The organism is Marinobacter gudaonensis (genome assembly GCF_900115175.1).
GTDB lineage: Bacteria > Pseudomonadota > Gammaproteobacteria > Pseudomonadales > Oleiphilaceae > Marinobacter > Marinobacter gudaonensis.
Genome location: NZ_FOYV01000001.1, coordinates 2,059,155 through 2,174,497, shown reverse-complemented (window position 1 = coordinate 2,174,497; position 115,343 = coordinate 2,059,155). Strand labels below are relative to the sequence as shown.

The 115,343-nt window shown below is 61.5% G+C and carries 102 protein-coding genes (2 of these 102 cut by a window edge); 49 read left to right on the top strand and 53 right to left on the bottom strand.

Translation table 11 applies throughout. The features are described from left to right. Positions 1 to 380, top strand: the 3' portion of a protein-coding gene (locus BM344_RS09890) for a hypothetical protein (protein WP_091988992.1). The gene continues 70 nt to the left of window position 1, outside the view; only the last 380 of its 450 coding nucleotides appear in the window; the start codon falls outside the window, past its left edge; its stop codon occupies positions 378 to 380. Between the two features lie 351 nt (positions 381 to 731). Here BM344_RS09890 and BM344_RS09885 read toward each other — a convergent pair whose 3' ends face one another. The 3 genes from BM344_RS09885 to BM344_RS09870 all read right to left on the bottom strand — a co-directional run bounded on the left by BM344_RS09885 (position 732) and on the right by BM344_RS09870 (position 4,942). Next, a complete protein-coding gene (locus BM344_RS09885; protein ID WP_091988989.1) occupies positions 732 to 2,117 on the bottom strand; it encodes an FAD-binding oxidoreductase in 1,386 nt (461 codons plus the stop codon). 115 nt (positions 2,118 to 2,232) lie between these two features. Next, entirely contained in the window at positions 2,233 to 3,624 is a 1,392-nt protein-coding gene (locus tag BM344_RS09880) for an NAD(P)-binding protein (protein WP_167363229.1), read from the bottom strand. A gap of 436 nt (positions 3,625 to 4,060) precedes the next feature. Beyond that, on the bottom strand, positions 4,061 to 4,942 hold the full coding sequence (locus BM344_RS09870) for a DMT family transporter (protein ID WP_091988980.1): 882 nt from the start codon (positions 4,940 to 4,942) through the stop codon (positions 4,061 to 4,063). A 251-nt stretch (positions 4,943 to 5,193) separates the two neighbouring features. Between BM344_RS09870 and BM344_RS09865 the strand changes: the two genes are divergently transcribed. Both BM344_RS09865 and BM344_RS09860 read left to right on the top strand, forming a co-directional pair. Next, positions 5,194 to 6,153, top strand: coding sequence for a LysR family transcriptional regulator (locus tag BM344_RS09865; RefSeq protein WP_091988977.1), 960 nt, complete (start codon positions 5,194 to 5,196; stop codon positions 6,151 to 6,153). 140 nt (positions 6,154 to 6,293) lie between these two features. After that, a complete protein-coding gene (locus BM344_RS09860; protein WP_091988974.1) occupies positions 6,294 to 6,599 on the top strand; it encodes a hypothetical protein in 306 nt (101 codons plus the stop codon). 6 nt (positions 6,600 to 6,605) lie between these two features. On the opposite strand, the gene tsaA is transcribed toward BM344_RS09860, so the two are convergent. Then, the gene (tsaA, locus tag BM344_RS09855) at positions 6,606 to 7,094 is read right to left on the bottom strand and encodes a tRNA (N6-threonylcarbamoyladenosine(37)-N6)-methyltransferase TrmO (RefSeq protein ID WP_091988971.1); all 489 of its coding nucleotides are present in this window, start codon (positions 7,092 to 7,094) and stop codon (positions 6,606 to 6,608) included. 16 nt (positions 7,095 to 7,110) lie between these two features. Beyond that, positions 7,111 to 9,618, bottom strand: a complete 2,508-nt coding sequence (locus tag BM344_RS09850) for an acyl-CoA dehydrogenase (RefSeq protein ID WP_091988968.1) — start codon at positions 9,616 to 9,618, stop codon at positions 7,111 to 7,113. A 222-nt stretch (positions 9,619 to 9,840) separates the two neighbouring features. On the opposite strand from BM344_RS09850, the gene BM344_RS09845 reads away from it, so the two are divergent. After that, on the top strand, positions 9,841 to 11,484 hold the full coding sequence (locus BM344_RS09845) for a methyl-accepting chemotaxis protein (RefSeq protein WP_091988965.1): 1,644 nt from the start codon (positions 9,841 to 9,843) through the stop codon (positions 11,482 to 11,484). Positions 11,485 to 11,513: 29 nt separating this feature from the next. On the opposite strand, the gene BM344_RS09840 is transcribed toward BM344_RS09845, so the two are convergent. Beyond that, on the bottom strand, positions 11,514 to 12,401 hold the full coding sequence (locus BM344_RS09840; RefSeq protein ID WP_091990988.1) for an AEC family transporter: 888 nt from the start codon (positions 12,399 to 12,401) through the stop codon (positions 11,514 to 11,516). Between the two features lie 211 nt (positions 12,402 to 12,612). On the opposite strand from BM344_RS09840, the gene BM344_RS09835 reads away from it, so the two are divergent. After that, positions 12,613 to 13,812, top strand: a complete 1,200-nt coding sequence (locus tag BM344_RS09835) for a MalY/PatB family protein (RefSeq protein WP_091988962.1) — start codon at positions 12,613 to 12,615, stop codon at positions 13,810 to 13,812. Between the two features lie 3 nt (positions 13,813 to 13,815). Here the strand turns inward: BM344_RS09835 and BM344_RS09830 are convergent, their stop codons facing one another. The 4 genes from BM344_RS09830 to BM344_RS09815 form a co-directional block, all read right to left on the bottom strand. Next, positions 13,816 to 14,379, bottom strand: coding sequence for a carbohydrate-binding protein (locus BM344_RS09830; RefSeq protein ID WP_091988959.1), 564 nt, complete (start codon positions 14,377 to 14,379; stop codon positions 13,816 to 13,818). Positions 14,380 to 14,398: 19 nt separating this feature from the next. After that, on the bottom strand, positions 14,399 to 15,364 hold the full coding sequence (locus BM344_RS09825; RefSeq protein ID WP_091988956.1) for a DMT family transporter: 966 nt from the start codon (positions 15,362 to 15,364) through the stop codon (positions 14,399 to 14,401). Positions 15,365 to 15,412: 48 nt separating this feature from the next. Next, complete coding sequence (locus tag BM344_RS09820; protein ID WP_091988953.1) at positions 15,413 to 16,804, bottom strand: succinylglutamate desuccinylase/aspartoacylase family protein; 1,392 nt, start codon at positions 16,802 to 16,804, stop codon at positions 15,413 to 15,415. A gap of 243 nt (positions 16,805 to 17,047) precedes the next feature. Further along, a complete protein-coding gene (locus BM344_RS09815; protein WP_091988951.1) occupies positions 17,048 to 18,685 on the bottom strand; it encodes an MBL fold metallo-hydrolase in 1,638 nt (545 codons plus the stop codon). A gap of 210 nt (positions 18,686 to 18,895) precedes the next feature. Between BM344_RS09815 and BM344_RS09810 the strand changes: the two genes are divergently transcribed. Continuing rightward, a complete protein-coding gene (locus tag BM344_RS09810; protein WP_091988948.1) occupies positions 18,896 to 19,321 on the top strand; it encodes a thioesterase family protein in 426 nt (141 codons plus the stop codon). Here the strand turns inward: BM344_RS09810 and BM344_RS09805 are convergent. From BM344_RS09805 to BM344_RS09785, 5 genes are all read right to left on the bottom strand, one after another. Beyond that, positions 19,307 to 20,644 (bottom strand): MATE family efflux transporter, encoded by a 1,338-nt coding sequence (locus tag BM344_RS09805; RefSeq protein ID WP_265734093.1) that lies wholly within the window; start codon positions 20,642 to 20,644, stop codon positions 19,307 to 19,309. The two genes, BM344_RS09810 and BM344_RS09805, sit on opposite strands and share 15 nt — an antisense overlap. A 220-nt stretch (positions 20,645 to 20,864) precedes the next feature. Beyond that, positions 20,865 to 21,362: a thiol peroxidase gene (gene tpx / locus BM344_RS09800; protein WP_091988945.1), complete on the bottom strand. Its 498-nt coding sequence runs from the start codon at positions 21,360 to 21,362 to the stop codon at positions 20,865 to 20,867. Between the two features lie 226 nt (positions 21,363 to 21,588). Next, positions 21,589 to 22,821: a Bcr/CflA family multidrug efflux MFS transporter gene (locus BM344_RS09795; RefSeq protein ID WP_091988943.1), complete on the bottom strand. Its 1,233-nt coding sequence runs from the start codon at positions 22,819 to 22,821 to the stop codon at positions 21,589 to 21,591. Between the two features lie 234 nt (positions 22,822 to 23,055). After that, on the bottom strand, positions 23,056 to 23,967 hold the full coding sequence (locus BM344_RS09790) for a LysR family transcriptional regulator (RefSeq protein WP_091988940.1): 912 nt from the start codon (positions 23,965 to 23,967) through the stop codon (positions 23,056 to 23,058). 33 nt (positions 23,968 to 24,000) lie between these two features. Further along, positions 24,001 to 25,134 (bottom strand): alpha/beta hydrolase, encoded by a 1,134-nt coding sequence (locus tag BM344_RS09785; RefSeq protein WP_228143589.1) that lies wholly within the window; start codon positions 25,132 to 25,134, stop codon positions 24,001 to 24,003. Positions 25,135 to 25,358: 224 nt separating this feature from the next. On the opposite strand from BM344_RS09785, the gene BM344_RS09780 reads away from it, so the two are divergent. Further along, positions 25,359 to 26,030, top strand: coding sequence for a haloacid dehalogenase type II (locus BM344_RS09780; protein WP_091988937.1), 672 nt, complete (start codon positions 25,359 to 25,361; stop codon positions 26,028 to 26,030). Positions 26,031 to 26,178: 148 nt separating this feature from the next. Here BM344_RS09780 and BM344_RS09775 read toward each other — a convergent pair whose 3' ends face one another. Then, positions 26,179 to 27,330, bottom strand: coding sequence for an alpha/beta fold hydrolase (locus BM344_RS09775; RefSeq protein WP_091990980.1), 1,152 nt, complete (start codon positions 27,328 to 27,330; stop codon positions 26,179 to 26,181). Between the two features lie 201 nt (positions 27,331 to 27,531). Between BM344_RS09775 and BM344_RS09770 the strand changes: the two genes are divergently transcribed. Further along, positions 27,532 to 28,425, top strand: a complete 894-nt coding sequence (locus BM344_RS09770) for an acyltransferase (RefSeq protein WP_091988935.1) — start codon at positions 27,532 to 27,534, stop codon at positions 28,423 to 28,425. A 7-nt stretch (positions 28,426 to 28,432) separates the two neighbouring features. On the opposite strand, the gene BM344_RS09765 is transcribed toward BM344_RS09770, so the two are convergent. From BM344_RS09765 to BM344_RS09755, 3 genes are all read right to left on the bottom strand, one after another. Next, on the bottom strand, positions 28,433 to 28,636 hold the full coding sequence (locus BM344_RS09765) for a hypothetical protein (protein ID WP_091988932.1): 204 nt from the start codon (positions 28,634 to 28,636) through the stop codon (positions 28,433 to 28,435). A gap of 73 nt (positions 28,637 to 28,709) precedes the next feature. Continuing rightward, positions 28,710 to 30,695, bottom strand: a complete 1,986-nt coding sequence (locus tag BM344_RS09760; protein ID WP_091988929.1) for a ribonuclease R family protein — start codon at positions 30,693 to 30,695, stop codon at positions 28,710 to 28,712. Positions 30,696 to 30,779: 84 nt separating this feature from the next. Beyond that, positions 30,780 to 31,454: a Fe2+-dependent dioxygenase gene (locus BM344_RS09755; RefSeq protein ID WP_091988925.1), complete on the bottom strand. Its 675-nt coding sequence runs from the start codon at positions 31,452 to 31,454 to the stop codon at positions 30,780 to 30,782. 129 nt (positions 31,455 to 31,583) lie between these two features. On the opposite strand from BM344_RS09755, the gene BM344_RS09750 reads away from it, so the two are divergent. Next, on the top strand, positions 31,584 to 32,732 hold the full coding sequence (locus tag BM344_RS09750) for a hypothetical protein (RefSeq protein ID WP_208603389.1): 1,149 nt from the start codon (positions 31,584 to 31,586) through the stop codon (positions 32,730 to 32,732). Positions 32,733 to 32,780: 48 nt separating this feature from the next. Here BM344_RS09750 and BM344_RS09745 read toward each other — a convergent pair whose 3' ends face one another. The 9 genes from BM344_RS09745 to folE all read right to left on the bottom strand — a co-directional run bounded on the left by BM344_RS09745 (position 32,781) and on the right by folE (position 42,772). Beyond that, a complete protein-coding gene (locus BM344_RS09745; RefSeq protein WP_091988922.1) occupies positions 32,781 to 34,502 on the bottom strand; it encodes a GGDEF domain-containing protein in 1,722 nt (573 codons plus the stop codon). A 105-nt stretch (positions 34,503 to 34,607) separates the two neighbouring features. Then, entirely contained in the window at positions 34,608 to 35,057 is a 450-nt protein-coding gene (locus BM344_RS09740) for a DUF411 domain-containing protein (RefSeq protein WP_091988918.1), read from the bottom strand. Between the two features lie 126 nt (positions 35,058 to 35,183). After that, entirely contained in the window at positions 35,184 to 37,814 is a 2,631-nt protein-coding gene (locus BM344_RS09735; protein WP_091988916.1) for a heavy metal translocating P-type ATPase, read from the bottom strand. After that, positions 37,807 to 38,262 carry a MerR family transcriptional regulator gene (locus BM344_RS09730; protein WP_091988913.1) on the bottom strand — a complete coding sequence of 152 codons (456 nt, stop codon included), beginning with the start codon at positions 38,260 to 38,262 and terminating at the stop codon, positions 37,807 to 37,809. Before BM344_RS09730 ends, BM344_RS09735 begins: the two co-directional genes overlap by 8 nt. A gap of 252 nt (positions 38,263 to 38,514) precedes the next feature. Next, entirely contained in the window at positions 38,515 to 38,829 is a 315-nt protein-coding gene (locus BM344_RS09725) for a hypothetical protein (protein WP_091988910.1), read from the bottom strand. Positions 38,830 to 38,878: 49 nt separating this feature from the next. Beyond that, positions 38,879 to 41,146: a putative bifunctional diguanylate cyclase/phosphodiesterase gene (locus tag BM344_RS09720; protein ID WP_091988908.1), complete on the bottom strand. Its 2,268-nt coding sequence runs from the start codon at positions 41,144 to 41,146 to the stop codon at positions 38,879 to 38,881. A gap of 204 nt (positions 41,147 to 41,350) precedes the next feature. Then, positions 41,351 to 41,779: a CoA-binding protein gene (locus tag BM344_RS09715; protein WP_091988905.1), complete on the bottom strand. Its 429-nt coding sequence runs from the start codon at positions 41,777 to 41,779 to the stop codon at positions 41,351 to 41,353. Between the two features lie 19 nt (positions 41,780 to 41,798). Beyond that, positions 41,799 to 42,176, bottom strand: coding sequence for a dihydroneopterin triphosphate 2'-epimerase (gene folX / locus BM344_RS09710; protein ID WP_091988902.1), 378 nt, complete (start codon positions 42,174 to 42,176; stop codon positions 41,799 to 41,801). A 26-nt stretch (positions 42,177 to 42,202) separates the two neighbouring features. After that, on the bottom strand, positions 42,203 to 42,772 hold the full coding sequence (gene folE / locus BM344_RS09705) for a GTP cyclohydrolase I FolE (RefSeq protein WP_091988899.1): 570 nt from the start codon (positions 42,770 to 42,772) through the stop codon (positions 42,203 to 42,205). A gap of 201 nt (positions 42,773 to 42,973) precedes the next feature. Between folE and BM344_RS09700 the strand changes: the two genes are divergently transcribed. Continuing rightward, positions 42,974 to 43,897: an alpha/beta fold hydrolase gene (locus BM344_RS09700; RefSeq protein ID WP_091990977.1), complete on the top strand. Its 924-nt coding sequence runs from the start codon at positions 42,974 to 42,976 to the stop codon at positions 43,895 to 43,897. A gap of 20 nt (positions 43,898 to 43,917) precedes the next feature. On the opposite strand, the gene BM344_RS09695 is transcribed toward BM344_RS09700, so the two are convergent. Continuing rightward, the gene (locus BM344_RS09695; RefSeq protein ID WP_091988896.1) at positions 43,918 to 44,979 is read right to left on the bottom strand and encodes a GGDEF domain-containing protein; all 1,062 of its coding nucleotides are present in this window, start codon (positions 44,977 to 44,979) and stop codon (positions 43,918 to 43,920) included. Positions 44,980 to 45,176: 197 nt separating this feature from the next. Here BM344_RS09695 and BM344_RS09690 point away from each other — a divergent pair, with 197 nt between their 5' ends. The 3 genes from BM344_RS09690 (at position 45,177) to BM344_RS09680 (ending at position 47,437) form a co-directional block, all read left to right on the top strand. Beyond that, complete coding sequence (locus tag BM344_RS09690) at positions 45,177 to 46,259, top strand: patatin-like phospholipase family protein (RefSeq protein ID WP_091988893.1); 1,083 nt, start codon at positions 45,177 to 45,179, stop codon at positions 46,257 to 46,259. 253 nt (positions 46,260 to 46,512) lie between these two features. Continuing rightward, positions 46,513 to 47,040, top strand: a complete 528-nt coding sequence (locus BM344_RS09685; RefSeq protein WP_091988890.1) for a hypothetical protein — start codon at positions 46,513 to 46,515, stop codon at positions 47,038 to 47,040. Positions 47,041 to 47,188: 148 nt separating this feature from the next. Continuing rightward, positions 47,189 to 47,437 (top strand): CDGSH iron-sulfur domain-containing protein, encoded by a 249-nt coding sequence (locus tag BM344_RS09680; RefSeq protein WP_091988887.1) that lies wholly within the window; start codon positions 47,189 to 47,191, stop codon positions 47,435 to 47,437. A 10-nt stretch (positions 47,438 to 47,447) separates the two neighbouring features. Here BM344_RS09680 and BM344_RS09675 read toward each other — a convergent pair whose 3' ends face one another. The 12 genes from BM344_RS09675 to pilG all read right to left on the bottom strand — a co-directional run bounded on the left by BM344_RS09675 (position 47,448) and on the right by pilG (position 64,286). Next, on the bottom strand, positions 47,448 to 48,458 hold the full coding sequence (locus BM344_RS09675; protein WP_091988884.1) for a PAS domain-containing protein: 1,011 nt from the start codon (positions 48,456 to 48,458) through the stop codon (positions 47,448 to 47,450). Between the two features lie 92 nt (positions 48,459 to 48,550). Further along, the gene (gene znuB, locus BM344_RS09670; protein ID WP_091988882.1) at positions 48,551 to 49,363 is read right to left on the bottom strand and encodes a zinc ABC transporter permease subunit ZnuB; all 813 of its coding nucleotides are present in this window, start codon (positions 49,361 to 49,363) and stop codon (positions 48,551 to 48,553) included. After that, entirely contained in the window at positions 49,350 to 50,138 is a 789-nt protein-coding gene (gene znuC, locus BM344_RS09665) for a zinc ABC transporter ATP-binding protein ZnuC (protein WP_091988879.1), read from the bottom strand. Before znuC ends, znuB begins: the two co-directional genes overlap by 14 nt. Then, positions 50,131 to 50,622 carry a Fur family transcriptional regulator gene (locus BM344_RS09660; protein ID WP_091988876.1) on the bottom strand — a complete coding sequence of 164 codons (492 nt, stop codon included), beginning with the start codon at positions 50,620 to 50,622 and terminating at the stop codon, positions 50,131 to 50,133. Before BM344_RS09660 ends, znuC begins: the two co-directional genes overlap by 8 nt. 87 nt (positions 50,623 to 50,709) lie before the next feature. Beyond that, the gene (locus tag BM344_RS09655) at positions 50,710 to 51,171 is read right to left on the bottom strand and encodes a chemotaxis protein CheW (RefSeq protein WP_091988873.1); all 462 of its coding nucleotides are present in this window, start codon (positions 51,169 to 51,171) and stop codon (positions 50,710 to 50,712) included. Positions 51,172 to 51,182: 11 nt separating this feature from the next. Further along, on the bottom strand, positions 51,183 to 52,235 hold the full coding sequence (locus BM344_RS09650) for a chemotaxis protein CheB (RefSeq protein ID WP_091988870.1): 1,053 nt from the start codon (positions 52,233 to 52,235) through the stop codon (positions 51,183 to 51,185). Next, positions 52,235 to 59,827, bottom strand: a complete 7,593-nt coding sequence (locus BM344_RS09645; RefSeq protein ID WP_091988867.1) for an Hpt domain-containing protein — start codon at positions 59,825 to 59,827, stop codon at positions 52,235 to 52,237. Before BM344_RS09645 ends, BM344_RS09650 begins: the two co-directional genes overlap by 1 nt. Positions 59,828 to 59,838: 11 nt before the next feature. After that, positions 59,839 to 60,738 (bottom strand): CheR family methyltransferase, encoded by a 900-nt coding sequence (locus BM344_RS09640; RefSeq protein WP_091988864.1) that lies wholly within the window; start codon positions 60,736 to 60,738, stop codon positions 59,839 to 59,841. Positions 60,739 to 60,765: 27 nt separating this feature from the next. Continuing rightward, positions 60,766 to 62,841 (bottom strand): methyl-accepting chemotaxis protein, encoded by a 2,076-nt coding sequence (locus BM344_RS09635; RefSeq protein WP_091988861.1) that lies wholly within the window; start codon positions 62,839 to 62,841, stop codon positions 60,766 to 60,768. A gap of 91 nt (positions 62,842 to 62,932) precedes the next feature. After that, positions 62,933 to 63,478, bottom strand: a complete 546-nt coding sequence (locus BM344_RS09630; protein ID WP_091988858.1) for a chemotaxis protein CheW — start codon at positions 63,476 to 63,478, stop codon at positions 62,933 to 62,935. Between the two features lie 20 nt (positions 63,479 to 63,498). Then, a complete protein-coding gene (gene pilH / locus BM344_RS09625) occupies positions 63,499 to 63,861 on the bottom strand; it encodes a twitching motility response regulator PilH (protein WP_008939836.1) in 363 nt (120 codons plus the stop codon). Positions 63,862 to 63,893: 32 nt separating this feature from the next. Next, positions 63,894 to 64,286 (bottom strand): twitching motility response regulator PilG, encoded by a 393-nt coding sequence (pilG, locus tag BM344_RS09620; protein ID WP_008175635.1) that lies wholly within the window; start codon positions 64,284 to 64,286, stop codon positions 63,894 to 63,896. Between the two features lie 303 nt (positions 64,287 to 64,589). Here pilG and gshB point away from each other — a divergent pair, with 303 nt between their 5' ends. The 8 genes from gshB (at position 64,590) to BM344_RS09580 (ending at position 71,590) form a co-directional block, all read left to right on the top strand. Continuing rightward, the gene (gene gshB / locus BM344_RS09615; protein ID WP_091988855.1) at positions 64,590 to 65,543 is read left to right on the top strand and encodes a glutathione synthase; all 954 of its coding nucleotides are present in this window, start codon (positions 64,590 to 64,592) and stop codon (positions 65,541 to 65,543) included. 48 nt (positions 65,544 to 65,591) lie between these two features. Then, positions 65,592 to 66,458, top strand: coding sequence for an energy transducer TonB (locus BM344_RS09610; protein WP_091988852.1), 867 nt, complete (start codon positions 65,592 to 65,594; stop codon positions 66,456 to 66,458). Further along, positions 66,455 to 67,021, top strand: coding sequence for a YqgE/AlgH family protein (locus BM344_RS09605; protein WP_167363228.1), 567 nt, complete (start codon positions 66,455 to 66,457; stop codon positions 67,019 to 67,021). Before BM344_RS09610 ends, BM344_RS09605 begins: the two co-directional genes overlap by 4 nt. Further along, positions 67,014 to 67,457, top strand: a complete 444-nt coding sequence (gene ruvX / locus BM344_RS09600) for a Holliday junction resolvase RuvX (protein WP_091988849.1) — start codon at positions 67,014 to 67,016, stop codon at positions 67,455 to 67,457. The genes BM344_RS09605 and ruvX overlap by 8 nt, the downstream gene beginning before the upstream one ends. A gap of 33 nt (positions 67,458 to 67,490) precedes the next feature. Beyond that, complete coding sequence (pyrR, locus tag BM344_RS09595; RefSeq protein ID WP_091988846.1) at positions 67,491 to 68,000, top strand: bifunctional pyr operon transcriptional regulator/uracil phosphoribosyltransferase PyrR; 510 nt, start codon at positions 67,491 to 67,493, stop codon at positions 67,998 to 68,000. A 28-nt stretch (positions 68,001 to 68,028) separates the two neighbouring features. Continuing rightward, positions 68,029 to 69,042, top strand: a complete 1,014-nt coding sequence (locus tag BM344_RS09590) for an aspartate carbamoyltransferase catalytic subunit (RefSeq protein ID WP_091988843.1) — start codon at positions 68,029 to 68,031, stop codon at positions 69,040 to 69,042. Beyond that, complete coding sequence (locus BM344_RS09585; protein ID WP_091988840.1) at positions 69,039 to 70,343, top strand: dihydroorotase; 1,305 nt, start codon at positions 69,039 to 69,041, stop codon at positions 70,341 to 70,343. Before BM344_RS09590 ends, BM344_RS09585 begins: the two co-directional genes overlap by 4 nt. Positions 70,344 to 70,552: 209 nt before the next feature. Continuing rightward, positions 70,553 to 71,590 carry a putative solute-binding protein gene (locus BM344_RS09580; RefSeq protein ID WP_091988835.1) on the top strand — a complete coding sequence of 346 codons (1,038 nt, stop codon included), beginning with the start codon at positions 70,553 to 70,555 and terminating at the stop codon, positions 71,588 to 71,590. Between the two features lie 41 nt (positions 71,591 to 71,631). Here the strand turns inward: BM344_RS09580 and BM344_RS09575 are convergent, their stop codons facing one another. Beyond that, positions 71,632 to 71,904, bottom strand: a complete 273-nt coding sequence (locus BM344_RS09575) for an HU family DNA-binding protein (RefSeq protein WP_091988832.1) — start codon at positions 71,902 to 71,904, stop codon at positions 71,632 to 71,634. 284 nt (positions 71,905 to 72,188) lie between these two features. On the opposite strand from BM344_RS09575, the gene BM344_RS09570 reads away from it, so the two are divergent. Together BM344_RS09570 and BM344_RS09565 are read left to right on the top strand one after the other, a co-directional pair. Continuing rightward, the gene (locus BM344_RS09570; RefSeq protein WP_091988829.1) at positions 72,189 to 73,253 is read left to right on the top strand and encodes a hypothetical protein; all 1,065 of its coding nucleotides are present in this window, start codon (positions 72,189 to 72,191) and stop codon (positions 73,251 to 73,253) included. Positions 73,254 to 73,279: 26 nt separating this feature from the next. Continuing rightward, positions 73,280 to 75,346 (top strand): TRAP transporter large permease subunit, encoded by a 2,067-nt coding sequence (locus BM344_RS09565; protein WP_091988826.1) that lies wholly within the window; start codon positions 73,280 to 73,282, stop codon positions 75,344 to 75,346. 39 nt (positions 75,347 to 75,385) lie between these two features. On the opposite strand, the gene BM344_RS09560 is transcribed toward BM344_RS09565, so the two are convergent. The 7 genes from BM344_RS09560 to mutM form a co-directional block, all read right to left on the bottom strand. Continuing rightward, positions 75,386 to 75,664 (bottom strand): hypothetical protein, encoded by a 279-nt coding sequence (locus BM344_RS09560; protein WP_091988823.1) that lies wholly within the window; start codon positions 75,662 to 75,664, stop codon positions 75,386 to 75,388. Positions 75,665 to 75,751: 87 nt separating this feature from the next. Continuing rightward, on the bottom strand, positions 75,752 to 77,287 hold the full coding sequence (locus BM344_RS09555) for a phosphoenolpyruvate carboxykinase (protein WP_091988820.1): 1,536 nt from the start codon (positions 77,285 to 77,287) through the stop codon (positions 75,752 to 75,754). A gap of 172 nt (positions 77,288 to 77,459) precedes the next feature. After that, on the bottom strand, positions 77,460 to 78,314 hold the full coding sequence (hslO, locus tag BM344_RS09550) for an Hsp33 family molecular chaperone HslO (RefSeq protein ID WP_091988817.1): 855 nt from the start codon (positions 78,312 to 78,314) through the stop codon (positions 77,460 to 77,462). 72 nt (positions 78,315 to 78,386) lie between these two features. Next, positions 78,387 to 78,794, bottom strand: coding sequence for a ribosome-associated heat shock protein Hsp15 (gene hslR / locus BM344_RS09545; RefSeq protein ID WP_091988814.1), 408 nt, complete (start codon positions 78,792 to 78,794; stop codon positions 78,387 to 78,389). A gap of 40 nt (positions 78,795 to 78,834) precedes the next feature. Further along, positions 78,835 to 79,524, bottom strand: coding sequence for a GMP/IMP nucleotidase (gene yrfG / locus BM344_RS09540; protein WP_091988811.1), 690 nt, complete (start codon positions 79,522 to 79,524; stop codon positions 78,835 to 78,837). A 95-nt stretch (positions 79,525 to 79,619) separates the two neighbouring features. Further along, entirely contained in the window at positions 79,620 to 79,952 is a 333-nt protein-coding gene (locus BM344_RS09535; RefSeq protein ID WP_091988808.1) for a hypothetical protein, read from the bottom strand. Positions 79,953 to 80,134: 182 nt separating this feature from the next. Next, the gene (gene mutM, locus BM344_RS09530) at positions 80,135 to 80,947 is read right to left on the bottom strand and encodes a bifunctional DNA-formamidopyrimidine glycosylase/DNA-(apurinic or apyrimidinic site) lyase (protein WP_091988805.1); all 813 of its coding nucleotides are present in this window, start codon (positions 80,945 to 80,947) and stop codon (positions 80,135 to 80,137) included. 151 nt (positions 80,948 to 81,098) lie between these two features. On the opposite strand from mutM, the gene BM344_RS09525 reads away from it, so the two are divergent. Further along, complete coding sequence (locus BM344_RS09525) at positions 81,099 to 82,277, top strand: DesA family fatty acid desaturase (protein WP_091988802.1); 1,179 nt, start codon at positions 81,099 to 81,101, stop codon at positions 82,275 to 82,277. On the opposite strand, the gene rsmD is transcribed toward BM344_RS09525, so the two are convergent. Then, entirely contained in the window at positions 82,253 to 82,903 is a 651-nt protein-coding gene (rsmD, locus tag BM344_RS09520) for a 16S rRNA (guanine(966)-N(2))-methyltransferase RsmD (protein ID WP_091990972.1), read from the bottom strand. The genes BM344_RS09525 and rsmD overlap by 25 nt on opposite strands. 158 nt (positions 82,904 to 83,061) lie before the next feature. Here rsmD and ftsY point away from each other — a divergent pair, with 158 nt between their 5' ends. The 8 genes from ftsY to BM344_RS09480 all read left to right on the top strand — a co-directional run bounded on the left by ftsY (position 83,062) and on the right by BM344_RS09480 (position 91,223). Next, positions 83,062 to 84,249, top strand: coding sequence for a signal recognition particle-docking protein FtsY (ftsY, locus tag BM344_RS09515; RefSeq protein ID WP_091988799.1), 1,188 nt, complete (start codon positions 83,062 to 83,064; stop codon positions 84,247 to 84,249). A 24-nt stretch (positions 84,250 to 84,273) separates the two neighbouring features. Continuing rightward, a complete protein-coding gene (gene ftsE / locus BM344_RS09510) occupies positions 84,274 to 84,963 on the top strand; it encodes a cell division ATP-binding protein FtsE (protein WP_091988796.1) in 690 nt (229 codons plus the stop codon). Continuing rightward, positions 84,953 to 85,957 (top strand): permease-like cell division protein FtsX, encoded by a 1,005-nt coding sequence (ftsX, locus tag BM344_RS09505; protein ID WP_091988793.1) that lies wholly within the window; start codon positions 84,953 to 84,955, stop codon positions 85,955 to 85,957. The genes ftsE and ftsX overlap by 11 nt, the downstream gene beginning before the upstream one ends. 195 nt (positions 85,958 to 86,152) lie before the next feature. After that, positions 86,153 to 87,013, top strand: coding sequence for an RNA polymerase sigma factor RpoH (gene rpoH, locus BM344_RS09500; protein ID WP_091988790.1), 861 nt, complete (start codon positions 86,153 to 86,155; stop codon positions 87,011 to 87,013). 237 nt (positions 87,014 to 87,250) lie between these two features. Continuing rightward, entirely contained in the window at positions 87,251 to 88,162 is a 912-nt protein-coding gene (locus BM344_RS09495; RefSeq protein WP_091988787.1) for an NAD(P)-dependent oxidoreductase, read from the top strand. A gap of 5 nt (positions 88,163 to 88,167) precedes the next feature. After that, on the top strand, positions 88,168 to 88,959 hold the full coding sequence (hyi, locus tag BM344_RS09490) for a hydroxypyruvate isomerase (RefSeq protein ID WP_091988784.1): 792 nt from the start codon (positions 88,168 to 88,170) through the stop codon (positions 88,957 to 88,959). 106 nt (positions 88,960 to 89,065) lie between these two features. Beyond that, positions 89,066 to 89,746, top strand: coding sequence for a winged helix-turn-helix domain-containing protein (locus BM344_RS09485; protein ID WP_091988781.1), 681 nt, complete (start codon positions 89,066 to 89,068; stop codon positions 89,744 to 89,746). Continuing rightward, entirely contained in the window at positions 89,733 to 91,223 is a 1,491-nt protein-coding gene (locus BM344_RS09480) for a HAMP domain-containing sensor histidine kinase (RefSeq protein WP_091988778.1), read from the top strand. The genes BM344_RS09485 and BM344_RS09480 overlap by 14 nt, the downstream gene beginning before the upstream one ends. Here BM344_RS09480 and BM344_RS09475 read toward each other — a convergent pair. Beyond that, the gene (locus tag BM344_RS09475) at positions 91,217 to 91,498 is read right to left on the bottom strand and encodes a hypothetical protein (protein ID WP_091988775.1); all 282 of its coding nucleotides are present in this window, start codon (positions 91,496 to 91,498) and stop codon (positions 91,217 to 91,219) included. The two genes, BM344_RS09480 and BM344_RS09475, sit on opposite strands and share 7 nt — an antisense overlap. A gap of 319 nt (positions 91,499 to 91,817) precedes the next feature. Between BM344_RS09475 and greB the strand changes: the two genes are divergently transcribed. Both greB and BM344_RS09465 read left to right on the top strand, forming a co-directional pair. Then, the gene (gene greB / locus BM344_RS09470; RefSeq protein ID WP_091988772.1) at positions 91,818 to 92,333 is read left to right on the top strand and encodes a transcription elongation factor GreB; all 516 of its coding nucleotides are present in this window, start codon (positions 91,818 to 91,820) and stop codon (positions 92,331 to 92,333) included. 112 nt (positions 92,334 to 92,445) lie between these two features. Continuing rightward, positions 92,446 to 92,916 carry a hypothetical protein gene (locus tag BM344_RS09465; protein ID WP_228143588.1) on the top strand — a complete coding sequence of 157 codons (471 nt, stop codon included), beginning with the start codon at positions 92,446 to 92,448 and terminating at the stop codon, positions 92,914 to 92,916. 8 nt (positions 92,917 to 92,924) lie between these two features. Here BM344_RS09465 and BM344_RS09460 read toward each other — a convergent pair whose 3' ends face one another. Both BM344_RS09460 and BM344_RS09455 read right to left on the bottom strand, forming a co-directional pair. Continuing rightward, positions 92,925 to 93,239: a site-specific integrase gene (locus tag BM344_RS09460; RefSeq protein ID WP_091988769.1), complete on the bottom strand. Its 315-nt coding sequence runs from the start codon at positions 93,237 to 93,239 to the stop codon at positions 92,925 to 92,927. A 134-nt stretch (positions 93,240 to 93,373) separates the two neighbouring features. Next, the gene (locus tag BM344_RS09455; protein ID WP_091988766.1) at positions 93,374 to 93,634 is read right to left on the bottom strand and encodes an acyl-CoA-binding protein; all 261 of its coding nucleotides are present in this window, start codon (positions 93,632 to 93,634) and stop codon (positions 93,374 to 93,376) included. A gap of 293 nt (positions 93,635 to 93,927) precedes the next feature. Here BM344_RS09455 and tssB point away from each other — a divergent pair, with 293 nt between their 5' ends. From tssB to BM344_RS09380, 15 genes are all read left to right on the top strand, one after another. Continuing rightward, entirely contained in the window at positions 93,928 to 94,425 is a 498-nt protein-coding gene (gene tssB / locus BM344_RS09450) for a type VI secretion system contractile sheath small subunit (protein WP_008175709.1), read from the top strand. A 54-nt stretch (positions 94,426 to 94,479) separates the two neighbouring features. Further along, a complete protein-coding gene (gene tssC, locus BM344_RS09445) occupies positions 94,480 to 95,961 on the top strand; it encodes a type VI secretion system contractile sheath large subunit (RefSeq protein WP_091988763.1) in 1,482 nt (493 codons plus the stop codon). 3 nt (positions 95,962 to 95,964) lie between these two features. After that, entirely contained in the window at positions 95,965 to 96,405 is a 441-nt protein-coding gene (gene tssE, locus BM344_RS09440; RefSeq protein ID WP_091988760.1) for a type VI secretion system baseplate subunit TssE, read from the top strand. A gap of 147 nt (positions 96,406 to 96,552) precedes the next feature. After that, positions 96,553 to 98,325: a type VI secretion system baseplate subunit TssF gene (tssF, locus tag BM344_RS09435; protein ID WP_091988757.1), complete on the top strand. Its 1,773-nt coding sequence runs from the start codon at positions 96,553 to 96,555 to the stop codon at positions 98,323 to 98,325. Continuing rightward, positions 98,289 to 99,305: a type VI secretion system baseplate subunit TssG gene (gene tssG, locus BM344_RS09430; protein ID WP_091988754.1), complete on the top strand. Its 1,017-nt coding sequence runs from the start codon at positions 98,289 to 98,291 to the stop codon at positions 99,303 to 99,305. The genes tssF and tssG overlap by 37 nt, the downstream gene beginning before the upstream one ends. A 20-nt stretch (positions 99,306 to 99,325) precedes the next feature. Then, complete coding sequence (tagH, locus tag BM344_RS09425; protein ID WP_091988751.1) at positions 99,326 to 100,678, top strand: type VI secretion system-associated FHA domain protein TagH; 1,353 nt, start codon at positions 99,326 to 99,328, stop codon at positions 100,676 to 100,678. Continuing rightward, positions 100,675 to 101,208, top strand: coding sequence for a type VI secretion system lipoprotein TssJ (gene tssJ / locus BM344_RS09420; protein ID WP_091988749.1), 534 nt, complete (start codon positions 100,675 to 100,677; stop codon positions 101,206 to 101,208). The genes tagH and tssJ overlap by 4 nt, the downstream gene beginning before the upstream one ends. Beyond that, positions 101,208 to 102,542 (top strand): type VI secretion system baseplate subunit TssK, encoded by a 1,335-nt coding sequence (gene tssK / locus BM344_RS09415; protein WP_091988746.1) that lies wholly within the window; start codon positions 101,208 to 101,210, stop codon positions 102,540 to 102,542. The genes tssJ and tssK overlap by 1 nt, the downstream gene beginning before the upstream one ends. 3 nt (positions 102,543 to 102,545) lie before the next feature. Then, entirely contained in the window at positions 102,546 to 103,370 is an 825-nt protein-coding gene (gene icmH / locus BM344_RS09410) for a type IVB secretion system protein IcmH/DotU (protein ID WP_091988743.1), read from the top strand. A 10-nt stretch (positions 103,371 to 103,380) separates the two neighbouring features. Next, positions 103,381 to 106,023, top strand: coding sequence for a type VI secretion system ATPase TssH (gene tssH / locus BM344_RS09405; protein ID WP_091988740.1), 2,643 nt, complete (start codon positions 103,381 to 103,383; stop codon positions 106,021 to 106,023). Positions 106,024 to 106,198: 175 nt separating this feature from the next. Continuing rightward, complete coding sequence (locus BM344_RS09400; protein WP_091990967.1) at positions 106,199 to 107,770, top strand: sigma-54-dependent Fis family transcriptional regulator; 1,572 nt, start codon at positions 106,199 to 106,201, stop codon at positions 107,768 to 107,770. Next, positions 107,767 to 108,417, top strand: a complete 651-nt coding sequence (gene vasI, locus BM344_RS09395) for a type VI secretion system-associated protein VasI (protein ID WP_091988737.1) — start codon at positions 107,767 to 107,769, stop codon at positions 108,415 to 108,417. The genes BM344_RS09400 and vasI overlap by 4 nt, the downstream gene beginning before the upstream one ends. A 42-nt stretch (positions 108,418 to 108,459) precedes the next feature. Beyond that, positions 108,460 to 109,884: a type VI secretion system protein TssA gene (tssA, locus tag BM344_RS09390; protein ID WP_091988734.1), complete on the top strand. Its 1,425-nt coding sequence runs from the start codon at positions 108,460 to 108,462 to the stop codon at positions 109,882 to 109,884. Positions 109,885 to 109,916: 32 nt separating this feature from the next. Beyond that, entirely contained in the window at positions 109,917 to 113,504 is a 3,588-nt protein-coding gene (gene tssM / locus BM344_RS09385) for a type VI secretion system membrane subunit TssM (RefSeq protein WP_091988731.1), read from the top strand. A 101-nt stretch (positions 113,505 to 113,605) separates the two neighbouring features. Further along, a protein-coding gene (locus BM344_RS09380) for a type VI secretion system Vgr family protein (protein ID WP_091988728.1) crosses the window boundary here: on the top strand, positions 113,606 to 115,343 show its 5' portion. Its footprint extends 374 nt past the window's final position; 1,738 of the gene's 2,112 nt are visible here — the first part of the coding sequence; its start codon is at positions 113,606 to 113,608; its stop codon lies beyond the right edge, outside the window.

Sequence of the window (115,343 nt, the reverse complement as noted above, 5' to 3'; positions counted from 1 at the left end):
ACCGGCGCAGCGTTGGCTGGCAACCCCCCCTCGAGCGCGGGTTGGCCGTGCCGCCGGGCCACCAGAAACACCTGCTGCCGGCCCATTACCGCGGCGATTCCCGCGACCGTTACGACCACCGGCGAGGCCATGACCGCCACCACAAATGGAAGCACGGGCACCGCAAGCATCATGGCGGCTACCACAAACGGGACGACAGGCGCGAGTGGCACGGGCATCGGGACCGGCACGATCGTTACGACCGGCACCGTTACGGCTACAAGCACCCGGGCGGCCATTACCGAATCCGCCTGGGCTATGGCGACCACCTACCGCCCGAGGCCCGCATTGGCCGCATTATTCACGACACTCACGTGCTGATCGAATCGAATCGGCGTTGAGCTCTGGGCTCTGGATCGGGTGTCGCCGGCAAATCACAACCGGCGGCACCGCAGTCAGAGACTGTCGATTGGCTCAGGTATTTGTCAGATTTTGGTAGGAGCGAGAATATAAGGATCTGGAAGTGATGTTTGCTTTTAAGCAAAAGCGACCATTGGTAAGCCGTTGTAAAACCGCTAGTGGGTAACTACCTCCGAAAAACCGGCCCCATTCAGCATTGCGCTACCAGTAGCCAATGGCGTTAGCGGCTAGCCAAAGGATTACCGGAAAAGAGCTGCTGGCAGGTCGTGCCCAAAAACAACCGTGACCTCACTTTTCCGGGCCTTCTGGGAATTCCAAGCCGGGGAAAGTCCTCAGTGGGGACTGATATTCTGATTAATCCGGAACAGGTTTTCCGGATCATACTTCCCCTTCACCTCTACCAACCGCTCGTAAGACTCCCCGTAGGCGAACTCAACCCGGTCGGTATCGTCCTCTGAAAGGAAGTTGATATAGGCGCCTCTGCTGGCATGGGGTTTGGCGGCATCAAAGAATGCGCGGGCCCACTGGCGGCAACGTTCGTCTTCCGCGGGTGTTTCCCAGCGTGCGTGCACATTCATTACATAATTTGCGTCGCGGCTGGAATAGGCCATGGCATCAGGCGCCACCCGGCCGGTCTGGCCACCAATGGAAGCGATAAATATCTCGCAATGGGGCGATGGCAGCTCGTCCCCGTACTCCAGCGCAACCGTTACTACATCGTCGGTCAGCTTTACAAAGTTGTGGGACTTCCAGTAATTGCGTGCACCCTCGGTCAACAGTGGATCAAAGGCCTGCTGCCAATTGACGAAAGGCTGAACACCTACATGCTCGCCATGCGGGTCGCCGAATGAGCGCAGGGGCGCAATCAGCTTTTCGCCAGCCTCCGGATCTCCGACATAGCAGATCGCCAGGGCGACAATCGGCTGGCCGTGGACCGACTCGGGCAGAAAAGGCAAGGGCGGCGCATGACGAATAACCAGCCACACATTGAGCTCATCGGGCATGGTTTCAGTAAAGCGCGCAAACTGCGTCACCACCGCCTTGGCCTGAATAAACGGAAATACCATGAGCCCACTCAACAATTCCGGCCCTACGGGGTGCAGCTCAAACTCGAACCGGGTAACAATACCGAAGTTACCCCCACCACCGCGGGTGCCCCAGAAAAGATCGGAATTCTCGTTGGCACTGGCGCGTGTCTGGCGGCCATCGGCTGTCACCATGTCAACGGACATCAGATTATCGACGGTCATGCCGTATTTGCGACTGAGCCAGCCAAACCCGCCCCCAAGGGTCAGCCCTGCGACACCGGTTGTGGAATTGATGCCCAGCGGTGTCGCCAGGCCATGCATCTGGGCCGCCGCATCAAAATCGGCGAGTGTACAGCCAGGTCCGACAAACGCACGACGTTTTTCAACATCAATCTCGATGTCCTTCATTTGCGACAGATCAATCATCAGGCCATCGTCGCAAACGGCATTGCCCGCAATGTTGTGCCCGCCTCCCTTGACCGAGATCAGCAGTGACTGATCACGTCCGAAGTTGACCGCAGACACCACATCTTCCACCGAGCTGCACTTGGCAATCAGCGCCGGCTTTCGGTCAATCATGGCGTTCCAGATTTGACGAGCCTCGTTGTAACCGGCGTCGGTCGGCTCAAAGACAGAGCCAGCAAACTGCTCTTTGAAGGTATCAACCGTTCCTTGCTGTAAACTGGTCATAGCCATCTCCCTGCCCCAATGGGGCTTGACTCTTTATCCTGCGCCCTTCCAGCCGGAATACCAGTGCATTATTAGACCGTTTCGGGACTACAGCAGAAGGATTAGTCATTTTTGGTCAGGCGGCTTTGGTCCGGATGAGTTTCACTAGGTTGCCCACCGCCGCCATCCCAGAGCGCTTGATGCGTTCGTGGGCATCGGCGACGATCGGCAGATCGCGGTAGAGTTTGATTCCGCAGAGGGGGTTCAGCCTTGTATTCTTGGCCCAGTGTGCCAGATCCGGGTAGGCCGCCCGGGCATGTTCGTTTGCAAGTCCACTCAGGAACGCCGACAGATAATCTGTATTCACGTCCCAGTATGCGATCGGTGGGCACAGGCGATTTTTCTTGTCATCACTGTCCAGGGTTGCCTCGACAACGCCCAGCATGGCGAACTGGTAGCACGCGAACCCCCACAGGAATGGCTGAACGGTTACCAGGCCAGGCTCAAAAATCGGACGAAGAGGCGGGCGCGAAAGCCCTTTCGAGGCGCAGTGGACATGCATGGTCCCCTCGCTTGTGGGCACGCTGCCCTCTTCAAGGATGATCTGGTCCCGTTCTATTCGCCGCACATGCCCAAGGCGGATAACGTCCTTGATCTGGCGCAGAAGCTCCAGTTCTGCTTCGCTGATCACCGCACCCCGGAACATGGTTGGAACAATGTCGGGGTCAATGCGAAGAAAGAATTTTTCAATTTCCAGCCTCGATACCAGATCCTCAATCGAGGTCGCCTGTGCCATGGCTTCGAGCTGCACAGCCATACCCTGATAAAAATCCGGAAGCAGATCATTGGGCTGGTGAAAACGGCGGTTCAACCACCATGACTCGCGCGGTCTGATCCACTGAATTGCAGAAGCGGAAACGCCCTGTTCCAGCAGCCAGACACAGGCATCCAGAGCGGTCTTGCCCGCACCGATGATAACGAAGCGTTCCGGGCGGTCCGTGATACTGGCAATTCCACCTGCAGGGACACAGTGAACGCCGTCGGCCACTTCAAACGGCGGCGCACTGGCACCGGGAACGGCGCCTTCGGTATAGGTGGTGTCGACCACCTTACGCCGGACATTCGCCGTCCAGGATTTTTGCCCCAGCCGGGAGATAAAGTGGCCATCACCCAGATAGTCACAGTTCGGAAAATAACGAACACGGCCACCAGGGAGGAAGTGGCGTTGCATCACGTGGCTGTAGTAGGCCCGGATTTCGTCGACACCGGCGAGCTCGTAGAAGCCGGCATTCGTGCCAGTGCCATCGATGGCATTTTGACCAAGCGGTACCGAACTGACCCCATAAAGGGAAGAAGGCTGGTGCAGGCGGACGTAGGGATAAGCATCAATCCAGTGCCCACCAGGCGCGTGGCGTCGATCAACGATGGTGACAGATGCGTTGGAATGAGTGAGCAGCGAGTCCGCAAAAGCCATGCCCGCAGCCCCGGCACCCACGATGAGATAGTCCGTTTCAAGTTCTTCGTTCATCATGAACTCCCAAGAACGACGCAACCTTTTTCATCACTTCACGGCTCGATGGCTTCACTGGTTAGTTTGCGGTCACGTTACTCATTCAGTTTAGTTCGGGTTTCCATCTTTCATTCCGATTTGTTGTGTTATTGATGTCGAATAGCCTTCCGTGAAGACCGTCTCCAAGGCCTGAATCACAGCCTTGAAGAGGTTGATGCGCGATTGCGTATTAGCCTGAAAACCGAGGGGTTCGAACAAATTGAAGCGGAGAATGGTTAGGTGGGACTCGAGTCTTAATGTCCGCTTTGCGACCCTTCTGAACCTCCGCCAATCGGCCTCTAGCGTCCCACTCACTATCGAATCACCTGTTACGTCGATTCAATGACCCTAACCCCACAACAGACCTTGCGGACGGGGTCGGGTCATTCCTTCGCATCTCTAATGGCCGCGAGCATCAACCATTCACCGCTTGGACCTGCAACACCCGGTGACTCCGCTGCCGCGAGCGCAGGCCCAGCATAACCAGTGGCACCACAATCATGGCACTGCCCACGGCGAACCAGAGGTCGGGCACCTCGCCGAACCAGATCCAGCCAATCCCCACGGCCCAGATCAGCCCTGTGTATTCGGCGCTGGTTACCTGGTTGGCGTCCACCTGGCGGTAGGCCAGCAGCACGGTAATGTTGTATCCGAGAATCAGCAGGGCAGAGCCGGCCGCGCTCACCAGCATGCCGGCGTTCCAGTCGGCACCTTCCCAGTAGGCGAGGGCAGCGGCGGCCGGCAGGATCAGCAGGTAGTTCAGGAACAGCTTGTGCACGGTGCTCTGCTGCCGGGGTAAGGTGCGCACCATAACGGCGTTCAGGGCCAGTGCCAGTGCCGAGCCCAGGGCGGCAATGGCGGCCCAGTTGAACTCAACCGGGCGCAGGATGACGATGATGCCGGCGAATCCGCTGAACACGGCCACCACGCTCAGCGGTGTCAGCCGCTCACGGAACACCAGGGCGGAGAGCACCATGACAAGTATGGGCGCGCCGTAGAACAGGGCGTTGGCTGTGGCCAGCGGCAGGTGGCTGAGGGCCACCACCATGCACAGGATGCCCGCCAGATGGATGTGCGCCCGCAGGGTGTGGATGCCCAGCCCGCTGAACAGGTGCTGGCGGTTGAGTTGGCCGAGCAGGGGCATGAGGAACGCCAGCGTGAACAGGCAGCGCAGGAAGGCAAACTGGAAGATCGGGGCACCCGGTTCCAGCAGTTTGATGAACACATCGGAGCCGATGGCCAGGGCGTTGCCGATGACCAGTAGCAGGATGGCGCTGTTGATGGTTCTGCCTGACATTGTCTTCCCTTCCACTTCGAACTCTGACGTTTGGAGGAAGAGCTGGTGAGTCCGGGTACTTCCGAAAACCGCTGCGAGTACATCCATGTACGCTTGCTCTCCGCCATCCCTGGCTACGAGCATTTTCGGAAGTACCCGGACTCACCAGCTCCCAAACATCGGTAATGTGTTTCCAATGCAGAGAGATTCTAGGTGTGCTTAACTATCCGATAAAATGATCAATATTCTTCTACTATTAGAAAATTCGATAGATGCGTCTGCCACCCCTGAAATCCCTGCCCGTGTTTGAAGCCGTCGCCCGCCTGAAGAGTTTTTCCCAGGCCGCCGAGGAGCTGGCCATTACCCAGAGTGCGGTGAGTCACCAGATCAAGCAGCTGGAAACCTACCTCGGGGAACGGCTGTTCTGGCGCTCGGGGCGGTCGGTGACCTTGACCGATGAAGGGCGTCAGTATCTGGACGGGATCAGCTCGGCGCTGTTGCAGATTGAACGGGCGAGCGAGGCGTTGCTGGGGCATGAGGAGTCGCTGTTGCGGCTGTCGGTGTTCAGTTCCTTTGCCGTGCGCTGGTTGGTGCCGCGCCTGCCGGACTTGAAACGTCAGCACCCGCAGCTGGATCTGTCGCTGGAGATGAGCAGTGCCAACCCGGTGCTGTCGGACCGGGTGGCGGACTGTTTCATCACGGTCAAGCCGAACTCAACCGCGTTCAGTTATGAATTGCTCTACGAGGAGCGCCTGTTCCCCGTTTGCAGCCAGGATTACTGGCAGAAGATTCGTCGGGAGCTGGGGCTGGAGGAAGTCACCGGAGATCCGGCGTCGGTGTCACTAACGCCGGCCCAGGTGGCGGAGTTTCCGTTGCTGTCGACTCACAGTATCTATGATCGGCAGGGTGGCGACTGGGAGGCCTGGTACCGTGAGGCGGGTCTGGCGCTGCCGGCGTCGAGCCGGTTGTTGCACTCCAGTCATATGCTGCTGTCACTGGAGGCAGCCCGGTTTCACCAGGGCATCGCGCTCACCAACGACTATATGCTCAGCACCCGCCAGGATTCCAGCGACTTCGTGCGCCTGCCCTGTCATTCGGTAATGACGGGCGACAGTTTTTTCTTTGCCTGGAAAACCAGCCGCCGGCGGGAGCGGGGCATTCAACTGCTGCGCCGGTGGTTGGTTTCGGAGGCGATTGCCGGGGGGCTCCGTCCGGAAACGCTGCCCGAGTGAAGGGTCTGTTCAGCAGGGGATCGGCGACGCAGGGAACGAAGCACCGCATGTACGCGTGTAGACAACAGGGACGGGAGAGTAGGAGACTGGTCCATCCACCACCCCGCCCTGAAGCCATTTTCAACAGGAGCAAGGCAACCATGCACAAAGCAGTATTTGCTGTTGCAATCACATGTTTGATGGGCGCGGCTTTGCCCGCAAGCGCAGGCAATCACAGCGCGGAATTGCCGCCCGGTTTGCAGAAGAAAGTGGAGCAGGGCAAGCCGCTGCCCCCAGGCTGGCAGAAGAAACTGGATCTTCGGCCGGGCGACCGCCTTTATCGGGACCTGTACGACTATGGCGAGGTTCGTGACATTGGCGACGGGCGCCAGGAAGTCCGGGTAGAGGACCGGATCTATACGGTGATCAAGGACACCCGGGAGATCATCAATATTCTCGATCAATAATCGCAGCTATTCCGTCTGCGTACCGGATTTTGGCGGCGCCTTCGGGCTGAAGGCGCAGCGATCCGGTTTGATGTCCAGTAACGGAGTGCCATCCAGGCAATCCAGCCCACGCACCACCACCGTGCCGTTGTTGATACCCACCAGTTTTACCATTGCGGTGCCGATCGGATTGGGCCGAACCGGCGAGCGCAGGGCGAAGGTGCCGAAGGTGCGGCCATCGCTCTTCGGGCTTTGCCGGACCAGATCCCGCCGGCTCTGATCCAGCCAGTAGAGCACCTCGAGGGTGTCGTAGTCTTCCAGACCCTCCAGGGCGTCATGCCAGACGGGATCCAGCACCAGCTGGCACTCAGGGCCATCGTGGTGGCCCTGGCGCGGGCAGTCCTTGCGGTCGTGCCAGGGTGTGCGGATGGTGCCGATAAAACGCAGCGTGGCGTCTGAAGGCGGTGCAAGTTCCACCGCCTGCTCGTTAACGCGCAATTCCTGAACGCTGCTCATGGTATGGCCCTACCCGCTACTCTTCTTCCCGTGGTGGGCGTTCCACCACTTTGCGCTTGCCTTTGGCGCAGCGGCTCAGGGCTTTCAGGCCATCGGCGTCGAAGGCATCCACCCGGATCACGTCGTAGAGGGCTTCCAGTGCTTCCAGCAGCTTGTCGCATTCCTCTTTTTTCACGATGCCCTGATCGCAGGCCCAGTCCACCAGTTCCTTGCGTTGATGGCCCATCAGCAGCGCAATGCCGTCGATCTGGTCCTCGTCCCGGTTGCGGATGGCCTCGTGCAGCCGGCTGCGCATCTCCGCGGTTTCGTTGGCCAGTTTGTAGGCGTTGAGCACGCGTCCCAGGGGATCCTCGGGATCCATGGTGGTGTAGGCGCCGCGGCTGATGCGTTGGCGTACCGGGGTGTCCTTGACGATGGTCTCGGCCACTCTGGCGCCCAGCTTGTCATCCGGGCCGTTCAGGCCGGTGGCGCCCAGCGGGAACACCAGCAGGCGCAGGGGCCAGCGCAGGGCCGGCACCGGGAAGTTAATGATGGCCTCGCGCATGGAGCCCTGCAGGTCCCGCAGGCAGGTTTTCAGACACCACTCCACCAGGGGCCGCTGGTCGTCCGGATAGCCTTCCTCATGCCACTGTTTAATCACGGCGGTGGCGTAGTACAGCTGTACAAGGCAGTCGGCCATCCGCCCGGAAAGCCGCTGGCGGGCCTTGAGACCGCCGCCCACGGTGAGCAGGGTTACGTCGGTCATCAGGGCAAAGGCCGCTGAGAACCGCGCCAGCTGCCGGTAGCAGGGCTTGATGTTGCCCTGGCGGGGTACTGACTCCAGCCAGCCGTGGCTGAGCCCAAGGACAACGGACCGCAGCGCGTTGCGGGTGGTGTGGGCCAGGTGGCGGTAGAAGATGCCGTCGAATTTCTTCGCCGCGCGGTCTTCGTCTGCCATGCCGGCGGCCTCGATCTCTTCCACGATGAACGGGTGGCAGCGAATCGCGCCCTGGCCGAACACCATCAGGCTGCGGGTCAGGATGTTGGCACCTTCCACGGTGATGCCGATGGGCACGGCCTGGTAGGCCCGGGCCAGGAAGTTGCGGGGCCCGGTAATCACACCCCGGCCGGCCACCACGTCCATGGCGTGGTTGATCACCTCACGCATCAGGTCGGTGTTGCGGTACTTGAGCAGCGCCGAAGGCACTGAAGGCCGAACGCCCCGATCCAGCATGCCCGAGGTGAGCAGCCGGGCGGCGTCCATCATGTAGGTGTAGCCGGCAATGGGCTCCAGGGCTTCCTGAACGCCCTCAAACTGGCTGATGGAGCGGCCGAATTGCTCCCGGGTGTAGGCATAGGAGCCGGTCGCCAGGCTGGCCACCTTGCCGGCGCCGGTGCCCAGGGCCGGCAGGGAGATGGAGCGACCGATGGACAGGCACTCCAGCAGCATGGTCCAGCCTTTGCCGAGCATGTCCTGGCCGCCGATGACCTGCTCCATGGGAATGAACACCTCGTTGCCCCACGTAGGCCCGTTCATGAACACGGTATTCATGGGCAGGTGACGGGGCCCCGCGTTCACGCCCTCGGTGTCCCGGGGCACCAGCACGCAAGTCACGCCGATGTCGTCGCTCTCGCCCAGCAGCTTGTCCGGGTCGTACACCTTGATGGCCAGGCCAATCAGCGTCGCCACTGGCGCCAGGGTGATGTAGCGCTTGTTCCAGGTGACTTTCAGGCCCAGCACTTCCTTGCCGTTCCACTTGCCCTTGCAGACGATGCCCTTGTCCGGAATAGCCCCGGCGTCGGAGCCGGCCACCGGCGAGGTCAGGGCGAAGCAGGGAATCTCTTCGCCACCGGCCAGGCGGGGCAGGTAGTGTTGCTTCTGCTCATCGGTGCCGTAGTGCATCAGCAGTTCGCCCGGGCCCAGGGAGTTGGGCACCATCACGGTAACCGCAGCGGAGACGCTGCGGGTGGAGATCTTCATCACGATTTCCGAATGGGCGGTGTTGGAGAAACCCAGGCCGCCGTCCTCCTTCGGAATCACCAGGCCAAAAAAGCCGTTCTCGCGGATGAACTTCCAGACCTTGTCGGGCAGGTCGTAGTGTTCGTGGGTGATCTTCCAGTCGTCGAGCATGGCGCAGAGCTTTTCGACCGGGCCGTCCAGGAAGGCCTGTTCTTCGCTGGTGAGGTGTGCCGGCTTGGCATCCAGCAGCTTGTTCCACTTTGGCTGGCCGGAGAAGAGTTCGCCGTCCCAGTCCACGGAGCCGGATTTGAGCGCTTCGGCTTCGGTGTCCGAGAGTTTGGGCAGGCGGCTGCGCACCCAGCCCAGCAGCGGTCGACTCAGCTTGTCGAGGCGCAGGTCGCCCGGAATGACCAGGATCAGGGCCAGGGCCAGCAGACCGCCACCGAACAGGATGCTGAGTACGTGCCAGTCGTCCTGGAACAGGCCAACCACGGTGGCGATGGCCATCACCGCTGCGGCGGTGGTACCGCCAATACCGAAATAGATCAGCGCCAGGGCACTGGTCAGCAAGAGAAGAACACTCATGGGCAGACCTCCATATCGTGAATGCAATAACCAGAAGCTGTTCTTTACCATCGGCCAAAGTTTCGGCGGTTGCAAGGCCCCGGGCGGCGAGATGTAAAGATTGATTGCAGGAATGAAAAGTGTTGTCACACGGGCAGTATTTCCGGGCGATTGATTGATCCAGTCTGCGACTTTTTCTGAATACATAGCTTCATCCAATAAAACGGACCCCGGAGTGTATTCATGATTGGCCCGCTCACCGTCGCAAAACGCCTTGCCCTTGGCTTCGGCCTCATTCTTTCGCTGATGATCGCGGTCAGTCTGATTGGTAACCAGCGTGTGGGCTTTATTGACCGCACCCTGACCGAAGTGGGCGACGGTGCCGCCGTCAAACAGCGCTATGCCATCAACTTCCGTGGCAGTGTGCATGATCGGGCCATTGCCATTCGTGATGCGGTGCTGGTTGAGAACGACCGCGAGCTGCAGACGCACCTGGCGGATATCGAGCGCCTGAAAACCTTCTATCGCGAATCGGCAGGCCCCATGGATGCCATGTTTGCCAGCGAGGGGGCCACCGACCGGGAGCGGCAGCTGCTTAGCGCCATCAAGGAGATTGAGCGACGTGCACTGGCCCTGACCGAGGAACTCCTGGAGATGCGGCTGGCGGGGAAGATCGATCAGGCCCGGGCGTTCCTGCTCAGTGACGTCTCCGGTGCCTATTCCGAGTGGCTCAAACGGGTCAACGCGTTTATCGATTACCAGGAAGAGGTGGTCACCAGCGGAGTCGACGAAGTCCGGGAAACGGCCGGCACGTTCAACACCCTGAACCTCACGGTAACGGGCCTTGCCGTGATTCTGGGTGCCCTGGTGGCTATCGTGATTATCCGCCGGCTCAAGAAAATCCTGGGTGGCGAACCGGAAGACGTGGCCGGCGCCATTCGCCAGCTGGCCGACGGTGTCCTCGACCAGGACCTGAAGACCCGGTACCCGGACAGCGTGATGGGCGCCCTGCAGGACACGGTTGAGCGACTTGCGGGCATTATTCATGAGGTGCGCGCGGCGGCAGAGGAACTGTCCAATGCTTCCAATGAGCTGGAGGGCACCTCCGAGAACAACAGCCGGCAGATTCGCTTGCAGGCCAGTGAGGCCGAACAGATGGCCACCGCCGTGAACCAGATGGCGGCAACGGTGAACGAAGTGGCCGGCTTTGCAGCCAGCGCAGCGACAGCCACCCAGAAGGCCGACGCCGAGGTGGAGAGCGGTAACCGGGTGGTTGAGGAAACCGCCAGCTCCATCGGCCGGCTGGCCCAGACCCTGGAGCAGGCGTCGCAAACGGTTCAGCGGGTGTCGGAAGACAGTGCCAACATTGAAAAGATCATTGAAGTGATCAACGCCATTGCCGAGCAGACCAATCTGCTGGCGCTCAACGCCGCCATCGAGGCCGCCCGGGCCGGTACCCACGGCCGTGGCTTTGCGGTGGTGGCCGACGAAGTACGGTCCCTGGCGTCCCGAACCCAGGATTCCACCCGCGAGATCCAGGAGATGATCGGCGCCCTGCAGACCGGAGCCGGCCAGGCATCCAGCGAGATGGAAAGCAGCCGGGAGCTCGCTCGTACCACCGTCGACAAAACCCGCGAGGCCGAGGAGGCGTTGGCCCGCATTCGCAGCGAGGTGGGTGCCATCAACGACATGAACGCGCAGATCGCCAGCGCTTCAGAGGAACAGAGCTCGGTGGCCGAGGAGGTAAACCGGAACATCAGCCGCATCCACGATGCCACCGTCGAAACCTCCGCCGGCTCCGATCAGGTAGCCGGAGCCAGCCGAGACCTGGCGGTGCTGGCGGGCCAGCTGCGCTCCCGGGTGAGCGTGTTTCGCCTCAAAGGCTGAACTTTAATAGGCGTTACAGTGCCGCCGGCTCAGACGTAGCCGGCGGCAAACACCAGGCCGAGCACCACCGGCATCACCACCAGGCTCGCCAGGTTACTCAGCAGCACGAGGGAGGCCACCGTGTGCGGTTCCTGCTGGTACTGTTCCGCCACCATGTAGTTGAGTACCGCGGGCGGCAGGGCTGCAAACACCCAGAGCGCGGCGATCTGCAGGCCGGGCAGGTCCAGCAGGGCAATCATCGGCCAGGCCAGGATCAGGCCACTGGCCGGGCAGGCAATGGCGCCGAGCAAACCGAGCTTCCAGTCACTGAAGTCCACATCCAGCATGCGTACGCCCAGGGCAAAGAGCATCAGCGGAATACAGACACCACCGAGCATGTTCAGGGTTTCCAGCAGCCATTCAGGCAATTCCACTCCCCCGAGGTTGACGGCGAGGCCGGCAATGCTGGCAAAGACAATGGGCAATCGCAGACGCTTGATGATGGAAGTGTGCGGGTCGAGCATGTATAGACCCACGGAGAAGTGCAGCAGCATCTCGACAATGAACAGCACCACCGCCGCCGGCAGCGCGGCATCGCCGAACGCCAGCACCAGAATGGGGATGCCCATATTGCCGGAGTTGTTGAACATCATCGGCGGCAGGAAGGTTTTCAGATTCAGCTTCAGTACCTTCGCCAGCGGGTAGAGCACGATGCCTGATCCCAGAACCACCACGGTGGCTGCCAGTGCCAGCTGGGCGTAATCCTGCAGGGGGGCCTTCTGGTCGGCCAGTACAGCGAATACGAGCATGGGCACGAACAGTTCCATATTCAGAACATTCAGACCCTTGATATCGGGTGTGCGGTAGCGTCCGTACAGGGCACCGCACCCGGCAATCAGGAAGACCGGCAACATGGTGGACAGGATCTGACCAATCATGGACATGGGCTCCGGGGGGTTGTGACTCTTGTTATGGGCTAAACCGTTAGGTTCGCAAGTATCAGCCCATTCGGGCAAGGGAAATTCGCCGATCTTAGACCAAAGCCGGATGAACCGACCCGGTGGAGAGCCCGGTGAGCGCGGTTGCGGTTGCCTGTCAGGCCCACCACAATACCGCTAAACCGTTTTAACGTTGCCGTGGAGAGCGCCTGTGTCCAATCCCTTCGATGTGCCGGTGTCCAGAGAGCATACCTGCTCGGTGAAATTTGATGCTCGGAAGGCGGTGTTTGGCCGTGACGACATCATCCCGGTGTGGGTTGCCGACATGGACTTCGCGGTGCCGGAGGCGGTCACCCGGGCGCTGCAGGAGAGAGCGTCCCACCCCGTTTACGGTTACACCCTGTTCCCGGACTCCCTGTACCAGTCGATGATCGACTGGTTTGCTGACCGTCACGACTGGCGGATTGAACGGGACTGGATACTCATGGCACCGGGCGTGGTGCCGTCCCTGAACGCCGCCTGCATGGCTTATGCCGCGCCGGGGGAGGGCGTGATTATCCAGCCACCGGTGTACCCGCCGTTCTTCAGTTCCGTCCGCCACAGCGGGCGCGCGGTGATTGAGAATCCCCTGGTACCGGACGAGGAGCGGGCAGGCCACTACCGGATGGATCTGGACCATCTGGAGGCGTGCGCGGCGCGGCCGGATGCCCGGATTCTGCTGCTATGCTCCCCCCACAACCCGGTGGGCCGGGTGTGGTCCGAAAACGAACTGCGGGCGGTTCTGGCCATTGCCCGTCGCCACGGTCTGGTGGTGATTTCCGACGAAATCCACTGCGATCTGACCTTCCCGGACAAACCCGGCCACACGGTGCTCGCCAATCTCGCCGGTCCCGAGGATGCCCTGGTAACGGCGGTGGCCCCGAGCAAGAGCTTCAACATGCCCGGTCTTGGGTTGTCGGCCCTGGTGATTGCCGATCCCGAGCGTAGGAAGGCCATGAAGTCGGTCTTCGAATCCATGCATCTGCCCCAGTGCAACCCCTTCAGCATTGCTGGCTTTGAAGCGGGCTATCGCCACGGCGGGCCATGGCTCGACCGGCTGATGGAGTATTTGCAGGGTAACCGGGATTTCATTGCGCAGGCGGTGGCAGAGCGGCTGCCCGGCATCCGGGTGACGGCACCGGAAGGCACCTACCTGATGTGGCTGGACTGCCGGGAGTTGTGTCGAGACCGGAACCTCGACGATGCCGGACTTAAGCGATTTTTCGTCAGGGAGGCAGGCGTGGGCATGAATCCCGGTCTGTCTTTTGGGGAACAGGGCAGCGGCTTCATGCGGCTGAACATCGGCTGTCCGAGATCGGTGCTTGAACAGGTTGTCAGCCGCATCGATGCGGCACTGAAGGTCCCTTGCTGAGCGTTACAGCGCTTCCAGTGCGCAGTGCTCCTTGACCAGCTTCCAGCGCGGCGGTTCGGTCATGCCAGGCATATCGCCATTGGTCGGCCGAATGGCCTCCCAGATCTGCCCGCCGTGGGTGGCGAGGCTGCCAACCGTGTAGCTCCGGGAAAACTGCCACGGGTCCGGTTTCTCGCATTGGCCGAGGTCGTTCATACCGCGCTCGGAGGGCCCGGCTTTCGGCATTTCCGGCACCGCCTTCCCGCCACCACCATTCGCAGCGCCCATGGCGGCATCCTTTCCGGCGTCCTCGGCCGCTTGCTCAGGCTTGCCGCAATCGGGGACGGAATCCAGCTCAATCCACTCAAAGGTAATGCCGGGCTCCAGCCCCTGATGCAATTCCCGGGATTCGTACCAGTCGCCCTTGTGAAAGACCACGGTGCCAGCTGGATAATAGCGGCTTGGTATCCACTGGGAGGCCTCGGGGTCGCAGGGCTGAGCGGCCGCCGAGAGCGTGGTGGTGGCACCGGCAAGAAACAGGACCAGGCAAAAGACGCGTCGAAACATATGGTGGAGGGGATAACTCATGGGCGTTTCCTTTTGCGGGTTAACTTTGCGGGCGATAGTGTGCACGACGACCGGTCTGTGTGGCCAGCAGCAGGCCCGCGAGGATCAAGAGGCCACCGACAACGTGTGGCAGCCCCAGGGATTCGTCCAGGAAAACCGTGGCGAGTATGGAGGCGAACACCGGGGTCAGGTACATGAAAATCGCCGCCCGGGCAGGGCCAATACGATAGACACCGTGGTTCCAGAAGGCGTAGGCGAGTATACCGGGAAAGATGGCGAAATAGAGCAGTGGCAAAGCCGTGCCACGGGAGAGCTCAAAGCCGCCGGAAAAAAACATCAGATCCGCCAGATAGAACGGCAGGATCACCAACGTACCGAGCAGGATCTGGGTGGTCAGGAACGTCAGGGCCGGCAGTGGTACCGCCTGGCGCCGCAGCAGTACCGAGAACAGCCCCCAGCTGAAGACCGCCGCCACCATGATCAGGTCGCCCGGCTGGGCCTGCAGGCTGGTCAGGACCGACAATTCGCCCCGGGCAACCACGATGACGATGCCAATAATGGCCAGGGCGATACCCAACGCCTGCAAGGGCCGGGTGCGGTCGCCCAGTAGCACCCAGGCCAGCAGCGCGACAAAAATGGGAATGGTGGCGTTGATCAGGGCGATGTTGGTGGCCGTGGTGGTAGTGGCGGCAAAATACAGCAGCGAATTGAACGCCGCCACGCTGAAGGTGGCCAGGGCCAGCATGGAGCCGAACCGCTGCCGGATGGTGTGCCGATGACGCCACATGCCGGGCAGGCCAAACGGCAGCAGGATCGCCAGGGCGATGACCCAGCGCCAGAACGACATGGAAAGCGGGGGAATGCTGTCTACGGTGCCGCGGGCCACAACCGCGTTGCCGGCCCAGAACAGGGGTGTCAGGACGAGGCCAATGTAGGCCAGGCCAGGAATGCGCGCCAGGGTTCCTTGATTCTCTCCCTGGCTCTCTCCGTTGATTTCTGAAGACACTGAGGCTCCTCTGGGGTCGCGGTCTCACCCAAAAAAAAGCCTAGCATACTACTCTCCGGGCACTTCCGCCTCTGTACCAATGTGGTAGGCGGCAAAGCCCGCCATCACCACCTGGTCCACTGCCATGCCGATCACCCGGCCATCACTGGTGGAGCGGATGGGGTGCTGGGCGTTGGTAATGGGGTCGGAGACGTAACCCAGAATCTCGCCCTTGGACACCCGGGCACCCAGTTCGATTTCGCTGAACAGGATGCCCCCGTGGTCGGCGCGGATCCAGTCCGAATCGTAATAGACAGGCTCCGGATCACCCCAGACAAACATTCGCGAAATCATGCCCTGGCGCTCCATCAGGCTGGTCAGGCTGTTCACACCGGCACTGATCTGGTGCTGCTGGATTCGATGGGACTCACCGGCCTCCAGGGTCACAGTGCGGATGCCGGCGGCCACCGCAGCAGAGCGCAGCATGCCCGGTGAGCCAGTGCTGTGCACCACCGCCATGCGGTCAAAGCCGCGGGTGAACTCGGCCACTTCCGGGTTGTTCATGTCGGCCCGCAGCTGGGGCAGGTTGGTGCGCTTGAGCGAACCGGTGTGGATGTCCACCAGCATGTCGCACTTGCGAATCACGTTCTCGAACAGCGAATGGGCGATGCGATCCGCCAGGCTGCCCTCCGGGTGGCCGGGAAAGTGCCGGTTCAGGTCGCGACGATCCGGCAGGTAGCGACTGCCCTGCTGGAACCCCGGCAGGTTGACGATGGGGATGCCCACCACACGGCCGGAGAGTTTTTCCGGGTTGAGGTCGTACATGGTCTGGCGAATGATCTCGATGCCGTTGAGCTCGTCGCCGTGGATGGCGCCGGTCAGACACAGGGTGGGGCCGGCGTTGACGCCGTTTACCACCAGCACCGGGGTTGGCTGGGACAGGCCGGCAATCTGGATGCCGGGGGTCCACGCCAGCCGGGTGGAGGTGCCGGGCATGACATCGCTGCCGAGAAGTGTGAACACTTCTCCGGGCAGAATCTCCGGCTGCGCAGCGGTACCGGTGTCCTCCGTCGCTACCTCCGGCCCGGGCGGTTCCCCGGTCTGGCCCGTCTGGGTGGCAGGCTGGGCTTCGGGCGGCGGCGCCACCTGTTTGAGGTCAATGTTGGGCGCTACCTTGCGGGCGGGCGACGAGGGGGTATCAATACCGGCCCCGCTACGCGTGTTGGCAGAAGCACTGCGCCTTTCCCGCTCGGAGTGCTTCAGCGGTACCGAGTCCTCCACATCCTCGACATTTTCATCTTCCGCCAGCTCGGCGATCAGGACGTCTGACTTCTTGCCGGTACTGGATGCCCCGGTTTCCCCCTGTGCGGGAGCAGCACTGACCGACAGGACCAGCCAGGGTGTGACCAGGCCGGCGATCAGGGCATGGCGAATGGGTGATGGAAGCCGCGTAAACAGCATGGTGGTTTCTGTTCCGTCCTCTCGGTTCGACCGTGTGCGTGCAAGGATAGAGTGGCGGTGGCAGTCTTGAATACGGCTGTAACAAAGGTTTAATGCCGTCTTCATGAATGCCTCAGAGCGGCGCAGGGCCGCCCGGAATCCTTACCGCTGGGGCGTTTTGCATTGCTGTTACATTTATACGCCCGAGCGGAGGCCGACAACAGAAGGGTTTTGCGAAATACGGTGTGCGTCTGTTACGTCCGGTTAGTTCGCGTGTACCAGGTGCCACTGGTCGTCGTCCTGGTAGGCCCGGTGTTCGGCCTCCAGTTTCAGCAGGTGCGCCAGGGCCGACCGTGCCGCCAGGCCGTGAATGGCGGCCGGTACGTCGTCATAGGCCTTGGCCGTCAGCGACTTGAGATCCGCCGGCGCCAGCGCCTCCAGGGCCCGCATCACCTTGTGTTCCCGGGACAGCCGGTGGGTAATCAGGAAATCGATGACCGCCGGCGGGTGCCCCATCAGAAAGCCGTGGGCCGGCGCAATGAACCGGATGGATTCGGCCAGCAGATCGTACAGCGATTCGATGTAGGCCTTCATGTCGCCGTCCGGCGGATTGATCACCACCGTGGAGCCCTGCATGATGTGGTCGCCGGAGAACAGCAGCTGCTGGTCCGCGAGCAGGAAACACAGGTGGTTGGAGGCGTGCCCGGGGGTATGCAGCACTTTCAGGATACCGGCCTCGGTCACGATCAGATCGCCATGTGCTGGCTCATCGTCGGCCACGAACGTCTGGTCCTGGCCCGCACCCTCGGGCGCCGGCCAGCCAAATACCCGACAGCCAGTCCGCGCTTTCAGCTCGGCCACTGCCGGAGAATGATCCTGATGGGTGTGAGTCACCAGCACCTGATCAATCACTCCGCCGGTCAGCTCCAGGATCCGCTCAATGTGACTGTCCTTGGCGGGGCCGGGATCAATCACTGTGAACCGCTCGTGGCCCAGGATGTAGGTATTGGTGCCGAGCCCGGTCATCATGCCCGGGTTGGGCGCTGTCAGCCGCACCACCCGCGCGGCCACCTCCACCGGCTCCCCGGGGGTGATCTCCGCCTTCGTTGAGCCTTCGCCCTCCGGATCCAGCTTCACCGCCTCGTCATAAGCCGGGGCACCGGGCTCCAGCGTAACCGGCTTGCCCTTCTTCACGGCGGGCCAGGGCTCGCTCGGATGGGGCTCCGGCGGATTGGCATGGGCGTAACGCATCAGCGCCTCGGTGGTGTCGAAGTCACTGAGAATCCGCAGCGTGCGGATGGTTGGCAGCCCCAGCAACCGCCGGCCGCTGCGATGGTCCTCCAGCGCCTGCTCCGGCCGCAGCCAGACATGATCAATGGTCTCGATGCCATCGTGACTGGCCAGCTGCCCCTCGGGTGCCGGCGTCACGAAAAACCGTGTATCAAACCGCCGCGGCGGCCCCGGCGGCGTAATCCAGTGCCCCAGATAGGCCAACCGGTCCAGGGGAATCGACAAATTGTGCTTCCGGCAAAGCTGGGCCAGCGTTAATTCGCCGTCAAACAACGCCTGCCTGTCACCATGGGCCGGATGATCCCCGGCAACCGGCATGCCCTGTTGATTCATCGCCACCAGAATCCCGGACTCCTCGAAACACTCCCGAACCGCCGCCAGCATAAAATCCGCGCCGCCTTCGTCGACGCTTAACGTCTGACTGATCTCGGCGTCTCCGGCCCCGACCGCGTGCGCCCGTCCATGGGGTTCATGGTCCTCAACCCGGCCACCGGGAAACACAAAATACCCGGGCATAAACACGGCCTCCCAGGTGCGTTGCAGCAGCAGGACTTCAATGCCTTCCGATGTGTCTCGGGCCAGAACCAGAGTGGCAGCAGGGCGAATTTCCATAAAACTCCAGATGCGTTCGTTATTATTGGGCGCGCGAAAAAGCTAAGGTCGACGGTTGGAAGGCCCCTCCCAACCGTCGGTCCACCAAGCTGGATGCGCAAAGGTCTACCAGCAAGATAACCGATTTATACGGCAAGATCTCAGGATGAACACCAAAGTCGAAGGGCGTATCATTCACGCCCCAATGCCCAGCAAGAACAGGACACCCCCGTGGCCCGAATCAAACTCGCCTTCCCGGACGACGCCTTCTGCTTCGAAACCCGCATGCCCGTGCGCATCACCGACATCAACGGCGCCAACCACCTGGGCAACGACGCCCTGATCTCCATGCTCTCCGAAGCCCGCGCCCAGTTCCTGGTGAGCTACGGTCTTCAGGAAGCGGGCAAGGACGGCACCGGCATCATCGTCACCGACCTGGCCACCATGTACCAGTCGGAATCCTTCTTCCCGGAAATGCTGCGCTTTGAAGTGGGCGTGATGGACTTCAACAAGTACGGCGGGGATTTCGTGTTCCGGGTTACCAAGGCTGAAAGCGGCCAGCCGGTAGCCCTGGCCAAGTATGGATTCGTGTTCTTCAACTACCAGCGCAAGGAAGTGGTGCCCATGCCCGAGAGCTTCCGCTCACGCTTTGCCTGAAGCCATCTCGGCCTTCAGCCGCGTCATGCCCGCCCGATAGAAACTGTAGGCCATGGCGCCGGCGCACAGGTTGCCCACCAGGGCACCGCTCATCAGGCCATAGATGCCGTTAAGCTGGCTGCCCAGCCACAGCAGCGGCAGGAAACACAGAAACAGCCGAAGGGTGGACACCAGCAGTGCCCGCATCGCCAGTCCCAGGGCATTGCACACCGACACCATCAGCATGCACACGCCCAGGCCGCTGTAGCTCAGGGGCACCCGAACCAGGTAACCGGCCAACACCTCCTGAACCGCCTGGTCGCTGGAGAACAGATCGGACACCAGCCCGGACGCGACCACCCAGACCAGCCCTATGGCCAGTTGCCAGACCACCACGAAACGCACGGCCAGGCGCACCAGCCTGCGGATCTGCTCGATGTCGCCGGCGCCGAGCATCCGGCCAATCATCGGCGGCATGGACATCGTCAGCGCCAGCACCACCACAATCGAGAAGAACTCCAGCCGGGTGCCCAGGCCCCAGGCGGCTACCGCCGCCGAGCCAAAGCCGGCCACCAGGGCGGTGGCGAGCATGGCCGAGACCGCCGGCATCAGCTGGCTGACCATGGCCGGGGCCATGATGCCGTTGAGCTGTTTCAGCGCCTTCCAGAGTGCCAGTTCCTGCAGGTCAAACCGCACCCAGTGCCGTTTCAGCAGCTTGGGGTAGATCACCAGGCAGCCCATGCCGAACGAGGTCACCGTGGCCCAGGCGGCACCGGGCAGGCCCCAGTCGAATACAAAGATGTAGAGTGGGTCCAGGGCAATGTTGGTAAGGCTGGTGGCCACCATCATGTAGCCCGGCAGTTTGGTATCGCCGTGGGAGCGGCACACGCTGTAGCCGAAATACAGGAAGGCTCCGGTCCAGGCGGCGATCAGCCAGGGAATCCAGTACTGACGAATGAGCGGCAGCAGCGATGCCTCCGCGCCCAGGGCGGTCATGATGACTTCCTGCAGTAACCAGAGGGTGACGCAGATAACGAACACCAGGCTGCCGCCCACGGTGATGATCAGCCCGCCAAGCCGGAAGGCCCGCAGCTCGTCGCCGGCGCCGAGCGTGCGGGAGACAATGGCCGTGGTGGCGATGCCCAGGCCCACCTGCAGGCCGATGATTAACTGCTGCATCGGCAGGGTGAAGCCCAAGGCTGCCAGTGGGTCCCGGCCGAGCTGACCTACAAAGGCGCTGTCCGCCAACTGGAACGTCATCAGCGACAGCACCCCAAAGAGCATGGGCCAGGTCATGCTGTAGAGGTGGCGGGCCAGCGATCGGTTCTGGGTGGTGGTCTGCACGGGGTTTTGGGGGCCTTCGGTTTTTTGGAAGGGAATTCTAACAGGTCCGGGCCCGGGAGTTAGCAAAGCAGCCGGCACGGCTTTCCAAGACACGCCGTGAACCCGTCCATGGGGGCTTGGCATTGCCATCCCTGGCAATGCACAGTCTTGGAAAGCCGTGCCGGCTGCTTCGCCCGAACTCCGGCGATACGGCCGCCGGCCGGATCATTGATTGCCGGCTTTACAACGCCTTCAAGGCCGCGTCGTAATCCGGCTCGTTCTTGATCTCGTCGACCAGCTGGCTGTGCAGGACCTTGTTGTTTTCATCCAGTACCACCACCGCCCGGGCGCAGAGGCCGGCCAGGGGGCCGTTCTGGATGGCCACGCCGTAGTCCTGCTGGAAGCTGTAGTTCCGGAAGGTGGAGAGGGTTTCCACGTTCTTCAGGCCTTCGGCGCCGCAGAACCGGGCGGCGGCGAATGGCAGGTCGGCGGAGACGACCAGCACAACGGTGTTGTCCAGATTGCCGGCCTTTTCGTTGAACTTGCGGGTGGAGGCGGCGCAGACGCCGGTATCGATGCTTGGGATGATGTTCAGGATCTTGCGCTTGCCGGCCCAGTTGTCCAGCTTCACTTCTTCCAGGCCGCTGTTGGTCAGGGTAAAGGGCGGCGCATTGTCGCCCTTTTGCGGGAACTTACCGCTCAGTTCCAGGGGGTTGCCGTCCAGGGTGACGCTGCTCATGATGTGCTCCTTGGTGTCTGGGTGAGAGTCTTACGTACTCTGTGTAGACCACTTTGGATGATTTTGCATTCGGGCTTCGGGGAAAGGTCAGCTGGTGGATGGCTCTCGAAAACACGCTCCTTGCGGCACATCCCTGTGACGCTTGGCTGTCGCCATCCATGGCGACAGACAGTTTTCGCGAGCCATCCACCACCTGCCCCCACAGTCTCTGGGAAATTCGAAGCCCTCAGTTTTCTGCGAGCGAACGGAGACTTTCCTGGGTTTCAAATCCCTTGGCCGGAAACCGCTGAACCAGCAGCAGATAACAAGCCATTGCAAAGGCCGCGCAGGCGGCGATGATGGTGGCCATGACCAGAGAAGTGCCGTCGTGCAGGTGGCCGACGAGCATGCCGGCAATGGCTGCGATGGCCATCTGGGTGAAGCCGAACAGGGCCGAGGCGGAGCCGGCCATGGTCGGGAAGTTGGCCAAGGCGCCGGCCATGGTCTGGGGCAGCACCATGCCGGTGCCGATCATGAACAGCGCCTGGGGCAGGATCACCGCCCAGACGTTGTACACCTCGCTGACGGCCAGCACCGCCATCAGGCTGCCGCCTGCTACCGCGATGATCAGCCCGCGTAAAAGGATCTGGTCCGGCACCAGGCGGCTGCCCAGGCGCACCGCTGTCAGGTTGCCGGTAATGTAGCCGGCCACCATGCAGGCAAAGTACAGCCCGAACTGCTCGGTGGGCACGCCCAGGAAGTCGATGAGCACGAACGACGACCCGGACAGGAACGCGAACAGTCCCGAGAAAATCAGCGCGTTGGTCAGGGTATAGCCCAGGAAGCTGACGTCGCTGGCGATGGTCCGGTAATTCCGCAGCAAGCTGCAAAGCTTCAGGGACTGGCGATGCTCCGGGCGCATGGGCTCGGGGATCCCGAAGGCCACCACCACCGCCATCACCAGCGCGTAACCACCCAATGCCAGAAACACCGAGGCCCAGCCCAGGTTGGCGGTCAGCAGGCCGCCAATGGTCGGCGCCACCGCCGGTGCCAGGGCCATGATACTGGCCAGGATCGCCAGAATCTTTGCTGCCTCGCGTGGGGTATAAATGTCCCGGATCGCCGCCCGACCCAGAACCGGCCCGGCCGATCCGCCCAGGGCCTGCAGGAACCGGCACAGGATCAGGGTTTCAATATTGGTGGCCAGGGCACAACCAATGCTGGCCATGGCAAACAGCACAAACCCGCCGATCATGACCGGCTTGCGCCCGAACCGGTCGGCCAGGGGCCCGCAGATCAACTGGGCGATGGCAAACCCAACCATGTACAGGCTGAGCGTCAGCTGCACTTGATCAACGCCGGTTGTAAAGTCGGAACCGATCTGTGGCAGTGCCGGCAAATACATGTCCGTCGCCAGCGGCCCCAGAGCCACGGCGGCGGCAAGTAATACGGTTGTCCAGACACTGGTCAAAGTCAGCATGGGTTTCCTGATGCGTTGTTATCGCAAGAGTTCAACAGGTCGGGTCGGGTAGCGCTCTCCAAAACTGTAGAGGGCCATGGATGGCCCGAAACAAGCGCACATGGATGTGCTTGTAGCGTGTTTTGGAGAGCGCTACCCGACCCGGCCGATAGGGGAGTAGAGGCAGTCTAGGGCAGGAGTGCGAAGAAGATAACGGCAAGAAAGCTCATACAACCTATGAGCAAAACTAATTGATTAATGCTTCAGGGCATTAAGCCCCGCCGCCACCGCATTCACCTGATTGCGTAGCCACTTGTGGGCCGGGTCATTCTGATTGCGGCGATGCCACAGCATCAGCAGGGTAAAAGGCTTGAAATCAAAGGGTAGGGGCACCCAGGCAAAATCCCGTAGCAGGTGCTGACTCATACCCTCCGGGGCCGTGGCCAGCATATCGGAACCGCGCAGAAACTCCGGCAGCCCCGAGAAGTTCGACACCGTCACCACATTGCGACGCACCATGCCCCGGGCCTCCATGGCGGTTTCCACGGTCGGCTTCTCACCGGTGGCAAACAGCAGGGCAATGTGGTCTGCCTTCAGGTATTCCGGCAGATCCGCTGGCGGGTTCCGGTGTTCGGGATCGTAGAACACCACCATGCGATCAGCCATCAGACCGCGCTGCATGATGTCCGTGGCTTCCGGGGCGTGGGGGGAGATCACCAGATCGCAGACATCCTTGCGCAACAGATCCGCCCGCGGAATCCCTGACGGAATCACCTGCAGGCGGATGCCCGGGGCTTCCCGGCGCAGGGTGCGCACCAGCCCGGGCAGCAACAGATCCCGCTGGTAGTCATTGGCGGCGATGGTGAACGTGAATTCCGCCGTGGCCGGACTGAACGGCGGGCCCGCGGACAGGGACTGCAGATCGTCCAGGATCTGGCGCACATGGGGGCCGGCCTGAAGCGCGTAACGGGTGGGCACAATGCCGCGCCCGGACTTTACGAACAACGGGTCGCCCAAGGCCTGGCGCAGGCGCTCCAGGGTGTGGCTGACCGCCGACTGGGTCACGCCCAGCCTGACTGCGGCGCGCGACACGCTGCCCTCATCCAGCACCGCCAGAAAGGTGGTGAGGGCGCGAAAATCCAGGTTCAATGTATCAATCGGGTTCATGAATGGCAGTCTAACCCGCCATCCGGTAAACCGCTACGGCGCCGTAGTCGCCGCCCCGTTCGCCTTCAGAAAGGCCAGCATGCCCCCGGCCAATTCCGAGAAACAGGGATTGTAGGTCAGCCGGCTGGTGAACACCGGCCGCTCAGTGTCGTGCCAGGCGCTGAACCATAGCTCTTCCTCCGGCAACTCCCGACACGCCTCCAGGGACAGATTGTTGGGTTCCAGGCAGCGCTGCAGTGGAGCGCCCAGACCATAGAGCTCGTTGTCTGGCGAAATCAGCAGAGACTGGTGGGAAAACTCGAGAATGTTGGCCTCGGGCAGATAGCTGTTCAGGAACTGGATGCGATCGTCCGCCATCGCTTCCGGCCAGGGATTCCGCGTATCCCGGAAAATTATCATGGTATTGGCCGGGTGGGTGAAACGCTCCCGGAACCGGCTGACCAGGTATTCCAGGTTGATCACCGAATCCGCCTCCGTGGCCGCCAGGAACAGCGGCATCTCCAGCGAGCGTGACTCTGACATCCGCTTCTGCACCGCCGACATGACCGTATCGAGCTGACTGCCGGCGTTAAAGGAAAACGACTCGTACTTCACGGGATTGAGCTCCGGCTCCTTCTCCAAAAAGTCGCCGAACGCATCGGCAATGGGCGCCAGCCAGAGGTAATCCCGCAGGCCATTGAGCTGCCAGGCGGGCGCCACGGCGATCAGTCCCGCCGGCCGGGGCCCGCTGTCGGCCAGGGCGTAATCAGTCGCCAGTGCACCGCCCAGGGAAAACCCGCCAATGAAGGCCCGGTCCACCTCCTGTGACAGGGCAGTGAAGTGATCGCGCACCTGCGCCCGCCAGACCTCGGCGCTGGCAGTCACCATATCGCCGGGCCGCGTGCCGTGACCCTGCAGCAAGAGCGAGCGGACCTCCACGCAATGCGCGGCCAGATACTCGGCCAGATCCCGGAACACGAATGGTGAATCACTCAGGCCATGCACCAGCAGCAGACCTGTGCGGTCGCCGGATGGGCAACCAGCCGCCGGCGTCCGCCGGAACGGCAGGTTCCATTCCACCTGCTGCTCGCGCTCAAAGCCGCTCACGGGTACAAGATTGGTGGCAACGTGAGCCCGCACCGATTGCACGTACCGATCAAAGTCCTCCACCGGCCCGGCAGAAAGCATTGATGGCCCTGGGCGGTACAGGTTTCCACCGGTTGCGCAGGCTGTGGTGGTAGCCAGGGCAAGGGTGACAGCGAGTGTTCGGAAAATCGTTATGATTGGCCGGTCCACGGGGCTCCTCTGAATGATCATACTGTTTGGGGTGCTCCGATTGAGCGATCGTTCAAAATCCGCTAGTGTCCTTCAGATACGACAGCATAACCGCTACCGGATGAGGAGCCCGCACAATGACCCCGACCCTCGCGTTCGACGTTTACGGCACCCTGGTGGACCCCATGGGGATGTCCCGCCTGCTGGCGGAAGACGCTGGCGACCGGGCCGAGGCAGTGGCCGCCCTCTGGCGGGAAAAACAGCTGGAGTTCTCGTTCCGGAAAGGCCTGATGAAAGTCTACGAAGACTTCGGCGCCTGCACCCGACAGGCTCTGCGCTACGCCATGGCGACCCACAAGCTGCCCCTGGCTGAGGAGCGTGAAAACGCCCTTATGGCCGCCTACCTGTCGCTGCCCGCGTTCGACGATGCCCTGCCGGCACTGAAAAGCCTCAAAGGAGACTATTCGCTGTTCGCCTTCTCAAACGGCAGCTATCCGGCGCTGGAGAAGGTGCTCGGTCACAACCAGTTGCTGGACCAGTTCGATGGTCTGGTCTCGGTAGACGACATCAAAAGCTTCAAACCCGATCCGGCCGTCTACACCCACGCCCGCAGAGCCACCGGGGCCTGGGACAAGCCACTGTGCCTGGTATCGAGCAACGCCTGGGATGTGATCGGGGCGCGGGCAGCGGGGTTGCTGGCCGTCTGGGTCAAAAGGGATCCGGACAAGGTTTTCGAGGACTGGGGAATCCAGCCCTCGGCGGTGATCAACAGCCTGTCAGAACTAAAGTCGACCCTGAAAAACCTCTGAAGCCAGCGGAGGCGGGCGTTGGGGTGCGCCTTCCAAAACTGTCTGTCGCCAGGGATGGCGACAGTCAAGCGTCACATGGACGTGCCGCAAGGAGCGTGTTTTGGAAGGCACACCCCAACTCCCGCCGGCATGCTCCAAACCGAAACAATCAGTCCGACCGCTCCGCCAACCACTCAGCCATTGCCAGCCAGCTCTCCCGCGGCGCCTTGCTCCCCGCCAGAATCCCCATGTGCCCACCCGGCACCACCCGAAACGTCTTGTCGGTGGAACTCACATGATCCATCACCCGCTTGGCCGCGCCTTCGGTCACCAGCGTGTCCTCGCGGCCGGCAATAGCCAGTAAGTTGGCACTCACATTGTCGAGCCTGGCAATGTCCTCGCCAATCTGGATCTCGCCCTTCGAGAGCTGATTATCGATCCATACCCGCACCACCGTGTCCTGAATCACCCCGCCGGGGTACGCCACCATACGGTCCAGGAAGGCCGAGGTGGTGGCATGGTTGGTGACAAACTCGCGATCACCGAGCCGGATAATCAGCTCCCAGTAGCTCATCACACTGGCAATCGGATTGGTGAGCTTGAAGCCAATGGTGTTGGCCCAGCCTGGTGTGTGGAACCAGTGCGGCTTCACATTGTGCAGGCGGAACCCGCTGCGCTTACGAATGAACCCCGCCACGTCCGCCAGTCGCTGGTTCAGCAGCCCGAGGATGCCGGAAGCATGACTGTCGATGGGCGAGCCCAGCACAATGGCATTGCGCACGTGCTGATCGTTGCTCAGGGCCGAATAGAACAGGGTGAACATGCCGCCCATGCTCCAGCCATGCAGCGACAGCTCCTGCTCACCACTGTGCTCGCGCACCCGGTTCAGGTAGGCCGGCAGCAACTCCGCCACATAAGTGTGCAGGTTGTAGTGACTGTGCTCCCGGGTGGGAATGCCCCAGTCGATCAGGTATACCTCAAAGCCCCTGGCCCGCAGGAAACGCACCAGACTGCGTTGAGGAAACAGATCGTAGATCAGCATGTTCACCGCCAGCGGAGGCACAATCACAATCGGTGTCTTGTGGGCCTGGCGTTCCACGGGGATGGTTTCGCCGTCCAGCTCGATAAAATCCTCCGCCAGGGGCGGGTAGTAGCGCAGACTCACCAGACCATCGGTGAACAGAGTCTCAAACGGTGTTTGTCCGGCCTGGACCAGGCTGGCAGCCCGGAACACCCGGTCGAAGGCGTTGCCGGCGTAGAGTGCCGCCTGTCGGGACAGGCCTGCGGCGCGTCCGGCGGCGGATTTGAAGAGATTGGGCATGGGGGCGTCCATAAAAGCAGTGATCCATAACCGTGGCTGACTCGGATCGGGCAAGAATAAGTCAGTTGCACCGCCCAGAACCATGGCAGAACTGTCCAACTCAATGGGCAAACCGGTCACTTACGGCCACTGCCCAATCCGGACTCGGGTTGATATGATTGCACCCCATTTGGAAACAATAACCAAAAAAACAGGATTGCCATGCTCAGCTTTCTGCCCGCTCCCGTAATTGGTGTCATCAACTCAATCCTGCTGGGAATCAATACCCTGGTCTGGTGCGTCCTGCTGTACATCCCGGCCATCCTGAAGCTGATCATCCCGATCCACGGCTTCCGCGTGCTCTGCACCAAGGTGATTATCGCCATCGCCGAAACCTGGGTCGCCTGCAACACCGGCTGGATGAAACTGACCCATGGCACCAAGTGGGAGGTGCAGGGGGCCGACAAGCTCAAACGTGAGAGCTGGTACCTGGTACTGGCCAACCACCAGAGCTGGGTCGATATCTTCGCCATGCAGCGGGTGTTCAACCGCCGGGCGCCGTTCCTGAAATTCTTCCTCAAGCAGCAGCTGATCTGGGTGCCGGTGATTGGCCTGGCCTGGTGGGGCCTGGATTTCCCGTTCATGAAGCGCTACACCCGGGAATACCTGATCAAGCACCCGGAAAAGCGCGGCGAAGACCTGCGCTCTACCCGCCGGGCCTGTGAGAAATTCCGCTACACGCCGGTCAGCGTGATGAACTTCGTGGAAGGCACCCGCTTCAGCCAGGCTAAACATGACAAACAGAAATCGCCCTACCAGCACCTGCTGACGCCCAAGGCCGGCGGCGCGGCCTTCGTGCTGGATGCCATGGGTGATTCCATCCAGACCCTGGTGGACGTGACGATTGCCTACCCGGATGGCGCACCGACGTTCTGGGAATTTCTCTGTGGACGGGTGGGGGAAGTGAAGATGGAAATTCACACCCACGACATTCCCGACGAACTCAAAGGCCGGGACTATTCAACCGACGCGGAACACCGGCGGAATGTGAAGAACTGGCTGGCAGAACAGTGGCAGGCCAAGGACGAGCGTCTGGAACGGATGCTGGGCCGCTGAAACGGATTCAGCGGTCGGAATCGTCCTCCACTTCATCCGGATGTTCGCGCTTGTAGCGCTCCCACTCTTCCCAGTCGTGGGGCGTTCCGGCGTGGGGCCGGCGCAGGTGCCGGGCGTGCTCCATGGCGTTATGGCGCAGGCTGTGGTCCCGCTCTTCCTCGTCCTTGTCGAAGCCGTACTTTCTCAGAAATTCGTCAGGACTGATGGGCATGGCGCATCTCCCTCAGCGGATCATGTGCTCAATCATAGTCTAAGGTTTACGATGCGCCTGCCCGAGTGGTTTTTCAACCGTTGTCCGAACCTTCCGGTGAGCCGGTGTCCGGGGCTTCCACCAGTTTGAAATTGATCTGTCGACGCTCCTCGTCCACGCCGGCAAAGGTCACGGTTACCGGTTGCTCCAGCTGGAAAATCCGGCCGTTCTTGTTGTGGATCAGGCGCAGGGTGACCGGATCGAAGCTGTACTTGCCTTCCAGATCCTTGCAGCTGACGAAGCCTTCCAGTCCGTTGGCGTCCAGGCGCACAAAGAAGCCAGCCGGCACGGTACGGCTGATCACGCCGGCCATGGGCGTCTCGCCCAGGGTTTTCGCGAAGTCGCTCTTGAGCCAGGCCTCCAGGCTGTTGGCCGCTTGCCGGGCCCGCAACTGGGCGTTCTGAAGCAGCTCCAACTGGCCAGCATTCAGTGGCTTCATGGGGGTATCCCACAGGGCGGCCTTGATCAGCCGGTGCACGTAAAAGTCCGTGAACTTGCGCAGCGGTGAAGTAAAGGTGGTGTAGGCGCTCAGACCCATGCCCTGATGGGGTGCCGGCTCAAAGCCCAGCTCCGCCCGGGCCAGCTGCCGGGACAGGATGGCTTTCACCGGCACCTCGGTTTCCAGGGATTCGGTTTCTTTCATCAGGGTCCGGAAACCCTCGGCTTGTTGAGCGTCCACGCCAGCCAGGTGGGGCGCGTGTGCTTCAAGTAACGCCCGGATGTTGTCGGCACGGTCATCCCGCAGGCCCGGATGCTGGATAAACAGGCCCGAGGCCTGGCCCGTCAGGAAATCGGCGGCACATCGGTTGGCCGCCACCATGCATTCCTCCACCAGGCGATGGGCCTCGTTCTGTACCGACGGCTCGATCAGGCGAATGCGCTTGTTCTCATCCAGGCGCAGTCGGAATTCCGGCCGGTCGGCGCTGAGCAGGGCGTGTTCGGCCCGCCATTTGCGGAGCGCAGTGGCAGCCTGGTGCAGCTGGTCCAGGCTATTGGCCACCGGCTCCGGCAGGGCCTTGATCTCATCATCCTCACGGCCCTCGATCAAATTGGAGACCAGCTCGTAACTCAGCTTGCCCTTGGACTGGATTACCGCCTGGTGAAAGCGGTAGTCGCCCAGGCTGCCATCGTTGTTGACCTGGAGGTCACACACCAGTGCCAGGCGCCGTACCTCCGGCATCAGCGAACATAGCCGGGTGCTGAGGCTGTCCGGAAGCATCGGCAGGGGCTCGCCGGGAAAGTAAATGGCGGTGGCACGGTTAAACGCCTCCTGTTCGGCGGGGCTGCCAGGTTCGATCACCGCGGTCGGGTCCGCGATGGCAATGGACAGGGTCCAGCCTGTGGCGTTGGGTTCGGCCAGCAGGGCGTCGTCCATGTCCTGGGTGCCGGGACTGTCGATGGTGACATAAGGACGGTCGGTACGGTCTTCGCGGCCGGCTTCCCGGCTGGTCAGATCGCTTTCGGTCAGGGCGTCCGCCTGTTTGCGGACCGGCTCGGGCCAGGAATCGGCGAGATCGAAGGTGGCCAGGGTAAAGGCGCGCTCGATGCCCGGTTCACCGGCCTTGCCGATCACCCGCAGCACTCGCGCCTGGCCCTTGCCGTCCTTGATCGGATGCCGGTGAATCTGGCAATAGATGTAGTCGTCCTGCTGGGCATTCATCCGTTCCTTTGGAGGAATGAAAATCCAGCGATTGATGCCCGGGGTTTCCGGCACCACAAAGTGACCCTTGCCCTTCACCAGGTAACGGCCAACGAAGGTGTTCAGACGGGTTTCCAGCAGTTCGTCGACCACACCCTGGGTCTTGCCTTTCTCCACCTCTTGCTCGGTGACATTGACCCGGTCCCCGGGCAACACCTTCTGCATTTCCTCAGGCGGCAGGAACACGTCGCGCCCCTCGTCCAGAGCCACAAATCCGAAGCGCCCGTTGGTGGCTTTAACGGTGCCGGGGAAAACCACCTTGTTTTCCTTGATATCGGATTTCAGCTGGCGCAACTGGCTGAGGGCGTCGGCATTGAGCATGAAGTAAACCTGGCTGGCAAAAATGAATGATGGGGCGGAGTATAACGGTTATGGCGCCATGCGTCAGATACCCGGTGTCAGCCTTCAGATTTCAGCCCAGAAACGCTGCAGGTTGGCCAGGGATTTGGTCAGCAGGTCGAATTCCGCGGTCTTGCCCTCCCGCTCGAACAGCTGCCTGCGGGCGGTATCGATGTCGAACAGCACCTCCCGCTGGGCTGGATCGCGGATGGTGCTCTGGATCCAGCCGATGGCTACGCGGCGCTGGCCTCGAGTGACCGGTTGCACCCGGTGCAGGGTAGAGGAGGGGTAAATCACCGCCGCCCCGGCAGGCAATTTGTAGGACTGCTCACCGGCCGTGGTATCAGTCACCAGTTCGCCGCCGTCGTAGCTGTCGGTGTCGTCCAGGAACAGGGTAAAGGAGATGTCCGTGCGCAGCCGGCCCTCGCCCCGCCCCATCACCGGATCATCCACATGGTTACCGTAGGTCATGCCGTCGCGATAGCGGCTGAACAGCAGAGGTGTCATTTTCGCCGGTCGCACCGCCATCTGGAATAGCGGGTGGCTCGTGAGTGCTTTCTCCACCTCCGTCCGGAGGGCCCTGGCGGTGTCACTGGCCATGGCCATTTGCTCGTTGTTCTTCACCAGCCGGGCGTGCCAGCCCGCGGTTTTGCGACCGTCCTCAAAGTGGCCGTCGTCCAGCGCTGCCCGGACACGGGTCAGTTGTTCGTGGTTCAGGATGTCGCTGATGCAGAGAATCATCGGGTCTCCAATTCTTAATGGGAATAATTTGCAATCACTATATGGTTTAGAGCATCATGCACCACCATGTCAGAACCATCAATAATACCGTCATGGGAAGAGCGTGGCGGGCTTTTTCAGGAGAGAAGGATGAACAACCAGAAATTGAAACTCTGGACCGGCATCGGCATGGCGACCCTGCTGGCCAGCTCCGGCGCGATGGCAGACCAGCACGGTGGAGAGCACCACGACGAAATGATGACCTCCGGTGCCCACGGCGGCGAGGGCGGTGAAGGTGGTGAGCACCACGGTGGAGAAGGTGGTGAAAAGTCCGCTCACGGCGGTGAGGGTGGCGAGAACCACGGCGGCGAAGGTGGTGAAAAATCGGCCCACGGTGGTGAGGGCGGCGAACACCATGGCGGTGAAGGCGGTGAAAAGTCTGCCCACGGTGGTGAAGGTGGCGAAAGCCATGGCGGCGAAGGTGGTGAAAAGTCTGCCCACGGCGGTGAAGGTGGCGAACACCACGGCGGCGAAGGCGGTGAAGCCCATGGTGGTGAAGCCGGTGCCGCGTTCAGCTACTTCGCGGCTGGTGGCGAAGGCGGAGAAGGCGGAGAAGGCGGAGAAGGTGGAGAAGGCGGTGAGGCTGGAAGTGCCGTATCTGCGGTCAAGTCCGACGGCGCCTACGTGGCCATGCTGCACATGATGCAGGGCCATCTCATGGCGGCTCGAGAGCTGATCAAAGCCGGCAATGTGGCCGAGGGCCGTCCGCATTTGACCCACCCCTGGGCAGAAGTGTATCCGATGGCCGACGCCGGCCTGGATAGCCGGGGCCAGGACAGCCTTGGCAAGCACCTGAAAACGCTGGCAGAGAACGCGGGCCAGGTGGAGAAGTGGGGGGACACCAGCAAGACCTTCCAGGCGGCCTGGGTAGATATCGAAAAAGCCATCAAGTCGGTGGGTGGCCAGAGTGCTGCCAGCGTCTCGAAGGTGGTGCTGTCGCTGACCAAGCAGGCGGTTCTGGAATACGACGAAGCCTTGGAAGACGGACGCTTTGTGGCCGAGCATGAGTACCAGGACGGTCGAGGTTTTGTGCTGGCAGCCCAGGATTACCTGAAGAACAACCAGGGGATGCTGAAAAAGCAGAACAAGGAAGCCTGGCGTGATGCCGAAAAGGCGCTTAATGAGCTGCAGCAAGCCTGGCCGACGGCGCTGCCGCCGAAGCAGCCTGCCATGTCGGTTGCCAACCTGTATTCCGCCCAGGCTCGCCTGGAGCTGGCTCTGGCACCTTACCTCTACTGAGGTGGTGACCCGCCGGGGCCTCTGGCCCCGGCATTCCTGCCCTTACCCTCAGCTTTCGGCGCCAGCCCTGGCATCTCCGGAAGCATCAATACAGACCTGATTGCGACCGTTGGCCTTGGCCCGGTAAAGCGCCCGGTCGGCGTTTCTCAGAATGTTGTCCATGGTGTCATCGGGTGCGCAGAAATAACCGCCGATGCTGACGGTGACCGCCGTTCCGGTTTTCCGGCTTTCCTGTTCCACAGACGCGTGGATGCGACGGGCAATACTAGCCAGCGTGTCTTGATCACAGGGGGACAGCACCACCACGAATTCATCGCCGCCCCAGCGTCCCGGATGATCGTAGGGCCGCACGCCCGCCTTCAGCCAGAGTGCCACCCGGCAGAGTATCTGGTCCCCCGCCTGGTGTCCCAGCTCATCGTTCACGCTCTTGAAATGGTCAATATCCAGCCAGATGATACCGAAGCCGGTGCCCTGTCGCTGGGCCCTCTGGATTTCCTCATCCAGGATCTCGTCCAGGCCCCGGCGGTTCTTCAGGCCCGTCAGCGGATCGATGCGGGCGAGGCGATTCAGCTCCTCGGTGCGTTGGGCCACCTTGGCTTCCAGCTCCCGGGTGGACTGGCCCAAGGTTTGTGTCATTTTTTCAAAATGATCCGCCAGCCAGCCGATTTCATTGTCCGGTTTGTCCAGCCGTGGCAGGTCAAAGCTGCCTTCGCGAACCTTTTCCACGGCTCGCTCAAGGCCCATGATCGGCTTGAGAATGCGGGACTGGATAATCAGGTGAAACACCACCAGGGTGACCAGCAGGGCGGCCAGAAACACCGCCACCAATGGCCATAGATAGCTCTGGGGCAGCAGGGTGTTCAGATCCAGCAGGGTGATCTCGAACCAGCCGATGGCCGGCAGGAAGGCCACTCCGGCCAGGTGCTTGCGCCCGTCCACGGTGACAAACCCGCTTTCCACGTGCCCCGCTTCGGTGCTGCGTTTCTTGAGCAGCTGGAGCATGCCCAGGATCTGTTGCTTGTCCTGAGGGTCATCAAACAGCAGGTCGACGGTGTTTTTCTGGCCTTCGGGCTTGATGATGCTGGCAAAATCGATGTAATTGCGGTCGCGGTAGAGCTGGATAGCGCCGTTGTAATCGACAAACAGGGTGGTGATGCCTTCCTGGCCAATATCGACAATGTCCTGCAGGAAGCTGTCGAGGTTCAGGCCGGTACCCACCATGCCGACAATGGTGCCTTCCTGGTTCCGCATGAGGACGTCGATCCAGAGCTTGGTTACGCCTAGCTCGGTGTCGGGATTCACGTTCAGGTGGAAATCCCGGCCTTCCTCAATCAGCTGGAAGAACCAGGCGTCGTCGGGTTTTTCCGGATCCAGGACATAGCGGAACTGCTTACCCGCGTATTCATTGGCGGCATTGTTGTAGTAATAATGGCCGTTGGCCACCAGGGCGACGAAGTAGCTGTTGTCCCGGAAACTGGCGCGAAAGCTTTCCATCTGCTGGATGGCGGTGTTCTTCAGGGAGGCGTCGTCGGGGTTTTGCGCCCACTCGACCAGCGCCGATGAGCGCGCCATCTGTTTGGCAAGACCGATTTCCCGCTCCAGCGATTGCAGCAGGCGGGCGCTGTCGTAGCGCACCTGGATTTCCGCTACCTGCTGGCCCCAGCGCTCAATTATGTCTTCCGACAATTCGCGGTAGGCCAGCCAGGAAGCCACCGATGCCACGATGATCAGGCTGGCGGCCAGACCGAGAATTCGGGTTTTCAGGCTCAACGAGGGTCCCTCTCCGTTCGTTCCGTATCTGCTGGGTCGGGTTCATGATAGAACACCGATTGGCCAGAGTGTAGAAAAAACGGACAGGAAAACCGGTTGCTCTGCTCAGTTGTGCTCGGAGAAAATCCGGGTTTGCCCGGCGTCGTTGAACAGGATCACCTTGTAGTGGTCCTTGCGGTCACCCATCTCCATGCCGGGGGAACCGGCAGGCATGCCGGGCACGCTGAGACCGGTGGCCTGCGGAGCTTCACTGAGCAGACGCCGGATGTCCTGTGCCGGCACATGGCCCTCAATCACGTAATCACCCACGAATGCCGTGTGGCAGCTGCCCAGGCCGGGCAGCAGGCCGGCATCGACCTTGATTTTGCCCATGTCGTTGGTGTTGGTGGCCTTCACCTCAAAGCCATTGTCCTCCAGATGCTTGACCCAATCGGTGCAGCAGCCGCAGGTGGGAGACTTGTACACGTGAATGCTCTGGGCGGCACCGGCGGCCAGGGCAGAGGTGCTGAATCCGAGAGCTGCCATCAGGCCCAGGGCAAGAGTGTGTTTTTTCATCGCTGTTACCTCAATGGTGGTGTTGATCGTTGTTTGCGCCAGTTGAGCCGGAGCCGGACAGCCAGAACCACCAGACGATGGCGGCCATCAGAGCCAGTCCTCCGACGTTGACCAGTACAGATTCCATCAGTTCCGTTCCTCTTTCGGGGTGGCTGCGTGCTCGCGGGCATCCGGGGTTGGCCGTTGGCTGGTCCGGAACAGGCGCAGCCGGTTGGCATTCGACACCACAGTCACCGAGGACAGGGACATGGCGGCGCCGGCCAGAATCGGGCTCATCAGTATTCCCCATACAGGGTAGAGCAGCCCGGCAGCGACCGGAATACCCATAGTGTTGTATACGAATGCGCCAAACAGGTTCTGGTGAATGTTCTTTACGGTGGCCCGGGAAATCTCGATGGCGTCCGGCACCCCGTGCAGTGATCCCCGCATCAGCGTGATGCCGGCGCTCTCGATGGCCACATCCGTGCCGGTGCCGATGGCAAAGCCCACATCGGCGGCGGCCAGGGCCGGGGCGTCGTTAATGCCATCGCCCACCATGGCCACGGTGTAGCCTTTGCCGCGCATTTCGCTCACCACTTCCGCCTTGTCTTCGGGCAGCACTTCCGCCCGGTAATCGTCGATACCCGCCTTCGCGGCAATGGCGCGGGCGGTGGCTTCCACGTCCCCGGTGACCATCATCACCCGGATGCCGGCATCGTGCAGACGGCGAATGGCGTCCTTGGAATCCGGCTTGATAGCATCGGCCACACCGATCACCCCGAGGGCGCGGGTGCCCAGCGCCAGGAACAGCGGCGTACCGGCTTCGGAGGCCACGGTGTCCGCGGAATCCGCCAGCGCCCCCAGATCAATGCCCCGGCTCTCCAGCCAGCGGCGGTTGCCCAGTCGAAGGGGCTCGCCGTCAAACTGGCCCTCTACACCCTTGCCGTTGTGGGCCTCAAAGCCGCTGATTGTGTCCGGGCGAACGCCCTCTTCCCGAGCCTTCGCGAGGATGGCTTCGGCCAGTGGGTGTTCCGAATGCTGTTCCAGCCCCGCAGCCAGGGCCAGCAGGCGATGGTCGTCGCCGTCCACGCTGTAGAGCCGGGTGACGGTCGGATGGCCTTCGGTGATGGTGCCGGTCTTGTCCAGAATCACCAGATCCAGCTTGCCCGCCGTTTGCAGGGCGTCTCCCTGACGGATCAGCGCACCGTACTCGGCGGCCTTGCCAACCCCGACCATCACCGACATGGGTGTGGCCAGACCCAGGGCGCAGGGGCAGGCAATGATCAGCACCGTGGTGGCGGCGACCATCATGTGCACAATCGCAGGCTCCGGCCCCACGTTGTACCAGACCAGTGCCGAGACAATGGCAATCAGCATGACCGTGGGCACAAACACCGCGGAAATTTTGTCGGCCAGCCGGCCGATGGCGGGCTTGGAGCCCTGGGCTTTCTTCACCAGCCGGATGATCTGCGCCAGCGCGGTTTCGCTGCCCACACGCGTGGCCTCGTACACGATAGAGCCATGGGTGTTCAGAGTGCCGGCAGACACCTCGTCGCCACGTGCCTTGCTCACGGGCATCGGCTCGCCGGTCAGCATGCTTTCGTCGATCCGGGTGGAACCTTCGGCGATCACACCATCCACCGGCAGTTTCTCTCCGGGCCGTACCCGGATGTGATCGCCCTTGCGAACCTCTTCCACCGGAATATCCCGCTCCTCGCCGTCGCGGATAACCCGGGCCGTTTTCGCCCGGAGGTCCAGCAACCGGCGCACTGCCTCCGAGGTCTTGCCCTTCGCCCGCAGTTCCAGGGCCTGACCCAGGTTGATCAGGCCGATGATCATCGCGGACGCCTCGAAATAGACATGCCGGGCCATTTCCGGCAGCGCGCCGGGCACACTGGCAACCACCATGGAGTAAAGCCAGGCGGTCCCGGTACCCAGGGCAATCAGGGTGTCCATATTGGCGTTGTGATGCCGGAAGGCCTTCCAGGTCCCGGTGAAGTAGTGCCCACCAGTGGCCGCCATCACCACCAGAGTCAGCAGGCCCAGGCCGAGCCAGGTGCTCTGGTTGGCCCCGGTAACCATCATGGAGCCAAAGCCCATACCCCAGACCATCAGACCAACGCCTAGGGTCAGGCTGACGGCCATCTTGGCCAGCAGGACCCGGTACTGCTTGCGATCCTCGGCCTGTTTCCGGTCGTCGGCCTCGTCTTCGTCCTCAATCACGCGGGCCCCGTAGCCGGCGCTTTCAACCGCCTTCACGAGAGCCACCGGATCGGCGTCGCCCGAGGCCGTCGCGGTGTTGTCGGCCAGGTTCATATGGGCGTGGTGCACGCCCTTCACCGACAGCAATGCCTTCTCGATGGTATTCACGCAGGAAGCGCAGGTGGCCCCGCTGACTGACAGATGGACCTGATCGTGTTCCGCAGCCGGCGTTTCCTCGGTGGCGCTATCGGCTTCGGGCGCGTCGCCCTCGACGGAGGGGGCGTCGTTCGCGGGAGAATGTGTCTTCTCTTTGTGCCCCCCGCCGGCACAGCAACTGGCAGGTTCAGAGTGTGTTTTCAGTGGCTGTGCGGGGTAACCGGTCTCGGTCACGATCCGGGCCGCCTCGGTGGCATCAATGCCCTCCGGCAGTGCCACCGTCTGGTTGGCCAGATCCACCTCGACCAGGTCGGCATCACCGGTCAGTGACTCCAGGGCGTTGCGAATCTTCTTCGCGCACCCCTGGCAGGAGGCCCCGGAAATACTGAGAGCGGTTTGTATAACAGGTGCATCATTCATTCGAGGTCACCTCCTCGTAGTCCTCGGACGGGCAGCAAGACTCTGCATCGTCCCAGTGTTCAATCAAGCGACAAATGGTGTGGCCGTCCGGCGTGCCATCCGGCATGTCCTGCCAGGCAGCCAGCGCCGAAATCATGCGCTTACGCAGCTGCTGCAATTCCCGGATTTCCCGCTCAACCTCCGCGAGACGCTGCTGAAAGACGTCCCGCACCATCGGGCAGGGCGAATTGTGATCATCGGCCTGGTCCAGAATCTCCCGGATCTCTGGCAACGAAAAACCCAGCTGCCGGGCCTTGCGGGCAAAACGTAGCCGGCGCAGATCCTCGGTGTCGTACTGCTGGTAGTTGTTGTCCGGATTCCGGGTCGGGCTGAGAAGCTTTTCCCGGGTATAGAACCGAACGGTATCCGGATTTACGCCTGCAGCTTCTGCAATCTCTTTTACTTTCATCGTCTTTTCACCCAGCCATCCTCGATGGCTTCAGGAATAAAAAATGAAGTCGGCGGAGTGCTGGAGTGGGGCAGGCGTCCGAAAATGCTCTGAGCCAGGGATGGCTCAGCGCAAGCGTACATGGATGTACTTGCAGCGGTTTTCGGACGCCTGCCCCACTCCAGTACGGCAAACTCCAGAATCACAGCATAAGACTAAAACCTGTGAGCTACTCACAGGTCAAAGGTTTTTGAAAGGAAAAAGTAGGGAGGTTTACTGACCCCTGGCGCGCAGGAAGGTCCCGCAGGTCTTGCACTGGTCCGGCGCCATCAGCTTGGCCTGCCAGCCAATCTTGTGGCCGCAGGCGGGACAGGCCAGCTTCAATTGCAGCACGATGATCGGCGTAATCAGGGCTGCGATCAGCACACCCAGGGGGCCCCAGCTGTCGTCACTGGACAGCCCCAGCTGGCTGCTGAACACCAGGATTATGGTCAGGGCCACGAAGGCAAAGAGGAAATAATTGCGGTTCCAGCGCTCCCACTGGCGAAGTTTCTCGTTCTGTTCCGGTGTCAGATATTGGGCAGACATACTCACTCACTCAACCGTTTATCCGTATCTTGGGGGCGGATAACCACCATTACAAACTCGACCCCTCGGCCAGGCCTGCGACCAGTATGCCCGACGCCAGAGCCTGCTCCAGATCCCGCGCCGGAATGGGTCGGCTGATCAGGTAACCCTGGGCAAAGTTGCACCGGTGCCGCTTCAGGAACGCCAGCTGTTCCTCGGTTTCCACACCTTCAGCCACCACCTGTATGTCGAGATTGTGAGCGAGGTTGATGACCGCCCGGGTGATCACGGCATCGTCGTGGCGCTCGGTGACCTCGGTGATGAAAGAACGGTCGATCTTCAGGACATCCACCGGGAAATCCCGCAGGTAACCAAGCGAGGAGTAACCCACCCCGAAATCGTCAATGGCCAGATGCACGCCCAGCTTCTGCAGACGCGACAGCTGGTTGCGGTTGCGCTCGATGTTCTGGATGAAAATTTCCTCGGTAAGCTCGAATTCCAGACGCTCGGCGGGGACATTCTCGGCTTCAAGGGCTTCCCGGATGTGATCCACCAGGGCCTCGTCGTCCAGTTCCCGGCCAGAGAGATTCACGGCAATGCGCAGGCCTTCCTGCTCGGTGCCTTTCCAGTCTGCCAGTTGCCGACAGGCGGCCATCACCACCCAGCGACCGATGTCGGTAATCCGGCCGCTCTCCTCGGCCAGCGGGATAAATTCCCCCGGGGGCAGCAGGCCCCGTCGAGGGTGTTGCCAACGAATCAGCGCCTCCACGCTCTGGATCTCGCCGGTGTCCAGGTTCAGTTGCGGCTGGTAGAACAGGACAAACTCGTCGTTGGTCAGGGCCTGGCTGAGGTCCTTGTCCAGTTCCAGTCGCATGACCTCGCGTTCCTGCATGCCTTCGGTGTAAAACTGGTAAGTGTTCCGGCCCTGCTCCTTGGCCCGGTACAGGGCAATGTCGGCGTTGCGCAGCAGGGTGTCCGAGTCCAGGCCGCTCTGGGGATACACCGCCACCCCCATGGTCGCGGTGATGCTGTGGGCCTCGCCCTGTACCTCGAAGGGCTGGTCGAAGCACTGCTTGATCTGGCCAAGAAGGTGAATGATATCGTCCAGGTCATCGACCTGCTGCTGGCACACCATGAATTCGTCGCCGCCCGAGTAGGCGACGAGGATCCGCTCATTGCTCAGGCGGTTGAGTCGTTCGGAGACCTTGATCAGAAGCTCATCGCCGAACTGGTGGCCAAGGGAATCGTTCAGTGTCTGGAAGCGGTCCAGGTCGAGCATGATCAGGCCAACCTGTCGCATTTGCCGATCCGCAATGTTCAGGGTGTGCGACAGGTCTTCCATGAAGAACCGGCGATTGGCCAGGCCGGTGAGGGTGTCGGTGGATTCCAGGCGGGCCAGATCGATCTGGATGGCGGTGCGCTGGGCAATCTCCAGATCCAGTTCCCGCCGGGTTTTCAGCAGCGACTGGTTGCGCTTGAGGATCAGCTGTACCAGCAGGGTGGTCAGGCTGGTCAGCAGGCCCATCAGCAGGAAGGTCGTGAAGGTCAGCGTTGGCCAGTTGCTGTACTGGTTCTCAACCCAGGTCTTTGCCGGCCGCAGGGTCAGCGTCCAGTCCAATGTGGGCAGGTCGACCGGCATTGAGTGCGAGAACGCGTCGCTGACCGGCAGGTCGCTGTTCAACTGGTAACTCAGCTCGCCGGCTTCGCGGATCTCCACCCGAAACGATTCCAGCACCCGTTCGGTGAGCAGTTGGCGCGCCAGTGTCTCCATCCGGAACACGCCGGCGATAAACCCGTTGTTGGCGATGCCCGAACCCACCGGGGCGTAGATCACCATGCCCTTGCCGCCCTGGCGAAGGTCTATGATACCGGACAGGTCCCAGTTGCCGGTACTCTGGGCGAGTGCCAGCGCCCGGCGGCGCTCATCGTTGAAGGCGACGTTATAGCCGACAACGTCCTGGTTGTCCGCCACCGGCTCCAGCCACCGGATAACATAATCCCGATCAATCCACTCGATGGCCTGGTAAACGCCAAAATCCTCCAGGTAGTTCCGGGCATCCTGGCGCCAGGTTTCGAGGGAAATAGACGGATCGTTCTGGAAGCGTTTGGCCATGCGGCGAATAGCCTCGGCGTGCACCAGAAACTCCCGTTGCAGATGATTGGCCATGGCCCGGGTCTCATTGGCCAGGTTGGCTTCAATCTGGGCCTTGTCCTGTTGTACCAGTCCGTAGCGCAGGCCTGTCGCCAGACCCAGGAAAACCAGAAAGATCACCACCGGAAACACCGGGCTCAGCAGGCCCGATACAACAGCTTTGGGGGGCGATGCGGGTTTATCCACAGTTTACTCCGTGGCCATGTACGGTGGTGCAGGCACGTTGCCGGCGCCAGCAGAAAAATGAACCATTTTGATCGGTTACCGCCATCAGTTGCTGGTAGGACGAAAATGCGGGAATTACTTACGTGGGTCGATTATGTCAGACCCTGAGGGGCGGTTACAGCAGAGTTGCGAAAGTGTGACGCAGTTCCTGATCCAGATCAGCAATCAGGCCCGTTTAGCGATACCCAGGCGGGGAATTTCCTGTTTTGGGCAGTGATCCATGACCACCGTCAGGCCCGCGGCCTCGGCCCTGGCGGCCCCCTCCTGGTTGATCACCCCGATCTGCAGCCACACCACCGGGATCTTCAGATCTATGGCCTGGTCAATCACGGGGTCGGTGCGTTCGGGGGCCAGGAACAGGTCGACCATATCCACCGGTTCCGACAGTTCCGGCAGATTCCCGTACACGGTTTCACCCAGCAGTTGTTGGCCAGCCAGGCGAGGGTTCACCGGAATGACCCGGTAACCCTGGTTCTGGAGGTAGGCCATGACGTCATGGGAGGGCCGGTGGGTTTTCTCACTGGCACCCACCAGGGCGATGGTCTTGACGGAGCTCAGGATCTGGCGGAGCTGTTCAGGCGCGTCAGTCGGCATGGCGGAGAGTGGCTCCAGTTCAGGGACGATGCGCTTCCAGGCAAACGGAAACGGACTGCGCGAACCTTAACGCGTGGGGCTTGTCGATTTCCACCTGCGCCCATTGCACGGCCTCATGTTCCATGACAATGGTCAGCACCTCATGTGTGAGGCGCTCGAGGAGGGCAAAGCGGTTGCCGTCCACATGCTGGATGATCTGCTTGGTGATGGTGCGGTAGTTGAGGGCGGCCGAGATCTCGTTTTCATTGATGGCCGCTGTTGCGTCATAGGTCAGGCGTATGTTGATCAGAACGTCCTGCTTGTTATTGATCTCCTCTTCCTTGATGCCAATGTAGGCTCGGAGCAGCAGATCCTTGATCCGCACTGTTGCCTGTCGATTCCCGCTAACCTCTGTCATGCCGCTTTCCTCCGGGAGCTGATTGATCAGCGGTGGCCGCCGATCAGGTTCAGAAACTCGGTACGCGTCGCCTGGGATTTACGGAACTGACCCAGCATCATCGAGGTTTTCATCCGCGAGTTCTGCTTTTCGACACCCCGCATCATCATGCACATGTGCTGGGCTTCGATGACCACGGCCACGCCCTTGGCGTTGGTCACACTTTCGATGGCCTCGGCTATCTGGCGGGTCAGGTTTTCCTGGATCTGCAGGCGACGGGCGTACATGTCGACGATGCGAGCAAACTTGGACAGCCCAAGAACCCGGCCCTGGGGCAGGTAGGCAATGTGACATTTGCCAATGAACGGCAGCATGTGGTGCTCGCACATGCTGTACAGTTCGATGTCCTGAACCACCACCATCTCGTCCATCGCGGACTCGAACACGGCGTTGTTGACCAGGTCGCCGAGATCTTGTTGGTAACCTCGGGTCAGGAACTGCATGGCTTTGGCGGCCCGCATGGGCGTGTCCTGCAGACCTTCGCGGTCAGGGTCTTCACCCAGCCCGCTGATAATGGCCCGGTAGTGCCCCGAAAGGTCGTCTAGGAGTTTGGTCATAATCTTGTCCGGTTAGCTGAATCTGTAGAGGGCCAAAGCTTAAGGCAATTTGCCCGGCATCGCATCTCCAGGATGTACGGGCAGCTTGCAGAAAAAGACCACTGTGACTGCGGTGCCGGGGTAACCGAGCGCTCGGGCTATGGCAGCCTGCACCGGTTTGTTCTACAGTTTCAGCCTGTGTCGAATCGCTGGGAACAACGCATGGAACAGGTGATACCCAATGTCAGTGGTGCGGCCGCCGCGGGGCGTCAGGCCGACACCCTGGAAGGGTGGCAGCACGGAGGCAAATGGTTCAGCTACGAGGGCCACGCTATTTTCAGTCGCATGGCGGGACGGGGCGAGCCACTGGTTCTGATTCACGGTTACCCCACGGCCAGTTGGGACTGGAATCGACTGTGGCCGATGCTGGTGCCGCACCACAACGTGCTGACCCTGGACATGCTGGGCTTTGGGTTTTCCGACAAACCGGCCGACTATCCCTACAGCATCCAGGACCAGGCCGACCTGTTCCAGGGCTGGATCGAACAGCTGGGGCTGTCGTCGGTGCACCTGCTGGCTCACGATTACGGTTGCAGCGTGGCCCAGGAGCTGATGGCCCGGGAGCAGGAAGCGAGCCTGCCATTCCGGATCCGCAGCGTGTGTTTTCTCAACGGTGCGCTTTTCCCCGAGGTACACAACCCTTTGCTGATCCAGAAGCTGTTGCGCAGTCCTCTTGGAGGACTGATCAGCCGGGGCCTGAGCAGGCGCAGCTTCGAGCGCAATTTCCGGCGCCTGTTCGGGACCCATAATCCTCCGGATCGCCAGGACATGGAGGATTTCTGGTACCTGCTCACCTATAACAACGGGCGGGGCATTCTGCATCGCCTGATTCAGTTCATGGAGGAGCGCCGTTGCCACCGCAATCGTTGGGTCTCGGCAGTGCAGAAGGCGGACCAGCCACTGCGACTGATTTCAGGCACCGCCGACCCGGTCTCGGGCGCAGCCATGGCCCGCCGGTATCGGGAGCTGGTGGCCGACCCCGACGTGGTGTGCCTGCGTAATGTCGGCCACTACCCCCACCTCGAAAGTCCCTGGGATGTGTTCAGCGCTTACCGGGACTTTCGCCAGAGCGCCGCGGGCGACTAAGCCGGATCAAGGTATCAGCGCTAGGCGGAGTCTGCTTCATCAATTGCCCCCCGACCGATCACCGGGAGCGGTCGGGCCGCATTGACCACCTGATTGCGGCCCTGGGATTTTGCCTGGTACAGGGCCTGATCGGCGCGGTTAAGCCAAACCGACCAGGTCTCCCCCTTGCTGACTTCCGCCACACTGGCGCTGGCGGTGACCTTGATGTCCTCCAGGAACGGCCGGGCACTGATACTGGTCAATAGCTGGTGGGCGAGGGCGTCGGCATCTTTCTGTCGGGTTTCCGGCAGTACCAGCATGAACTCCTCACCGCCAATCCGGAACAGTTGGTCGCTTTCCCTGAGACGTTTACGGAGTCTCAAGGCCAGTTCCCGGAGTACTCGGTCGCCGGCCAGGTGGCCCCACTGGTCGTTGATGGTCTTGAAATAGTCCAGGTCCAGCAGCACCAGGCTCGAGACCCGCTCATACCGTTCCCGCATCTGGATCTGGCCATTGAGGATATCGGCCAGTTGGGACCGGTTCAGGCAGCCGGTCAGGGGGTCGGTGGTAGCCAGCCGGGTCAGTTCATGCTGGAGCTTGCCCACCAGCCAGGCGAAGATCATGGCAAACAGGCAGGTCAGGCCGAGGGAAAAGGTGATGCGCCAGAAATCCGCCTCGGGAAAGCGAAGAAAAGAAACCACCGCCATGATCACCACAAACACACTGTTGCTGGCGATGGCCTCACGCAGGGGCAGGAGGAAAAACAGTGCAGTCGCTGCCGGGTAAGCCCAGTAAAGACCGGCATGGCCGTTAATGTGTGTGGAGTAGGCGGCGCTCACGACGGCGAGCAGCGGAAACAGTCGGCCTTTGAGGAAATAGGTGCCCCGTAGCTTCAGGAAGGCAATAACCAGCAGGGCGTTGACGCAGAACAGCACGAGGATGGCAGACAGCAGGTAGTGCGACTGCTGCCACTGCACCATCACCAGCGGTGCAACGGCAACAAAGGCCCAGAAGTGCAGGTGGTATACCAACTGCCGTTTGAAACCGAGTACCGCCAGGGTTGGATTGGCGGCCAGGGAATCGGGGGGTACAGAGAATTTCACAGCTTACTCCTGCTGTCTGGTTCTTGAGAGCCCGCATCCGTTGTCGGGCCGGTCCTTGATTCTGCCAGAGCCATGTTCTTACTGAAGCAGATAGCGCCATTTATGGCCACCATTAGTTTTGTTCAGTTGGCCGGCGGATGTCCACTTGGTTAAACTTTGCGGGAAACTTTCAGGGAGCAACTCCAGGGACCCAGCCAATGACCGCTATCCAGACCCGTGAACCGGCACTGACCATACGCGCAGGCAGGCGCGCGCTGCAGCGACTCAGGGACAAGCCGCTGTCGGCAGAAGATGTTCACGTTATACCCGGCGCCGCGGGCGGTCCCAAAGCGCTCGGTATCAGCGGCCTCGACAAGGCCATTTTCGGTGACTGGCTGCCCAAGGTACCCCAGGAGCGTTCCCTGATCGGCTCCTCCATCGGGAGCTGGCGTTTTGCCGCCATCGCCTCTTCAGACGATCCCCGGGCGCAACTCGCCCGGCTTGCCGAACTGTACACCATGCAGCGCTTTGCCAAGGGCGTCAGCGCGGCCGAGGTCAGCCGCAAAAGCGTGCTGTTCCTTGAGGAACTATTGGGTGGCCGGGAACAGGCTATCCTCAACCATCCATGGTACCGGCTGAACATTGTGGTGGTACGCAGCCTGGGAATGCTTTCAGAGGACACCCGAGGCCGGCTCGGCCTCGGCCTGATGCGTGCCATCAGTGCCAACATGGTCAGCCGTCGGCACCTTGGCCGGTTCATGGAGCGAGGCATCATTCATGATGCCCGTTTGAAGGCGCCGGTTGCCAAGCTGGTGGACTTTCCCAGCCACGAAGTGGCTCTGACACCGGACAACTTGCTGCCCGCGCTGCTGGCATCGGCGTCCATTCCTCTGGTGATGTCGGGTGTGCGCAACATCCCCGGGGCACCGGAGGGCGTCTACCGTGATGGCGGGCTTCTGGACTACCACCTGGACCTCCCCTACCAGCAGCCCGGGGTAGTGCTGTATCCCCACTTTACCGATCGCGTGGTGCCCGGATGGTTCGACAAGTCTTTGCCCTGGCGGCGCGGTGATGCCACCCGGTTGCAGGATGTGTTGCTGGTTGCGCCGTCCAAGTCTTACCTTGAGTCTCTGCCCGATCGCAAGCTGCCGGATCGCAAGGATTTTGAGCGTTACGCGGGCGATGACGCCGGCCGGGAACGGGCCTGGAAACAGGCCATTGCCGAAAGTGACCGGCTGGGGGACGAGTTCATGGAGCTGGTGGAGAGCGGGCGTATTTGTGAGTTTGCGCAACCTCTTTGAGCTTGCATTGGTGTTGTCCGTGAATGCTTTTGTTACTCTTACTATCCTTCAGGAATGGTATTTAATTCGGGTTTCAGGAACGAAACGCTGCATAGGAAGCGGACTGCGCAGGAAGTAGTCTGGATGAACAGGGAAAGGTTTAAGGTTTTAGTCGGCTTGTCGGCCTCGTTTTCTGGAATTGCCCGGGTGCTCTGGCCCGCGTTCTATCCCCCCCCCCCCCCCCCCCCGGTTTTTGGAAACATGGTAAGAGTCTATGTTGATCACTGATACCTACAGAATATTCAATTCCAGGGGTGGTGTGGTTAACATCGACCGAGCCATTTACCCGAGGCTTTGGTATTTTATCGCCGCTTCAGTGATCTTTTCGCCATTGGTCTTGTATCTGTGGAATGCTCCGCAGTGGGAGATCTGGCTCAAGTTTTTTGCCGCTGCGGATTTACTTGTCTTCTACGCTATCGCCCATCTGCTTATCCCGGATAAATTGATTACTTTGGAGGAAGATGGCTTAAAGTTCGTTCTCAGGGGTTCCTGGTGGTTTAAATATCGGGGTGAAGAGTACTATTCCCTCGGCTCCTCCAAAGTGCTTAAAGGTGTTATGTCGGACGGCGCGCCATCCACTTACTACAGGTTGGAGATCAGGACTGACGACGGGTTGAGGTTTTTTATGGGAATAGACAGCAGTGGTAGCAAGAAGCCTAAAGAATTAGAAAAGCTGGGCTTACTATTAGAAAACGCAACCAATGGCCGGCTAAAACATAAGAAAAGTTATTGGACGAAATAGCCTTGGCGATCGGCATCCATCCTCTTCTGCTGTCCCGCCTGAGCACGGGGTCTGGTACTTTAAGTATGGGCTCTACTAGTGACGGCAGTGATAGGTATACACCGGGGTTGCCCCATGAGGCCTTTGAACAGGAAAGGGAGAATTACGAATGTCGGAAGCAAGACCAGTGGTTGCCAGAATCACCCCCTATTCTGTGCTGTTGGAGGCCGGTAAGCACTATCTCTGGTGCGCGTGTGGCCGAAGCGCAAACCAGCCATTCTGTGACGGCTCCCACCGGGGCACCGGCATTACTCCGGTGTCGTTCGAGGCCGAGAAAAAGGAGTGGGTCTGGTTTTGCGGCTGCAAGCAAACGGACCACGCGCCTTTGTGTGACGGTAGCCACAAGAATCTGGCGTGAATCACCCGGGTTACGCCAGCGGCGGGTGGGCCACGTGATGGAGTGTGCTGACCCGATAGCCCGACAGGCCGTGAACCGTGTCTTTCAGGGCTCTGACCCGAAGCACCACCGGCACCCGGTTTTCCTGATCGTGGTGCAACAGGGGTAGATCAACCCGCTCGATGGCGTTGTCGCGTCTTGCCGCCGCCAGGGCCTGGCGGAAGTGGGCCTGGGACTCCGGCGCCACCAGCGCTTCCATGGCCTGTCCCGCCAGGTCGGTCGGCGCCCGGTCCAGAAGGTCTGCGATCTGCGGCGATACGAATCCGATTCTTGCGTTCTCATCGAGCTCCCAGATCACCGCTCCGGACAGCGCCACCAGATCCCGGCTTCGCTGCTCACTGTCATTGAGTGCCTGTCGAAGAATTTGCTTTTCCACCTGCAGATTGGTGATCTGTTGATCGGCACCGGATTCCCGGTGCTCCAGATCATGGAGCTCCAGCGCCTGGCGATATAGCCGCCGATTCAGCACCAGCGCCAGACCGGCGGCCGCCAGGCTCAGGGTTCCGCCGACCAGCCAGATGGTCTGTCGGGCATTCTCGGCCGGATTTTCCAGGGCAGCGGGGGCAGGCAGGGTAGTGACCATCCATTGCTCGCCGAGCGCGTTAACTTCGGTGCGCAGAGCCCGGGTCGGATCCAGAGTACCGTCGATTCCGATTTCCAGTAGCGGCTCTTTGGTGTGCCGCTCCAGGGTATCAATGCGCAGGCCCAGGGTTTCGGGCAATGCGCCCTCGAACAGGCCCACAAGCCAGTGTGACGCGGGCTGTCCGGCGCGGGCGGCCTCGGGCGTGTGGATGAGCAGATGATTGACCAGCGCCTGGTGCTGGGCATAAAAGCGGATTTCGGCCGTGGCAGTGGTGCGTTGGGCATCAAGGTGAGCGGCCAGTGCAGTCACCATCAGGCCGGCAGTGAGCAGGAGCAGGGGTACCCACAGCCCCGGCCAGACGACCGGTTTGCGACGTTCCGTGGCCTCTGAGCGTTCCATGGCAGCTATCCTGTGCGGCGGGGTCATGTACCCGGTATCACCAGCATTGTCTCGCTACTACTCTAGCCCAGCCGGGGCGAACAGGGAAAGGCTCAGCTCTGGCTCCGGCCGGCACTGCCGTATACCAGCAGAAACACCGAGAAGGCAGTGACCACGACCGACGGCCCGGCGGGGGTGTCCAGATGCCAGGACAGGGTGAGCCCGCCAGACACCGCGATAAAGCCGAAGGCCACTGCCAGGGCCACCATGATCTCCGGGTTGCCGGCCAGTCGCCGTGCCGTGGCGGCGGGGATGATCAACAGGGCCGTGATCAGCAGTACCCCGACAATCTTCATGGCCACGGCGATCACCAGCGAGAACATCAGCATCAGCACCAGTCGCAGGCGTTCCACCGCGAGCCCCTCGACCCGGGCCAGTTCCTCGTGGATGGTGGCCATCAACAGGCCGCGCCAGAGCACGGCGAGCAGGGCCAGGATCAGCGCCGCGCCTCCATAGATCCAGAGAAGGTCCTCCCGGCTCATGGCCAGCAGGTCTCCGAACAGCAGACCGGTGAGGTCCACCCGGATGTCCGGCATGAAACTGAGGGTGACCAGACCTATGGCCAGGGCGCTGTGGGCCATGATGCCCAGCAGGGTGTCCGTAGCCAGGGTACGGATGCGGGACAGCAGTACCAGAGCCATGGCCAGCACCACGCAGACAATGATCACTCCCAGGTTCAGTGGCAAGCTGATCAGGAAGCTCAGCGCAATGCCCAGCAGCGCCGAATGCGCAAGGGTGTCGCCGAAATAGGCCATACGGCGCCAGACCACGAAACAGCCAAGGGGGCCTGCCACCAGGGCGACCCCGAGGCCCCCGATCAGCGCACGCCAGAAGAAATCATCGAGCACGGTATCAATGGTGGGCATGGTCACACCCCTGGTGCTCGCCGTCCCGGCCGCGGGTGTCGCCATGCACCACGTTACCGTGCAGATCGTGGCGATGGTTGTGGCGGTGATGGTACACCGCGAGGGATTCCGCCACCGGCCGTCCGAACGTCTCGATAAAGGCCGGATCGTGGGAAATGTCCTCGGGAAAGCCGCTGCAGCAGATGTGCTGGTTCAGGCAGATCACCTTATCAGTGGCAGCCATCACCAGGTGGAGATCGTGGGAAATCATGATCACGCCGCAATTCAGCTCATCCCGCAGTTGCCGGATCAGGTTATACAGGGAGGCCTGACCATTGATATCAACACCCTGAGCCGGCTCATCCAGCACCAGAAGGTCCGGCTGGCGTGCCAGGGCCCGGGCCAGCAGAAGCCGTTGTTTCTCGCCCCCTGACAGGTGGTGCACTGAGGCGTGCAGCAGGTGACCGACGCCGGTTTTCTCGAGGGCCGCCTCGCAGCGAGACCGGGGTTGACCGCTGAGCAGCATGAAACGCCTTACGCTCAATGGCAGCGTGGCTTCGAGGGTCAGATGCTGGGGCACGTAGCCAACCACCAGGTTGCGGGCCAGCGAGACCTGTCCGGAGGTCACGCTCTGGAGTCCGAGCACTGCCTTGATCAATGTGGTCTTGCCAGCACCGTTAGGGCCGATGATGGTGATGATGTCGCCCCGATGCACCGTAAGATTGACCCGTTCCACCACGGGTCGGGTGTCGAACTGCACGCTGACATTCTGCAAGCGGACCAGCGGGTCACTCATGGCCTGGCTCCGTCTGGCACCGGGGGCACAGACCGGCAATCTCGAGCGTGGTGTTCTCGGCCTGGAATCCTTCACTGGTCGCGGCCCGGCGCACTTCGGTGGACACCGAGGGAGCCGTGAGCTCAAGCACGTTGCCGCAGGCGCGGCAGATCAGGAACATGCCGGTATGGGACTGGCCAGCGTGAGTACAGCCAATGAACGCATTCAGTGAGGCGATACGGTGGACCAGGCCGTGCTGTTGCAGGAAATCCAGGGCCCGGTAGACCGTCGGTGGCGCTGCGTTGTGGCCATCGGAGGCCAGTTCGGCGAGTACGTCGTAGGCGCCGAGAGGTTTGTGGGACTGCCAGATGAGTTCCAATACCCGTTCCCGGATGGGCGTCAGGCGGGCGTTCTGCCGCTGGCAGATTCGACGGGCATCGCCCAGAGCCTGGCTGACGCAGGCATCGTGATTATGTGGCCGATAGGGAATGGCTCGCGCAGGCATGGCAGGCACCCTGAAAAATTTGAAACATTATAACATTTTCAGGCTGGCCTGCCAGGGTGCCCGGATCCCCGGGCGGGCACGAAGGGGTCAGTGACGGGTCTGAAGGACCAGGGATTCCAGAAACTCCAGGTTGGGTATCCAGGCCTGCTCGCCCTCGATCTCAACCTGCATCAGGTCGGCCGGGCCGGGCTCCCCGTCCAGTTTACGAACCTGGTCCTCGGTCAGGCGCGCCTGGCTGGGAATGCCCTGGGTGACCAGGGCCATGAACGGAATCTCCTGGTGATGCTCACCGATGGTGTTGAGAACCACGATCCGCCCGCGGTTGTCTCCGGGTACCGTCAGGGCCGCGCCGTTGGCGGCGTCGTAGGAAATTACGGGTAACTGCAAACCGCGCCAGTCCAGATAGCCCACCAGCCATTCCGGGCTGTTGGTGCCGGCGTCGGAGCTGGCGTAGTCGACCACCTCAGCGATCGAGACGTTGGGCAGCAACAGTTGGCGACCGCTCATGGGGATTATGACGCAGGAGAGGGTTTGACTGTTGTCGTTCATGGCGTGTGTCCTCAGGCGGAGTCCCGTTTCTGCCGGCTTTTCAGCAGGCAGGATTCTTCAATGGTTTTTACCAGTTCCCGGGCCAGTTGCTCGGGGGTGCCGCAGAAGCCGCTGCAGCCGGTTGCCGCCACGGAGTCCGGCATGGAACTGTTGCCGCAGCTGGTGCTTTCCTGCACCCAGACACGGCTGCCGTAGGCTTTCAGGAGCGGCGCCGCAATGGCACCGTCGTTGCCCATGCCGGAGAACACGATGGCATGACAGCGGGGGCCGTAATGGTCGGCAACGTTCAACAGCACCTGATCGATGGACGGCCCATAGGGCCCCGGCCAGGGCTTGCTGAGCTCGGTGAGGGCGCCCTGTTCGTTGAGCTGCCACTCGTGTTCGACCGGCATCAGCACCACATCGCCATTCTTGACCCGATAGCCTTCCTCGGCCTTTTGCAGCCGGTAATGGGCGTGACGACCTAGCACCCGAGTCAACACCTCTGTGAAGTTGCCATCAATGTGCTGGGCGTAGATAAAGCCCACCGGCAGTCCGGCTGGCAAGTGGTCGAGAAACGTCTTGACCGCCGCTGGTCCCCCGAGAGAGGCACCCAGAATCCAGACCTCTTCGGCAATGGAGCCGGGTACTGCCGGCGTGATCCAGCGGGGCAGTTCCGGCGAGCGAGGAACCGCCGGAGCATTGTCCTCGAGCTGTTCGAGGCTCGCCTCGGAATCCAGTTGCTCAAGGTGCCCCAACTGCTGTTCCAGTTTACCCAGCAGTCGGCGCTCCCAGCGGAAATATTCGGTGCTTCCCGGCTTTGGCGCTTCGTCCAGCCCGAACAGCACCGGCGCCTCGGTATTTTCCAGCAGGTGGTCAAACAGCTGGGGATGGTCGGCTTCATCCTCCAGTGTCACCAGCCAGAGCCCGGCCTCCGGAAAGGTCGGATAGCCCAATAGCCGGTCCGGGTTGCCTGAAAAACAGACCTCCAGGCCAAACCTGGCTGCGGCGGCCTGCAGCCGGTGCCTCTGCAGGACCATGTCGGAGACGATTCCAACCTGTGGCCGGCCTGTATCGCCGGTCATCACTGTCGTCCGGTCAGCCGCTCGATGGTCTCAAGCAGCTCGGTTTCCTGGAATGGCTTGCCGAGGTACTCGTTGACCCCAATGGCCAGCGCCCGCTCCCGGTGCTTCTCGCCTGTCCGGGAAGTGATCATACAGATCGGGGTTTCCTTCAGGTTGTCGTCGTGGCGAACAAAGCTGGCGACCTCGAAACCGTCCATTCTGGGCATCTCGATGTCCAGCAGGATGATGTCCGGCTTGTGGTCCTGCAGCTGGGCCACGGCGTCCAGGCCGTCTTTGGCGGTGATGACTTCCATACCGTTCCGCTCAAGCAGCCGTGAGGTGACCTTCCGGACCGTAACCGAATCGTCCACCACCATCACCACCGTGGCCTGCTCCTCGAAGCGGGCCGACTCGCGGGCCTTCTCGAGGTTGGCCAGACGCTGGCGCTCGGACAGTATGTCGGACCGGATCATCGCCGGCAGGTCGAGAATCACCACCACGTTGCCGTCACCGAGGATGGTGGCACCGGAAACCCCGCGCACCGAGCTGAACTGCGGGCCAAGGGATTTAACCACGATTTCCCGGCTGCCCATCAGGTTGTCCACCTGCAGGGCCATGGGCTGTTCGGCACCGCGCACCAGAATCACCGGCAGCGGCAGGGCCTGGCCCTGGAGTTTCGGGTGGTGGTCGCTGTTCAGCAGGCTGCCCAGGTACTGCAGGCGATATTCCTGGCCTGCGTATTCATACAGGGGCGCATCCGGCTTGTAGTACTCCTCGAGCTCGTAGGTGCTGACCCGGACGATACCCTCGATGGTGTTCAGCGGGATGGCGTAGAAGTCTTCACCGGTGGACACCATCAACGCCCGGTTTACCGACACCGTGAACGGCAGGCGCACGGTGAAGGTGGTACCGCGGCCAACGGCCGAGTCAATATCGAGGCTGCCGCCGAGCTGCTTGATCTCGCTGGCAACCACGTCCATGCCCACGCCGCGTCCGGAAATCTGCGTTACCTGTTGGGCGGTCGAGAAACCGGGCTGGAGGATGAACTGGAGAATCTCCCGTTCGGTGAGGTCCTCGTCTTCCCGAAGCAGGCCCTGACGGATCGCCTTATCGCGGATTACCGAAGACGGGATGCCGGCGCCGTCGTCGATCATGCGAAGTACCACGTCGCCGCCTTCACGGGTCAGCGACAGGGTCACTTCACCGGTTTCCGGTTTGCCCGCTTTCTTGCGGTTTTCCGGGCTCTCGATGCCATGGTCGAGCGCGTTCCGGAGCATATGCTCCAGGGGCGCAATCATGCGCTCCAGAATGTTCCGGTCCATCTCGCCTTCGGCGTTGCGAACGTCGAAATCGACTTTCTTGCCCAGCTCCCCGCTGATCTGGCGAACGATCCGGCGCAGGCGCGGCACCATGGAGGCAAACGGAATCATCCGGGTCTTCATCAGACCTTCCTGGAGTTCCGTGTTGATCCGTGACTGCTGTACCAGCAGGGTTTCGGTGTCCCGTACCCGATCGGACAGGGTTTCCCGCAGGTCCGCAAGGTCCGAGGAGGATTCCGTCAGGGCCCGGGACAGCTGCTGGATGGACGAGTAGCGGTCCATTTCCAGGGGGTCGAAGTCGTCGCCGTAGTCAGGGCCGTGTTCTTTTTCGGCACTGAACAGGATCTGGGCCTCGGTTTCGATCTCCATCCGACGCAGCTGCTCGCGCAGACGCTCAATGGTGGCGGCCATTTCATCCAGAGTATGACCAAAATCGCTGGTCTGCTGCTCCAGCCGGCCCCGGGTGATACTGGTTTCACCGGCCAGGTTGACCAGCTCATCCAGCAGGGGGGCCGATACCCGGATGGTTTCCTGGGCCGCGCGCTGTGCCTCTGCGGCCTGTTTGCGGGCCCTTGCCGGAGACTTGCCGGGCTTCGGCGCCGGTTCGGCGGGTTTTTCAGCACGGGCCGGGGCTGCAGGTGGTTCCGGCTTTTTCGGCTCGGGTTCGGTCGGAGCCGGTGTGCTCGGTTCCGCCGGCGCCGCAGCGGGCATGGCGGAGCCGGTTTCATAGCTTTTGCGGATCTCGGCCACAAGGGCAATGATGGCGTCGTGATCTTCGGTAATGGCCTGCCACTGGGCCTCGTCCGGGGCATTACCGCCAAGGTCAATCAGGCGTGTCTCGAAAGCGTGGGCTTTATCCCCGAGCTGGGTCAGCTGGGACAGACGGGCGCCGCCCTTGAGCGTATGCAGTGCCCGCTGGGCTTCCTGATTGAAGCTGTGGTTGGCCGGCTCTTTGCGCCAGTCATCGAGCAGTTGCTCGAGCTGATCCATGATTTCACCGGCTTCCTCCAGGAAGATTTCCAGCACTTCCGGATCGATGGTTTCCTGGCTGGCCTCCGCCGACTCGGGCTCGGCACCGTCGGTGTCGCTGGCTTCGTGGACCGCCTGAAGTTCCGCAACCAGTTTCCCGTCGGGTGCCGGCTTATTGCCCTCTTCGATGCTGTCGAGCATGGCCTTGAGGCTGGTCAGTGCCCGCTCACTCAGGCTGAACAGGGTTTGCTGGTTGTTGGACCCGGAAATGAGGGGATCCAGGGCATCGGACCAGGCCTCGGCCAGGTCTGCCACCGGGTCAATATCGGACAGCCGCGCACCGCCCTTCAGCGTGTGCAGTTCCTGTTGCAGCTGGGCGACACCGGTGAGCTCATCCGGCTCTTCCCGCCACTGGTCCAGGCATTCGGTGATGGCGTCATGGATCTCCAGGCCCTCGTCCAGGAAGATGCCGATGAGGTCCTCGTCGCTGGCCTGGGCCAGGGTGTCGCTGAGGCTGGTGGTGTCCTCCGGCTGTTCGCTTTCGGGGGCTTCCGTTTCCGGTTCCTGCTCCGGCTCGGCTACGAGCGATGCGTCATCGGTGGGAGCGGATTCGCCCCGGAGGATCGCCTTAACCCGGGCAACCAGCTCGTCTGCCGGCGGGCAGGGTTTATGAGTTGCCACCTGTTCCACCATCTGCGCCAGCCGGTCGTGACAGGCAAACAGCAGGTCGTTCATGGAGTCACTGGCTTCCAGCTGACCCTCGGCGACTTTCTCGAACAGATCCTCGAGTACATGGGTGAGGTCGCCGATGGCCTCGACTCCGGCCATCCTGGCGCCCCCCTTGAGGGTATGCACATCGCGCTGGAGTTCGGCGGCCACGGCCCGGTCGGAAGGGTCTTCGGTCCAGGTATGCAGCGCGCTGCCGGTGGAATTGATCAGGTCGTAGGCTTCTTCCAGGAAGATACCCACCAGTTCCGGATCCAGGTGAGAGAGGTCGGCAACGCCGTCTTCGGCCCCGGCTGTGCCATCGCTGCCGGTCTCCGCCGGCGCTTGGGTGTCGGTGGTATCTTCATCCACGTCTGGTAGCGGCACCTGGTCCTCGGCGACGCCTTCGGGCTCCGACTGCTCGTCTTCCGGTACCGACGTGACCGGTCGGCTGCCGGTGGCGCTATCCATATAGGCGCGGATTTCACTGATCAGGTCCGGGGCCGGGCGGGGCGCTTCCCGGGCTTCCAGGTTTTCCACCATGCCGGCCAGCCGGTCGTGGCACCGGAACAGCAGGTCGGACAGTTCATCGTTAACGGACAGCCGCTGCTCGGTCAGCCCCTCGAACAGGTTCTCCAGTTCATGGGACAGGTCACCGACCGCAGGAATGTCGGCCAGGCGCGCACCACCCTTGAGGGTGTGCAGGTCTCGCTGGAGCAAACGGAGGATGTCGAGATTGCCGGTATTCTCGCTCCAGCTCTGAAGCGCTTCGGCGGTGCTGTCGATCAGGTCGCGGGCCTCTTCGAGGAAGATCTCGGCGAGTTCCTCGTCCATGTCGTCGTCAGACTCGGACGTTTCGGGGAGCGGTGGCTGTTCCAGCGATTCGGTATCCGGATCGGGCGGTGAGAGAGCCTGTTCGTCCTGGTCGAAGCTGAGATCGATTTCCTCAAGGTCGCCGGTGAATTCCTGCTCGAACGCATCCGGCACCGTGTCGGCCTCGGGCGAGGGCGTCTGGCGCAGGGCCTCCAGCGCGGCCACCATGTCTTCACTGGATTCGGTGGCAAGTCCTGCAGCCACCTGATCCATCATATTGATCAGCTGTTCCTGGGCGGCCCTTACCGTGTCGAAAAAGTCCTCGTCAGCGGTGACGGTCTCGGCAGCCACGCCGTTATAGGTATCCTTGAGCGCTGCTGACAGCGCTGCAACGTCGCTCAGGCCGGCATCGGACGCACCGACGGTCAACTGTTCAAGTTCCGAGCGCAGCTGGTCCAGGGCGGCAATTTCCTCCGGGTTAGCGGCCCACTGATCGAGAATGCGGTCAGCATCCAGGACGATGTCGAGGCCTTCGTTCAGGAACAACTGAACCAGGCGGGAGGGCGCCTCCGGTGCATGGGTTTGCTCGGTCTCGACATTGTGGCCACGGAAGGTTTCCTGGCGCAGCTGGTCGAGGCTGTCCAGGAAGGCATCGGTACCTGGCAGCGGCGATTGGGGGTTTTTTCGAATCTGGGCCAGGCCCTGGGTCAGAAAGTCGCAGGCGGACTCGATCAGGGCCAGTACTTCGCGGGTTGCCCGTTTGTTCTGGGCCCGGGATTCCTTGACGAAACGTTCAAGCGGTGTGATCACCGCGGCAATCGGAGCGATGCCCGCCGTGTGGGCACTGCCCTTGAGCGTGTGAAGTGCCCTGGAGAGATCGTCTGTGTAGGCTACCGACGTCTTGTCGCCGGCGGCAGCCAGAAAGTCCTTCAGGGTTTGCAGGTGGGTTTCCGTCTCACTCTCGAATATGTCGAGCAGCAAGGGATCAACCACGTCCTCGTCAGAAGGTTCGGTTTCGGTCGCGTCGGAAACGGCCGGTTCTTCGGCCTGGCTTTCCGTGCTGTCCGCCTCGGCGGCCGGCATGGTGCTGGCATCCGGGATTTCGCCGTTGGCCAGGGCATTGGCACGGGCCTCCAGGTTGGAGGTGTCCACCGAAGGCGCACGGCGCTGCTCGAAATCCTCAACCAGTGCGGGCAGGTCGGCGGTGACATCTTTCAGCAGAACAGCGATGTCGTCGTTCATGAAGATGCTGCCGTCGATCACCCGGTTCAGCATGTTCTCAACGGACCAGGCCAGTTCGCCGACCACCAGGGCTCCGACCATGCGACCACTGCCCTTGAGGGTGTGGAATGCCCGCCGTACCTCGGACAGGGCGCTGCGGTCGTCATGTTGACGCAGGAGCATGGGCAGGTATTCGCGAATGGTCTCCAGTACCTCGCCGGCCTCTTCCACGAAGATTTCCAGGATCTCGTCGTCGATCAGGTCGTCTTCGTCGGCGGTTTCGGAAGCGTGCGTTTCCACCGCGGGCTCGGGCGAAGCATCCTCAACCTGCTGGTCTGTCGAAGGCGCGCTCGCCGGTTCCGCCGCTGCCGTCGGCTCGCCCTCGGCACGGCGGGTGGTGGCCATGGCTTCGGCGCGGCTGATCAGGGCACTCACGTCGCCAGCGGTCTGGCCTTCCTTGAACTCGCGAATCAGCGAGGGAATGCGGGCGTTGACTTCGTCCACCAGGGTGAACATGTCGTCGGTGGGGCGCACCGTCTGATCAATGACGCGATTGAGCAGGTTCTCCACCGACCAGGCCAGTTCACCAATACTGGTGGCGCCCACCAGCCGGCCGCTGCCCTTGAGCGTATGGAAGGCCCGACGAACTTCGGTCAGAGCCTCGCGGTCGTCGTGGTTCTGGCGCAGGCGCGGGTAAAACTCGTGGATGGTCTCCAGCACCTCTTCTGCTTCCTCGACAAAAATGCCAAGGATTTCATCGTCCAGAAGTTCGGCATCAGAGCCTTTGCCGGCGTCCTCCGGCATGGGCACGGGGGTTTCCGGCTGGTCTTCCGTTGCTTCTACAAGCGGAACGTCCTCGCTGGAAGTTTCGGTCCAGGTGGGCTCGGCACCAACCGGGAAACCAAGGCTGGCGAGACTGTCTTCGGCCACTCTGAGCACGGAGTCGTTCTCTCCGATGCCCTCGGCCAGGCGCTCCAGATAATATTCGATGCTGGTTACCGCATCGGCCAGGGTATCCAGTTGCTTCCAGTCGGGCACCTGACCACTGCTCAGCAGTACGTCGGTGATGTAGCGCTCGGCGGAAGCGAGCATGCTGGCCACCCGTTCCAGGGGTATCAGACTCAGGCCGCCGCGGATGCTGTGCAGCAGGCCGGGCACGTGCTCGATTTCGCGGGTGTCCCACTGGGAGGCAATGAAGTTCACAATCGCCGATTTGACCTGCTCCAGGGTGTTGCGGGATTCCCGCAGCAGAGCACTGCTGGCTTCGCCGAGTTCTCGCGAGCCAAGGTTCACCGTCGCATCCGTATCCGGCTGGGCGGTGTCCGGCTGGCCATCGCTCTCGAGGCCGGCCAGGCTGGCTTCGACGTAGAGCAGGGCGCCGGCGATATCCATCAGGGTACCGTCGTCGACGGGCTCTGTCTGGTCGCTGAGCTTCTGTACCAGTTCGACCTGCTCGGTCACTACCTTGCGGGGAATGCCCAGCCCCAGCACGGCCAGGGTGTTGGCCACCTGGCGCAGGCCGGGCAGCAGGTCTTCCAGTTCGCTGTTCTGGCGCAGTTCGGAGCGCACATAAAGATCAAGCTGATCTTTCAGTTTCGCCAACTCTTCGTTGAGGGCGCCGACCACGGAGTGGATGGCGTCCCGACCCGGGCCGGATACGCGGCTTCGGGCTGCATCCACGTCATCATCCGAGGGCAGGGCGCGACTCAGCTGGTACGCCTCCCTGAGCGCGCTGATGTGAGGCGTGTCCAGGTCTCGCGCCCGGGCGACGTAATACAGAAGATGTTTCAGCAGTGCTTCCGGCGCCGGTTGCAGCAGGATGTCGGCGTGCTCGTCAATGAGCCGTCGAATCTCGCTGTCCAGTTCCCGAAGCAGGGATTTGACGGCCGGGTTGACCGGATTGACGCGCCCCTGAAGGGACTCGACAAAGCCGCTGGCCGCTTTCCAGACTTCACCCCTTGGAGTCTTCTGGCACAGGCGTATCAGCCGCTGGATGACTTTCTGCATGTAGTCAAAGTGCGCATCCAGATCGGCTTCACGGATCACGCCGGCAAGAGCGAACTGGTACATCTGGCGCAGCTTGCGGATGTGGCCAAGCACGGTCGGATCCTGCAGGCGCTGGGAAACCTTGCCGCTTACCTTGATGCGGGCAGGTGCCAGATCCGGCTTGAACAGCGAGGTGTCAGAGAGCAGGGATTCACCACGGGCTGCCCGAAGGTCGTTCAGCAGGGGCAGCAGCACCATCGGGAAATCGTCCTGGCTGGTCCCGAGGTGCTCAAGATACTGGGGAAGCTGAAGAATGGCCTGCATGAGCACATTCACCGCCTCGTCGGTGTTGGCCACGGTCTCGTTCAGCACCGCCTGGGTCAGCTTCTCCATTTCCTCGGTGAGCAGCGCCGCCCCGAAGAGCTCAACCATCTGCAGGGTGCCGTGTACCTGATGGAGATAATTCAGGCAGAAGCGCAGGCGCGCAGTGTCGTCGCGATTCTCGACATACGCCTCCAGTGCATGCTGACCCTGGGTCAGCGTGTCCTGTATCTCTCCCCGAACCCAGTCGAGGGCGATGCTGTCATGGTGATTGCCCATAACCACTCCGGTTATTCTTCGTCAGTCTGGCGTTTGATCCACGCCAGCACATGTTCCGAGGGAACTCTCTGAAGGCCGGGTGGCTGCCAGTCGGTCAGCTCTCCCTGGCCCAGCACCAGCAACCCCCCGGGCGCCAGCCGCTCTGCAAGTCGCTTGACAATTTCCCGCCGGCGCCAACGACGGAAATAGATCAGCAGGTTCTGGCAGAAGATAATGTTCATGCCGTGCATCGGTGCCTTGTCGAGATCCAGTACATTGAGTCTGGTAAAGCACACTCGGTCACGGATGCTGTTCACAATTTCGACGGTATTCCGCTCGGCCGGGCGGAAGTACCGGGTTTTCATCTCTTCGTCCATGCCCAGCAGTTTGCGGGGATTGAACTGGCCGTTCCGGGCCTTCTCGATTGCAGGCTTGCTGATGTCCGAACCGGTGACGCCGAACAACGGCTGAAGCGCCAGCTGGTTCATGCACTCGTTCAGCACCATGGCCAGGGTGTAGGGCTCCTCGCCGGTCGAACAGCCGACACTCCAGGCCTCCAGCGGGCGTTTCCTTAACAGCTCCCTGGGCCGGGTAAGCACATAGTCCGCCACCAGTCGGAAGGCGTCCGGGTCCCGGAAGAACCGGGTTTCCTGAACCGTGAGCCTGTCCACCAGCGTGGCCCATTCCCGGATGGCGTCCGGTCCGGAGACTATCTGCTCGTAGTAGGCCTGGTAACTGCTGCAGCCGATTTCCCGCATCCGGATGCCAAGGTTGGTCTCCAGGAAGGAACGGCGCTCTGCCGGCAGGGTTATACCCGTCCGGTGCTCCAGCAGGGTTTGCCACTGGGTGAACTGCGCCTCATCCATGTCGGGGAGTCGGCGCAGTGACCAGATGCCCTCGGCAGGTGACAGGTTGTTATGCATGTGCGCCATAAACCGTCAACAGCCCTGGAGCGAAGATCAGCCCACCACCGGAACGTCGCTGTCTTCCTCTTCTTCCTGATCCGCCGCGTCCTCTTCTGGCAGGGTGAAGCCGGCAACGGAAGACCGCAGCTCGGACGCCATTTCTGCCAGGTTACCGATAGACTTCGCTGTCGCGTTGGTACCGGAGGAGGTCTGGGAGGTGATTTCCTGGATAACGTTCATGGTGTTGGAAATGTGCGCGGCAGAAGAAGACTGCTGGCGCGCGGCGTTGGAGATGTTCTGGATCAGTTCTGCCAGAGACATGGATACGTTCTCGATTTCCTCGAGCGCGATACCCGCGTCCTGGGCCAGACGGGCACCACGGACCACCTCGGCGGTGGTGTGTTCCATGGAGATAACGGCTTCGTTGGTGTCTGACTGGATCGTCTTAACCAGCGCTTCAATCTGCTTGGTTGCCGCAGAGGAACGTTCCGCCAGTCGCTGAACTTCGTCCGCAACCACCGCGAAGCCCCGGCCCGCGTCACCGGCCATGGAGGCCTGGATCGCGGCGTTCAGGGACAGGATGTTGGTCTGGTCGGCGATGTCATTGATCAGGGATACGATGTCACCGATTTCCTGGGACGATTCACCCAGTCGCTTGATCCGCTTGGACGTTTCCTGGATCTGCTCACGGATGTTGTCCATGCCACGGATGGTGTTCTGTACCACTTCCGCGCCTTTCTTCGCGATCGCAACCGAGCGCTCCGCAACCGCGGAGGATTCGGCGGCGTTGGAGGATACCTGGTCGATGGAAACCGCCATCTCGTTCACCGCGGCAGAGGCGCCGGCAATTTCCTGGGCCTGGTGCTCGGAGGCATCGGCCAGGTGCATGGCCGTGGCCTGGGTTTCCTGGGCCGCAGAAGCAACCCGTACCGCCGTACCCCGGATCGCCTGTACCAGCCCGCGCATCTGGTCGATCGCGTAGTTGATGGAGTCGGCGATGGCGCCGGTGAAGTCCTCGGTAACCGTGGCCTCGGTGGTCAGGTCACCGTCCGCCAGGTCGGCCAGTTCGTCCAGCAGTCGCAGGATCGCGTTCTGGTTCTGCTCGTTCTGCTCCTGGGTCGTGGCCAGGCGGGCCTGGGCTTCGCGATACAGGGCCAGACCGATGAACACAACGATGGCCACCATCGCAGCCAGGATGATGAAGGCGAGCGTCGGGCTGACCACGCGGGAGCCGGACTGGTTCCGGAAGTTTTCCGCCAGGTCAGACAGTTCGGAGAGCAGGATCTCGGAGTTCTGGAAGATATCACTGGCAGCGGTACGCACCTTGAAGAGGTCGGGAGAGGCTTCAAGAATTGCGTCTACGTTCTGGGAAACGAACTGGAACAGCTCATCAACGGCTTCCAGGCCGTAGATGGCGTCTTCGTCGTCAACCCGAGAAATACCCATGGCCGGGTTGCCATTGAGCTGGCCGTCGAGTACGCGGCCGAAGAGGTTGGCGTCGCGGCCGAAACGGTCGGCGGCGATAACGGCGTCTTCGTCACCGGAGAGTACGTTGTTAACCGAGCGCACAATCCGTTCTGCCAGCAGTGACTGGCGCTGGGCCAGGGCAATCTGCTCGGCCGGCGCGTTGTTGTCGAGCAGGATCTGTACGATGTCGTCGTACTCAACCTGCAGCTGGGGAATGGTTTCGTTGAGAGTCCGGGCGACCTCGTGCAGGCCAAGTACGGCATCCTGCGTGGAGAGGATGCTGTCGGCGTTCTCCCGCACCGTGTTCCAGGTGGCCTGTACGCCGCTTTCCTGGGCCATTTCACTGGGGGGCAGGCCGGTTTCCGGGTTACCTTCGGTGATGTTGGTCCAGAGCTGCTGGAATTCGTCCCGGGATCGCCGCAGCTGGTTGAAGGCCTCGGCGGTGCCGCCGGCCGCTTCCGTGGCGTTCTTCGCAATGGCCTGCGAGAGTACCCGCAGTTCCGCGGTCTGGGCGATGTATTCCTGATCGTTCTGGCTGTCCCGGTTGATAATAAACAGCACCACAACGAGCAGGATGGTGAGTGCGATCAGTGCGGCGATCAGGCCGGCAACCAGTTTGTTGCCTCCCTGTCCCATACTGAGTCTTCCGGCTCTGTTCTTCATCTTCTGGCTCCCGGCCTTTTCAATAAAATGGCAAGTTTGTTTTGTCGGGCTTCAGGCGGTCAGGGTGATGTTCCTGCCATTGTCACCACCCTTACCACTGGGCAACGTCCAGGAAGCGTTCGTCGTCGAGCAGGTCGACGGCCGAGAACACTTTCCAGACTTCCTCATTGCGTTCGTAACCGCCTGAGACAAACGGTCGAACGTTTTCAGGAACGCCGTCAGGCGAATCCTTGAAACTGTCAGTTGCGAAGTACTGCATGCCCAGAACGCTGTCCACGACCAGCCCGCTGAAAATGTCGCCCTGTTCAACAACGAGCACGCGCCGCTCCCGCTGGCTGCGGGAGGAACGGGGGATGTCGAAGAAGCTGGCAAGGTCGACCAGAGGCAGGAGGCGGCCGCGAACATTGGCCGCTCCGAGCAGAAACGGGCGTACCCCGGGAATGTGGGTAAAGCGGGGCACGTGGAGGATTTCAGTAACTTCGCCCATGGGAGCGACGTAGCGCTGGCCGGCGAGAATGAAACCAATGCCGTTCCAGAGCTCAACGGCTTCCTGTTGCTCCGGCAGGCCGGCGGCCATGGACCGGCTGCGCTCGGCGATATCCGTCAGAACGGCAAAAGGGGCGGCCTGGGCGGACATGCGTACTCCACGGTTGGGGATCAGGCAATCAGGCTGTTGATTGTTTTGATCAGGTCGTCTTCGTTAACCGGCTTGACCAGGTAACCCTTGGCGCCCTGGCGGGTACCCCATACCCGGTCTGTCTCCTGATCCTTGGTGGTAACAATGACCACGGGAATGGAGGCGGTTTCCGGTGCGCGGGTCAGCTGGCGGGTTGCCTGGAAGCCGTTCAGGCCGGGCATGACCACGTCCATCAGAACCAGGTCGGGTGTTTCTGCACGGGCCTTGGCAACACCGTCTGCGCCGTTGTCGGCGGTCAGCACCTCGTGCTGGTGTTTCTCCAGGATCGTGGAGATCTTCTTAACCTCGGTAGGGGAGTCATCAACAATCAGAATGCGGGCCATGGTTTCCTCAATGGTTCTTTGTATCAGCAGGTTTACTGTTCCGCCTGTGGAACGTACTGGCGGATGGTGTTGAGCAGTTCATCCTTGCTGAACGGTTTGGTCAGGTACTGGTCCGAGCCTACGATCCGGCCTTTGGCCTTGTCGAACAGCCCGTCCTTGCTGGAGAGCATGATAACCGGCGTCTTCTTGAAGGAGGAGTTGTTCTTGATAAGTGCGCAGGTCTGGTAGCCGTCCAGGCGAGGCATCATGATATCAACAAAAATGATGTCCGGCTGGGAATCGGCGATCTTGGCGAGAGCGTCAAAGCCGTCGGTTGCGGTGATCACCTCGCAGCCGACCTTTTTCAACAGGGTTTCTGCGGTGCGACGGATGGTTTTACTGTCGTCGATCACCATGATCTTCAAGTTCTCGAAGTTGTCATCCATTGTCCAACTGCCTTGCGCTCAGCGACTGTCGTTATTTTGAACCGAGGGTTTTAACACAAACCTTAAGGTTCTTCTATAAACCCCGATCATTTATAGATTATCAATGAACGGATAAAAAGTATTAGTTTGTGACCAAATGTACTTCTGCCCGCACTGTCACGTTACTGACTGAGGATTTCTCCGGATGCATTTGCAGCTCGGGTACAATACCATCTGTTATCAATGCAAAGCATAGCATCGATTGACTGGTCCGCTCTGCAGACCGGTTCGTGTTTTTAACCCTCAGGGAGTCCACCAAAGCCCATGACCGTCAGACTCGGGATCGTGATGGATCCGATTGAAGACATTCACTTCAAGAAAGACAGTTCACTGGCCATGTTGTTGGCCGCCCAGAACCGGGGCTGGGAAATTGAGTACATGGAGCTGCCCGACCTGTACCTCGACGGCGGCAAAGCCATGGCCCACACCCGGGACCTGACCGTACACATGGATCCGGACAACTGGTTCAGCTATGGGCCCGCCCGGGATCGGGCGCTGGGGGACCTGGACGTGATCCTCATGCGCAAGGATCCGCCGGTGGACCGCGAGTTCCTGATGGCCACCTATATACTGGAAGCCGCCGAGCAGCAGGGGGCGCTGGTGGTCAATCCGGCGGCCACGCTGCGGGACTGTAACGAGAAACTGTTTGCCACCCAGTTCGAGGATCTGACCCCGCCGCTGCTGGTCAGCCGTTCCGCCACCCGGTTCCGGGAGTTCTACGCCAAGCACGGCGATGTCATCATGAAGCCGGTGGACGGCATGGGTGGGCATTCGATCTTCCGTATCCGGGAAAATGACTTCAATCTGGGGGTCATTATTGAAACCCTGACCAACTATGGCACCCATCAGGCCATGGCCCAGAAATACATTCCCGAAATCACCGACGGCGACAAGCGCATACTGTTGATCGACGGTGAGCCGGTGCCCTATGCCCTGGCCCGGATTCCGTCCCACGGAGAAAACCGGGGCAATCTGGCCGCCGGTGGTCGCGGCGAGGGCCGTGAGTTGACCGCCCGGGACCGTGAAATCTGTGCCCGTGTGGCGCCGGTGATCAAGGAAAAGGGACTGATCTTTGTGGGTCTGGACGTGATCGGTGATTACCTGACCGAAATCAACGTGACCAGCCCGACCTGCATCCGGGAACTTGATGCCGCCTTCGGGATCGATATTGGCGGCATGCTGATGGATGCCATCGCCCGGCGTCTCGGCCAGGCTTGATCCGGCCAGACCGGCCGGACGGGTTCAACGACAGGATTCAATTCAGGAATGGCAGTTCAGGTAAGCGACTTCGACCGGCTCTCCTTTACCCTCTTCATGGCACTGGCCGTGCACGCCATGGTGGTGCTGGGCATTACCTTTGCCCCGGAGGAGCCGCGCTCCTCGGCCCAGACCATGGAAATTACCCTGTCGCAGTTTGACGACCAGGAAGCGCCGGAAAAAGCGGACTTCCTGGCCCAGACCAGCCAGCAGGGCAGTGGTACCGAAGAAGAGGTCCAGGAAATGACCACGCCTCAGCCGGCGGAGATCAGCCAGCCAGAGGTGGCGCAGGTGCAGCCGGAGCCTCCGTCGACAACCCGGCCGCAGCCGAAGGAAGAGCGGCCCGTGGTCCAGACCGAGAGCCCTTCCAGCCAGAAGATTCAGAAACCGCAGGAGCAGACGACACCCGAGGAAGAGCCGCTGCCGGTGCGGGAGAAAAAGAGCCTGATGGAGCGCAGCCTGGAGATCGCCAGCCTGGAGGCCCGGTTTGATGCCCAGCAGAGGGCCTACGCCCGCAAGCCGCGGGTGATGCGTGTGACCGCGGCGTCCACTCTGAAATCCACCAACGCCTGGTACGTTCAAAACTGGGTGAGCAAGGTGACCCGGGTGGGTAACATCAACTACCCGACCGAGGCGCGTCGGGCAGGTATCTATGGCACACTGCGTATGCTGGTGTCGTTGAAGAAGGACGGCACCATCAAGGAAGTGGCCATTCTGCAGTCCTCTGGCAGCACGGTGCTGGATGATGCCGCCATCCGGATTGTGAGAATGGCAGCGCCTTTTGCCCCGTTCCCCGAGGAGATGCGGCAGGAGGTGGACGAACTCGAGATCATACGAACCTGGTCTTTCCAGCGTCGGGGGCTGACATCCGGATGACAGCATCGAAACATTCTCCCCACAGCCTGCGCCATCACTTTCTGGTGGCGTCGCCCTATCTTGCCGACCCAAGATTCCATGGTGGCGTGATCTACCTGTGCGAGCATTCCGAAGAGGGTGCCCTGGGGCTGATGATCAACCATCCACTGGACATTCATCTCGGCGAAATCCTCGAGCAGCTCGATCTGCCCGGGGATGAGCTCGATATCCCTGTTTTCAGTGGCGGACCGGTCCAGCCGGAACGGGGATTTGTGCTGCACACGCCAGGCACCAACTGGCAAAACACCGCCCGGGTGACTGACGAGGTATTGCTGACCACCTCCCGGGACGTGCTGGCCGGCATCGGTCGTGGGGAAGGACCCGCGGAATACCTGGTGGCCCTGGGCTATTCCGGCTGGAGCGAGGGGCAACTGGAGGAAGAGCTCGGCAGCAATGCCTGGCTGACTTGCCCCGCCAACACCGATATCCTGTTTCGCACCCGCTGGGAAGATCGCTACGAGGCAGTCCTGAAATTGATAGGCATTGATCTCAACCAGCTCAGTGAATCCGTAGGCCATGCCTGAAGCGGCCAGCCGTCGGGTGATGGCGTTTGATTTTGGCACCCGCCGTATCGGTGTGGCAGTCGGCCAGGAGCTGCTGGCAACCGGCCAGCCGGTAGCACTGATTCCCGCACGTGACGGAATTCCGGATTGGCACCAGATCGAGGCCCTGTTGACCGAGTGGCAGCCGGATCTGGTGGTGGTGGGGCTGCCCCTGAACATGGACGATTCCGAGAACGAGATGTGCGCCCGGGCCCGCAAGTTTGGCAAGCGTCTGCACGGGCGTTTTCACGTGCCGGTGGAGATGGTGGATGAGCGACTCACCAGCTTCGAAGCCAAGGGCGATGTGATGGCCGCTGGCGGCAGTCGGGATTTTGGCCGCCACGGCGTGGATGATCGGGCCGCGGTACTGATACTGGAAACCTGGTTTGGCCTGCAGTCAAACCCGCCCGGCCACTGAACTGGCTCCGGCTTTTGAAACAGCGAGGAATAAATGACCGCATTGCTCGACATCAACCAGTTGCTGGATGAAATGGAAGCCGGCCTGCGCCAGGTGCTCGAACACCGAGGCATTGAGGCGCCGGTGCTGATCGGCATTCGCACTGGCGGCGTCTGGTTGGCGGATGTGCTCAGCAAGCGCTTGGGCATTGAGGAATCCTTCGGGGAACTGGACATCTCCTTTTACCGGGACGATTTCAGCCGCATCGGACTCAACCCCCGGGTCAAACCCTCCAGCCTGCCGTTCGATACCGAAGACCGGGACATCATCCTGATCGACGACGTCATCATGAGTGGCCGCACCATCCGCGCGGCCATGAATGAGATCTTCGATTATGGCCGCCCAGCCAGTATCATACTGGCCACATTGATTGATCTTGGCGCCCGGGAACTGCCCATTCAGCCCGACGTGGCCGGCCGTGTCCTGGCCCTGGAATCCCACCAGCGGGTCAAGCTCCGGGGCCCCGACCCGCTCCGGATCGAGCTTCAGGAAGCCGGGCGGTAAAATCTCCGAATCAGACAACAGGCGACCCATGACCGCACAAGACTCCTCCCCGCACCACTTGCAGCTGACCCGGGATGGCCAGTTGCGGCATTTTTTGACCCTGGACGGGCTTGATCGCAGCCTGCTCACCGACATCCTGGACACTGCGGATTCGTTCATCGAGGTGGGCGAGCGTTCCATCAAGAAGGTACCGCTGCTGAGGGGGCGGACGGTGGTGAACCTGTTCTTCGAATCCAGCACCCGCACCCGAAGCACCTTCGAGCTGGCCGCCAAGCGCCTGTCGGCCGACGTGCTCAACCTGGACATCAGCACCTCGGCCACCTCCAAGGGCGAATCCCTGTCCGATACCCTGCTCAACCTTGAAGCCATGGCCAGCGACATGTTCGTGGTTCGGCACTCCCAGAGCGGCGCGCCGCATTTTATCGCCGAGAGCGTGACCCCCGGCGTGGCCATCATCAACGCCGGCGATGGACGCCATGCCCACCCAACCCAGGCCATGCTCGACATGCTCACCATCCGCCAGCGCAAAGGGAGTTTCGAGGGGCTGAAAGTGGCGATTGTGGGCGATGTCCTGCACTCGCGGGTGGCCCGCTCCCAGATTCGAGCTCTCAACGAGCTGGGCGCCGAAGAGGTGCGGGTGATTGCGCCCGGCACGCTGTTGCCCAAAGACGTGGAGAGCCTTGGCTGCCGGGTCGACTACGACATGAAGCGCGGCATGCGGGATCTGGACGTGGTGATCATGCTGCGCCTGCAAAAGGAGCGCATGGAGGGGGCCCTGTTGCCCAGCGAGCGTGAGTTCTACCGGCTGTATGGCCTGAACCAGGAAAAGCTGGAGTTGGCTCACCCCGAGTGCATTGTCATGCACCCGGGGCCCATTAATCGCGGGGTAGAAATCGAATCCGCCGTGGCAGATGGCCCCCAGTCGGTCATCCTGAATCAGGTGACCAACGGCATCGCCATCCGGATGGCGGTGATGTCCATGGCCATGGGCGGCCAGGTGGCCGAACGCCAGCAGAAACTGAGTGAGGGGGCCTCGTCATGAGCAGTGCCAACGCACCGGGACCCAGCCTGAAGATTACCGGCGGTCGACTGTTTGATGGCCTGGGGAGCGAGCAGGACAACGCCGCGATCCTGATTCGCGATGGTCACATTGCCGCCCTGGGCGATGAGGCCCTCCGGGCGACGGCGGACGAGACCGTTCGGGCCGATGACTGGGTGATTGCGCCGGGCTTTGTCGATCTGTGTTGTAACCTTCGCGAACCGGGCAACGGCCAGAAGGGCAACATTGCCTCGGAAACGCGGGCGGCGGCCCACGGCGGGTTCACCACGGTGTGCGCGTCGCCGGAAACCTCGCCGGTAAACGATTCCAGTGCGGTCACCCATCTGATCCGTGACGGCGCCGCCAGCCGGTCTCCGATCCGGGTGCTGCCGGTGGGGGCCATCACCCGCGGCCTGGAGGGCGACCTGCTCAGTGACATGGCGGGCCTGGCGGCCGCGGGCTGCGTGGCGGTGGGCAATGGCTCCCGCGGGGTGCGGAATGCCCGCATTCTGCGTCGGTGCATGGCCTACGCACAGACTTTTGGTCTGACCGTGATGTTCAGCCCCGAAAATCAGGCGCTGGCAGCCGACGGCTATGCCCATGACGGTCTGGTGACGTCTCGTCTAGGACTGCTCGGCATCCCGGAGGTGGCGGAAACGGCTGCCGTGATGGAAATGCTGCTGCTGGCGGAGGAAACCGGTGTCCGCCTGCACCTTAGCCAGCTGTCCTGTGGCCGTAGCGTGGAGATGCTGGCGGAGGCCCGTCGTCGCGGTATTGCTGTGACCGCTGATGTGGCCATGCACCAGCTGGTGTTTACCGAAGAGGCCCTGGCCAGTTTTGACAGCCGGTTTCACGTGCGTCCGCCGCTGCGCAGCGAAGCCGATCGAAAAGCGCTGATCGCCGGCGTTCGTGACGGCATCATTGATGCCATCGTCAGCCAGCACCAGCCGCACGACACCGCCGCCAAGCAGGCGCCCATGGCGGCGACGGAACCGGGCCTGTCCGGCATTGAAAGTGTGCTGTCGCTGGGCCTGGAGCTGGTGGAAATGAACGAGCTGTCGCTGGCCGATCTGATGCGTGCCCTCACGAGCGGCCCGGCATCGGTGATCGGTCGTTCTGCCAGGGTTGCTCCGGGCGAACCGGCCGACCTGTGCCTGTTTGATCCGGAGGCCTTCTGGGCGCCCGGGCCCCGGACTCTGGTCTCCGCCGGTCGCCACGCGCCGGTGACGGATCGGGAGTTGCCGGGCGTGGTGCGCCTGACTCTGGCCGGCGGGCGCAAAGCCTGGGAACATCCGGAAACCTGAGCGGCCCTGACTGGCAAAGTGCGGCAGAGGTAGCGTGACCTCTGTCGACGCCATCACAGATTCTTCCCCTTTTGCCGAAAAGCCCTTGATGGCAGGCACCGGTGCCAACGTATTCTTGTGACCGTCGGCCTATGGTCGACCAAGGAACGTAAGGCCTGAACGGTACCCGGATGTGCCGGTGTCCGACAATAACAACCAGGAGTTATCCCGTGAAATCAATCAAACATCCCCGGCGCTTCGCGCTGGCGGTAGCCCTGTGTGCCGGCGTGTTCATGCCTCTGGCGGGCCACGCCCAGGCGCAGAATGAGCCCCTTGAGCGCAGCTTCTGCGTATTCGACCCGGTGGGCGCCAACGGCCCCCTTTTCGCCATCACCAAGACCTTTCAGCCCGTTGCCCTGAACCACGGCATCAAGCTGGACCTGCGCGCCTACACCGATGAGAAGGTGGCGGCGGAGGACTTCAAGGCAGGCCAGTGCGACGCGGTGTTGCTGACCGGTACCCGGGCCCGGGAGTTCAACAAGTTCACCGGCAGCCTCGAGGCCATGGGGGCAGTGCCAGGCGAGGAGGAAATGCGCCTGTTGTACAACACTCTAAGCCAGCCCAAGGCCCGGCCCTTCCTGATCGACGGTCCTTATGAGGTGGCGGGCGTGTTCCCCGGTGGCGCCATCTATCTGCATACCCGCGACCGGAGCATCGACTCGGTGGAAAAACTGCAGGGTAAACGGATTGCCACCCTCGACTACGACCAGGCATCGGTACGCATGGTGCGGCATGTGGGCGCTTCCGTGGTTGGTTCCAACTCGGCCAACTTCGCCGGCAAGTTCAACAATGGCAGTGTCGATCTGGCCTATGCGCCGGCCGTGGCCTATACGCCGCTGGAGCTCTACAAGGGCGTTGAACCCAACGGAGCCGTGGTCAAATACGCCCTCGGCTATATGAATTTCCAGGTGATCATCCATCGTGACCGGTTCCCGGATTCCGCCGGACAGATGGTGCGCGACGAGTCCATCAAGCGCATTGACGAGGCTTACGAAATTATTGCCCAGGCGGAAGCCGAGATTCCGGAAAATGTCTGGATGTACCTGCCGCAGGAGGATACCGCGGAGTACGACAAGATGCTGCGCAAGGTGCGGCTGTCGTTGCTGGAAGACGGCGTCTACGACGAGCGCGCCATCAAGCTGATGAAGGCGATTCGCTGTCGGGTCGACGCCACCCGGTCCGAGTGTGCCTCGGTGGCCGGAACCTGAAACTGGTCGGACGCCGGCCCGCAGGGCGGGCCGGCGTCCGGTTAGCGGATTTGGTCCTTCAGGGCTTTGCCTGCCTTGAACCCCACGGTCTTGCTGGCGGGTATCCTGATCGCCTCGCCGGTTTGCGGATTGCGTCCGTCCCGGGCTTCCCGGGTTCGGATGTTGAAGGTGCCAAAGCCAATCAGGGTGACATCTTCGCCCCGCGACGCGGCCGCAGAGACCTGGTCGGTAAAGGCGGTGATGACTTCGCTGGCTTTTTCCCGGGTCAGGCCGGTGCGATCGGCTATGGCAGCGGCGAGTTCAGGTTTGCGCATCGGATACTCCTTTTTGTAATTCTGCTTTTTCAGTCTGGTGCGGCCGGAATCAAACGACTCATGGCTGCTCCAATCTATAGTGGCTTGCGCCCCAATGTGCAAACACCGGTGCGGCGGAAGTCTGTGAAATTCGGTGTCATTTGCGGCATCTGTCGCATAAAAAGCGGGTTACCTACGCCATAATGCGGGCCTGGTTACAGTCTGTAACAAAGCGGTGCCGCGACTCCCGGTACCGCTGCCCGCATCACCGGGCGGGACAACAAGAACCAAAAGGTATAGAAGTTATGAGTCAACTCCGGAACTCCTCGCGCCCGGCAACGTCCTGGATGCGACCTGTCCGCGGCCTGCTGGCGGCGGTGGCTGCCAGCGTTTTACTCAGTGGCTGTGGTGTGGTCAACAACATGATCTACAAGACCACCGGCGATGTCATGCAGGGCTTTTCCCGAAACCACACCGTGCCGTTCCTGATGCAAAGCGACGATCTGGCCATGGGATGCGCCATGAGCGAGGCGACCGCACCTCTGCTGATGTCTTTCGGTCGGGTAACCGATGAGCCGGACCAGTTGGCGGTCATGCTTTACCTCTCCGCCGGCGGCTGTGCCGATGAGCAGGCCCGGGAGCATGAACTGGCAGCGCTGGCGGCCCTGCACGCCATGAATGGCAACGCCGCGCAGGACGCGATGATCCGCCAGAAGCGCGCCCACACCCTGGCTTCCCAGCGTTATTTCCGGGCCTGGCAGCATTTCAAGGCCCATTACGGTGATCCCGCCGTCGGCGAATGCCCCGGCTTTGATGACGACATGGACGAATTCATCTACATGGCTGGCCTGCTCTCGGGCCTGCAGGCGTTGAATGCCCAGATCCAGTCCACCTCATCTACCGGCGTGCCCACCAACATCGGCTCCATTGCGGCCCGGGCCACCAGTTGTCTGGACAATGAGAAATGGTGGGGTGCCCCGATGGCCTTGAGGGCCACCGTCTGGGCCATGATTCCCGGTGCCCAGCCCGAGGGTGAGAACGCGTTCGAGCGACTGGCGATCGCCGGTGACCAAGGTGAAGCGGCAGGCGTTCGCCTGGCTCATGTATTTCACGCATTGGCGGCGATGAACAAGGGCGATGAAGCGATGGTGCGCCAGGTGATCCGCGATCACGCCGAATCCCTGGAGACCACTCCTTCCAATGAGGAGTGGCGCTTCGTCGACGCCCTGGCCACCGACATGATCGTTGCCGTTTCTGATCGTCTCTGGGTCGAGAATACCGGGCACCGGACCCCGCTTGGTCAGCTCGGGAGTTTCTGGGACGACCAGCCGGAAAACGTTGAAACCATGGATCTGGACGATCTGCTGTAACCATTCCACTTCCAGGGTAAAGAGTCATGTCCAAGGGCGGTTTTGAGCGCAGCGGTCTGGAGTGGTTTTCATCGCTGCCGGCGTGCCTGCTGTTGTTGGCGGTGGTTATTTTTTCCACCAGCAGCGACATCCACAATCAGATGCTGCGTGGTGGCGAACAGCTTTGGAGCGGCTATTACAAGCTGCGGATGGATCCGGTCCAGCCCACCTGTGATCCAGATCCGGACATCGACGCTGCGGTTGAAGCCGAACTGGCCGCCAGTGCCGAAGCTGACGATCCGATGGCGGCCCTGCTGGGTGCTGAAGAGAAGGACCCCGCCGACGTCCGCCTGGCCATCGAGCGCTCCGTAACCGATTGCCGCGAAGCACACCGGAGCTTCGAGAACCTTCAGCAACAACTTTCCCCCGGAGTCAAAGCCTATCGCGCGGTGGAGCTGTTCATCGCCGATCTGATTGCGTACGGGCTGGAGTCCCAGCGTTTCATTCTGGTGGTGCTGGTCATGCTGTGTGCGGTGACAGCCACCCTGACCCGACACCACATTGCCATGCGCGCGATGGAGACCCGGCTGGATTACACCGTATCTCATACGCTGCAGACCATTGCCAACGCCATGCTGCTGGGCTCCAGCGTGATTTTCCGGCAATCCACCCTGGGTTCGGACACCGCCGTCTCGTCGGAAGAGCTCCTGCTGCACAATTTCTGGATTGTTGGCTTTGCCTGCCTGACCCTGGCCAGCCTCTATCGGCTGTTGCGGGTACCGCGGGATCTGGAGCCGGGAGGTAACCTGAACAAGGCCTTCCTCGCGGTGCCCCTGTACACGGTGATGTGCCTGATTTCCGGGACCTATTTTGCGCTGATCGGGCACGCCTCGGGCATTGGGATTTATCTGGGCAAGATGATGGAACTGTCGGACATGTTCCTCAACGTCGGCCTGTATGTCTGGGTGGGCATGATGCTCAAGCAGACCCGCCTGGCAACCCTGGTGTTCAACGTGTTCAGACCCTGGCGTATGCCCCCGGAATTGCTCGCCGTGGTGGCGGTTCTGGTGGCGGCGGTGCCAACTGCCTATACCGGTGCCTCCGGTATCTTTGTGATTGCCGCTGGTGCCGTGATCTACAGCGAACTGCGCGCTGCCGGTGCACGACGCCATCTCGCCCTGGCGGCGACCGCAATGTCCGGTTCCCTGGGTGTGGTTTTGCGGCCCTGTCTGCTGGTGGTGGTCATTGCCTACCTGAACCGTGAAGTGACCACCGACGAGCTGTTTGGCTGGGGTATCTGGGTGTTCCTGCTGACTGCCACTATGTTCGCGCTGGTGGCCCTGAGCGTGAACCGGCAGAGCGAATTCAACCTGGCGCCCTCGTCAGAAGCCTTTCCGGCGATGCTTCAGGCGCTGAAGCCGCTGGTTCCCTATGTTCTGGTGATTGCCGCGGTAGTGCTGTTCTATCGTCTGGCGCTCGACGTGGGCGTGGATGAATTCTCGGCGCCGAGGCTGCTACCGGTCATCATGCTGGCTATTCTGGTGTACGAACATGTGCGCCTGAAGAACCGAAAAGGCCGCGCCTCGGGCGAAGTCAATCACCAGGGTCTGGAGCGCAGTCTGCGTGGAGCCACCAACGATACCACCGCCGAGATCGGCGCATTGCTGTTGTTGCTGGGTCTGTCTGTCAGCATCGGGGGCGTGATCGAGCGCTCCCACATCATGGAAACCTTCCCGCAGTCGTTTGACAGCACCTGGTCGGCCATGCTGCTGATGGTGGTAATCCTGGTGGTTCTGGGCATGATCATGGACGCCTTCGGGGCGGTGATCCTGGTAACGGCCACGGTAGCCACCATCGCGTATGCCAGTGGTATCCACCCGATCCACTTCTGGATGGTGACCCTGGTAGCCTTCGAGCTGGGCTACCTGAGTCCGCCGGTTGCGCTGAACCATCTGCTCACGCGACAGGTGGTCGGGGAAGCGGAAGTGCTGGCGGCCCAGCAGGAAACCGGAACCTTCTACCAGCGCCACGAGCGGATTATTATGCCGTTGATTGCCATGGGCATTTCTCTGATCCTGGTGGCGTTTGTGCCATTGCTCTTCTACGGCGGATAAAACGAAAGATGTTCCCTGGCGCGGGTGTACTTGCCAGGACTATCGATTACCCCACATTTTCGAGACGGCCGCATCGGACCCGAGCGTTGCGACAATAATTGAAACGCCGCCAATGCCCAGAAAAACCAGCAGAGGGATTAGTGCGCCAAGTTCACCCGTATAGGTCAGGCCGACGCCAGACCCTGTGGCCAGAATGAGAAAGAGCACGCCTACCGCTTTCAGGATGGTTCGGTGGGAGGCCTTGTAGCTGGGCCCGACTTCACCGCTTTCCATGGGCGTCAGGATCGGTGAGAAGAGCTTGCGCAGACGGTTTTTCATCGGTGGTGTCCTGCAGGATTGAACTCCTATCTTACAAAAAAAGCGCCGTGCTTTCGCAGGGCGCTTTTTTGTTGACCGCTCACGGCATCAGTTCAGTTTCGGACCAGCCTCAACAATCGCATCGGCCACGTCGAACTTCTTGAAGTTTTCCACGAACTGGGCAATCAGTTCCTGGGCCTTGCCATCATAGTAGTCTGGGCTTACCCAGGTGTTGCGCGGGTTCAGCAGCTCGGTATCGACGCCGGGCACGTGCCTGGGCACATCCAGGTTCAGCGTGGGCAGGTGCTCGGTTTCCACGTCGTCCAGATCGCCGTTCTGGATGGCGGCAATGATGGCGCGCGTGGTCGGGATGCTGAAACGCTGTCCCTCACCGTAAGGACCACCGGTCCAGCCGGTATTCACCAGGAACACCTTGCTGCCAAACTCGTCCATCCGCTTCATCAGCAGCTCGGCGTAGACGCCAGCCGGACGCGGGAAGAACGGCGCACCGAAGCAGGTGGAGAAGGTGGACTTGAGCTTCGAGGAGGAGCCCATTTCGGTGGAGCCCACCAGCGCGGTGTAGCCACTGAGGAAGTGGTAGGCAGCGCCTTCACGGCTCAGGATAGATACCGGAGGCAGCACGCCCGTCATGTCGCAGGTCAGGAACACTATGTGGGACGGCTCGCCGGCCCGGTTCTCGATCACCCGCTTTTCGACGTGCTCAAGCGGGTAGGCGCAACGGGAGTTCTCGGTGAGCGAGACATCGGTGTAGTCCGGCTCGCGGGTTTCCGGATCAATCACCACGTTTTCGACGATGGCGCCGAAACGGATGGCGTCCCAGATGATCGGTTCGTTTTTCTGGCTCAGGTCGATGCACTTGGCGTAGCAGCCGCCTTCGATGTTGAACACCGTGCCCGGGCCCCAACCATGCTCATCGTCGCCGATCAGGTAACGGTGGGGGTCGGCAGACAGGGTGGTCTTTCCGGTGCCGGACAGGCCGAAGAACAGGCAGGTTTCTCCGTTCTCGCCTACGTTGGCGGAGCAGTGCATGGGCAGCACGTCTTTCTCGGGCAGCAGGAAGTTCTGCACTGAGAACATGGCTTTCTTCATTTCGCCCGCGTAGTGCATGCCGGCCAGCAGCACCTTGCGCTTGGCAAAGTTGATCATCACGCAGCCGTTGCTGTTGGTGCCGTCACGCTCGGGCACGCACTCAAAGTTGGCTGCGTTAAGAATCTGCCATTCCTGTTTGTCGGCCGGGTTGTAACTCTCCGGGCGGATAAAGAGGTTGCGACCGAACAGGTTCTGCCAGGCAGTCTCGGTGGTCATTTTCACGGGCAGGTAGTGCTCGGGATCCGAGCCAACGTGCACATGGGAAACAAACTGGCCTTTCTCGGCGATGTACGCCTCGACACGCTCCCACAAGGCGTCGAACTTTTCCGCATCGAACGGGCGGTTGATCGGACCCCAGTGGATGTCGTCGGAGGTGCTCGGCTCCTCAACGATGTAGCGGTCCATGGGAGACCGGCCCGTGCGATCACCGGTTCTTACCACCAGCGATCCGTTGGATGCCAACTGGCCTTCGTCACGTGCCAGCGCCACCTCAACCAGTCGTGCTGTACTCAGATCATTATAAGTAGTGCTCACTTCGACCTCGCCCTCGGGATGTCTTAGCGATTGTTCAGGCCGCCCCCCAAAATTGACGGAAATCTGAACAATCGGGTCAATTCAGGCGCGCTATTATGCCAGAGACGCCGGTAAAAAACGACTGCCCGGAAACCCTTGCTATGAGCGGCTTCCGGGCGAATCAAGACGACGTTCAGTGTAACGTATGACCGGTGAAAAGATGATCAATATCATTTCTATCGAAGCGATAGTGAGCGTGACAGAACTGGCAGTCCATTTCGATGGAACCCTGTTCCTCAATGATGCTGTAGCACTCGTCTCGTCCGATGGCCTCAAGAGCGCCGAGGGTCCGCTCTCGTGAGCAGGTACAGCGGAACGCCACGGGTTCGGCATCGAAGAGGCGCACAGTCTCCTCGTGGAACAGCCGGTGCAGTACCGTCTCGCTGTCCAGTTCCAGCAGTTCTGCCGCCTCAACCGTGCGGGCCAGGTGGTTGACCCGCTCCCACAGGTCCTCATCGTCGTCGGTGGCCCCAGGCAGCCGCTGGAGCAAGAGGCCGGCGGCGCCGTTGTCGTCGGCAAACAGGATAAGGGTGGTGGCAATCTGCTCCGAGCGCTCGAAGTAGTCCTCCAAGCAGCCCGCGAGGGTATCGGATTCCCTCGGCACCACGCCCTGATACCGGTGGCCCTGCTCGGGGGTGATGGTGATGGCCATCTGGCCCTGGCCCAGGAGGTCGGTGAAGCTGTCTTCGCTCACAGCGTGCTCGTCAAACCGGGCCAGACCGCGGATGTATCGGTCGTGGCTGCACTCGGCCATGAGCGTGCGCAGGGGCCCTTCGCCCTGAGCCTGGATCGAGATTGTGCCCTGATACTTGAGGGTGCTGCTCATCAGGATGCTGGCCACCAGTGCCTCGCCCAGCAGTGTGCGGACGGTATCGGGGTAGGGTGCCTGGCTGCCGATCACCTGATAGCTTTCACCTAGCTGGACCCAGGCTCCCCGCACCTGACTGTGCTCGAAGATAAAACGCTGGAACTGGTCGCGGGATGCCATGTGATGTCTCCTGAAAATCTGAATAACGATGGGGAAGGGGTGGCTCCGGCTCCGACCGCCTTCCGGCTTGGGTCAGAGGCCGTTCTGTTCGCGGAATCGCTGGATATCCCGGCGGTCCTTCTTGGAAGGTCTTCTCGCTGGTGGAAGTTGGGCGGCCTGCATGGTTTTCCTTTGCCAGGCCAGTTCCTCGCGCTTTTTAACACTGTCGTCGGTTTCGTGGTAGAGCTTTTGCGCTTCGGGCGCGCCCCGCCGTTTGTCGCTGATGTCGTCCACGACCACCACTCTTTCCTGCCAGCCCAGACGCAAGGTCACAGTGGCGCCAGTCTCCACCAGTTTGCCGGGTTTGCAGCGCTGGCTGTTGTAGTGCACCTTGCCGCCTTCGATGGCTTCCTTGGCAAGGGTGCGGGTTTTATAGAAGCGCGCGGCCCACAGCCATTTGTCGAGTCTTACACGTTGATCGTCAGAGGTTGGTGCCGTCATATCTCCTCACCGGATGGGTCTATACCCGGATTATAACCCGTCATTGGCCGGTTGACAGGGAGGAGCGTTCACGGAGGGCCGGAAGCACCTCGTCGAAGTGGTGGATGCAGGGGATGTCCGGATGAGCTTCACGGGGGCCTTGCTTGCTGTCCGGTGCCAGCACGGCCAGGCACTGGCTGATCCCGGCCCGGAGTGCGCTCTCGAGTACCGGGAAACTGTCGTCCACCATCAGGGTGGATTCCCGGCGGTAGGGGGTCAGCGTCTGGAGATCTTCCCAGAACGCCGGCTCTTCCTTGGGTTTGCCCAGCTCGTGGCTGGAGACAATGGCGTCTACCCGCGACGCCAGCCCGGTCCTTTCGAGCTTCAGGGCCAGGGGATCGGGGTGACAATTGGTGACAATGACCGACCGCAGGCCGCTGGTTTTCAGCGCGTTCAGGAAATCAATCACATGGGGGCGGTAGCCGATACGGTCGCCCACTTCGGCTTTCAGGCCGGTGATATCCAGCGACAACCGCTCGCTCCAGTAATCCGTGCAGTACCAGTTCAGTGAGCCGCGTTCGGCCATGATCATCGGGATCAGATAGTCTTTGGCCTGCTGGGGGCTCAGGTCATAGTGCTCGGCATAGCGCGCTGGCAGATGCTCGAGCCAGAAGTGGTTGTCGAAGTGCAGATCAAGCAGTGTTCCGTCCATATCAAGGAACACAGTGTCGAGGGACGACCAGTTAACCATATGCCAAAACAGCCTGAAGAATTTCCCTCAGGCTGCCGAAGTTTCCCGTGGCAGGCAAGCCGTGATAGTACGGAGGCTGGCCGAGTCGGTGGGGATCAGTTGCCGGTTTGCTCCACCGTCTCTGGCTTGCGGCCGGTGCGGGTGCAGCCCAGGCAGCGAACGAAGGTCGCCTTGGCGGGGCCCATCACCAGAACTTCTCCGGCTTCCCCGGCGTTGCCGCCCAGCAGGGAGAAGGGCAGGGACACCAGGTAAACGGCGCTGCCAACAATGGTGGTTGCCAGTAGTGCCGGACGGACAAAAATGGCGTCGCCGGTCATGGCCAGGGCCGACGGGGTTTCATCCACGGCTTGCGCGTGGCCCAGGGAGGAAAAGGCCATCAGGCAGGCCGCCAGGGTGGCCACCAGGGTGCGGGAAATCTTACGGATCATCGTTACTGTCTCCTGAGCTTCTTGGCCCTCGCGGTGCGGTCCCTGCGGGGAGCAGCACCGGAACGGCATCCATCGGATGCCGGCCTATTGTATACGCCGGGCATAAGTCCTCCGTTAACTATGAATCATATTTGCGCATTTTCAAACGATTTTTCGTTGCAAAATGTGCACCGGGTCGGGCTTTAGCGTTGGCAGTGGGAACAGTAGACCGTGGACCGGTTGTTCATCCGGATTTCCTTGAGCGGGCGACCACACTCTTTGCAGGGCTCGTTGCCGCGCCCATACACCAGCAGGGACTGGGCGAAGTAACCCGGCTTGCCGTCGCTGTTAACAAAGTCCCTGAGCGTGGTGCCGCCCATCAGAATGGCGGCACTGAGAGTTTCACGAATGGCCTCCGCAAGCCGGTGGTAGCGGTCCAGGCTGATTCGACCGGCTTTGCGTCGGGGGTGGATCCCGGCCTTGAACAACGCCTCGTTGGCGTAGATGTTGCCAACGCCGACCACCACGTGGTTGTCCATGATGAAGGACTTCACCGGTGTGTTGCGTGCCCGCGACAGCCGGAACAGGTGGGCTCCGTTAAATTCCGGAACCAGGGGCTCCGGCCCCAGGTGGCGGATCAGCGGGTGGTCCTCCGTGGAGTCGGCCCAGAGCCAGCAGCCGAAACGGCGGGGATCGTTGAACCTCAGGGTGACGCCCGACTGCAAGGCGACCTCAATGTGATCGTGGGTGAGGGGGCGGGTGTCGTCGGTGATTACCCTGAGGCTGCCGGACATGCCGAGGTGCACAATCACCGTGCCCTGATCGAGGTTGAGGAACAGATACTTCGCTCGCCGGTCAATGCTCCGGATCACCTGGCCTTCGAGGCGGGCGCCCAGGTCAGAAGGAACGGGCCAGCGCAGGCTGCCATTCCGGACGGTAACCCTCGCGATGGTCTGACCCTCGCAGTGCGGGGCAATACCCCGTCGGGTGGTTTCAACTTCTGGCAGTTCGGGCACGGAAACTCTCCTGGAAACATGTAAGTGTAATCAGTAACAAATTTGCATCCAAATGCGGTTGTTGGGGCTTACAGCTGTAAGCTAAAGTGTCGGAGTTGCCGAAGCGGCGACACTGGCTTCGTGCCAGTGATTTTGATTTTGAGGATTTGCTATGTGGTTCAATGGTCTTCTTGACCTGTCTGTGATGCAGCTCGTTCTGGTGACACTCGGAATGACCCACGTCACGATTGTCAGTGTAACGCTCTACCTGCATCGCCATTCGGCGCACAACTCGCTGGATCTGCATCCGGCCCTGAAGCATTTTTTCCGGTTCTGGCTCTGGCTGACCACCGCCCAGAACACCAAGGAATGGACGGCGATCCACCGCAAGCACCACGCCAAGTGCGAAACCGAAGAAGACCCCCACAGCCCGGTTGTGCTGGGTATCCGTAAAGTGCTGTTCGAAGGCGCCGAGCTCTACGCCGCCTCCGCCACGCCAGAAACCCTGGAGCGTTACGGGCAGAGAACGCCTGAGGACTGGATCGAGCGTAACGTCTACAGTCGCTACAAAGGGCTGGGGATTGCGTTGTTGGCTGTGATCAACCTGGCGTTGTTCGGTGTTCATGGAATCTGGATCTGGGCAGTGCAGATGATGTGGATCCCGGTCTGGGCTGCCGGTGTGGTGAACGGCATCGGTCACTGGATGGGCTACCGTAACTATGAGTGCGCTGACAACGCCCGCAACATTTCGCCGCTGGGCTTGTTGATCGGTGGCGAGGAGCTGCACAACAACCACCACACCTACCCGAACTCGTCCAAGCTGTCCCGCCGCTGGTTCGAGGTGGACATTGGCTGGGGCTATATCCGTCTGTTCCAGCTGTTTGGATTGGCCAAGCCCAAGGGATATCGGCCCATTGCCCATCACGTGCCGGGCAAGCTGGATATGGATGTGGAAACGGTGCAGGCCATTGCCAACAATCGCTTCGATATCATGCGACAGTACCGCAAACGCGTCATGGAGCCGGTGCTGCGTCAGCAAAAGTCCTTGATGGACGACGAAATCCGCCCCAGGTACCGCAAGCTCAAGCAGCTGTTGTCCCGGGAGATCACCTTGATTCACCCCAGGGAGAAGGAAACCCTGGAATCAGTCCTGGAGCGTAATGCTGTGCTTCGCCAGATTTACGAGAAGAGCCATGAGCTGCAGGCGCTCTGGCGTCAGCGGGGGCTCAAGCCCCAGGACAAGCTCAATGCCCTGATGGCTTGGTGCCGTGAGGCCGAAGTCAGCGGCATCCGCTACCTTGAGGAATTTGCCGATCACCTGCGGGCTTACTCGCTCAGACCTTCGGCCTGAACCCGAAACAGCGAATAGGTGACCTGGCCTGCACGCTTCTGACGGTGCAGGTGCCAGGTCGCCGGCACCGCCGGCGTAACCAGTTCGCTCTCGTGCTCCACGTAGACCCAGCCACCGGGCTTTACCCAGCCCTGCGCCTCCAGTAGCGGGAACAGCCGCTCCAGCCAGCCCTGGCGGAACGGCGGATCCATGAACACGATGTCGAACGGCGGTCGCTGCCGCTGCGCCAGGTAGTGCTCCACGGTGTTGCACACCACCTCTCCCGATTCAGACTTCAGCAGCCGCAGGTTGGTCCTCAATGCGTTGGCCAGAGCCGGCGTATGGTCCACCAGCGTGGCATGGCCGGCACCTCGGGACAACGCCTCAAGTCCCAGAGCGCCGGAGCCGGCGAACAGATCCAGGCAATCGCTGCCGGCGAGGTGAAAGGCCAGCCAGTTGAACAGAGTTTCCCGGGTGCGGGCCGGCGTGGGCCGAACGCCTCCGGCGTTGGGGAACTTGAGTTTGCGGCTGCGCCAGTCGCCGCCAATGATCCGAAGCTCGCCAGCACCCCGGGTTCCGCTGTCTGAGCGGGCGGGAGCCGGGCTTTTTGTGCCGGGGGTTCGATGAGCGGGTTTTCGACGCGCCATGGCGGTAACTCCGAAGCGGATCAACAGGGTGACGAACCCCGGCATGTTACCGGAATCCCGTGCCAGCGTGATAATCCGCCAAGCCTCACTTCAATGGGACAGTCTGCTAGAATGTGCGCTTTCTGTGTTCCGCCCATTCATACTGATGGATTGATTTTATGACGGCAGAGTGGATTTCAATCGGCCTGTTGGCCCTTCTTGTGCTCGTTTTCATCCTGGATGTTGCCGGCAACCGGAGCCGGGCGCCAAGGCCGCGGCCAGTACCCCAGCGCAAGCCCGAGGTTGCAAGGGGGGCTGCGCCAGAGCCCAAAGAAGTCGAGCCCGAGCCTGCTGCTGAGGCCGAACCAGAGCCGGTGGCAGAGCCAGAGCCCGAAGCCGAACCCAGGCCCGCCGGGAAACCCCGGGAGCCGGAGGAGCCGGAGCCCCAGCTCAGCGTTTTTGAGCGAATCCGCAAGGGCCTGGGTAAAACCCGCGCGGGTCTGACGGGCGGCCTGTCAGACCTGTTCTCACTGGGCAAGAAGATTGACGAAGAGCTGCTGGAAGAGATTGAAACCACGCTTCTGATGGCCGACGTAGGCGTTACCGCCACCTCCGAGATCATTGATTCACTCACGGAGAAGCTTGAGCGCAATCAGCTCAAGGACGGTGAGGCTCTGCGCAAGGCGTTGCGTGGCGAGCTGCACGACCTGCTCAAGGACGTTACCCAGCCCCTGAAAATCGACGCCGACAAAACCCCGTACGTGATCCTGATGGTGGGCGTGAACGGCGTGGGCAAGACCACCACGATTGGTAAGCTGGCCCGGAAATTCCAGGACGAGGGCAAGTCGGTGATGCTGGCCGCGGGCGACACCTTCCGGGCGGCGGCCGTGGAGCAGCTGCAGGTCTGGGGGGAACGCAACAATGTGCCGGTGGTGGCACAACATACCGGTGCCGACAGCGCGTCGGTCATTTTTGACGCCATCCAGTCGGCCAAGTCCCGCGGCGTTGACGTTGTGATTGCCGACACCGCCGGCCGCCTCCAGAACAAGGACAACCTGATGCAGGAGCTGGAGAAGGTGGTTCGGGTTATGAAGAAGCTCGACGAGACCGCGCCCCACGAGGTCATGCTGGTGCTGGATGCCGGTACCGGACAGAACGCCCTGAGCCAGGCCCAGGTGTTCCAGCAGGCGGTGGGTGTGTCGGGGATTACCTTGACGAAACTGGACGGCACCGCCAAAGGCGGTATCGTGTTTGCCATTGCCCGCCAGCTGCAGTTGCCCATCCGCTTTATCGGTGTCGGCGAGCAGGTGGAGGATCTGCGCAGTTTTGACGCCGAAACCTTTGTTCACGCGCTCTTTGACGAATAACCGAGAGCCCAGCGGTAGCCGCCCATGATCGAGTTTCGCCAGGTCACCAAACGCTATGACAGCGATCACACGGCCCTGCGTCAGGTCAATTTCGGCCTGGCCCGGGGCGAACTGGCCTTCCTGACCGGGCATTCCGGGGCCGGTAAAAGTACGCTGTTGAAGCTGATCATGGTAATGGAGCGGCCCAGTGCCGGCGAAGTCATTGTTGGTGGCCAGTTGCTGAACCGACTACCCCGCCGGCAGATTCCCTACATTCGCCGCCACATAGGCGTGGTGTTTCAGAACCATCAGTTGCTCTTCGATCGCACCGTGTTCGACAACGTTGCCATGCCCCTGGAAGTCATGGGCGCCTCGCCCCGGGACACCGGTCGGAGGGTGCGGGCAGCGCTGGACAAGGTGGGCCTGCTTAACAAGGAAAAAATGAACCCGATGCAGCTGTCCGGCGGTGAGCAGCAGCGGGTGGGCATCGCCCGTGCCGTGGTCAACAAGCCACCGGTTCTGCTGGCGGATGAGCCCACCGGTAACCTGGATCCGGAGCTGTCTGCGGATATCATGAACCTGTTCGGCCAGTTCAGCCAGGTCGGGGTGACGGTACTGATTGCCACCCACGATATCGCACTCATCAACACCATGGGACGACGCACCCTGACTCTGGATCACGGTCGTCTCGTTGCTGGTGGCACGCCGGTTGTGGGAGGTGTGAGTGGCCACTGACCCGAGGCGAAAACAGGAGTCGTCCCGAGGGGCGAACACCGCGCGCTCCCCGTGGCGGGAACAGGCAGAGAGCTATCTCAGTCACCATCGCAAGGTAGCGCGGGACAGTGCCCGTCGGCTCTGGCGCACGCCGGTGGCAAGCCTGATGACCTGGACGGTAATGGGCGTTGCCCTGGCCTTGCCGGTGGCTTTGCTTTTGCTGCTCACCAGTCTTCAGGGTGTCAGCGCCGGCTGGGAGAGCAGTGCCCGGGTGACGGCTTACCTGAGCCTCGACACCAATCTGGAAGAAGCCCAGGCGCTTCGGGAGGAGGTGGCGTCCGACGGACGGGTGGCTGCTGTTGAGCTGATCGGGCGAGAGCAGGCCCTGGCGGAGTTCCGGACGTCCTCAGGGCTGGCGGACGCGCTCGATTTCCTCGAGGAAAACCCACTGCCCCACACCTTGCTGGTCACCCCACAGGAATCGGCCCGGTCGGCGGAAGGCGTTGAGGCACTGGTGCGCTTCGTCGGAGCGATGGACGGAGTAGAGCGTGTTCAGGTGGACCTGGGCTGGCTACAGCGACTCAATGCCATGACCGACCTGTTGGCCCGGGCGGTATGGGCGCTCGCTGTACTGTTGGCGGCAGCGGTTGTGCTGGTGATTGGCAATACCGTGCGGCTGGCCATTGAAAACCGCCGAGACGAGATTCTGGTGGCGAAGCTGGTGGGCGGTACCGACGGCTTCGTTCGCCGTCCCTTCCTCTACACGGGGGCCTGGTTTGGTCTTGGGGGTGGTGTGGTCGCACTGATCCTGCTGCAACTTTCCCTCTGGTGGCTCAGCGCGCCGATCGAGAGGCTGGCGGGGTTGTACCGCAGTGACTTCTCCCTGCAGGGGCTGCAATTTGATGGCGCTCTGGCGTTGATTATTGTGGGGATGCTGCTAGGCTGGCTTGGCGCCTGGGTTGCTGTGAAGCGTCACCTGGACGATCTGGAGCCCGGTGACATTGCCGGCGGTTGATGATCCGGATTGCGGGAAAACCGTATTGAAGAGACAGCTTTCCCTGGCGTAGGTTGGGAGTCAGAAAAGCCAAGGCGAATTTTTCAGGCTGTTGATTTATAACGTTTTACTGGAAAATTCGGGAACTTTCAGGGTTCTTGGCGGTCTAAGTGTCAGTTGGTATATTTTAGGGCCGTCGGGTTCGGAGGTTAGAGCATGGGTACGAGTTTACAACTGGTTGATCGACTGGTTCCGGGTGCGAATCTCGAGTCTTATATTCAGGCTGCGAGTCGTATTCCGGTGCTCACAGCAGATGAAGAGCGGGAGCTGGCAGAACGGCTCCATTACGAGGGCGATGTGGAAGCTGCCCGTCAGCTGGTTATGTCTCACCTGCGCTTCGTGATTCATATTGCCCGGAGCTATTCCGGCTATGGTCTGGCCCAGGCGGATCTGATTCAGGAAGGCAACGTTGGCCTGATGAAGGCCGTGAAGCGCTTCAACCCGGAATATGGGGTACGCCTGGTATCGTTTGCGGTGCACTGGATCAAGGCCGAGATTCATGAGTTCATCCTGCGCAACTGGCGGATCGTGAAGGTCGCGACCACCAAGGCCCAGCGCAAGCTGTTCTTCAATCTGCGCAGCCAGAAGAAGAAGTTGGCGTGGCTCAGCCACGATGAACTGAATGCGGTGGCAGAAGATCTCGGCGTGGAGCCCCGTGTTGTCCGCGAAATGGAAGGACGTCTGGCGTCGCAGGACACGGCGTTTGATGGTCCGATGGACGACGATGAAGACAACGCCTATCAGGCGCCGGCCTATTATCTGGAAGATGCGCGCAGCAATCCGGCCACCCAGTTGGAAAACGCCGACTGGTCAGACGACGCCAACGGCCGTCTGATGCAGGCTCTGGAAAGTCTGGACGAGCGTAGTCAGGACATCCTGCGCGAGCGCTGGTTGTCCGAGAGCAAGTCGACGCTGCATGAGTTGGCCGACAAGTATGGGGTTTCCGCTGAGCGGATTCGACAGCTTGAGAAGAATGCCATGAAGAAGATTCGCATGCAGATGTCTGAGGCGGCCTGAGGTTCGGGCCTGTCGAATCAGGTAATCTGAAGTGAACGCCACCACCGGTTCCGGTTGGTGGCGTTTTTGTTTGTATAATCGGAAACTTTACCTTGGGGGCAGAAGAGATTGGGAGGGTCTTTCCAAAACACGCTGTGAATACGTCCTTGTACGCTCGGCTCCGCCATCCATGGCTCCGCACGGTTTTGGAAAGACCCTCCCAATCCCTTCTCAAATCTTTGTTCAAAGGCCTGAAAAATGACTGATAAACACCTCCATATCGCATTTCTTGGCATCGGCCTGATGGGCGCGCCAATGACTCGCAATCTTCTTGATGCGGGCTTTCCGATGACCCTCTGGAACCGCACCGCCAGTAAGTGCGAGCCGTTCGCCTCGGAGGCCACCATTGCCGATTCTCCGGCGGAGGCGGTGGCCAAGGCCGATGTGGTGATCACCATGCTGGAGAACAGCGATGTGGTGGAACAGGTACTGGTCGCCCAGGGTGCGATGGATGCGCTGAAGCCGGGGGCGTTGGTGATTGATATGAGCTCCATCCAGCCATCGGTGGCCCGGCGCCATGGCCAGTTGGCGGCGGACCGGGGTGCCGGCTATGTGGACGCACCGGTGTCCGGTGGAACGCTGGGCGCGGCGGAAGCTCGCCTCAGTATCATGGCCGGGGGAACGGAGGCGGATGTGGGCCGGGCCCGGCCGGTGTTTGCGGCGCTCGGTAAGTGCACCCGAATCGGGCCCGTGGGCTCGGGGCAACTGGCAAAGCTGGCCAATCAGGCTATCGTGGGTATCACCATCGGCGCGGTGTCCGAGGCGTTGCTGCTTGCCGCCAAAGGCGGTGCGGATCCGGCGGCGGTTCGGGAAGCGCTGCTCGGAGGCTTTGCCGGCAGCCGGATTCTGGAGCTGCATGGGCAGCGTATGATCGACCGGGACTTTGCCCCCGGCGCGCCGGCGCGGATTCAGCTCAAGGACATGCGGATGATCCTGGATGAGGCGCGGGCGGAAGGGCTGACCCTGCCGCTGGCGCAGCAGACCCATAATGAATACCTGTCACTGGTGGCCAACGGCCACAGCGATGTTGACCACAGCGGCCTGTTGCTGGAGCTGGAGCATCTGAACGGTGCCCTGCTCGGCGCGCACGGCCAAGGCCCGAAGGAGTAACGGCCATGCCCCGTTTTGCAGCCAATCTGTCCATGCTGTTCACGGAAGTGGACTTTCTGGAGCGGTTTGCCCTTGCCCGCGACGCCGGTTTTGAGGGTGTGGAATACCTGTTCCCCTATGCCTATCCCCCGGAGCAGCTGAGTGGGCTGCTGCGCGAGCACGGGTTGACCCAGGTGCTGTTCAATCTGCCGCCGGGAGACTGGGACGCCGGTGAGCGTGGTATTGCCTGCCTGCCGGACCGGGTCGAGGAATTCCGGGCGGGCGTGGACCAGGCCATCGAGTACGCCCGGGCTCTCGACTGTCGTCAGCTGAATTGCCTGGCAGGGCTCAAGCCTGCCGATGTGTCGGAGGAGCTGGCCTGGCAGACCCTGGTGGAGAATGTCAGCTGGGCGTCATCGAAGCTGGCAGAGCAGGGCATCACCCTGTGCCTGGAGGCGATCAACTCGCGAGTGGATATGCCGGGCTTCGTGCTGGATACCTCTGGCAAGGTACTGGCACTGATTGAGCAGGTGGACGCCGACAATGTTCGCCTGCAGTATGACCTTTACCACATGCAGATCATGGAGGGCGATCTGGTCCGCACCCTGGAATGCCTGTTACCGTGGATAGGCCATATCCAGTTTGCGGACAATCCGGGGCGCCATGAGCCGGGCACCGGGGAGATTAACTTTTTGAATGTTTTCGAGGCGATCGACCGCCTCGGGTACGAAGGCTGGGTCAGCGCCGAATATCGGCCCTCGGGCCGGACTGCCGACAGTCTGGATTGGTTTGCCGGTGGTCATCGACCGTCGCCATAGGCGACACCCTCTTACAAGATCGTAACTGGCCGGCTTGCGGAATCCTTCGTACCCTTGTCGCAGATGTACGTGTCGCTACTGTAATCCGCTATCGGGAGGAGAACCGGTGAAAGCGCTGGTAATCGAAGACGATCAGGACGTTGCAAACTACCTTGTCAAAGGGCTGAAGGAATCGGACTTTGTGGTCGATCATGCCGCCGATGGCAAAGAGGGCATGATGATGGCGGCCAGCGAGGATTACGACATCATGATCGTGGATCGTATGCTTCCGGGGATGGATGGCCTGTCGATCATCAAAACGGTGCGGGCGACGGGCAATCAGGTGCCGGTGCTGATCCTGAGCGCCCTGGGCGATGTCGACGACCGGGTCGAGGGTCTTCGGGGCGGTGGCGACGACTACCTCACCAAGCCTTTCTCGTTCACCGAGCTTCTGGCGCGCATCGAATCCCTTATCCGTCGTAATCGGCAGGCGGCCGAGACCGAGACGGTATTGAAGGTTGCCGATCTGGAAATGGACCTGCTGGCCCGCACCGTCAAGCGCGCTGGCCAGAACATCGACGTCCAGCCCCGGGAATTTCGCCTGCTGGAGTACCTCATGCGCAACGCCGGGCAGGTGGTCACCCGTACCATGCTGCTGGAGAAGGTGTGGGATTATCACTTTGATCCGCAGACCAACGTGATCGACGTGCACATCAGCCGGCTTCGGGCCAAGATCGACAAGGAATTCGATACCCCCTTACTGCAGACCATCCGGGGTGCAGGGTACATGCTACGTGAAACTGCTTAGCCAGCTCAGGACGTCCTCTTTTCAGCTCGCCCTGCTCTACATGGTGGTGTTTGCCACCTCGGTTTTTCTGCTGCTGGCGTTCATTTACTGGCGTACCGCGGGCTTCATGACCGCCCAGACCGACGAAACCATCGAAGCGGAAATCGCCGGTCTGGCAGAACAGTATCGTGGCCGCGGGGTCAACGGACTGATCACCATCATTCGCGAGCGCGTTGCCCGCGATCCCAACGCCAAGTCCATCTACCTGCTGACCACCGATGACTTCCTGAAACTGGCAGGCAACATTGATACCTGGCCTGAGGGGAGTCGCTCCGAGAGTGGCTGGATCAATTTCACCCTGAACGAATCGGTGGGCTGGAGCGGGCCGGAGCGCCTGGCTCGTGCCCGGATTTTCGAGGTTCAGGGCGGCCTCCGGCTCCTGGTGGGTCGGGACGTGGATGAACTGACCAACCTCAAGCGGGTCATCGAAACGGCCATCAACTGGGGCATGGGAATTACCCTCGCACTGGCGTTGCTGGGCGGATTCCTGATGAGTCGGAGCACCACACGGCGCATCGAGGTGATCAACAACACCTCCCGCCGGATCATGAACGGCCATCTGTCACTGCGCATTCCCACCCGCGGGACTGACGACGATTTCGACCAGCTCGCAGAGAACCTGAACCAGATGCTGGACCGGATTGTGTACCTGATGGAGGGTATCCGGCATGTCTCTGACAGCATCGCCCACGACTTGCGCACGCCGCTCACCAGGCTGCGAAACCAGCTGGAAAACACCCTGATGTCAGTAGACAACGACGAGGCCCGGGAGCAGGCGGGGCGCGCCGTGGCGGAAGCGGACCAGTTGCTGGCGACCTTCAACGCGCTTTTGCGCATCGCCCGACTGGAGACAAGGGGCAATGCCGCAGACATGAAGCCCGTGTCCCTGGACGAGTTGGTCACGGACGCCTGTGAACTCTACGAAGCGTTGGCGGAAGACAAGGATCAGTCGTTCGAACAGGAGCTGGAGAAAGGGGTCATTATCGAAGGCGACCGGGATCTGCTTTTCCAGATGGTCAGCAATCTGATCGACAACGCCATCAAATACACCCCCGAACATGGCGTCATCGGTGTTGCCGTACGCAAAGAGGGCAGTGACGCTGTCTTCGAGGTGCGCGACAGTGGCATAGGGATTCCGGATGCCGAGAAAGACCAGGTGTTCCAGCGCTTTTACCGGGTCGGCAAAAGCCGTTCACTGCCCGGTAACGGCCTTGGCCTGAGTCTGGTGAGCGCCGTGGCGGAGATTCATCAGGGGCGGATTCTGCTCAGCGACACCCGGCCCGGGGAGTCCTCACCCGGGCTGACGGTAGCGGTTCGGATACCTGCCTACTCAGAGGCGCGCAAACGCATCCGCGCAGCCCAGGCTGAGCAGTCTGCGGATGGCGCCCCCGGAGAACTGGTCAGCACTGCCGAATCATCCGGCGCCGAGACTCACTGACTGGCGCTGAACCTGTTGATGCGGTCCAGTACCGGAGTGAGCAAAGCGTCGGCCCGGGTTTCAATCTGGTGTGCCAGGGTTTCAACCTGTGAACGGCGACGATTGACCCGCACCTGAATGCTATCCCACTCGCCTTCCAGATGCTTCTGTTCGACCATCAGGAACGCCGCCAGGTTGTGGCGATTGACCTTGCCGGTAATGCCTAGCTGGTCCAGTCGGTAGCCCAGGGCATCCACGCCATTGAGAGCCATAGTGAGCAATTTGTCGGTGTTCATGTCGGGTGTCTCCGTAACCTGAGTCTGTATGGAACCAATGGCCCGACATTAGGGACTCTTCCTAGAGTGCACAACCTAATTCCTGAGGCCGATAGTCCCTGACCAAAAGGTAATTTGGCGGCCACGCCCGGGTAATCCACGGTATGCACAATGGCAAGGGTAGTGAAGGAAGCCAGCACCGTTTGTTGCTTGCTTCTCCCTCCAGCACAGCGCTAGCCTTAACCCCGCAATTGCGGGGTTTTTTTATGCCACCCTGCCGGCCACCGGCCACGCCGGAAGTGTTTGTTCAACCGATCGAAAACAGGGAATAGCCGCATCCATGAGCCAGGCATCAGAAAACCGGGGGCCCCGACCGCGCTACATTACGCCGGAAGGCGAGCGGGCGTTGCGGGACGAATTGCAGTATCTCTGGAAGACTAAGCGGCCCGAGGTCACCCAGGCGGTGCGTGAGGCTGCGGCCCTCGGAGACCGTTCGGAGAATGCCGAATACATCTATGGCAAGAAGCAGCTTCGGGAAATTGACCGGCGGGTGCGATTCCTCAGCAAGCGTCTGGACGAGCTTACCGTGGTGGACCGGTTGCCGGAGGACCGCAGCAAGGTGTTCTTTGGCGCCTGGGTAACCGTCGAAGATGAGGAGGGCAATGAGCAGACCTACCGTCTGGTTGGCGCCGATGAGTTCGATCTCAGCAAGGGCTACCTCAGCATTAACTCGCCCCTCGCCCGGGCCCTGATTGGCAAGCGTCTGGACGACGAAGTCAGTGTGCGCACGCCTGAGGGCTGGAAATCCGTTTTCGTGATGGACATTCGTTACCAGGCGCCCGGGACCGACAAGTGAAAACTGTCACAAAATCGTCGAAATGCCGGGCAGCGCGTAGTCTTTGTCGATAGACTGATCAAAAAACGTCACAGGGCATGTGGGGCAGCCATTGTCTGCCAGGATCATTATCATGGGTATTTCAGGACAACACCGCAGGTATTTTTCGCTTCGGAGCGGCTTCTGGGCTGCGCTTGGCCTCGTAACGACCCTGGCTTCCGTCGGTTCGCTGGCGGAGCAGGCTGACGACAGCAACGACACCGGGAGCGCCTTCGACTATGAGGAGCGCTCTACCATCGACACAATTTCTCTGCGCTCCATTGAAGAGGAAACCCTGGCAAATACCGTCATCGAGGGTGGGCTTACGGCACCTGCCGCCGGCGTGCCCCTGAAACCGAGGGTGGAAGACGATTTCTACCTGGATCCACTCGGGCTGAGACCAGGTGACAACCGCACGGATCTTGGCCGCTCCCAGATTCCGGTGGAATTCCGGTTCAGCAACCCCAAATCCATTCCGGGCCAGACCCACAGCAACAACTACATGATACGTCCCCCTGAAAACCGCAACTACGACGCGCTCAATATCAATATGACCGAGCGCTGAGTCCCGTTTCAGGCCGCACTGGCGGCGTTGTCGACGGAGGTCTCGCCCAGCACGTCCTCGTAGAAGAATGCCAGAGCCTGTCTGGCCTGGTTCAGTCTCGCCCGGGACACGCGCATACGATTGCCGAGGTACTCGAGAAACTGCTGGCGATGGTCAGATGCCAGGGTCTCCGGATCCTTGAGATCGTGAAACAGCACGAAACGCGTGATCCAGTGCAGATAGGTCTGTTCGGAGCGTTGGTTCAGGTGATGTTTGCGGATGGCGTCCCTGACACGGCCAAGAAGGCCCGGCTGGGACTGCTCCAGCGCCTCGGTAATATCCATGAGTGGTTGCTTCCTGGAAGTTTGTTCTTGTTATGGTGAGCGCATCTTATGACAATCGTTTTACCGGCGCAAAGCATTCGCGGGATTCAGAAGATCCCGACTGTAGTTAGTCGGGATCGGCAGGCTCTGGGGGCTTATTTCAGGGCTTCCAGTTTGTCGATGTACTGTTGCATGGCGTCGTCTTTGGACATGCCTTTGAGTTTTTCCCAGGCATCGAATTTGGCCCGGCCCACGAAATCCATCATACCCGGACGCTTTCCGGACACGTCTCCCTCGGTGGCCTGCTTGTAAAGCGCATAGAACTCAAGTTTCATCTCATTGGATGGCTTGAAGTCGCCTTCGGCGGTCTGGATGTAGTTCACGGCCTCGTCGAAGCGGGTTTTCAGGTCACTCATGGTGTCTCTCCTTATGGTTCGGGTTGGTTCCTGTTGTTCTCAGGCTGGTGATCAGGCGAGTATAGCCAGCACCCCGGTCGCCGTCATTGACCGAATGCCCGGCCGGGTGCGGCAAATCGGAAAGCGGACCGACTTCTGGCAAAAGCTTGCCCGAGCGCACAGTTCCCGATAACGCTGGCCAGTTTTTGCTTGAGAACGGAAAACGATCTGTGTAGAGTTCGGGTGGTTGCGCGCCAGGAGGGCGCGTACAAGGGATTGAACAACTGCAAATGATTTGCACAGGGAGCAAGCGCATGTCTTCAAAAGACGGTTCCGTCGCGCCTAAAGAGCGCATCAATATCAAGTATGTCCCCGCCACCGGAGATCAGCAGGCCGAAACTGAGCTGCCGCTGAAGATGTTCGTGGTTGGCGATTTCAAGGGACACGCCGAAGAAACCCCCATCGAAGATCGCAAGGCCATTTCCGTCGACAAGAATAACTTCCGTTCGGTTATGAAGGAAGCCGGCCTGACTCTTTCCACCACCGTGACCAACAAGCTGGACGAGGAAGCCGACGAGTTGCCGGTGAACCTGGAATTCCAGACCCTTGACGATTTTTCCCCGGACAGCGTTGCCCGTCAGGTACCCGAGCTGAACAAGCTCATTGAGCTGCGGGAAGCGCTCGTGGCTCTGAAAGGCCCGCTGGGTAACGTACCCTCGTTCCGGTCCAAGCTGCAGGAACTGCTGGACAACGACGACGCCCGGGACAAGCTGCTGGCCGAACTGGAACTGGCCACCGACAGCAACGAGTAAGCGAACGCACGCTCACTCTCCTATTTTCATCAAAACGTACTGAAGGGATGTGGTATGTCTGATACTGCCGTGCAGCACTCTGCTGCCTCCGAATCCGTTGCCGAAGGGTCCTTGCTGGACCAGGTCATGGCCAACAGCCGCATGGCGCCAGCGGATGAGGGTTACGATGTTGCCCGCAAGGGCGTGGCAACGTTTATTGCCAACCTGCTGAAAAGCGATGAAAAAGGCCAGCCGGTCAACAAGGCCCTGGTGGACCAGATGGTGGTGGAGCTGGATCGCAAGATCAGCGCCCAGATGGATGAAATCCTGCATGCGCCGAAACTGCAGGAGCTGGAATCCTCCTGGCGCGGCCTCAAGCTGATGGTCGATCGCACCGACTTCCGCGAGAACATCAAGGTGGACATCCTCCATGCCACCAAGACCGAGCTGCTGGAAGACTTCGAATTTGCGCCGGACGTTACCCAGACCGGCTTCTACAAGCATATCTACTCCACCGAGTATGGCCAATTCGGCGGTGAGCCGGTGGGTGCGGTAGTGGGCAACTACGCCTTTACCCCGTCCACGCCGGACATGAAGTTGCTGCAGTACGTGTCGTCGGTCGGCGCCATGGCCCATGCGCCGTTCCTGTCCTCCGTGGCCCCGTCGTTCTTCGGCGTCGACAGCTACCAGGAACTGCCGGCCATCAAGGAACTGAAGGCTGTGTTCGAGGGCCCGAAATACGCCAAGTGGCGCTCCCTGCGGGAATCCGAAGACGCCCGCTACCTGGGCCTGACATCACCGCGCTTCCTGCTGCGGGTGCCCTACGACCCCACCGAAAACCCGGTACGCAGCTTCAACTACAAGGAAGACGTGTCTGGCGATCACGAGCATTACCTCTGGGGCAACACCGCCTACCTGCTGGCCACTCGCCTGACTGAAAGCTTTGCCAAGTACCGCTGGTGCCCGAACATCATCGGCCCGCAAAGTGGCGGTGCGGTGGAGGACCTGCCGGTGCATCTGTTCGAATCCTTCGGCCAGCTCGAGGCCAAGATCCCGACCGAAGTGCTGATCACCGACCGTCGCGAATACGAAATGGCCGACGAGGGCTTCATCGCCCTGACCATGCGCAAGGGAAGCGACAACGCCGCGTTTTTCTCCGCCAACTCGGTGCAGAAACCCAAGCAGTTCCCGAACACCAAGGAAGGCAAGGAAGCGGAGACCAACTACAAGCTGGGCACCCAGCTGCCGTACATGATGATCGTCAACCGCCTGGCCCACTACATCAAAGTGCTGCAGCGGGAACAGATCGGCTCCTGGAAGGAACGCCAGGATCTGGAGCGGGAACTGAACACCTGGATACGCCAGTACGTGGCCGACCAGGAAAACCCGCCGGCAGAAGTTCGCAGCCGTCGCCCCCTGCGGGCCGCGCAGGTCACCGTTTCAGACGTGGACGGCGATCCGGGCTGGTACCAGGTATCCCTGGCGGTTCGGCCTCACTTCAAGTACATGGGCGCCAACTTCGAACTGTCACTGGTTGGCCGGCTGGACAAGGACTGATCCGTGTTCCGGCATCCGGCCAGCGACGGATCGCAGGCCGGCACCGGCAGCCTGTTCGAACGACTCGAGCAGGCGGCCGAACCGGCCGGCCAGAGCATGGGGGAGGCTACCCATGTGGTCGAGTCCATCAAGCGCCACCTGGTACGACTGCTCAATGCCCATCCGGGCAACAGCGCGAGCGTACCGGACCTGGGCTTGCTGGACTTCAACGACGCCACGCTCGGCACCCACGATCTGAGTGTCCAGATCCGCGGCGCGATACGACAGTGTATCGAGAAATTCGAACCCAGGGTGAAGCGGGTGGATGTGGTCAATCTGCCCCAGGGGCCCGACCCGCTGCAGCTGCGGTTTCAGGTGACGGTCTATCTCAACGTCGATTCGAAAGACGACAAAACAACCATAGATTTGGTTCTGGATGACAAACGTTACTACCAGGTGGTGTAACGGAAACGATCAGCAAACACCAAGGATGGCGAGAGTCGGTGGGGATGCTTTTCTGCAGGGAAAAAAGATGTCTGAGCGCAGCGAGTTGTTTTTTCCCGGAAGAAAAGCATACCGACCGGCTCATACTCCCAAGGATTCGGTAGTTGTATGAAGTTGAATCGCTTTTACAGGGACGAATTAAGCTTTCTCAGGCTCCAGGGCCGGGAATTCGCGGATGCCCATCCGCAGCTCACCCGCTTTCTGTCCGAGCAGAGCACCGACCCGGATGTGGAACGACTGCTGGAGGGCTTTGCCTTTCTGACCGGCAAGTTGCGGGAAAAGGTGGAAGACGAATTCCCGGAGATCACCCACTCGCTGCTGAATATGCTGTGGCCGAACTACCTGAGGCCGGTGCCCAGTTGCACCATCATGCGCTTCGACCCCCAGTTGCATGCCATCAGTGAACGCCAGCGGGTGGAGCGCCACACCGAGATCAAAAGCCGCCCCGTGGGTGATGCCACCCGCCAGACCCAGTGTCGGTTCCGGACCTGCCGGACGGTGGACGTGTACCCCATGAGCGTGGCGGCGGCCCATGCCGAGCACTCCCGGGAAGTATCCTCGGTGACCGTGGACCTGGCCTTGCATACCGACCAGCCGCTGTCGTCACTGGGTATGGACAGCCTTCGGTTTTACCTGGGTGGTGAGAGCCACATCGGCGAAACCTTGTTCCTGTGGTTGAACCATTATCTGGAACGAATTGAGCTGGTGGTGGGCGACACCGTCTGCCAACTGCCTGCCTCGCTGTTGCAGCCTGTAGGGTTTGCCAGCGACGAGGCCCTGCTGCCGTATCCCAAGAACGCCTACCCGGGTTACCGCATTCTGCAGGAATACCTCAGTTTTCCCGAAGCTTTCCGGTTTGTGGACATCCACGGGCTTGGCCGTCGTCTGCCGGCGGTGCAGGCGGACGAAATAAGCCTGCGTTTTCATTTCAGCCGGATACTGCCGCCCGATGCAAAAGTGCGGGAAGAGAATTTCCAGCTTTACTGCACCCCGGCGGTGAACCTGTTCACCCACGAGGGCGAACCGGTGGACCTGAACGGACGCCAGACCGAATACCGGATCTCGCCCTCCAGCCGCTCGCCGGACCACTACGAGGTGTTCAGCATCGAGCAGGTTGAGGGCTGGCTGGAAGGCCGTTCCGGCCGTGGTGAGCCGCGTATATATACCGCGTTCGAGAGTTTTCAGCACGAGGTGGAGCGGGATCGTGGACGCACCGCTCTATACTACCGGGTGCGCGCCAGGGACAGCGTGCGCGGCGACGGCTTCGATCACTACATGTCGTTTGTCCGGGGCGATGAGTCCGAATGCCTGAGCCGACAGGAGGCCATCTCCCTGACACTCACGTGCACCAACCGGCAGTTGCCGGGCCAATTGGCGGTGGGCGAGATCTGCATGGCCACCGAGAGCACACCAGCGTTCGCCACCTTCAGCAACATCACCCGGCCGACGGCGACCCTGCGGCCGACCCTGGACGGCAGCCTGTTGTGGACACTGATCTCCAACCTGTCACTGAACTATCTCTCGATGCTCGACGTGGACGCCCTGCGCACGGTGCTCAGGGTCTACGATTTCCGGGCCCTGGTGGACCGGCAGGCGGAACGGGTGTCCCAGAAGCGCCTCGCGGGCATTACCGGGATTGAGACCCGCCCGGTGGACCGGATGGTGAAGGGGCTGCCGGTGCGGGGCATCCGGTCGGTCCTCAAGCTGGACCAGCAGGCCTTTGCCTCGGAAGGGGATCTTTACCTGTTCGGCACAGTTCTCAGCCAGTTCTTTGCCCTTTACGCCAGCATCAACGCATTTCACCAACTGGAAGTGGTGAACACTGACAATCAGGAACGGTACACATGGACGTTACAGCAAGGTCAGCAGCCGCTGATGTAGCCGAGCTGCAACCCGTCCTGGGCAATGCGCGGCGATACAGTTTTTTCCAGCTGGTGGACCTGATTCACCGGCACCACGGCGACGATCTGGAGCGCAACAGCGACGATCAGCCGCGGCAGGAACGAATCCGGTTTTCGGCCTCTGCCGGGCTGGGCTTTCCCGGCAGCGACGTGGTGTCGGCATTGTCGCCCGAGCACGAGCACGCGCCTTACCAGCTGGAAGTCAGCTTTCTGGGACTGCATGGCTGCCAGTCGCCGTTGCCCGGCTATTACCTGGAGGACCTGGCCTGGGAGGCGGGCCAGAACCTGGGCATCCGTCGGCATTTCCTGGATTTCTTCAACCATCGTCTGGTTACCCTGTTTCACCGGGCCTGGCGCAAATACCGGTACTACGTGCGTTTCCAGCCGGGCGCTTCCGACGGCTTTTCAGAGCTGATTTTCGCCCTGGTGGGCCTCGGCGACAGCCGGTTGCGGGAAGCCACGCCGGTGAACTGGTCCAAGATGCTGGCCTACGCCGGGTTGATGGCGGGCCGCAGCCGCTCGCCTGAGGTGGTCAGCGGCATTGTTTCTCACTGTTTTGACCTGGATGACGTCAGCATCGAGCAGTGGGTGCTGCGCAAGGTGGCCATTGCCCCCGATCAGCAGACCCGGTTGGGGCGCGCCAATGCCTCCCTGGGCAACGACACCCTGGCAGGGAGCAGCATTCGCGACCGCAGCGGGAAGTTTGTGCTGCGACTGCGCAATCTCAGCCGGGAGCGCTTCGCTGACTTCCTGCCCAACGGTCGCGATCACCGGCGCCTGGTCAAGCTGGTTGAGTTCGCCACCCGGGAGCAGCTGGCTTACGACCTGGAACTGCAGATGCGACCGAAAGACATTCGTGCCATGCAACTGGGCGAGGATGTCCGCTTGGGCTGGAACAGCTTTGTGACACCGGAACAGGCCCGGCAACGGCCGGCCGTTCGACTTCAGATTCGCCGATAGGTAGGGCGGGGAAGCGCATCATGAATGAAACACAGGCTCCGAGCCTCCGACTGACCATCGTCAACCCCGCCGCTGCAACCGCCGGGGCCAGCCTTGATTATCAATTCAGTGCCCGCGGTGGGTCCATTGGCACCGCCGCAAACGACACCTGGCGGTTGTCGTCGCAGCGTACTGGAGCGGTGCCCGGTCACGCCGAGATCCGGTTCCTGGACGGAGTGTTCTGTCTGATTGATCGCAGTGGCCGCACCTATATCAATAGCGGCAGCCAGCCGGTGGGGCGTGGCCGTCGGGCGCGTCTTAACCACGGTGACACCCTGGTTATCGGCCGTTACCGCATTCGGGCGGATTTGATCGAGCCCGGCGAAGAGCCGCTGGCGACGGAAACTGAGCCGTGCGCTGAGCTGGTCGAGACGTCGGCAGGGCCCCTGCTGAAAGCCCGGGGCGAAGACTGCCAGTGGCAGGGCGCCGAGCCGCTGGCGCCATTGCAGCCGGTGCCGGGCGAAACCGTCAGCGATGATCCGATGGCGGCCTGGCAGAACCCGGCAGGGGCGCAGACACCCGACGCAGAGAGCGATGCCCTGATGGCCTCGAAGGCGCATTGGCTGGCCGGGGAAAGGGCGGTGTCGGACGAGTATCGGGAACACCGGGACGTGGCCGTCGGTTTACCGATTCGCAAAGGAGATAACGGAACTATGACCGGGATGCATGAGAACGGAAACACACCGGTAATGGCCAGCGGGGAAAGCCGCGGGAAGCCGTCTGCAAGCCAGGATCGCAGCAGTACCCACATCAGCGGTGCGCCCCTGCTCAGAGGTCTGGAGGCGGAGCTTGATTTTGCGGACAGCGACGAGATGCGGCTGTTTCTGGAAGAAGCTGGCCAGACACTCAAGGCGACCATGGAGGGGCTGCTGGCCCTGCACCAGTGCGAGGACAGCCGGCACCAGGCCTTGAGAACCCGTTTGCAGCCAATCGAAGACAACCCCCTGCGCCTGGGCGATGACTACCAGGCCACGGTACAGACCCTGTTTGCCAGTCAGCGCAGCCCCGTGCACCTTTCGGCACCGGCGGCGGTGCGGGAAAGCCTGCAAAGCCTGAACCATCACCAGCAGGCCACCCGCGCCGGCATCAGCGAAGCACTCCAGGCCATCCTGCATGCGTTCTCGCCGGAAGCACTGTTACAGAGGTTCCACGGCTATCGCCGGGGATTGCGCCAGAACGAAGACGAAGGCCGCTGGGCCTGGGACATGTACCAGCATTACTACCGGGAATTGAAATCCAGTCGTCAGCAAGGATTCGAGCGCCTGTTCCAGGAGGTGTTCGAGCAGGCCTACGACCAACATCTGCGTCAGCTACAGAGGGAGAGTCAGTTGTGAAGACGTGCAAATGGAGCTTGCTAGCTATTGTATTGGTGCTTGCCGGATGCAGCACGCCCTACAACGCGGTCACCAAGACCGCCAAGGTGCTCTGGGATCCGGACATTCCCGTGGGCTACCCGGAAGACCTGCCCAGCCGCGTTGGGCTGACCATGGTGGCGGAGCCGGACATGAATCCCAATGAATCCCTGGCGCCAACCCCCATCGCCTTCCAGGTGATCGAAATGCGTGACAGTTCCCTCCTGATGGCAGGGGATTTCGACCAGCTGCTCACCGACCTTGAGGCTTCACTGGGACAGAACTACGTGGACCACAGCGACTATTCCCTGGTACCGGGTCAGTTCAAGTACATCGAACCCTTCGAGATTGGCGAGGACACCCGCTTTATCGGCGTGATTGCTTTCTACGCCTACCCGAACCTGTCGCAATGGAAAAAGGTGGTGAAGGTGGATCCCATTGGAGGCCGCTATAACCTGCTGGTGAACCTGCGGGAGCGGGAAGTGAAACTCAAGCATTCGGATGATACCTGATGGCCGTTACCAATCGAGTGGTCTGGAGTGATGGTCTGTTCATCAAACCCCAGCACTTCCAGCAACAGCAGCGGTATCTGGAGCACCAGATCAACGAGCGCGCCCTGGCGATATCGGACTACCTCTATGGCTTCAGCGATCTGGAACTGAATGCCGAGTATCTGACCTTTGGCCGGGTGGGCCTGGTGCGGGCCTCCGGCCTGTTTTCCGATGGGACCCGGTTCAGCCTGCCCCAGGACGACGTGATGCCGGAGCCCCTGGAGATCAGTGATGCCTCAGTGGCCAACCAGATTGTGTACCTGGCACTGCCCCTGGGCAGCGACAGCCTGGCCGAGGTGGCCTGGCCCGAGGCACCGGTGGCTGGCCGCTTCCGGGCGGAAACCCGGGAAATCCGGGACCTGCATTCCATTGACGGCGACGCCCACGCCATTGATGTCGGTCGGGTGGCGCCCAGGCTGATGCTGGAACGGGAGGACCGGAGCGCCTATTCGGCCCTGGCCATCGGGCGGATTCTGGAGAAGCGTCCCGACGGCAGCCTGGTAATGGACCCGGCCTTCGTGCCCACCATGCTGAGTGTGCGGGCGGCGCCGAGGCTGCAGCGCTTCGTCGGCGAAATGGCGGGCCTGATGCGTGAGCGGGCCCGCACCATTGCCGAACGGGTAGGCGCGCCCGGGCAGGGTGGCGTGGCCGATGTGGCGGATTTCATGCTGCTGCAGATGCTTAATCGGGCTCACCCCCGGTTTCTGCACCTGGCCCGTCTGCGCCAGCTGCATCCGGAGCGGCTTTATGAGGCCTTGCTGGAGCTGTGTGGCGAGCTGGTGACTTTCACCGACGAGGGGCGGCTGCCGAGGGAATACCCGGCCTACGACCACGACTTGCCGGAGGACTGCTTCACACCCCTGATGCAGGTGCTGCGACAGTCCCTGAGCACCGTTCTGGAACCGAGAGCCCTGGCCATCCAGCTGCAGGAGCGCCAGTACGGTCTCACGGTGGCACCGGTGCAGGACGCCCAGCTGGTGCGGGAGGCCGAATTCATCCTGGCGGTGAAGGCGGACATGCCCCTGGACGATCTGAAGAAGCAGTTCACCCAGCAGTGCAAGGTGGCCTCGGTGGAGAAGATCCGGGACCTCATCAGCCTGCAGTTGCCGGGCATTCCGCTGACGGCATTGCCGGTGGCGCCGCGTCAGCTTCCTTATCACGCCGGTTTCGTTTATTTCCGCCTGGACGACCAGAGCCAGGCGTGGCAGATGCTCGACAACGCCAGCGGCTTCGCCTTCCACGTGGCTGGCAGTTTTCCGGGCATGGAAATGCAGTTCTGGGCAATCAGGAGTTAAGCCATGGCAGACGCACAGGTAATGGATTTACCGAATGGCAGCAAGGACCCAGGCAGCAGTGCGTTCAGCGACCTGCTGTTTGCCGACCGTTCCGGCTACCCCGAGACCCCTGAGGGTGGGCTCGACGAACAGTTCCAGCTTCGGGGGCTGGAGGCCAACCGCCTGATTGATGCAGCAACACCGCTGCTCGGGCTGGTGATCCGGATTCGGCGCCTGGTCGACTACCGGGCCGTTGAGAGCCTCTACCAGCAGGTGGTGGACGACATCGCCGCCGTCGACCGGGAACTGGTGGAGCAGGGCTACGACCGACCGGTGGTTGTTGCCTACCGCTATGTGCTCTGCGCTTTCATCGACGAGGCGGTGCTTGGCACCGACTGGGGTGCCCACAGCGTCTGGTCCCAGCATTCGCTGCTGTCGCGATTCCACAACGAAACCTGGGGTGGCGAAAAAGTCTTTGCCATTCTGGCGCGGATGGAACAGGAGCCGGCTCGTTACCGGGATATGCTGGCGTTCATCTTCCTGTGCCTGTGCCTTGGATTTGAGGGCCGCTACAAGGTCATGGAAAACGGCCGGGACGAATACGAGCAGATTGTTCGTGGGTTGCATGAGCAGCTCAAAACCCTTCGGGACGAGCAGGACCCGGCGCCCCTGGCAGACGCCCGGCTCAATGTCACCCCCTCGGGCAACCGCCTTCGCAGCGGCCTGCCGTTGTGGGGTATTGGCGGGCTGTTCGTCGCGGCGATGGCTGGTATCTATTCCCTCTACAACATGGCATTGAACGAGCGCATCACGGACGTATTGCGCGTACTCGACCAACTACCGAAATAAGGACATCACTGTGATTCGGGTAGAACTGCCGGCGCTGATCGGGCGCCTCAACGACATGTCACGCGAGGCTCTGGAAGCCTCAGCCGCCCTGTGCATCAGCCGCCAGGGCGCCGAGATTACCCCGGCGCACCTGCTGTTCAAACTGCTGGAAACGCCGTTCTCCGACGTGCGCCAGATTCTGGAACACACCGGCATCAACCATCAGAACCTGCAACCGCTGGTGGGCGAGAGCCTGAACGGTGAGCCGCAAACCGCCGAGCCGTATCCGTCGTTCTCACCACTGTTGGTTGAACTGATGCAGGACGCCTGGCTGCTGGCCTCCACCGAACTCGGCCACACCGAGCTGCGCTCCGGTGCCGTGTTCCTGGCCCTGCTGATGAATGCCGACCGCTACCTGATGCCCCGGGTAGCCCAGGCCCTGATTGACATCAACCGGGAACAGCTGCGCAAACAGTTTGACCAGATGACCGATGGCTCCGGAGAGCGCCCGCAACTGAACGAAAACGGCGCGTCGAAGCCGACCGTGCAAGCCGACATGGACCCGCTCACCCGCTACGCTACCGAGTTCACCAAGCTGGCCCGGGAACAAAAACTCGACCCGGTGGTGTGCCGCGACGCGGAAATCGACCAGATGATCGATATCCTCTGCCGCCGCCGCAAGAACAATCCCATCGTGGTGGGCGATGCCGGCGTGGGCAAAAGTGCCGTGGTGGAAGGCCTCGCCCTGCGCATCGTCAACGGCGACGTGCCAGACCGCCTGAAACACGTTGAGCTCTGGACCCTGGACATGGGCGCTCTGCAGGCCGGTGCCTCGGTGAAAGGCGAATTTGAAAAGCGCCTGAAAGGCGTGATCGAAGCGGTCAAAGGCGCCGCCACACCGATCATCCTGTTCATCGACGAAGCCCATACCCTGATCGGCGCCGGCAACAGTGAAGGTGGCTCCGACGCTGCAAACCTGCTGAAACCCGCGCTGGCCCGGGGCGAGCTGCGCACCATCGCCGCCACTACCTGGCGCGAGTACAAGAAATACTTCGAGAAAGACCCGGCCCTGAGCCGCCGCTTCCAGCCGGTGGCGCTGGATGAGCCGACACCCGGCGACGCGGTTCATATTCTCCGAGGCCTGCGCACCGTCTACGAAAAAGCCCACCAGGTACTGATCGCCGACAGCGCTCTGAAAGCTGCTGCCGAAATGTCAGCCCGCTACCTGGCCGGTCGCCAGCTACCGGACAAAGCCATCGACGTTCTGGACACGGCTTGCGCCCGTATGAGCCTGAACCTGAGCACACCGCCCAGGCGCCTGAGCCATGTTCGCAGCCAGCTGCACCAGGTGGCCATGGAGCAGCACCTGATGACCCGGGAACACGCCCTGGGCCAGACCGTGGACACCGAAAGGGAACAGTTGCTGGCACAGCAAATGGCCGACCTGACTGATGAATCCGAAACCCTGGAACAACGCTGGAACGACCAGCGCGAGCTGGTGGCCCGGCTGGTCGACATCCGCGAGCGGCTGTTGCAGACCAATGCCGACGACAAAGCCGGCGAGGATGCCGCCGCTGAACTGACCGAGGCCGATCACGAAGAACGCCCGGACCTGAAAAGCGAAGCGGCCGCCATCGAACAGGAACTGGCCAAACTCCAGGCTGACGAACCCCTGGTCCACGCCCGGGTAGACGCCCGCCAGGTCGCCGAAGTGATCGCCGACTGGACCGGCATACCGGTGAACCGTATGACCACCGACGAACTGGAAAAGATCACCCACCTGCCGGCGTACCTGCAGGAACACATCAAGGGCCAGGACACCGCCATCGAGTGCCTGCACCAGCACCTGCTCACCGCCCGCGCCGACCTGCGACGGCCGGGCCGCCCCATGGGCGCTTTCCTGCTGGTTGGCCCCAGTGGCGTCGGCAAGACCGAAACCGTGGTGCAACTGGCCGAACTGCTCTACGGCGGCCGCCAGTTCCTGACCACCATCAACATGTCCGAATACCAGGAGAAGCACACCGTCTCCCGCCTGATCGGCTCGCCCCCGGGCTATGTCGGCTTCGGCGAAGGCGGCATCCTCACCGAGGCCATCCGCCAGAAGCCTTATTCCGTGGTGCTCCTCGACGAAGTCGAGAAAGCCCATCCGGAAGTGCTCAACCTGTTCTACCAGGCCTTCGACAAGGGCGAACTGGCCGACGGAGAGGGCCGGTTGATCGACTGCAAGAACGTGGTCTTCTTCCTCACCTCCAACCTGGGCTACCAGACCATCGTCAACCACGCCGAATCCCCGGCCAGCCTCGAAGAAGCGCTTTACCCGGAACTGGCAGGCTTCTTCAAACCAGCCCTGCTGGCCCGGATGGAAGTGGTGCCCTACCTGCCGTTGGGCGAAGACACCCTCAACCGCATTGTCGGCGACAAGCTGAACCGGCTGGCCGACCAGATCCGAACCCGATACCAAACGGATGTGGAACTGGAAGACGGGCTGGTCGATGCCATCCGAAGCCGGGCGACCCGAAGCGAAAACGGCGCGAGGATGCTGGAGTCGATCATAGAGGGTGAGTTGTTGCCGCCGGTTTCCTTGGCGTTGCTGGAGAAACTGGCAGCAAGGGAGCCGGTGAACAAAATCACTCTTGGTGTCGAAGAGCATCGATTTGTAGGAACGGTAGCTTAAGGCAACCGAAATTTAGCGCAGCCTGCGGGGTGGCTTTCCAAAACCCTGCGGAGCCATGGATGGCGGAGCGGAGCCTACAGGGATGTATTCACGGCGTGTTTTGGAAAGCCACCCCGCAGGCTGTGCGGACGGCGATCTCAATTTTTATAAGACTGGGAATAAGACAATGGGACGGATGCAGATGGAACTGCACACCGGCATTGACCTGGCGGTGGCCCTGATCCAGCAGGACACCCTGCCGGACCTGCTGAAAACGGCCACTAGCCAGCTGGAAACCACCTTCGGCCTGAGCCGCTGCTGGGCCCTGGAACTCGACCTCAGTGGCCGCACCCTGCACTGCAGCGATCTGGCCGAAGACGGCGAATTCGACTGCGGTGACTTCAGCCACCCCTTTGCCCACGTGCTCCAGACCGGCCAGGCCCGGGAACTGACACGAGCCGCCAGCTACCGCCTCGACCACCCGGGCTTCCAGGCCCTGTTCGACGCCAGCAACCGCCCCCGCTCACTGTGGCTTGAGCCCCTGAGCGGCGACGACGGTCGCACCCTCGGCATGCTCGTGCTGTGCCGTGACGAGCCGGAGTGGGCAGGAATTACTGCACAACCGCTGTACCTGGGGCTTCGGCAACTGCTGGTGCATCAATGGATCACCCAGCTGCAAAGCCGTGACCAGGTCTGGCAGCGCCGGCTTCTGAAGCGCTCGCTCGACCATCTGCACGATGCGGAAACCGTGCGCAATCGGTGCGACCAGCTGGCCCGGACTCTGGTGGGGAACTCCCAGGCCATGACCCGGCTCAGGGCCCAGATCGTCCGCGCGGCAGGCAGCCAGCTATCGGTCCTGATCCAGGGCGAAACCGGTTGTGGCAAAGACGTGGTGGCCCAGGGCATCCACCAGCTCTCCGGACGGGCTGACGGCCCCATGGTGGTGGTCAACTGCGCCGCCATACCCGATACCCTGCTCGAGACTGAACTCTTTGGTCATACCAAAGGCGCTTTCTCCGGTGCCGACCAGACCAAGGAGGGGCTACTGGCCCAGGCCGACGGCGGCACCCTGTTCCTGGACGAAATTGGCGACATGCCGATGGCCCTCCAGTCCAAACTCCTGCGGGTGCTGGAAAGCCGGAAGTTCCGTCCGCTGGGAGCCAGAGAGGAGCAGCGCTCTGATTTCCGACTGGTGGCGGCGACCCACCAGCCATTGCAGGCTGGCATCGAGGACGGCAGCTTCCGCCGGGACCTGTTCTATCGGCTGAGCCAGTTCCCGCTCCGGGTTACCCCGCTTCGGGAGAGGCCGGAAGACCTCGAGGCCCTCAGCCGCCATTTTATTCGTCATTACACCGAGCGGGAGGGGGCCGGCCCCATGGGCATATCCAGCCATGCCCTGCACCTGCTTTCCGGCTACGACTTTCCCGGGAACGTCCGGGAGCTGCGCAACATCATTGAACTGGCCTGTCTGCAGACACCGGTCGGGGATGACATCCAGCCAGAAGTCCTGCGATTGAACGACCTGTTCGAGGCACCCGAGACCTGGGTCGCCGAGCCCGCCGTTGCCGGCCATGAGGCGTTGTCGTGGCTGCCTGACCCCGATGAAATCCGGGATCTTAAAGCGGCAGCCCAAGCGTTCGAAGCGGCTATTATCCGGGAACGGCTGCGCCAGTATGGCGGCAACCGGGCCCAGGCGGCCGAGAGCCTGGGCTTGCCGAAGCGCACCCTGGCCCACAAGTGTCTCAAGTATCAGGTCAGCGAATCATGACGCCGTTTCTCAGGTTCATCCTGCGCTCGGTTGCCCTGGCAACCGCATTCACGGCCTTGCAGCCGTCGGCCTGGGCGGGGCTGATTGAGGAGGCCCGGCGCTGCACCGGTGAAGTTCAGCGGCTTGAACGACTGGCCTGTTTCGATGCGGTGTTTGACACGCCGGTTGATCGTCGGGCCGAGGCGCCGGCGTCGGTGCCTGCAAGCCTGCGCAGCGAGCAATGGCGCCAGGCCTATGCCTCCGCCGGCAACCCGGAGGACACCGGCACGGCCGTGTACCGGGATACCGGCCGGGCAGCCGGGCAGCTGGTTACCGTCGCCGCACTGGGCGTTGAACCACCAAGGCCCCGGCTGGTGCTGCAATGCCACAACAACATCACGGAACTGTCTTTGATGATGCCCGAACCTCTGAAGAGAGAGCGCATTCGTCTGGCCATGGGTTCAGACACCATGGAATGGCGGGTTCGGGACAACGGCTTTGTTCTCAGCGGTGGTCGTGGTCTGCCCTCAATCCACACGGTTCAGACACTGCTGGTGGGCCCGGACGTGCGCATTGATTCCACCGACAGTGCCATCGACGGCTTGCTGTTCGACCTGTCGGGCTTCCGCCAGGCCATTGAGCCCCTGCGGGAGAGGTGCGGATGGTGATCGCCGTTTTGCCGGAGCCAACGTCCCCAAAGGAGCCCTGTTATGCAGGTGATTGAGCAGCACCCCTACGTCAGCCAGGTGATTTCGGCGCTGCCCGGCGAGAGCGGGGTGGGCGAGGCGCTGGGTGAGGATCCGGCCCTCGAGTTCCTCGAGAACGAAATCATGAAAATTGGCTCCCTGGCGCATAACGATATTGACTGGAGCAAGGTTGAGCAGGAAGCACTGACGATCCTGTCTGACCGGAGCAAGCATCTCAAGGTACTGGGATTCCTGCTGCTAGCCCTGCAGCGTGGTGGCGATGGCGAGCGGTTTGCGCTGTCTCTGTACCTGTTGCACCGGGTTCTGGATGGATGGTGGGAAAAGGCCTGGCCCTATCCGGGTGAAAAGGGCCAGAGGGCCCGCAAAATGATGTTTACCCAGATGCTGCAGCGGGCCGGCAAGGGTGTGGAAGGGCTGTCCTTCGACGGCAGTGTTGGCGACGGTCGCCAGTACTGCCTTGAGCTACTGGCATCGCTGCTTGAGCAGGCGTCCATCAGGGCTTTGCCGGAGGAATCGCTGAGTGACCTCAAGCGGGCCATCGAAAAGCTCCCGGTGGCCAGCGAAACCACGCCCGCGCCCTCGCCTTCGACCCCGGAACCCGAGCGCAGCAACGCCCAGACACAGCCATCGCCGGCCACATCAACGGCCAGCCTGGGCACGCTCAGCCTGGATCCTGGCAATGAGCGGGCCACCCGCCAGAGCCTGCTAAAGGTGGCCGATCTGCTGACCGACACCGGCCCCGGTGAGCCGCTTGGCTACCAGCTGCGACGCTACGCCATCTGGCACACCATCACCACGGTGCCACCGACGCGGGACGGCCAGCGAACCGACCTGGCAGCGGTCAGCGCCGACCGCGTCGCAGACTATCGCGAGGCGCTTGAAAAGGCCCCGGACCAGGCCCTCTGGCAGCGGGTAGAACAGAGCCTGTCGGTCAGCCCGTTCTGGCTGGACGGGCACTGGCTGAGTGCCCAGGTTGCAAACCGGCTGGGCCATGGTGAGTGTGCCGAAGCGATTCGCCGGGCGTGCCGTGAGTTTGTGGAGCGATTGCCGCAGTTGCCGGAGCTCACGTTCAATGACGGAACACCGTTCCTGTCAGGGGAAGCGAGCGACTGGCTCTGGACGTCGCCGACTGCGAGCGCCTCCGGCAGTGCCGTTGACGCCTGGGAACAGGTTTATGGCAAGGCCCGGGAGCGGGTGGCCGCTGGAGAACTCGCCGAGGGCATGCAGTTGCTCGAGGACGGACTGGCAGAGGCCCGGGAGCCGCGGGATCGCCTTTACTGGCGGTTGGCCAGCGCTCGCCTGATGAAAGAGGCAGGCCTGAAAACGCTGGCGGCGCAACTGGTTCAGGACCTGCAGGCCCAGGTTCGCGGGTTGGCCCTGGAGGCCTGGGAGCCAACCCTGGTCAAACAGCTTGAGAAGCTGGGCTGACCAAAGACATTCACCAAGGAAGAACACCGGGAATGGATACCATGTGGAGAAAAGCTTTACTCATCGGTCGCTGGCTTTTGCCGTATCTGAAAAACGCAGCCCCGGTCACCCTGACGCTGGGCGTTATTGCCCTGCTGGTGGCCACCTGGTGGCTGGGCCCCCGCTGGCAGATGGGAGGGGAATACCCGCTCGCTGCCTGGCAGATGCGGGCCCTGGTTACCCTGGGGGTGGTGCTGATGGTGGCGATGGTGTGGGGCCTTGTCCTGGCCCGCCGCCTACGCAAGGTGAACGTGAAACAGGCGGAAGAGCAGCGCGAGCAGGAGGACCCCATTCTGCCTCTTGAGCGCAAGCAGCAGCGGTTGCTGGACCGGCAGCTGTCGGCGCTGAAAAGCAACCTGCCGGGGAGGCGTGGGATTTACCGGCTGCCCTGGTATCTGGTCGTGGGGCTCGAGGATGCTGGCAAAACCAGCCTGATCCAGCGCTCCGGCCAGACCTACACCCTCACCAATGTGACCCGCAACCACAGGGCCGATCGCAATGCCTTTGGCTTTGACTGGTGGATTGGCGACCAGGGTGTGCTGATCGACCCCGACGGTGAGTTGTTGAGCCAGAACGACGGCGAGGGCGCCGCTGCCGAAGTCCAGAAGCGGCTCTGGCAGCACTTTGTGACCTGGCTCGAGCAGAATCGTCCTCAGAGGCCGCTCAATGGTGTGGTGGTGGCTGTCGATCTGGCCAGCCTGAGCGTTGCCGATCCGCAGCAACGCAAAGCGCAGGCCATTGTACTGCGAACCCGCCTTCGGGAACTGATGGAGCAGCTCGGCTCCCGTCTGCCGGTGTATGTCACCTTTACCAAGCTGGATCTGCTGTACGGCTTCGGGGCGCTGGCGCGCACGCTCACCAAATCCGAAAAGGAAGCCGTTCTGGGATTCACCTTCCGGCTCGAGGGCCAGATTGACAATGACGACTGGCTTCAGGAGTTTGCCGACCGGTTCGAGGCGATGGTCGGGCGGCTGACCGACCGCCTGCCGGATGTCCTGGTGCAGACCCGCGATGCCGAGGAGCGCTCCGCCGCCTACTCGTTCACCCGGCAGCTGGCGGGGCTGAAGCCGGCCCTGGAGCAGTTCCTGGCGGATCTGCTCTCGGCCGATGTGTTCTCCACGCCGGCGCTGGTGCGAGGCACCTACTTTACCTCGGTGTTGCAGGAAGGTGTGCCGGAGGACGCCTTCGTCTCCGCGGCAGCGGCCAGCTACCAGCTCGCCACGCCCATACAGCCGGCCCAGCGCGCCGGTCAGTCGACGCATCTGTTCACCGAGACCCTGTTTCCCGGGGTTATCTATCCGGAGGCCGGGCTTGCCAGTGACAATCAGCGGGTGGTGCGCGGGCGACAACGTCGCCTGGCCACGGCAGCGGTGATCGCCCTGTGTGCCGGCGCCGGCATGACCGCCGGTTGGCAGCACTTCTTCATCAAGAACGCCGAAGCGGCAGCCGCTGTGGAACAACGAGTCACAGGGTTCATCGACAACTGGCAGCCGGTTGGCTTCGAGCCTGACACCACCGGCCGGAACCTGCTCGGTCCTCTTGATGAACTGCGCCAGGCCACGCTTGCGTTCGGTGACCATCGCCGGAACTGGCCGTACTTGCGCGACATGGGTCTGTACCAGGGGCATCGGATTGGCCCGGAGGTTGAGTCTTCCTACCTGGACATGCTGGCCTACCAGTACTTGCCATCCCTGATGGTGGGTATTATGGCCGAGATGAACGAGGCCCGGGACACCAACGAGCGTCTGGATCATCTGCGGGTCTTGCGGATGCTTTACGACGCCAGCGGCCGCAGGAACGATATTGTTAACGGCTACATGAAAGCCTATTGGCAGCAAGAATTCCCGGGGCAGAAGGCTCTGCAGGAACGTCTGCTCGGGCATCTCGACTATGCCATGGCTCACACCGACCTAGCCCGACAGCGACGCGCCGGTGACCCGGTGGCAGACATGGCGCTGGCGCCCTTTATCAGCAGTGTGGAGTGGGCCCAGCATGAACTCGGTCGCGTACCGACACCCAATCGGGTGTACCGGGACCTCGAAATTGAGGCCGAGCGTGAGTTCCAGGCGCCGCTGGAGCTGGCCCGGGCGGCGGGTCCGGCTTTCGCCACGGTGTTCTCCCGGGTGGACGAGCACGGCGAGCCGGCCAACACCGACACCATGGTGCAGGACCCCCTGACCATTCCCGCACTGCTGACCAGGGCAGGCCTCGAGAAATGGTTCCTCCGCAAATCCGGCTCGGTCACCGAACTGGCCCTGATTGACGCGTGGGTGCTTGGGCGTCGGGAGGATGTGCAGTTCAGTGAGGCCGACGAAGCGGAGCTGCGCGCCAGCCTGCAGTCGCTTTATGCCGAGCACTACACGAACGCCTGGCGCACGGCCATCAGCCGCATCCGAATCCATCGGTTTGAGGATCTCAATCACGGCGTTCGGGTGCTGGAGAGCCTGACCGGGGGCCACGAACCCCTGGCACGGCTACTCGCCCGGGTGCGGGACAACACGCAGCTGGTGCCTTCGGCCGAAGGTGAAACGGCCGGTGCCAGAGAGTTGCTGGAGCAGTCCGCCCATTTCCGGATGCTGCAGGACATCGAGCGCCGCTTTGCCGACCTCAACCAGCTGACCGCTCCGAATGGCGATCAGCCCACCGGCCTTGAGCAGGTTATGGTGGTGGTGAACGAGTTGCACCAGTACCTGCGCAACGTCCAGGAGGCACCGGACCAGGGCAAGGCCGCTCTGGCCGCGGCCCGAGCCCGGCTGAGCCTGCAGGGGGCTGACCCTATCTTCACCCTGCAGCGCATGGCGGATCATCAGCCGGAGCCCCTGAATCGACTCCTCACCAGTCTCGCCACCGAAAGCTGGCGGGTCCTGCTGGACCAGGCTGTGGCCCAACTGGAGCGTGACTGGTACCGGGAAGTCTATCAGCCATTCCAGCAAAACCTGGCCCGGCACTATCCGTTCAATCCGGATGCCGGTCGTGACGTGGCCTTGCAGGACTTCGAACGCTTCTTTGCCCCGGGGGGCATCCTGGACACCTTCTACCAGGACAACCTCAAGCTGTTCCTGGAGGATCACCCGGAGCAGGTGGGTGACGCCCGTCGGGCCAGCCTGGTGCGCCGGGACGTCATGGCCTCCCTGGAAAGCGCCGACCGCATCCGGCGGGCCTACTTTACCCGCAGTGGCTCCCTGGACGTGGAATTTGCCCTGGAACCACTCAACCTCTCCGCCAACAAGCGACGCAGTGTGGTCAATCTCGATGGCCAGTTGGTGGAGTTCAGCCACGGCCCCCGCCAGAGTATTCCGCTGGTCTGGCCCAACACCCTGCGGGACTCGGTGGAAAGCCGGATCACCCTGGTGCCGGTTCAGGTTAACCGATCGCCCCGGAGTCTGTCCGAATCGGGGCCCTGGGCGCTGTTCCGTCTGCTCGACGAGGCCGACATCACCGGCGTGAGCGACAGCGCCGTGGATGTCCGCTTCCAGGTGGACGACGGCGAGATGCGCTACCGCCTGCATGCCGCCAGTAACACCAACCCGTTCACACAGCAGTTGCTGGCGGGGTACCGCATACCACGCAGCTTGTATTAGACTAGTGGCCCCGATCAAAACAGGAGGTTCTGATCGGGGCCAGGGCCTCCACCAGGGATACGGCGAGGCAACGGATTCAATACTCTTCAGGGATCGAAGACATGCCCCAGGCAAGCGGACTGCAGTTCACGGTCACCATTGGTGGCTTCCCCTCCGATCATTTCGCCCTGGTTGGCTTTGCGCTGACCGAACGGCTATCCGAGCTTTTCCACGGTCGAATCGAGTTGGCCAGTTCCGACCCATCGGTGCTGGCGGCGGCGGTTCTGGAGCAGCCGGCAGACCTTGTTATCTGGCGTGACGGCGCCGCCGTGCGGCGTTTCACCGGGGTGGTGAGCGAATTCGTCCGGCGCGATTCCGGTCATCGCAGAACCCGCTACGAACTGGTGATTCAACCGCCGGTGTGGCGACTCGGCCTTATGCACAACAGCCGGATTTTTCAGGGTCAGACCACCGGGGACATCATCCGCGCTCTGCTTGAAGAACGGGGCGTGATTGATACCGAGTTCGACCTGAAACGCCCGCCCCTGGAGCGGGAATACTGCGTGCAGCATCGCGAAAGCGACCTTGCCTTTGTCGAACGTCTGGCGGCCGAAGAGGGTTGGTTTTACCGGTACCGCCACGGGAGCGTTGATGGCCAGGAGCCGCCGGCACTGATCCTGGCCGATCACCACGGCAGTGCACCAACGCTTGAGGCGGCTGAGTACAACAACCGGGCCGGCGGCGCGGAGCAGGGGCCCTGCGTGTATCGGTTCGAACATCGGGAGCGGATTCGGGCAGCCTCGGTGGCCATGAAGGATTACACCTTCAGGAACCCGGCCTACGGTCTGTTGCAGGAGCAGGGCGCCGCCAGTCTCTCCCATCGGGCCGACTATCAGCACTATGAGTATCCGGGTCGTTTCAAGCAGGATCAGGCCGGTGATCGATTCACGGCCGCGCGGCTGGATGCCCTGCGCAACGACGCCACCACGGGCAACGGCGAGAGCAACCGCGCGGATTTTGTGGCCGGCGCCCGAGTGGCGCTGACCCAACACGATAACGAGGCCCTCAACCGCGACTGGCTGCTGGTGGCGGTCACCCACACCGGTCGGCAGCCCCAGGCCCTCGAGGAAGAGGGCGGCAGCGGTGCCACCACCTATCACAACTATTTCAGTGCCATACCCGCCGACCGGACCTGGCGCCCCCTGTGCGAACACAAGCCGCTGATGGACGGCCCCCAGATGGCGGTGGTGACCGGCCCCGAGGGCGAGGAAATCCACTGTGACCGGTACGGCCGGGTCAAAGTCCGGTTTCCATGGGACCGCTACAGTGCCAACGACGAGCACAGCAGCGCCTGGCTCCGGGTGAGCCAGGACTGGGCCGGCGGCCAATACGGTTTCCAGGCTCTGCCTCGTATTGGCCACGAGGTGATCGTGTCCTTCCTGGACGGCGACCCCGACCAGCCGATCATCACCGGCCGGACTCATCACGCCACCAACACCGTGCCCTACGCGCTGCCGGAGCACAAAACCAGAACCACCCTGAAAACCAAAACGCACAAGGGGGAAGGCAGTAACGAGCTGCGCTTTGAAGACGAGGCCGACCAGGAACAAATTTACGTTCATGCCCAGAAAGACTTGGCGCTGCTCACCGAACACAACCGCACCGAAGTCATCAAAAACGACAGCCACCTGACGGTAGAGAACAACCGCTTCAGCCGCACCAGGGGCAACCGCCACCACACCGTGGATGGCGAAAAGCGCGAACAAACCGGCAAGGACCACAGCTTTAACGTCACCGGCACGCTGCACCTGAAAGCCGGCACCGCCTGGCTCAGCGAGTCTGGCACCGAACTCCATATCA

Excerpts from the sequence above, each read along its gene's own strand:
- BM344_RS09885 (WP_091988989.1), bottom strand. The coding sequence starts at position 2,117 with ATGACCAGTTTACAGCAAGGAACGGTTGATACCTTCAAAGAGCAGTTT.
- BM344_RS09880 (WP_167363229.1), bottom strand. The coding sequence starts at position 3,624 with ATGAACGAAGAACTTGAAACGGACTATCTCATCGTGGGTGCCGGGGCT.
- BM344_RS09870 (WP_091988980.1), bottom strand. The coding sequence starts at position 4,942 with ATGTCAGGCAGAACCATCAACAGCGCCATCCTGCTACTGGTCATCGGC.
- BM344_RS09865 (WP_091988977.1), top strand. The coding sequence starts at position 5,194 with ATGCGTCTGCCACCCCTGAAATCCCTGCCCGTGTTTGAAGCCGTCGCC.
- BM344_RS09860 (WP_091988974.1), top strand. The coding sequence starts at position 6,294 with ATGCACAAAGCAGTATTTGCTGTTGCAATCACATGTTTGATGGGCGCG.
- tsaA (WP_091988971.1), bottom strand. The coding sequence starts at position 7,094 with ATGAGCAGCGTTCAGGAATTGCGCGTTAACGAGCAGGCGGTGGAACTT.
- BM344_RS09850 (WP_091988968.1), bottom strand. The coding sequence starts at position 9,618 with ATGAGTGTTCTTCTCTTGCTGACCAGTGCCCTGGCGCTGATCTATTTC.
- BM344_RS09845 (WP_091988965.1), top strand. The coding sequence starts at position 9,841 with ATGATTGGCCCGCTCACCGTCGCAAAACGCCTTGCCCTTGGCTTCGGC.
- BM344_RS09840 (WP_091990988.1), bottom strand. The coding sequence starts at position 12,401 with ATGATTGGTCAGATCCTGTCCACCATGTTGCCGGTCTTCCTGATTGCC.
- BM344_RS09830 (WP_091988959.1), bottom strand. The coding sequence starts at position 14,379 with ATGAGTTATCCCCTCCACCATATGTTTCGACGCGTCTTTTGCCTGGTC.
- BM344_RS09820 (WP_091988953.1), bottom strand. The coding sequence starts at position 16,804 with ATGCTGTTTACGCGGCTTCCATCACCCATTCGCCATGCCCTGATCGCC.
- BM344_RS09815 (WP_091988951.1), bottom strand. The coding sequence starts at position 18,685 with ATGGAAATTCGCCCTGCTGCCACTCTGGTTCTGGCCCGAGACACATCG.
- tpx (WP_091988945.1), bottom strand. The coding sequence starts at position 21,362 with ATGAGCAGCGTCACCCTGGACGGCAACCCCCTGGAACTGAGCGGTAAG.
- BM344_RS09795 (WP_091988943.1), bottom strand. The coding sequence starts at position 22,821 with ATGCTGACTTTGACCAGTGTCTGGACAACCGTATTACTTGCCGCCGCC.
- BM344_RS09790 (WP_091988940.1), bottom strand. The coding sequence starts at position 23,967 with ATGAACCCGATTGATACATTGAACCTGGATTTTCGCGCCCTCACCACC.
- BM344_RS09785 (WP_228143589.1), bottom strand. The coding sequence starts at position 25,134 with ATGCTTTCTGCCGGGCCGGTGGAGGACTTTGATCGGTACGTGCAATCG.
- BM344_RS09780 (WP_091988937.1), top strand. The coding sequence starts at position 25,359 with ATGACCCCGACCCTCGCGTTCGACGTTTACGGCACCCTGGTGGACCCC.
- BM344_RS09775 (WP_091990980.1), bottom strand. The coding sequence starts at position 27,330 with ATGCCCAATCTCTTCAAATCCGCCGCCGGACGCGCCGCAGGCCTGTCC.
- BM344_RS09770 (WP_091988935.1), top strand. The coding sequence starts at position 27,532 with ATGCTCAGCTTTCTGCCCGCTCCCGTAATTGGTGTCATCAACTCAATC.
- BM344_RS09765 (WP_091988932.1), bottom strand. The coding sequence starts at position 28,636 with ATGCCCATCAGTCCTGACGAATTTCTGAGAAAGTACGGCTTCGACAAG.
- BM344_RS09760 (WP_091988929.1), bottom strand. The coding sequence starts at position 30,695 with ATGCTCAATGCCGACGCCCTCAGCCAGTTGCGCCAGCTGAAATCCGAT.
- BM344_RS09755 (WP_091988925.1), bottom strand. The coding sequence starts at position 31,454 with ATGATTCTCTGCATCAGCGACATCCTGAACCACGAACAACTGACCCGT.
- BM344_RS09750 (WP_208603389.1), top strand. The coding sequence starts at position 31,584 with ATGAACAACCAGAAATTGAAACTCTGGACCGGCATCGGCATGGCGACC.
- BM344_RS09740 (WP_091988918.1), bottom strand. The coding sequence starts at position 35,057 with ATGAAAAAACACACTCTTGCCCTGGGCCTGATGGCAGCTCTCGGATTC.
- BM344_RS09735 (WP_091988916.1), bottom strand. The coding sequence starts at position 37,814 with ATGAATGATGCACCTGTTATACAAACCGCTCTCAGTATTTCCGGGGCC.
- BM344_RS09730 (WP_091988913.1), bottom strand. The coding sequence starts at position 38,262 with ATGAAAGTAAAAGAGATTGCAGAAGCTGCAGGCGTAAATCCGGATACC.
- BM344_RS09725 (WP_091988910.1), bottom strand. The coding sequence starts at position 38,829 with ATGTCTGCCCAATATCTGACACCGGAACAGAACGAGAAACTTCGCCAG.
- BM344_RS09715 (WP_091988905.1), bottom strand. The coding sequence starts at position 41,779 with ATGCCGACTGACGCGCCTGAACAGCTCCGCCAGATCCTGAGCTCCGTC.
- folX (WP_091988902.1), bottom strand. The coding sequence starts at position 42,176 with ATGACAGAGGTTAGCGGGAATCGACAGGCAACAGTGCGGATCAAGGAT.
- folE (WP_091988899.1), bottom strand. The coding sequence starts at position 42,772 with ATGACCAAACTCCTAGACGACCTTTCGGGGCACTACCGGGCCATTATC.
- BM344_RS09700 (WP_091990977.1), top strand. The coding sequence starts at position 42,974 with ATGGAACAGGTGATACCCAATGTCAGTGGTGCGGCCGCCGCGGGGCGT.
- BM344_RS09690 (WP_091988893.1), top strand. The coding sequence starts at position 45,177 with ATGACCGCTATCCAGACCCGTGAACCGGCACTGACCATACGCGCAGGC.
- BM344_RS09685 (WP_091988890.1), top strand. The coding sequence starts at position 46,513 with ATGTTGATCACTGATACCTACAGAATATTCAATTCCAGGGGTGGTGTG.
- BM344_RS09680 (WP_091988887.1), top strand. The coding sequence starts at position 47,189 with ATGTCGGAAGCAAGACCAGTGGTTGCCAGAATCACCCCCTATTCTGTG.
- BM344_RS09675 (WP_091988884.1), bottom strand. The coding sequence starts at position 48,458 with ATGGAACGCTCAGAGGCCACGGAACGTCGCAAACCGGTCGTCTGGCCG.
- znuB (WP_091988882.1), bottom strand. The coding sequence starts at position 49,363 with ATGCCCACCATTGATACCGTGCTCGATGATTTCTTCTGGCGTGCGCTG.
- znuC (WP_091988879.1), bottom strand. The coding sequence starts at position 50,138 with ATGAGTGACCCGCTGGTCCGCTTGCAGAATGTCAGCGTGCAGTTCGAC.
- BM344_RS09660 (WP_091988876.1), bottom strand. The coding sequence starts at position 50,622 with ATGCCTGCGCGAGCCATTCCCTATCGGCCACATAATCACGATGCCTGC.
- BM344_RS09655 (WP_091988873.1), bottom strand. The coding sequence starts at position 51,171 with ATGAACGACAACAGTCAAACCCTCTCCTGCGTCATAATCCCCATGAGC.
- BM344_RS09650 (WP_091988870.1), bottom strand. The coding sequence starts at position 52,235 with ATGACCGGCGATACAGGCCGGCCACAGGTTGGAATCGTCTCCGACATG.
- BM344_RS09645 (WP_091988867.1), bottom strand. The coding sequence starts at position 59,827 with ATGGGCAATCACCATGACAGCATCGCCCTCGACTGGGTTCGGGGAGAG.
- BM344_RS09640 (WP_091988864.1), bottom strand. The coding sequence starts at position 60,738 with ATGGCGCACATGCATAACAACCTGTCACCTGCCGAGGGCATCTGGTCA.
- BM344_RS09635 (WP_091988861.1), bottom strand. The coding sequence starts at position 62,841 with ATGAAGAACAGAGCCGGAAGACTCAGTATGGGACAGGGAGGCAACAAA.
- BM344_RS09630 (WP_091988858.1), bottom strand. The coding sequence starts at position 63,478 with ATGTCCGCCCAGGCCGCCCCTTTTGCCGTTCTGACGGATATCGCCGAG.
- pilH (WP_008939836.1), bottom strand. The coding sequence starts at position 63,861 with ATGGCCCGCATTCTGATTGTTGATGACTCCCCTACCGAGGTTAAGAAG.
- pilG (WP_008175635.1), bottom strand. The coding sequence starts at position 64,286 with ATGGATGACAACTTCGAGAACTTGAAGATCATGGTGATCGACGACAGT.
- gshB (WP_091988855.1), top strand. The coding sequence starts at position 64,590 with ATGACCGTCAGACTCGGGATCGTGATGGATCCGATTGAAGACATTCAC.
- BM344_RS09610 (WP_091988852.1), top strand. The coding sequence starts at position 65,592 with ATGGCAGTTCAGGTAAGCGACTTCGACCGGCTCTCCTTTACCCTCTTC.
- BM344_RS09605 (WP_167363228.1), top strand. The coding sequence starts at position 66,455 with ATGACAGCATCGAAACATTCTCCCCACAGCCTGCGCCATCACTTTCTG.
- ruvX (WP_091988849.1), top strand. The coding sequence starts at position 67,014 with ATGCCTGAAGCGGCCAGCCGTCGGGTGATGGCGTTTGATTTTGGCACC.
- pyrR (WP_091988846.1), top strand. The coding sequence starts at position 67,491 with ATGACCGCATTGCTCGACATCAACCAGTTGCTGGATGAAATGGAAGCC.
- BM344_RS09590 (WP_091988843.1), top strand. The coding sequence starts at position 68,029 with ATGACCGCACAAGACTCCTCCCCGCACCACTTGCAGCTGACCCGGGAT.
- BM344_RS09585 (WP_091988840.1), top strand. The coding sequence starts at position 69,039 with ATGAGCAGTGCCAACGCACCGGGACCCAGCCTGAAGATTACCGGCGGT.
- BM344_RS09575 (WP_091988832.1), bottom strand. The coding sequence starts at position 71,904 with ATGCGCAAACCTGAACTCGCCGCTGCCATAGCCGATCGCACCGGCCTG.
- BM344_RS09570 (WP_091988829.1), top strand. The coding sequence starts at position 72,189 with ATGAGTCAACTCCGGAACTCCTCGCGCCCGGCAACGTCCTGGATGCGA.
- BM344_RS09565 (WP_091988826.1), top strand. The coding sequence starts at position 73,280 with ATGTCCAAGGGCGGTTTTGAGCGCAGCGGTCTGGAGTGGTTTTCATCG.
- BM344_RS09560 (WP_091988823.1), bottom strand. The coding sequence starts at position 75,664 with ATGAAAAACCGTCTGCGCAAGCTCTTCTCACCGATCCTGACGCCCATG.
- hslO (WP_091988817.1), bottom strand. The coding sequence starts at position 78,314 with ATGGCATCCCGCGACCAGTTCCAGCGTTTTATCTTCGAGCACAGTCAG.
- hslR (WP_091988814.1), bottom strand. The coding sequence starts at position 78,794 with ATGACGGCACCAACCTCTGACGATCAACGTGTAAGACTCGACAAATGG.
- yrfG (WP_091988811.1), bottom strand. The coding sequence starts at position 79,524 with ATGGTTAACTGGTCGTCCCTCGACACTGTGTTCCTTGATATGGACGGA.
- BM344_RS09535 (WP_091988808.1), bottom strand. The coding sequence starts at position 79,952 with ATGATCCGTAAGATTTCCCGCACCCTGGTGGCCACCCTGGCGGCCTGC.
- BM344_RS09525 (WP_091988802.1), top strand. The coding sequence starts at position 81,099 with ATGTGGTTCAATGGTCTTCTTGACCTGTCTGTGATGCAGCTCGTTCTG.
- rsmD (WP_091990972.1), bottom strand. The coding sequence starts at position 82,903 with ATGGCGCGTCGAAAACCCGCTCATCGAACCCCCGGCACAAAAAGCCCG.
- ftsY (WP_091988799.1), top strand. The coding sequence starts at position 83,062 with ATGACGGCAGAGTGGATTTCAATCGGCCTGTTGGCCCTTCTTGTGCTC.
- ftsE (WP_091988796.1), top strand. The coding sequence starts at position 84,274 with ATGATCGAGTTTCGCCAGGTCACCAAACGCTATGACAGCGATCACACG.
- rpoH (WP_091988790.1), top strand. The coding sequence starts at position 86,153 with ATGGGTACGAGTTTACAACTGGTTGATCGACTGGTTCCGGGTGCGAAT.
- BM344_RS09495 (WP_091988787.1), top strand. The coding sequence starts at position 87,251 with ATGACTGATAAACACCTCCATATCGCATTTCTTGGCATCGGCCTGATG.
- hyi (WP_091988784.1), top strand. The coding sequence starts at position 88,168 with ATGCCCCGTTTTGCAGCCAATCTGTCCATGCTGTTCACGGAAGTGGAC.
- BM344_RS09475 (WP_091988775.1), bottom strand. The coding sequence starts at position 91,498 with ATGAACACCGACAAATTGCTCACTATGGCTCTCAATGGCGTGGATGCC.
- greB (WP_091988772.1), top strand. The coding sequence starts at position 91,818 with ATGAGCCAGGCATCAGAAAACCGGGGGCCCCGACCGCGCTACATTACG.
- BM344_RS09465 (WP_228143588.1), top strand. The coding sequence starts at position 92,446 with ATGGGTATTTCAGGACAACACCGCAGGTATTTTTCGCTTCGGAGCGGC.
- BM344_RS09460 (WP_091988769.1), bottom strand. The coding sequence starts at position 93,239 with ATGGATATTACCGAGGCGCTGGAGCAGTCCCAGCCGGGCCTTCTTGGC.
- BM344_RS09455 (WP_091988766.1), bottom strand. The coding sequence starts at position 93,634 with ATGAGTGACCTGAAAACCCGCTTCGACGAGGCCGTGAACTACATCCAG.
- tssB (WP_008175709.1), top strand. The coding sequence starts at position 93,928 with ATGTCTTCAAAAGACGGTTCCGTCGCGCCTAAAGAGCGCATCAATATC.
- tssC (WP_091988763.1), top strand. The coding sequence starts at position 94,480 with ATGTCTGATACTGCCGTGCAGCACTCTGCTGCCTCCGAATCCGTTGCC.
- tssF (WP_091988757.1), top strand. The coding sequence starts at position 96,553 with ATGAAGTTGAATCGCTTTTACAGGGACGAATTAAGCTTTCTCAGGCTC.
- tssG (WP_091988754.1), top strand. The coding sequence starts at position 98,289 with ATGGACGTTACAGCAAGGTCAGCAGCCGCTGATGTAGCCGAGCTGCAA.
- tagH (WP_091988751.1), top strand. The coding sequence starts at position 99,326 with ATGAATGAAACACAGGCTCCGAGCCTCCGACTGACCATCGTCAACCCC.
- tssK (WP_091988746.1), top strand. The coding sequence starts at position 101,208 with ATGGCCGTTACCAATCGAGTGGTCTGGAGTGATGGTCTGTTCATCAAA.
- icmH (WP_091988743.1), top strand. The coding sequence starts at position 102,546 with ATGGCAGACGCACAGGTAATGGATTTACCGAATGGCAGCAAGGACCCA.
- BM344_RS09400 (WP_091990967.1), top strand. The coding sequence starts at position 106,199 with ATGCAGATGGAACTGCACACCGGCATTGACCTGGCGGTGGCCCTGATC.
- vasI (WP_091988737.1), top strand. The coding sequence starts at position 107,767 with ATGACGCCGTTTCTCAGGTTCATCCTGCGCTCGGTTGCCCTGGCAACC.
- tssA (WP_091988734.1), top strand. The coding sequence starts at position 108,460 with ATGCAGGTGATTGAGCAGCACCCCTACGTCAGCCAGGTGATTTCGGCG.
- tssM (WP_091988731.1), top strand. The coding sequence starts at position 109,917 with ATGGATACCATGTGGAGAAAAGCTTTACTCATCGGTCGCTGGCTTTTG.